Annotated in this window: 110 protein-coding genes (2 of these 110 running past the window's edge); 43 read left to right on the top strand and 67 right to left on the bottom strand. The window is 68.8% G+C overall.

Annotated elements, in window-relative coordinates:
• On the bottom strand, nt 1-248 hold the 5' portion of the coding sequence (locus OG801_RS16025) for a glycoside hydrolase family 1 protein (RefSeq protein ID WP_406029708.1). It extends 973 nt beyond the left edge of the window; 248 of the gene's 1,221 nt are visible here — the first part of the coding sequence; it begins with the start codon at nt 246-248; its stop codon lies beyond the left edge, outside the window.
• Between the two features lie 45 nt (nt 249-293).
• Between OG801_RS16025 and OG801_RS16020 the strand changes: the two genes are divergently transcribed.
• The 3 genes from OG801_RS16020 to OG801_RS16010 all read left to right on the top strand — a co-directional run bounded on the left by OG801_RS16020 (nt 294) and on the right by OG801_RS16010 (nt 3,101).
• The gene (locus OG801_RS16020; RefSeq protein WP_406029706.1) at nt 294-986 is read left to right on the top strand and encodes a pirin family protein; all 693 of its coding nucleotides are present in this window, start codon (nt 294-296) and stop codon (nt 984-986) included.
• Nucleotides 987-1,068: 82 nt separating this feature from the next.
• Complete coding sequence (locus OG801_RS16015) at nt 1,069-1,584, top strand: hypothetical protein (RefSeq protein WP_406029704.1); 516 nt, start codon at nt 1,069-1,071, stop codon at nt 1,582-1,584.
• A gap of 14 nt (nt 1,585-1,598) precedes the next feature.
• Nucleotides 1,599-3,101, top strand: coding sequence for a flotillin family protein (locus tag OG801_RS16010; RefSeq protein ID WP_406029702.1), 1,503 nt, complete (start codon nt 1,599-1,601; stop codon nt 3,099-3,101).
• A gap of 260 nt (nt 3,102-3,361) precedes the next feature.
• Here the strand turns inward: OG801_RS16010 and OG801_RS16005 are convergent, their stop codons facing one another.
• The 3 genes from OG801_RS16005 to OG801_RS15995 form a co-directional block, all read right to left on the bottom strand.
• Nucleotides 3,362-5,161 carry a penicillin-binding transpeptidase domain-containing protein gene (locus OG801_RS16005; RefSeq protein ID WP_406029700.1) on the bottom strand — a complete coding sequence of 600 codons (1,800 nt, stop codon included), beginning with the start codon at nt 5,159-5,161 and terminating at the stop codon, nt 3,362-3,364.
• Between the two features lie 196 nt (nt 5,162-5,357).
• Nucleotides 5,358-6,380, bottom strand: coding sequence for an SGNH/GDSL hydrolase family protein (locus OG801_RS16000; RefSeq protein ID WP_406029698.1), 1,023 nt, complete (start codon nt 6,378-6,380; stop codon nt 5,358-5,360).
• A 125-nt stretch (nt 6,381-6,505) separates the two neighbouring features.
• Nucleotides 6,506-8,596, bottom strand: a complete 2,091-nt coding sequence (locus tag OG801_RS15995; RefSeq protein WP_406029696.1) for an MMPL family transporter — start codon at nt 8,594-8,596, stop codon at nt 6,506-6,508.
• An 87-nt stretch (nt 8,597-8,683) separates the two neighbouring features.
• On the opposite strand from OG801_RS15995, the gene OG801_RS15990 reads away from it, so the two are divergent.
• Together OG801_RS15990 and OG801_RS15985 are read left to right on the top strand one after the other, a co-directional pair.
• Complete coding sequence (locus tag OG801_RS15990) at nt 8,684-9,004, top strand: PadR family transcriptional regulator (RefSeq protein WP_008356007.1); 321 nt, start codon at nt 8,684-8,686, stop codon at nt 9,002-9,004.
• A gap of 108 nt (nt 9,005-9,112) precedes the next feature.
• On the top strand, nt 9,113-9,751 hold the full coding sequence (locus OG801_RS15985) for a permease prefix domain 1-containing protein (RefSeq protein WP_406029694.1): 639 nt from the start codon (nt 9,113-9,115) through the stop codon (nt 9,749-9,751).
• Between the two features lie 203 nt (nt 9,752-9,954).
• Here OG801_RS15985 and OG801_RS15980 read toward each other — a convergent pair whose 3' ends face one another.
• The 4 genes from OG801_RS15980 to OG801_RS15965 form a co-directional block, all read right to left on the bottom strand.
• A complete protein-coding gene (locus OG801_RS15980) occupies nt 9,955-11,805 on the bottom strand; it encodes a DEAD/DEAH box helicase (RefSeq protein WP_406029692.1) in 1,851 nt (616 codons plus the stop codon).
• An 82-nt stretch (nt 11,806-11,887) separates the two neighbouring features.
• Complete coding sequence (locus OG801_RS15975; RefSeq protein ID WP_406029690.1) at nt 11,888-12,700, bottom strand: MOSC domain-containing protein; 813 nt, start codon at nt 12,698-12,700, stop codon at nt 11,888-11,890.
• 23 nt (nt 12,701-12,723) lie between these two features.
• Complete coding sequence (gene glmS, locus OG801_RS15970; RefSeq protein WP_406029688.1) at nt 12,724-14,547, bottom strand: glutamine--fructose-6-phosphate transaminase (isomerizing); 1,824 nt, start codon at nt 14,545-14,547, stop codon at nt 12,724-12,726.
• 14 nt (nt 14,548-14,561) lie between these two features.
• Nucleotides 14,562-14,825, bottom strand: a complete 264-nt coding sequence (locus OG801_RS15965) for a hypothetical protein (RefSeq protein WP_406029686.1) — start codon at nt 14,823-14,825, stop codon at nt 14,562-14,564.
• Between the two features lie 534 nt (nt 14,826-15,359).
• Here OG801_RS15965 and OG801_RS15960 point away from each other — a divergent pair.
• A complete protein-coding gene (locus OG801_RS15960; RefSeq protein WP_406029684.1) occupies nt 15,360-15,974 on the top strand; it encodes a YceI family protein in 615 nt (204 codons plus the stop codon).
• 83 nt (nt 15,975-16,057) lie between these two features.
• Here the strand turns inward: OG801_RS15960 and OG801_RS15955 are convergent, their stop codons facing one another.
• The 3 genes from OG801_RS15955 to OG801_RS15945 form a co-directional block, all read right to left on the bottom strand.
• Nucleotides 16,058-16,546, bottom strand: a complete 489-nt coding sequence (locus OG801_RS15955; protein ID WP_406029682.1) for a hypothetical protein — start codon at nt 16,544-16,546, stop codon at nt 16,058-16,060.
• 529 nt (nt 16,547-17,075) lie between these two features.
• Nucleotides 17,076-18,716, bottom strand: coding sequence for a monocarboxylate uptake permease MctP (gene mctP / locus OG801_RS15950; protein WP_406029680.1), 1,641 nt, complete (start codon nt 18,714-18,716; stop codon nt 17,076-17,078).
• On the bottom strand, nt 18,713-18,967 hold the full coding sequence (locus OG801_RS15945) for a DUF3311 domain-containing protein (RefSeq protein ID WP_406029678.1): 255 nt from the start codon (nt 18,965-18,967) through the stop codon (nt 18,713-18,715). Before OG801_RS15945 ends, mctP begins: the two co-directional genes overlap by 4 nt.
• 226 nt (nt 18,968-19,193) lie before the next feature.
• On the opposite strand from OG801_RS15945, the gene OG801_RS15940 reads away from it, so the two are divergent.
• Entirely contained in the window at nt 19,194-20,210 is a 1,017-nt protein-coding gene (locus OG801_RS15940; RefSeq protein ID WP_406029676.1) for an SMP-30/gluconolactonase/LRE family protein, read from the top strand.
• 90 nt (nt 20,211-20,300) lie between these two features.
• The gene (locus OG801_RS15935) at nt 20,301-21,614 is read left to right on the top strand and encodes an exo-beta-N-acetylmuramidase NamZ domain-containing protein (RefSeq protein ID WP_406029674.1); all 1,314 of its coding nucleotides are present in this window, start codon (nt 20,301-20,303) and stop codon (nt 21,612-21,614) included.
• Between the two features lie 29 nt (nt 21,615-21,643).
• Here the strand turns inward: OG801_RS15935 and eda are convergent, their stop codons facing one another.
• Both eda and edd read right to left on the bottom strand, forming a co-directional pair.
• The gene (gene eda, locus OG801_RS15930; RefSeq protein WP_378816516.1) at nt 21,644-22,273 is read right to left on the bottom strand and encodes a bifunctional 4-hydroxy-2-oxoglutarate aldolase/2-dehydro-3-deoxy-phosphogluconate aldolase; all 630 of its coding nucleotides are present in this window, start codon (nt 22,271-22,273) and stop codon (nt 21,644-21,646) included.
• Entirely contained in the window at nt 22,266-24,128 is a 1,863-nt protein-coding gene (gene edd, locus OG801_RS15925) for a phosphogluconate dehydratase (RefSeq protein WP_406029672.1), read from the bottom strand. The genes eda and edd overlap by 8 nt, the downstream gene beginning before the upstream one ends.
• A gap of 107 nt (nt 24,129-24,235) precedes the next feature.
• Between edd and OG801_RS15920 the strand changes: the two genes are divergently transcribed.
• Nucleotides 24,236-25,399: an ROK family protein gene (locus tag OG801_RS15920; protein WP_355021797.1), complete on the top strand. Its 1,164-nt coding sequence runs from the start codon at nt 24,236-24,238 to the stop codon at nt 25,397-25,399.
• A gap of 3 nt (nt 25,400-25,402) precedes the next feature.
• On the opposite strand, the gene OG801_RS15915 is transcribed toward OG801_RS15920, so the two are convergent.
• Nucleotides 25,403-26,074 carry an SIMPL domain-containing protein gene (locus OG801_RS15915; protein WP_406029670.1) on the bottom strand — a complete coding sequence of 224 codons (672 nt, stop codon included), beginning with the start codon at nt 26,072-26,074 and terminating at the stop codon, nt 25,403-25,405.
• A gap of 37 nt (nt 26,075-26,111) precedes the next feature.
• Between OG801_RS15915 and OG801_RS15910 the strand changes: the two genes are divergently transcribed.
• On the top strand, nt 26,112-27,344 hold the full coding sequence (locus OG801_RS15910) for a low temperature requirement protein A (protein ID WP_406029668.1): 1,233 nt from the start codon (nt 26,112-26,114) through the stop codon (nt 27,342-27,344).
• Between the two features lie 115 nt (nt 27,345-27,459).
• On the opposite strand, the gene OG801_RS15905 is transcribed toward OG801_RS15910, so the two are convergent.
• The 8 genes from OG801_RS15905 to OG801_RS15870 form a co-directional block, all read right to left on the bottom strand.
• Nucleotides 27,460-28,395, bottom strand: a complete 936-nt coding sequence (locus OG801_RS15905; protein WP_406029666.1) for a hypothetical protein — start codon at nt 28,393-28,395, stop codon at nt 27,460-27,462.
• Nucleotides 28,396-28,605: 210 nt separating this feature from the next.
• Nucleotides 28,606-29,442: a PadR family transcriptional regulator gene (locus OG801_RS15900; protein ID WP_355021801.1), complete on the bottom strand. Its 837-nt coding sequence runs from the start codon at nt 29,440-29,442 to the stop codon at nt 28,606-28,608.
• 169 nt (nt 29,443-29,611) lie between these two features.
• On the bottom strand, nt 29,612-30,877 hold the full coding sequence (locus OG801_RS15895) for a mechanosensitive ion channel (protein ID WP_406029664.1): 1,266 nt from the start codon (nt 30,875-30,877) through the stop codon (nt 29,612-29,614).
• Nucleotides 30,878-31,101: 224 nt separating this feature from the next.
• On the bottom strand, nt 31,102-31,914 hold the full coding sequence (locus tag OG801_RS15890) for a hypothetical protein (protein WP_406029662.1): 813 nt from the start codon (nt 31,912-31,914) through the stop codon (nt 31,102-31,104).
• Between the two features lie 114 nt (nt 31,915-32,028).
• Nucleotides 32,029-33,960 carry a M3 family metallopeptidase gene (locus tag OG801_RS15885; RefSeq protein ID WP_355021803.1) on the bottom strand — a complete coding sequence of 644 codons (1,932 nt, stop codon included), beginning with the start codon at nt 33,958-33,960 and terminating at the stop codon, nt 32,029-32,031.
• Between the two features lie 71 nt (nt 33,961-34,031).
• Nucleotides 34,032-34,397: a YciI family protein gene (locus tag OG801_RS15880; RefSeq protein ID WP_355021804.1), complete on the bottom strand. Its 366-nt coding sequence runs from the start codon at nt 34,395-34,397 to the stop codon at nt 34,032-34,034.
• A gap of 99 nt (nt 34,398-34,496) precedes the next feature.
• Nucleotides 34,497-35,735, bottom strand: coding sequence for an RNA polymerase sigma factor (locus OG801_RS15875; protein WP_355021805.1), 1,239 nt, complete (start codon nt 35,733-35,735; stop codon nt 34,497-34,499).
• A 7-nt stretch (nt 35,736-35,742) separates the two neighbouring features.
• Nucleotides 35,743-36,117, bottom strand: a complete 375-nt coding sequence (locus tag OG801_RS15870) for a YciI family protein (protein WP_406029661.1) — start codon at nt 36,115-36,117, stop codon at nt 35,743-35,745.
• A 150-nt stretch (nt 36,118-36,267) separates the two neighbouring features.
• Between OG801_RS15870 and OG801_RS15865 the strand changes: the two genes are divergently transcribed.
• Nucleotides 36,268-37,590 (top strand): MFS transporter, encoded by a 1,323-nt coding sequence (locus OG801_RS15865; RefSeq protein ID WP_406029660.1) that lies wholly within the window; start codon nt 36,268-36,270, stop codon nt 37,588-37,590.
• Here the strand turns inward: OG801_RS15865 and OG801_RS15860 are convergent.
• The 7 genes from OG801_RS15860 to OG801_RS15830 all read right to left on the bottom strand — a co-directional run bounded on the left by OG801_RS15860 (nt 37,504) and on the right by OG801_RS15830 (nt 45,050).
• Nucleotides 37,504-38,400, bottom strand: a complete 897-nt coding sequence (locus OG801_RS15860; RefSeq protein WP_355021808.1) for an alpha/beta hydrolase — start codon at nt 38,398-38,400, stop codon at nt 37,504-37,506. The two genes, OG801_RS15865 and OG801_RS15860, sit on opposite strands and share 87 nt — an antisense overlap.
• A gap of 184 nt (nt 38,401-38,584) precedes the next feature.
• Nucleotides 38,585-39,652, bottom strand: a complete 1,068-nt coding sequence (locus tag OG801_RS15855; protein WP_406029659.1) for a glycosyltransferase family 2 protein — start codon at nt 39,650-39,652, stop codon at nt 38,585-38,587.
• Between the two features lie 56 nt (nt 39,653-39,708).
• Nucleotides 39,709-41,067 (bottom strand): metallophosphoesterase, encoded by a 1,359-nt coding sequence (locus OG801_RS15850; RefSeq protein ID WP_406029658.1) that lies wholly within the window; start codon nt 41,065-41,067, stop codon nt 39,709-39,711.
• Nucleotides 41,068-41,174: 107 nt separating this feature from the next.
• Nucleotides 41,175-42,080: a pseudouridine-5'-phosphate glycosidase gene (locus tag OG801_RS15845; RefSeq protein WP_406029657.1), complete on the bottom strand. Its 906-nt coding sequence runs from the start codon at nt 42,078-42,080 to the stop codon at nt 41,175-41,177.
• Entirely contained in the window at nt 42,077-43,015 is a 939-nt protein-coding gene (locus tag OG801_RS15840) for a carbohydrate kinase family protein (protein ID WP_406029656.1), read from the bottom strand. The genes OG801_RS15845 and OG801_RS15840 overlap by 4 nt, the downstream gene beginning before the upstream one ends.
• A gap of 95 nt (nt 43,016-43,110) precedes the next feature.
• Nucleotides 43,111-44,379: an alpha-hydroxy-acid oxidizing protein gene (locus OG801_RS15835; RefSeq protein WP_406029655.1), complete on the bottom strand. Its 1,269-nt coding sequence runs from the start codon at nt 44,377-44,379 to the stop codon at nt 43,111-43,113.
• Entirely contained in the window at nt 44,376-45,050 is a 675-nt protein-coding gene (locus OG801_RS15830) for a TetR/AcrR family transcriptional regulator (RefSeq protein ID WP_406029654.1), read from the bottom strand. The genes OG801_RS15835 and OG801_RS15830 overlap by 4 nt, the downstream gene beginning before the upstream one ends.
• Nucleotides 45,051-45,122: 72 nt before the next feature.
• Between OG801_RS15830 and OG801_RS15825 the strand changes: the two genes are divergently transcribed.
• On the top strand, nt 45,123-46,010 hold the full coding sequence (locus OG801_RS15825) for a sterol desaturase family protein (protein ID WP_406029653.1): 888 nt from the start codon (nt 45,123-45,125) through the stop codon (nt 46,008-46,010).
• Here the strand turns inward: OG801_RS15825 and OG801_RS15820 are convergent.
• The 7 genes from OG801_RS15820 to OG801_RS15790 form a co-directional block, all read right to left on the bottom strand.
• Complete coding sequence (locus OG801_RS15820; RefSeq protein WP_406029652.1) at nt 45,973-46,566, bottom strand: hypothetical protein; 594 nt, start codon at nt 46,564-46,566, stop codon at nt 45,973-45,975. The two genes, OG801_RS15825 and OG801_RS15820, sit on opposite strands and share 38 nt — an antisense overlap.
• Before the next feature lie 17 nt (nt 46,567-46,583).
• Nucleotides 46,584-47,384: an HAD family hydrolase gene (locus OG801_RS15815; RefSeq protein ID WP_406029651.1), complete on the bottom strand. Its 801-nt coding sequence runs from the start codon at nt 47,382-47,384 to the stop codon at nt 46,584-46,586.
• Nucleotides 47,381-47,893 carry a GNAT family N-acetyltransferase gene (locus OG801_RS15810; RefSeq protein ID WP_406029650.1) on the bottom strand — a complete coding sequence of 171 codons (513 nt, stop codon included), beginning with the start codon at nt 47,891-47,893 and terminating at the stop codon, nt 47,381-47,383. The genes OG801_RS15815 and OG801_RS15810 overlap by 4 nt, the downstream gene beginning before the upstream one ends.
• Before the next feature lie 28 nt (nt 47,894-47,921).
• Nucleotides 47,922-48,779, bottom strand: a complete 858-nt coding sequence (locus OG801_RS15805; protein ID WP_406029649.1) for an HAD family hydrolase — start codon at nt 48,777-48,779, stop codon at nt 47,922-47,924.
• Nucleotides 48,776-50,047: a serine--tRNA ligase gene (gene serS / locus OG801_RS15800; protein WP_406029648.1), complete on the bottom strand. Its 1,272-nt coding sequence runs from the start codon at nt 50,045-50,047 to the stop codon at nt 48,776-48,778. Before serS ends, OG801_RS15805 begins: the two co-directional genes overlap by 4 nt.
• A gap of 52 nt (nt 50,048-50,099) precedes the next feature.
• Complete coding sequence (locus tag OG801_RS15795; protein WP_406029647.1) at nt 50,100-50,786, bottom strand: peptidoglycan-binding protein; 687 nt, start codon at nt 50,784-50,786, stop codon at nt 50,100-50,102.
• A 100-nt stretch (nt 50,787-50,886) separates the two neighbouring features.
• Entirely contained in the window at nt 50,887-53,649 is a 2,763-nt protein-coding gene (locus tag OG801_RS15790) for a calcium-binding protein (RefSeq protein WP_406029646.1), read from the bottom strand.
• Here OG801_RS15790 and OG801_RS15785 point away from each other — a divergent pair.
• Nucleotides 53,564-55,135 carry a YegS/Rv2252/BmrU family lipid kinase gene (locus tag OG801_RS15785; RefSeq protein ID WP_406029645.1) on the top strand — a complete coding sequence of 524 codons (1,572 nt, stop codon included), beginning with the start codon at nt 53,564-53,566 and terminating at the stop codon, nt 55,133-55,135. The genes OG801_RS15790 and OG801_RS15785 overlap by 86 nt on opposite strands.
• Nucleotides 55,136-55,566: 431 nt before the next feature.
• Here the strand turns inward: OG801_RS15785 and OG801_RS15780 are convergent, their stop codons facing one another.
• The gene (locus OG801_RS15780; protein ID WP_406029644.1) at nt 55,567-55,977 is read right to left on the bottom strand and encodes a DUF4446 family protein; all 411 of its coding nucleotides are present in this window, start codon (nt 55,975-55,977) and stop codon (nt 55,567-55,569) included.
• Nucleotides 55,978-56,055: 78 nt separating this feature from the next.
• On the opposite strand from OG801_RS15780, the gene OG801_RS15775 reads away from it, so the two are divergent.
• The 8 genes from OG801_RS15775 (at nt 56,056) to OG801_RS15740 (ending at nt 63,150) form a co-directional block, all read left to right on the top strand.
• A complete protein-coding gene (locus OG801_RS15775; protein WP_406036280.1) occupies nt 56,056-56,841 on the top strand; it encodes a prephenate dehydratase in 786 nt (261 codons plus the stop codon).
• 3 nt (nt 56,842-56,844) lie between these two features.
• Nucleotides 56,845-57,522 carry a nickel pincer cofactor biosynthesis protein LarB gene (gene larB / locus OG801_RS15770; protein WP_406029643.1) on the top strand — a complete coding sequence of 226 codons (678 nt, stop codon included), beginning with the start codon at nt 56,845-56,847 and terminating at the stop codon, nt 57,520-57,522.
• The gene (larC, locus tag OG801_RS15765) at nt 57,519-58,808 is read left to right on the top strand and encodes a nickel pincer cofactor biosynthesis protein LarC (RefSeq protein ID WP_406029642.1); all 1,290 of its coding nucleotides are present in this window, start codon (nt 57,519-57,521) and stop codon (nt 58,806-58,808) included. Before larB ends, larC begins: the two co-directional genes overlap by 4 nt.
• Nucleotides 58,809-58,885: 77 nt before the next feature.
• Entirely contained in the window at nt 58,886-59,488 is a 603-nt protein-coding gene (locus OG801_RS15760) for a TMEM165/GDT1 family protein (protein WP_355018704.1), read from the top strand.
• Between the two features lie 24 nt (nt 59,489-59,512).
• Nucleotides 59,513-60,715: an arginine deiminase gene (locus OG801_RS15755; protein ID WP_406029641.1), complete on the top strand. Its 1,203-nt coding sequence runs from the start codon at nt 59,513-59,515 to the stop codon at nt 60,713-60,715.
• Between the two features lie 103 nt (nt 60,716-60,818).
• Entirely contained in the window at nt 60,819-61,190 is a 372-nt protein-coding gene (locus tag OG801_RS15750; RefSeq protein WP_355018706.1) for a cyclic nucleotide-binding domain-containing protein, read from the top strand.
• 80 nt (nt 61,191-61,270) lie between these two features.
• The gene (locus OG801_RS15745) at nt 61,271-62,209 is read left to right on the top strand and encodes an adenylate/guanylate cyclase domain-containing protein (RefSeq protein ID WP_355228991.1); all 939 of its coding nucleotides are present in this window, start codon (nt 61,271-61,273) and stop codon (nt 62,207-62,209) included.
• Between the two features lie 68 nt (nt 62,210-62,277).
• Nucleotides 62,278-63,150, top strand: a complete 873-nt coding sequence (locus OG801_RS15740; RefSeq protein ID WP_406029640.1) for a GyrI-like domain-containing protein — start codon at nt 62,278-62,280, stop codon at nt 63,148-63,150.
• 70 nt (nt 63,151-63,220) lie between these two features.
• Here the strand turns inward: OG801_RS15740 and OG801_RS15735 are convergent, their stop codons facing one another.
• The 5 genes from OG801_RS15735 to OG801_RS15715 all read right to left on the bottom strand — a co-directional run bounded on the left by OG801_RS15735 (nt 63,221) and on the right by OG801_RS15715 (nt 67,039).
• The gene (locus OG801_RS15735) at nt 63,221-64,159 is read right to left on the bottom strand and encodes a DUF5926 family protein (protein ID WP_355018709.1); all 939 of its coding nucleotides are present in this window, start codon (nt 64,157-64,159) and stop codon (nt 63,221-63,223) included.
• A 112-nt stretch (nt 64,160-64,271) separates the two neighbouring features.
• A complete protein-coding gene (locus OG801_RS15730) occupies nt 64,272-65,042 on the bottom strand; it encodes a glycerophosphodiester phosphodiesterase family protein (RefSeq protein ID WP_355018710.1) in 771 nt (256 codons plus the stop codon).
• A gap of 83 nt (nt 65,043-65,125) precedes the next feature.
• Nucleotides 65,126-65,506, bottom strand: a complete 381-nt coding sequence (locus tag OG801_RS15725; protein ID WP_406029639.1) for a DoxX family protein — start codon at nt 65,504-65,506, stop codon at nt 65,126-65,128.
• Nucleotides 65,507-65,555: 49 nt separating this feature from the next.
• Entirely contained in the window at nt 65,556-66,272 is a 717-nt protein-coding gene (locus OG801_RS15720; RefSeq protein ID WP_406029638.1) for an SDR family NAD(P)-dependent oxidoreductase, read from the bottom strand.
• Nucleotides 66,269-67,039, bottom strand: coding sequence for a hypothetical protein (locus tag OG801_RS15715; RefSeq protein ID WP_406029637.1), 771 nt, complete (start codon nt 67,037-67,039; stop codon nt 66,269-66,271). The genes OG801_RS15720 and OG801_RS15715 overlap by 4 nt, the downstream gene beginning before the upstream one ends.
• Nucleotides 67,040-67,232: 193 nt before the next feature.
• Here OG801_RS15715 and OG801_RS15710 point away from each other — a divergent pair, with 193 nt between their 5' ends.
• Nucleotides 67,233-68,585, top strand: coding sequence for a lytic murein transglycosylase (locus OG801_RS15710; RefSeq protein WP_406029636.1), 1,353 nt, complete (start codon nt 67,233-67,235; stop codon nt 68,583-68,585).
• A gap of 6 nt (nt 68,586-68,591) precedes the next feature.
• On the opposite strand, the gene OG801_RS15705 is transcribed toward OG801_RS15710, so the two are convergent.
• Entirely contained in the window at nt 68,592-69,608 is a 1,017-nt protein-coding gene (locus tag OG801_RS15705; RefSeq protein ID WP_406029635.1) for an NADP-dependent oxidoreductase, read from the bottom strand.
• Between the two features lie 65 nt (nt 69,609-69,673).
• On the opposite strand from OG801_RS15705, the gene OG801_RS15700 reads away from it, so the two are divergent.
• The 6 genes from OG801_RS15700 (at nt 69,674) to OG801_RS15675 (ending at nt 74,677) form a co-directional block, all read left to right on the top strand.
• Nucleotides 69,674-70,564 (top strand): amidohydrolase, encoded by an 891-nt coding sequence (locus OG801_RS15700; RefSeq protein ID WP_406029634.1) that lies wholly within the window; start codon nt 69,674-69,676, stop codon nt 70,562-70,564.
• Nucleotides 70,561-71,094 carry a cysteine dioxygenase gene (locus OG801_RS15695; protein WP_406029633.1) on the top strand — a complete coding sequence of 178 codons (534 nt, stop codon included), beginning with the start codon at nt 70,561-70,563 and terminating at the stop codon, nt 71,092-71,094. The genes OG801_RS15700 and OG801_RS15695 overlap by 4 nt, the downstream gene beginning before the upstream one ends.
• Nucleotides 71,095-71,297: 203 nt before the next feature.
• On the top strand, nt 71,298-72,359 hold the full coding sequence (locus OG801_RS15690; protein WP_406036279.1) for an ABC transporter ATP-binding protein: 1,062 nt from the start codon (nt 71,298-71,300) through the stop codon (nt 72,357-72,359).
• Nucleotides 72,356-73,012 carry an ABC transporter permease gene (locus OG801_RS15685; protein ID WP_355018718.1) on the top strand — a complete coding sequence of 219 codons (657 nt, stop codon included), beginning with the start codon at nt 72,356-72,358 and terminating at the stop codon, nt 73,010-73,012. Before OG801_RS15690 ends, OG801_RS15685 begins: the two co-directional genes overlap by 4 nt.
• Nucleotides 73,009-73,722 (top strand): ABC transporter permease, encoded by a 714-nt coding sequence (locus OG801_RS15680; protein ID WP_406029632.1) that lies wholly within the window; start codon nt 73,009-73,011, stop codon nt 73,720-73,722. The genes OG801_RS15685 and OG801_RS15680 overlap by 4 nt, the downstream gene beginning before the upstream one ends.
• 28 nt (nt 73,723-73,750) lie before the next feature.
• Complete coding sequence (locus OG801_RS15675) at nt 73,751-74,677, top strand: ABC transporter substrate-binding protein (protein WP_406029631.1); 927 nt, start codon at nt 73,751-73,753, stop codon at nt 74,675-74,677.
• On the opposite strand, the gene OG801_RS15670 is transcribed toward OG801_RS15675, so the two are convergent.
• Nucleotides 74,670-75,245, bottom strand: coding sequence for a TetR/AcrR family transcriptional regulator (locus tag OG801_RS15670; protein ID WP_406029630.1), 576 nt, complete (start codon nt 75,243-75,245; stop codon nt 74,670-74,672). The genes OG801_RS15675 and OG801_RS15670 overlap by 8 nt on opposite strands.
• Nucleotides 75,246-75,400: 155 nt before the next feature.
• On the opposite strand from OG801_RS15670, the gene OG801_RS15665 reads away from it, so the two are divergent.
• Complete coding sequence (locus OG801_RS15665; RefSeq protein WP_355018722.1) at nt 75,401-75,973, top strand: hypothetical protein; 573 nt, start codon at nt 75,401-75,403, stop codon at nt 75,971-75,973.
• A 1-nt stretch (nt 75,974) separates the two neighbouring features.
• Nucleotides 75,975-77,429, top strand: coding sequence for a dihydrolipoyl dehydrogenase family protein (locus OG801_RS15660; protein ID WP_406029629.1), 1,455 nt, complete (start codon nt 75,975-75,977; stop codon nt 77,427-77,429).
• A gap of 21 nt (nt 77,430-77,450) precedes the next feature.
• Here OG801_RS15660 and OG801_RS15655 read toward each other — a convergent pair whose 3' ends face one another.
• The 4 genes from OG801_RS15655 to OG801_RS15640 all read right to left on the bottom strand — a co-directional run bounded on the left by OG801_RS15655 (nt 77,451) and on the right by OG801_RS15640 (nt 81,306).
• A complete protein-coding gene (locus OG801_RS15655) occupies nt 77,451-78,200 on the bottom strand; it encodes a hypothetical protein (RefSeq protein WP_406029628.1) in 750 nt (249 codons plus the stop codon).
• Nucleotides 78,193-78,537 (bottom strand): VOC family protein, encoded by a 345-nt coding sequence (locus OG801_RS15650; RefSeq protein ID WP_406029627.1) that lies wholly within the window; start codon nt 78,535-78,537, stop codon nt 78,193-78,195. The genes OG801_RS15655 and OG801_RS15650 overlap by 8 nt, the downstream gene beginning before the upstream one ends.
• 46 nt (nt 78,538-78,583) lie before the next feature.
• Nucleotides 78,584-80,011: an MBL fold metallo-hydrolase RNA specificity domain-containing protein gene (locus tag OG801_RS15645; protein ID WP_406029626.1), complete on the bottom strand. Its 1,428-nt coding sequence runs from the start codon at nt 80,009-80,011 to the stop codon at nt 78,584-78,586.
• 98 nt (nt 80,012-80,109) lie between these two features.
• Nucleotides 80,110-81,306: an ATP-binding protein gene (locus OG801_RS15640; RefSeq protein ID WP_355018727.1), complete on the bottom strand. Its 1,197-nt coding sequence runs from the start codon at nt 81,304-81,306 to the stop codon at nt 80,110-80,112.
• A 205-nt stretch (nt 81,307-81,511) separates the two neighbouring features.
• Here OG801_RS15640 and OG801_RS15635 point away from each other — a divergent pair, with 205 nt between their 5' ends.
• Together OG801_RS15635 and OG801_RS15630 are read left to right on the top strand one after the other, a co-directional pair.
• Complete coding sequence (locus tag OG801_RS15635; RefSeq protein ID WP_355018728.1) at nt 81,512-82,375, top strand: DNA-formamidopyrimidine glycosylase family protein; 864 nt, start codon at nt 81,512-81,514, stop codon at nt 82,373-82,375.
• Nucleotides 82,376-82,384: 9 nt separating this feature from the next.
• Nucleotides 82,385-82,711, top strand: a complete 327-nt coding sequence (locus OG801_RS15630) for a rhodanese-like domain-containing protein (protein ID WP_355018729.1) — start codon at nt 82,385-82,387, stop codon at nt 82,709-82,711.
• Nucleotides 82,712-82,719: 8 nt separating this feature from the next.
• On the opposite strand, the gene aat is transcribed toward OG801_RS15630, so the two are convergent.
• Nucleotides 82,720-83,448 (bottom strand): leucyl/phenylalanyl-tRNA--protein transferase, encoded by a 729-nt coding sequence (aat, locus tag OG801_RS15625; RefSeq protein ID WP_355018730.1) that lies wholly within the window; start codon nt 83,446-83,448, stop codon nt 82,720-82,722.
• Nucleotides 83,449-83,504: 56 nt separating this feature from the next.
• Here aat and OG801_RS15620 point away from each other — a divergent pair, with 56 nt between their 5' ends.
• Complete coding sequence (locus OG801_RS15620; protein ID WP_355018731.1) at nt 83,505-84,203, top strand: EcsC family protein; 699 nt, start codon at nt 83,505-83,507, stop codon at nt 84,201-84,203.
• Between the two features lie 90 nt (nt 84,204-84,293).
• Complete coding sequence (locus OG801_RS15615; RefSeq protein WP_406029625.1) at nt 84,294-84,896, top strand: AAA family ATPase; 603 nt, start codon at nt 84,294-84,296, stop codon at nt 84,894-84,896.
• Here OG801_RS15615 and OG801_RS15610 read toward each other — a convergent pair.
• From OG801_RS15610 to OG801_RS15595, 4 genes are all read right to left on the bottom strand, one after another.
• Nucleotides 84,893-86,089, bottom strand: a complete 1,197-nt coding sequence (locus OG801_RS15610) for a hypothetical protein (protein WP_406029624.1) — start codon at nt 86,087-86,089, stop codon at nt 84,893-84,895. The genes OG801_RS15615 and OG801_RS15610 overlap by 4 nt on opposite strands.
• A gap of 12 nt (nt 86,090-86,101) precedes the next feature.
• Complete coding sequence (locus OG801_RS15605; RefSeq protein WP_406029623.1) at nt 86,102-87,223, bottom strand: hypothetical protein; 1,122 nt, start codon at nt 87,221-87,223, stop codon at nt 86,102-86,104.
• Nucleotides 87,223-88,332, bottom strand: coding sequence for a hypothetical protein (locus OG801_RS15600; RefSeq protein ID WP_355018735.1), 1,110 nt, complete (start codon nt 88,330-88,332; stop codon nt 87,223-87,225). Before OG801_RS15600 ends, OG801_RS15605 begins: the two co-directional genes overlap by 1 nt.
• 101 nt (nt 88,333-88,433) lie before the next feature.
• On the bottom strand, nt 88,434-89,372 hold the full coding sequence (locus tag OG801_RS15595; RefSeq protein ID WP_406029622.1) for a hydroxymethylglutaryl-CoA lyase: 939 nt from the start codon (nt 89,370-89,372) through the stop codon (nt 88,434-88,436).
• A 265-nt stretch (nt 89,373-89,637) separates the two neighbouring features.
• Between OG801_RS15595 and OG801_RS15590 the strand changes: the two genes are divergently transcribed.
• The 4 genes from OG801_RS15590 to OG801_RS15575 all read left to right on the top strand — a co-directional run bounded on the left by OG801_RS15590 (nt 89,638) and on the right by OG801_RS15575 (nt 93,995).
• A complete protein-coding gene (locus tag OG801_RS15590) occupies nt 89,638-90,933 on the top strand; it encodes an extracellular solute-binding protein (protein WP_406029621.1) in 1,296 nt (431 codons plus the stop codon).
• Between the two features lie 79 nt (nt 90,934-91,012).
• Nucleotides 91,013-91,936, top strand: a complete 924-nt coding sequence (locus tag OG801_RS15585) for a carbohydrate ABC transporter permease (RefSeq protein WP_406029620.1) — start codon at nt 91,013-91,015, stop codon at nt 91,934-91,936.
• 5 nt (nt 91,937-91,941) lie between these two features.
• On the top strand, nt 91,942-92,775 hold the full coding sequence (locus OG801_RS15580; RefSeq protein ID WP_355018739.1) for a carbohydrate ABC transporter permease: 834 nt from the start codon (nt 91,942-91,944) through the stop codon (nt 92,773-92,775).
• 11 nt (nt 92,776-92,786) lie between these two features.
• A complete protein-coding gene (locus OG801_RS15575; protein WP_355018740.1) occupies nt 92,787-93,995 on the top strand; it encodes a sn-glycerol-3-phosphate ABC transporter ATP-binding protein UgpC in 1,209 nt (402 codons plus the stop codon).
• A 76-nt stretch (nt 93,996-94,071) separates the two neighbouring features.
• Here the strand turns inward: OG801_RS15575 and OG801_RS15570 are convergent, their stop codons facing one another.
• The 5 genes from OG801_RS15570 to OG801_RS15550 form a co-directional block, all read right to left on the bottom strand.
• Entirely contained in the window at nt 94,072-95,955 is a 1,884-nt protein-coding gene (locus OG801_RS15570) for an acetyl/propionyl/methylcrotonyl-CoA carboxylase subunit alpha (RefSeq protein ID WP_406029619.1), read from the bottom strand.
• A 20-nt stretch (nt 95,956-95,975) separates the two neighbouring features.
• Entirely contained in the window at nt 95,976-97,502 is a 1,527-nt protein-coding gene (locus OG801_RS15565; RefSeq protein WP_406029618.1) for a carboxyl transferase domain-containing protein, read from the bottom strand.
• Nucleotides 97,503-97,578: 76 nt separating this feature from the next.
• Nucleotides 97,579-98,142: a TetR/AcrR family transcriptional regulator gene (locus OG801_RS15560; protein WP_355018743.1), complete on the bottom strand. Its 564-nt coding sequence runs from the start codon at nt 98,140-98,142 to the stop codon at nt 97,579-97,581.
• A 34-nt stretch (nt 98,143-98,176) separates the two neighbouring features.
• A complete protein-coding gene (locus tag OG801_RS15555) occupies nt 98,177-98,863 on the bottom strand; it encodes a hypothetical protein (protein ID WP_355018744.1) in 687 nt (228 codons plus the stop codon).
• Nucleotides 98,860-101,559: a DEAD/DEAH box helicase gene (locus OG801_RS15550; RefSeq protein ID WP_406029617.1), complete on the bottom strand. Its 2,700-nt coding sequence runs from the start codon at nt 101,557-101,559 to the stop codon at nt 98,860-98,862. Before OG801_RS15550 ends, OG801_RS15555 begins: the two co-directional genes overlap by 4 nt.
• A 108-nt stretch (nt 101,560-101,667) precedes the next feature.
• Here OG801_RS15550 and OG801_RS15545 point away from each other — a divergent pair, with 108 nt between their 5' ends.
• The 3 genes from OG801_RS15545 (at nt 101,668) to OG801_RS15535 (ending at nt 104,860) form a co-directional block, all read left to right on the top strand.
• Nucleotides 101,668-102,384, top strand: coding sequence for a molybdopterin-dependent oxidoreductase (locus tag OG801_RS15545; protein ID WP_406029616.1), 717 nt, complete (start codon nt 101,668-101,670; stop codon nt 102,382-102,384).
• A gap of 41 nt (nt 102,385-102,425) precedes the next feature.
• Nucleotides 102,426-104,027 carry a DHA2 family efflux MFS transporter permease subunit gene (locus tag OG801_RS15540; protein WP_406029615.1) on the top strand — a complete coding sequence of 534 codons (1,602 nt, stop codon included), beginning with the start codon at nt 102,426-102,428 and terminating at the stop codon, nt 104,025-104,027.
• A 74-nt stretch (nt 104,028-104,101) separates the two neighbouring features.
• Nucleotides 104,102-104,860, top strand: coding sequence for an endo alpha-1,4 polygalactosaminidase (locus OG801_RS15535; RefSeq protein ID WP_406029614.1), 759 nt, complete (start codon nt 104,102-104,104; stop codon nt 104,858-104,860).
• Nucleotides 104,861-104,892: 32 nt separating this feature from the next.
• On the opposite strand, the gene OG801_RS15530 is transcribed toward OG801_RS15535, so the two are convergent.
• The gene (locus OG801_RS15530) at nt 104,893-105,387 is read right to left on the bottom strand and encodes a hypothetical protein (protein ID WP_406029613.1); all 495 of its coding nucleotides are present in this window, start codon (nt 105,385-105,387) and stop codon (nt 104,893-104,895) included.
• 269 nt (nt 105,388-105,656) lie between these two features.
• Here OG801_RS15530 and OG801_RS15525 point away from each other — a divergent pair, with 269 nt between their 5' ends.
• Entirely contained in the window at nt 105,657-105,863 is a 207-nt protein-coding gene (locus tag OG801_RS15525) for a DUF4333 domain-containing protein (RefSeq protein WP_406029612.1), read from the top strand.
• 6 nt (nt 105,864-105,869) lie between these two features.
• On the opposite strand, the gene OG801_RS15520 is transcribed toward OG801_RS15525, so the two are convergent.
• The 5 genes from OG801_RS15520 to OG801_RS15500 all read right to left on the bottom strand — a co-directional run bounded on the left by OG801_RS15520 (nt 105,870) and on the right by OG801_RS15500 (nt 110,494).
• Nucleotides 105,870-106,334 (bottom strand): hypothetical protein, encoded by a 465-nt coding sequence (locus tag OG801_RS15520; protein ID WP_406029611.1) that lies wholly within the window; start codon nt 106,332-106,334, stop codon nt 105,870-105,872.
• A 59-nt stretch (nt 106,335-106,393) separates the two neighbouring features.
• The gene (locus OG801_RS15515) at nt 106,394-107,839 is read right to left on the bottom strand and encodes a WXG100 family type VII secretion target (protein ID WP_406029610.1); all 1,446 of its coding nucleotides are present in this window, start codon (nt 107,837-107,839) and stop codon (nt 106,394-106,396) included.
• On the bottom strand, nt 107,839-108,288 hold the full coding sequence (locus tag OG801_RS15510) for a hypothetical protein (RefSeq protein WP_406029609.1): 450 nt from the start codon (nt 108,286-108,288) through the stop codon (nt 107,839-107,841). Before OG801_RS15510 ends, OG801_RS15515 begins: the two co-directional genes overlap by 1 nt.
• Nucleotides 108,289-108,455: 167 nt before the next feature.
• Complete coding sequence (locus tag OG801_RS15505) at nt 108,456-108,920, bottom strand: hypothetical protein (protein ID WP_406029608.1); 465 nt, start codon at nt 108,918-108,920, stop codon at nt 108,456-108,458.
• 227 nt (nt 108,921-109,147) lie between these two features.
• Nucleotides 109,148-110,494, bottom strand: coding sequence for a hypothetical protein (locus OG801_RS15500; protein WP_406029607.1), 1,347 nt, complete (start codon nt 110,492-110,494; stop codon nt 109,148-109,150).
• Between the two features lie 137 nt (nt 110,495-110,631).
• On the opposite strand from OG801_RS15500, the gene OG801_RS15495 reads away from it, so the two are divergent.
• Nucleotides 110,632-111,240, top strand: a complete 609-nt coding sequence (locus OG801_RS15495) for a hypothetical protein (RefSeq protein ID WP_406029606.1) — start codon at nt 110,632-110,634, stop codon at nt 111,238-111,240.
• 15 nt (nt 111,241-111,255) lie between these two features.
• Here the strand turns inward: OG801_RS15495 and OG801_RS15490 are convergent, their stop codons facing one another.
• From OG801_RS15490 to OG801_RS15480, 3 genes are all read right to left on the bottom strand, one after another.
• Entirely contained in the window at nt 111,256-111,636 is a 381-nt protein-coding gene (locus OG801_RS15490) for a hypothetical protein (protein WP_350662800.1), read from the bottom strand.
• Nucleotides 111,637-111,704: 68 nt separating this feature from the next.
• Nucleotides 111,705-112,994, bottom strand: a complete 1,290-nt coding sequence (locus OG801_RS15485; RefSeq protein WP_406029605.1) for a cytochrome P450 — start codon at nt 112,992-112,994, stop codon at nt 111,705-111,707.
• Nucleotides 112,981-113,080: the 3' end of a hypothetical protein gene (locus OG801_RS15480; protein ID WP_406029604.1), read on the bottom strand. The gene runs 206 nt beyond the window's last position; only the last 100 of its 306 coding nucleotides appear in the window; its start codon lies beyond the right edge, outside the window; its stop codon occupies nt 112,981-112,983. Before OG801_RS15480 ends, OG801_RS15485 begins: the two co-directional genes overlap by 14 nt.

The following is a 113,080-nucleotide window of genomic DNA, read 5'->3' as shown; positions in this document are numbered from 1 at the left end:
CCATCGGCGGCCAACGTCTCCGGCAGCTCGCCGGCGTAGAGCGTGGCCGACGGGCGCAGACCGGCCTCGAGCAGCTCGTCGACCAGGCGGTCGTAGCGAGCGCGGGCATCGGGATCGAAGGCACCGCGCCCACCCGGCTGAAGCTCACGCCAGGAGACCGCGAATCGGTATCCCGGCGCACCGAGACGTTGAAGCAGCGCAACATCCTGCTCGCCCCCCGGCCGGGTGGCGTCTGCAGTGCCGAACACGAAGCCAGTCGGAAACTTGGGAAACGCCACGGCACAATCATGACTGTGACTGCCCAGATCCGCCGAGGAAACGCCCGATTCACGGAACGTCCCCCCGGCCTCCGGCCAGGAAAAATTACCTGGCACACCTACTCATTCGGTTCCCACTACGACCCCGAGCGCGTCGGCTTCGGCCCGATCGTGACCTACGACGAGCACCTGCTGGGCAACGGTGAGGGGTTCGAGACCCATCACCACGCCGGCGTCACGATCGTGACCTGGCCGCTGTCCGGCGAGGTGACCCACACCGACTCGACCGGCGCCACCGGCACCGTCGCCCCGGGCCAGGTCGGCGTCTTCACCACCGGCGACGGTGTCGACCACTCCGAGTTCGCGTCGGCCGCCGGCACCCGGTTCATCCAGGTCTGGATCGCAGGCAGCACCGGCGCGCCGGCGTACGCCGTCCACGACGTCGCCGCCGTCGAAGGCGAGTGGACCGAGGCGGTCCGCCTGGACCAGGGGACGCTGCGGGTCGGCCACGTCGGCACCGCCGGCCCTGCCGAGATCACCCTCCCGGAGGCCGGGCTCCGCCATCTCCACGTCGCCTCCGGGGCGCTCCTGCGCAGCGGGATGGCCGAGCCGCTCACCGCCGGCGACGCCTTCGAGGTGACCGCCGGCGACGATCTGCCGCCGGAGTTCACGATCAGCGCGGGCGTACCGACCGAGCTTCTGCTCTGGACCTTCGACCAGGCCGATTAAAGCGCGGACAGGCAGCATCAGAGGCGGATAAGGTCCGCCTTAGACTGCTGCTCAGTGTGGAGACTCTGCCGAAAGGTTTGGTGTGACGACGTTCCTGATCATCGGAGTCGTCGGGCTGGGCCTCCTGCTGGTGTCGCTGGTGATCGGCGACCTCCTCGACGGCTTCCTCGACGGCGCGCTCGATGCCGACTGGTTCTCGACCGCCGCGATCGGTGGATTCGTGTCCGCCTTCGGGTTCGGCGGCGCGCTCGCCGTCGGCCCACTCGGGACGATCCCGGCCATCGGGATCGGAGCCTTGGGCGGCGCACTCTTCGCTTGGTTCACGCTGTGGCTGACCCGCCTGCTGAAGGAGGATCACACCGATGCCGCGCCCTCGGGGGAGGCCGCCGTCGGCCTGGACGCTGCCGTGATCACCACGATCCCGGCGGACGGGTTCGGCGTGGTGCGGGTCGCCCTCGGGGGCCACACGGTGACCTACAACGCCAAGGCACCCGACACCGACGAGGCGATCACGCCCGGCACCGCGGTGCACGTCACCGGAGTCCTCTCACCGACGGCAGTCACCGTCGCGCCGACGTGGCGCGAGATCACCTCCTGACTGAAGGAATCCTCATGGAACTGCTGGTGCCGATCGCCGGCCTTGTCGTACTTCTCATCCTGCTTCTGCTGCTGGTCACCAGCCGCTACAAGGTCGCCGGTCCCAACCAGGCCTTCATCGTCACCGGCCGCAAGGGCAAGGCGGTGCTCAACCCCGAGACCGGCCAGCTCACCACCGACCTGTCGGGTCAGAAGGTCGTGCTCGGCGGCGGCGTCTTCGTGGTGCCGTTCGTCCAGAAGCTGGCGACCATGGACCTCTCCTCGCGCCGGATCTCCGTCCAGATCCGCGGCGCGGTCTCCGGGCAGGGCATCAAGCTCAACCTCGAGGGTGTCGCGATCGTGAAGGTGGGCGGCAACGCCGACCAGATCCGGCTGTCCGCACAGCGCTTCCTCTCCCAGCAGGAGGAGATCGAGCCCTTCACGCAGGAGGTGCTCGCCGGCGCGCTGCGCTCGATCGTCGGCGGTCTGACCGTCGAGCAGATCATCCGTGACCGGGCCGCGTTCGCCCAGCGGGTCGCCGACGAGTCCGAGTCGTCGCTCACCGGCCAGGGCCTGATCCTGGACACCTTCCAGATCCAGGACGTCACCGACGACGGCTCCTACCTCGCCAACCTGGGCCGCCCCGAGGCCGCCCGCATCACCCAGGCCGCCTCGATCGCCGAGGCCGAGGCCCGTCGTGCCGCCGAGCAGGCCCGGATCAAGGCCGAGGAGGAGATCGCGGTCGCCCAGCGCGCGCTCGCGCTCAAGCAGGCCGAGATCAAGGCCGAGACCGACGCGGCCACCGCCAACGCCGCCGCCTCCGGCCCGCTGGCCCAGGCCGATCGCGACCAGGCCATCCTCACCGAGCAGGAGAAGGTCGCCGTACGCCAGGCGGCGCTGACCGAGCGACAGCTCGAGACGCAGGTGCGCAAGCCCGCCGACGCGGAGCGCTACCGCGTCGAGCAGGAGGCGGAGGGGCGCCGCAGCTCCGAGATCGCCGCCGCGGAGGCCCGCAAGGCGGCCACCATCGCCGCTGCCGAGGCCGACGCCGAGCAGGCCCGACTCTCCGGCGAGGCTGAGAAGGCCCGCCGTGCCGCTCTGGCCGAGGCGGAGGCCATCGAGGGCGCCCGGCGCGGTGACGCGCAGAAGTCGCTGCGTCTGGCCGGCGCCGAGGCCACCCGGGCCGAGGGTGAGGCGAGCGCTGCCGCCACCCTGGCCGTCGGTCACGCCGAGGCCGAGGCGATGGACAAGCGCGCCGCGGCGTTCGCGTCCTACAACGACGCCGCCGTGCTGCAGATGCTCATCGAGGTCCTGCCCCAGGTCGCCAGGGAGGTCGCCGCGCCGATCAGCGCCATCGACAACCTGACCGTGCTCTCCACCGAGGGCGCCGGCGCCATCCCGAAGCAGGTCAACGACAACGTCATCCAGACCCTCAACATGCTCAAGACCACGACCGGTGTCGACCTCGGCGCGATGCTCCGCAAGGCCGCCGACTCGACCTCGGCGAACGGCACCGTGGAGATCCCGGCCGGGCAGTGACCGATCCACACGTTGCTAACACCCGGTCACAGATCCGGTAGAAAAGCGACATAGACGTGACAGCCAGGAACAAGTCTGGTTATGTATCCACGTCGACGTAGGGAGGGAGCACTCCAAACCTCGACCGGGCCTCGCGGCCGAAAGGCCGCCAGGCTCGCCCCTTGAGCTTCTCTACTGTTCCCCCCGTCGGTAGAGAAGCACCGAGGGAAATTGAATGTGGCCCGGCCTCACGGCCGGGCCACATCTTATTTTGCCGGTCCTCAGCGCTCGTTGACCATCCGCAGGAATGCCTCGACGAGCGGGCCCGAGGTGGCGGCGCCGTTCTCGCCCTCGTCGACGTACACGGCCACGGCCAGGTCGCCCTGCGCCGCGATCATCCAGGTGTGCGTGAGGCGCTTGCCGTTGCGGTCGAACTCGGCCGTGCCGGTCTTGGCGATCACCGGCTTGCCCGGTACGTCGGCCAGGCCGCTGCCGGTGCCGTCGGTGGCCACACCCCGGAAGATCGTACGCAGCTGCTCGGCCTCGTCGGCGGCGAGCGGCTCGACGCCCGACGGCTTGGCGACCTGGCCCTCGACCAGGGTCGGGACCACGGTGTGACCGGCCTGGATGGAGCCGATGACGGCGGCCATCACGAGCGGCGAGGCGAGCACCTTGCCCTGTCCGATCAGGTCGGCGGCGTGCTCGGTCTCGCCCGCGGGCTCGGGGATCTGGCCGAAGTAGGAGGTGAAGCCGGCGTCGCGGTCGATGCCGAAGCCCAGCGAGGCGGCGGCCGAGGCGATCTCGGCGTGGCCGACCTCGCCGGCCGCGCCGACCATGGCGGTGTTGCAGGACTCGGCGACGGCGTGGGCGAGGGTGATCTCGCCGAGGGCCGACTTCGGGTACCAGGAGTCGTTCTTGAAGGTCTTGCCGTCGATGGTGGCCTTGGCCGGGCATGTGACCTGACTCTTGGCGTTGAGCCCCTTGCGCAGCAGGGCCAGCGTGGTCGCTGCCTTGAAGGTCGAGCCCGGCGCCGCCTGGCCGTAGGTGGCCAGGTTCATCTTGTTGTCCTCGCCGTTGGCGGCGACCAGCAGGGCACCGTCGCTGGGGCGGATCGCGACCAGGGCGCTCTCGGGCTTGACGCGCTTCAGGATCTTCTCGGCGTTCTTCTGCAGCCGCTCGTCGAGGGTGACGGTCAGCGACTTCCCGTCGATCGGGTCGGTGCTGTAGAGCCGCTTGAGGACCTCGCCCTCGTCGCCGAGCACCGCGACCTGCAGCCCGGGCTTCCCGCGCAGCTGCTCGTCGTAGCGCGCCTGCAACCCGGAGAGACCGGCAAGATCACCCGGGAGGTAGGTACCGGGCTTCTTCTTCATCATCTCCGCCGTGACCTCACCGACGATGCCGACAACCGGCGAGGCGAACTCCTTGGTCGGGCCGAGCGGGAGGGTCCGGTTGAGCATCGCCGCGCCCTTGATCTTGGCGATCTTCGCGGCCTTGGCCTTCGTCATCATCGGCTTGCGGATCGAGAGCGCCTCGACGAACGCCTTGTCACCGGCCGCCTTGACGCGCTTGGCGTAGCGCTTCGGGTTGATGCCGACGATCGTGGCGACGTCGCGGGCGGCCGCGGGGGCCGCGACCGGGTCGATCAGCGTCTTGTCGATGCCGACCGTGACGACCGGTCGATCCGCGACCAGGGTCGCTCCGGACGTACTCAGGATCTCGCCGCGCTGCTGCTGGACGGTCTCGACGTGGAGGCTGCGTCCTTCGGCGAGCGTCGGGGCGACGACCGTCGGCTCCCAGACGAACTCCCACGTGTCGTCGGTCTTGCGGAGCTCGACCTCCGACTCGTAGGTCCACCGGCCGCCCGGCAGTCCCCACGCCCAGGTGAGCGTCGACTTCGCACTGTCGGTGCCGTGGCCGGAGAAGACCGGCTTGGTCGCGGACACGTCGGGGGCGCCCAGCTTGCCGAACAGGTTGCCCGTCAGATTGCTGTAGTCGGTGGCGACGACAGCGGGATCGGTCTTCGCCACGAAGTCGACCTTCGTGAAGGTGCCGGTCTCCAGTGCCGTGGTCAGGCTCGACATGCTCGGAGTCGGGTCCTTGGCCCCACCACATGCGGCAAGCAGCGGTAAGGCAACAGCAAGGGCCGCTATGCCCCGGGAGACTCGCATGGAACGGTTCTATCAGCCTGGCCCCCAAGATTGGGTTACACCCTTCCAACGCGGAGGTTGTGAAGCCGAGCGCGCCCGGTGGACACGCCCGGCTTCACCACCACCTGGATCAGTGCGTCGCCAGCCAGGCGTCCAGGTCGACGCCGCGCTGGTCGGCGAGCTTCTCCAGACGCTCACGGGTCGGCGGCTGGAACACCTTCGGCTCGATGTGGCGGTCGAGAGCGGCGTACTTCCTCTGCTTGGCAGCCTGCGCGGGACCGGTCGCCTCAGCCGCGGCGATCACGCCTGGGGTCGCCGTGACCGCGGCGCCGGTGAGCGGCGAGCTCACCAGAGGGGTACAGCCGTCACGATGGCCGGCGGCGTTGGCGTGGTACGACTCCTCGATCGGGTTGGAGAGCCCGTTGATCCACTCGACGTCGTCGCAGACCGCGTGTCCGGTGAACCGGCTGATCGGGTTGACGTAGCTGAATCCGGCGGCGCTCGCCCGCGAGGCTGTGGTGTTGTTCAGGAGCACCGCGGTGTCGTTGAGGATCGCCTCGTCCTGCGGGCTGAACCAAGTGAGCGCGTTGCAGTCCTCGCCCATGAACAGCTTCGGGTAGCCCACGACCACCACCTTCGCGTTGGGAGCGGCCGTCCGGATCCTTGAGTAGAGCGTCCCGAGGCTGGCCGGGAGCGTGTTGCGGATGTAGTTCTGCGCACCCGCGACGGCTCCCGCGCAGTCGCTCGCCCAGGCGGGGAGAGCGCACTCGGTGATCACGTCGGCGAAGCCGGCGTCGTTGCCACCGACGGAGATGGTCACGTAACGGGTCGAGGTGGACAGCGCGCTGAGCTGGCTGTTGGTGACGTCGGCGACGACCGCGCCCGAGCAGGCGCGGAAGTTGAGGCTGTAGCTCTTCGCCGCGGCGACCAGGCTCGGGTACGCCAGGGTCGACCGCATGCATCCGCTGCCGTCGTTGATGTAGCTGCGGGTGCCGACTCCTGAGGAGTAGGAGTCGCCTAGTGCGACGTAAGGCTCCCCAGCCGCGTCGGCTGGGGAGCCTGGGGCGACGGCGAGGCCGGCGCCGAGAAGGGCGATGGATGTGAGGGAGACCGCGAGGCGGACTTTGGACAGGCGGAAGATCAAACCGTTCATGGCAACTCCCGAAAGCCGGGGACCGCTGGTGGCGGCCCTTCCCTTCGGTTGTACGCGCCCTTACGTCTCCCCGCAGGAAATTTGTTTCATGTCCAAGTAACTGTCCGGAACCCGCTTACCCGGGTTCATCCGACTTTCTGCAGCCTCGGCAGGAGCCGGTCGAGCCACCGCGGCAACCACCAGGCGCCGGGGCCGAGCAGCCTCATCACCGCGGGCACGACGAGGCACCGCACCACGACCGCATCGAGCAGCACCGCCACCGCCATCACGAAGCCCATCTCCTGCAGCATCCGGTCCGGGCTGAACCAGAAGGCACCGAAGACCACGACCATGATCGCGGCGGCCGCGGTGATGACGCCGCCGGTGTGCGCCAGCCCCTCCCGGACCGCCTCCTGGGCATCGCCGCTGCGCAGCCACTCCTCGCGCATCCGCGAGATCAGGAAGACCTCGTAGTCCATCGAGAGCCCGAAGACGATGGCGAAGGTCATCACCGGCAGGAACGCCTCGATCGGACCAGGCTCGACCCCGAGCAGCCCCTCCTGGAAGACGTACGTCATCGCGCCCATCGAGGCGCCGATGGAGAGGAGGTTGAGGATGGCCGCCTTGATCGCCACCGCGACGGACCGGAAGACGCACATCAGCAGCAGCGCGGAGAGCCCCACGACGAGCCCGATGAAGAGCGGCAGCTTCTCCCCGACCGCTTCGGAGTAGTCGATCAGCGCCGCGGTCGATCCGCCAACGAGAACGTCGTCGCCGAGATCCTCCCGGAGGTCCTTGACCAGCTCGGTGGTCTCGGCGTCCTGCGGGCCGGTCTCCGGGAAGGCGATGGAGGTGTACACCGCACCGTCGGCCGACGGCTGCGGCGGCGTCACGGACGCCACTCCCTCGTACCCCGTAACCTTCTCGTACGCAGCGACCGCCTGCTCCTGGGAGCCCTCGGTCATGATGATGAGCGGGCCGTTGGCTCCGGGGCCGAACTTGTCGCTGACCAGGTCGTACGCCTTCCGCGTCGTCGAGGATGGGTCGTCGTTGCCGGCGTCGGCGAAGCCGAGCTGGAGGCTGAGGACCGGGGCGGCCAGCGCGCCGAGCGCGACCAGGGAGACGACCAGCGCGGCCCACGGGTGCCGCTGGACACCGGAGGCCCAGGCCCGCCAGCGCTGACCGGGCTCACGCCGCGACCGGGCCGCGTGCTTGCGTACGGACTTCTCCAGGCGCTTGCCGAACAGCGTCAGCAGCGAGGGCAGCAGGGTGACCGCGGCGATCATGGTCATCAGGACGGTGAGGGCGACGCCGAGCACGACCCCCTGGATCGAGGTCAGCTGCAGCACGTAGAGGCCACAGAGCGCGAGGATCACACTGACCCCGGCGAAGAGGACCGAGCGGCCGGCGGTGTCGAGCGCGGTCGCCGTGGCGTCCTCGCGGGTGGCACCGCCGAGCAGCTCGCTGCGGTAGCGCGAGAAGACCAGCAGCGCGTAGTCGATGCCCACGCCGAGCCCGACGATCATCAGCATCGGCGCGGTGTAGTCCGGGATCGTGGTCAGGTGCGAGAGCAGCGTGACCACACCGAAGGTCGTGCCGACCGCGAAGATCGCGGTGATCAGCGGCAGGCTCGCCGCCAGGAACGAGCCGAACATGAACAGCATGATCACCAGCGCGGCGAGCATGCCCATCCCCTCGGAGCTGCCGCCCTCGCCCTCGTTCACCTCGCGCATCGAGTCGCCGGCCATCTCGACCTGGAGCTCGTCGGTCGACGTCTCGTCCGCCAGCTCGAGGAACGGCTCATAGGCGCTCACGGGGAGCTCGCCTGCCTCGGCGTCCATCACGATGGGGACCAGCGCGGTCGTACCGTCCTCGCTCACCGACCCGCGCTGCGGATCCGCCGCCTCGACGGTCTCGACGTGAGGGACCTCGGCGAGGTCGGCGAGCAGCTGGTCCACGGCCTGCTGGTCGGTGTTCCAGCCGCGCTCGTCGTGGATGACCGCGCGCACCTCGTCGCCGTTCGACCCGCCGTGCTTCGCCTGGAGCTCGGCCATCTCCTGCGACTGGGTGCCCGGGATGTCGAAGGAGTTGCGGTAGTCGTCGCCGATGCTCTGCGCCGCCGCCGTCACGCCCACCAGGACGACCACCCACAGCAGCAGCGCGGTCCAGTGATGGCGTTGAGAGAAGGACGCCAGCCGCCGCAGCGGACTGGGCCTCGTGATCGTCTGGGTGGTCATCATGTCTCCTGTCGTGTCTCGCCTGGCTATAGGTAGCCTGGCAACATGTATGGAGACAATGTACGACGGACTGTGTAGGCTGTCTACATGAAAGCCGATGCGCTCCGTGGCCACCTCGACTCGCTGATCCTGGCCGTCGTCGAGAAGCAGCCCCTCCACGGCTACGCGATCATCGAGGCCCTGAGCGCCCGCAGCGGTGGCGAGCTCGACCTCCCCACCGGCACCATCTACCCCGCGCTGCGCCGCCTGGAGAAGGCCGGCTACCTCGACAGCTCCTGGTCCGAGGTCGGCGGCCGCAAACGCCGCACCTACGAGCTCTCCTCCGCCGGACGCAACGCCCTCGCCGCCCATCGCCAGGAGTGGCGGACCTTCGCCAAGGTCGTCTCCGGCGTACTCGGCGAAGCCTGACCCCCTCCCGCCGAGACGGCACTTACGTCGGCCGAGACGGCACTTCTGGAGAGTCATTCAGGGAGTTCCCTGATGTGGCCGACACCGCGGAGAGCAGAAGATGAGCGTATGAGCGCCGTCGACGTCTATCTTGCGGACCAGCGCGCCGCGATCCCCGGCCCGAGCTGGACCCGGCGCGACCTCCTCCGCGAGGCCGGCGACCACCTCGAGGACGCGACCGACGCCTACACCGCCGCGGGCTACACACCCACCGAGGCAGAGGCACTCGCCCTACGCGACTTCGGCTCCGTCGATGACATCGCCCCCGGCTTCCGCGACACCGTCGCGATCGGCGCAGCCCGACGTACGGCCGTCCTGCTCGTCCTCGTCATGCTCCCCCAGGCCTTCCTGTGGGACGGCGGGATCGAGCTCGGCGCGAGCGCCCACTCGGCCGCTCCGGACAGCGGCCTCTTCCACGTCCTCGACATCATCATCGGGTACGTCGGCACAGCAGGCGCCATCGGCGCCCTGGTCGCGCTGGCGGTGACCGCGATCGGTCAGCGTTGGCTCCGGATCGGGCGTCGTACGGCCCGGCTCACCGCCGCCTGGTCCCTGGCCACGGCCATGATCGTGCCGATCATCGGCTTCACCATGCTGACTCTGACCGGCGGCCTCACCGTGCTCCTGGCTCTCAGCGCGCTCGCCTTCATGGCCGCGCCATTCGCCCTGGTCGCCCTCTCCGCCCAGCGCACCCTCGCCGCCTGCTGAAAACACGAGTGCCGCAGCCGCTCAGGCAGCGGTCGGTGAGTCAACGGTCGTCCTGGGTCGCCAGCGGACTGACGCGTGGGCGAACGCTCGTCGGGCCGTCCCTCTCGTCACTTCCGTCACGGTGTTCAGGCAACTCCTGCACTTCTCAGGCGTTGCAATGCCTGAGAAGTGCAGGAATACCCGGTTAACCGGGTATTCCAACGTCAGTCGAACTTGCGCTTCTGCCGCGGCTTGCGGGGGCGGTCACCGAAGTCGGAGCTGCCCGGCCGGCCGCCCTTGTCGAAGCGACCACCCGAGCGACGCACGGGGCCGCCGCCGGAGTCCTCGGAGAGCTCGATGAGCTTGCCGGAGATGCGGGTGGACTCGAGCGCCTTCCAGGTCTCGGGAGCCAGGTCCGCGGGGAGCTCGACGAGCGAGAAGTCGTTGCGGATGGAGATGTTGCCGAAGTCGGCGCGGCGCAGGCCGCCCTCGTTGGCGATGGCGCCGACGATCTGGCGCGGCTCGACGCGGTGGCGCTTGCCGACCTGGATCTTGTAGGTGGCCAGCGGCTGGCCCGTCTGACGCGAGGTGCCTGTCTCGCGGCGGGGGCCACGGTCGCTGCCGCGGTCATCGCGGCGTCCGCGCCGGTCCTCGTAGGCGGGCTTCTCGGGCTCGGGGTCGAGGAGCAGCGGCTCCTCGCCGTGGAGCACCGCGGCCAGAGCGGCCGCGACGTCGACCTCGGGGATGTCGTGCTCCTCGACGTAGTGACGCACCACGTCGCGGAAGAACTCGATGCGCTCGCCCTCCTGCAGCGCGGCGGTGATGCCGTCGTCGAAGCGGGAGAGGCGGGTCGCGTTGACCTCGTCGACCGAGGGCAGCTGCATCTGCGTCGGCTGCGCCTTGGTGTGCTTCTCGATCGCGCGCAGCAGCCACCGCTCACGCGGGGTGACGAACGAGATCGCGTCGCCGGTGCGGCCCGCGCGCCCGGTGCGGCCGATGCGGTGGACGTACGCCTCGACATCGGTCGGCAGGTCGTAGTTGACCACGTGCGAGATCCGCTCGACATCGAGACCACGAGCCGCGACGTCGGTCGCGACCAGGATGTCCAACGAACCGTCCTTGAGCTGGTTGACGGTCTTCTCGCGCTGGTTCTGAGCGATGTCACCGTTGATCGCGGTGGCCAGGAAACCTCGCGCACGGAGCTTTTCGGCCAGCGACTCGGTCTCGGACTTGGTGCGCGTGAAGACGATCATGCCCTCGAAGTTCTCGACCTCGAGGATGCGGGTCAGCGCATCGACCTTCTGGGGGTAGGACACCATCAGGTAACGCTGGGTGATGTTCGTGGCGGTCTGGGTCTTCGCCTTGACCGAGATCTCCTTCGCATCGCGAAGGTACTTCTTCGACAGGCGCCGGATCTGCGCAGGCATGGTCGCCGAGAAGAGCGCGACCTGCTTGTCCTCGGGGGTGTCGGCGAGGATCGTCTCGACGTCCTCAGCAAAGCCCATGTTGAGCATCTCGTCGGCCTCGTCGAGCACCAGGAAACGCAGCTGGGACAGGTCCAGCGTGCCCTTCTCCAGGTGGTCCATGATCCGGCCGGGCGTGCCGACGACGACATGCACGCCGCGACGGAGTGCGGTCAGCTGCGGGCCATAGCCCTGGCCGCCGTAGACCGGCAGGATGCGCACGCCGTTGAGGTTGGACGCATAACGCTCGAATGCCTCGCACACCTGCAGGGCCAGCTCACGCGTCGGCGCGAGCACCAGCGCCTGGGGCGCGTTTTGGTGGATGTCGAGGTTGGAGAGCACCGGCAGCGCGAACGCGGCGGTCTTACCGGTGCCGGTCTGCGCGAGACCGACGACGTCACGCCCCTCGAGCAGCGACGGGATGGTCGCGGCCTGGATGGCGCTGGGCGTCTCGTAGCCGAGCGCCTTCACCGCGCCGAGGACGCTGGCGGAGAGACCGAGTGAGTCGAACGTCGGACCCTGCTCAGCCTCCACGCTGGACCCACCGCTGGGCGCACTCGGCTCCTCGGGGGCGGGAGTGGTGGATACGGCAGATTCAGGGTCGGTGCTCACCCTCCAACGGTAGGCCCATATAGCACGTTCTATGCATTTCTCGGCGCGGTGGGCCCCGTCACTTGCGCATCATTCGCAGCGCTCAGGAGACGATGACGTCGTCGCCGACCGCGATCTCGCCGGGATGGGCGACGGCGAGATGCACCGCTGCCCACACCTTGCCGTCCCAGCGGCGATGCTTGGCGAGAGCGCGGAGCGGGTCCTTGCCCGACTCCAGCGTGTCTGCGTCGATGGTCGTCATCACGCACCGGTCGATCGGGGCTGCGACCCGGAATCGAGCGCCGCCGATCGCGACCTCTTTCCAGCCGTCCTCGGCGAACGCCTCCGGGGCACCCTCGATCAGCAGGTTGGCACGGAAGCGCCGCGCCGGGACCTCGCCCTCGGACCACGCCTCGATCTGATCGGCCGAGGCGTCCGTGAGCAGCGATACCGGCGAGGAGTCGTGGAACGCGGCGAACTCGCCGGGCCGATACTTGGCAGGGTTCATCGGCCGCTTCGTCGGGTCGGCACACCACATGAGCCGCAGGTCGTCACGGCCGAGCGCCTTCCTCAGCCACGCGTCGGCAGGCTCCCCGACGGCCTGCGCCGTGAGCGACTTCGCAAAGAAACGTACGCCGACAGCCGGCGCCTCCCGTTCGGGCACCGCCACCTCCAGCGGGTCCATCTCGGGAGCGTTGAGCAGCAGGTCCACCCCCGCCGGCCCGCCGGTCGACGGAGTGTCCGCCACGACCGTGAACAGCTCCCTCACCTCACGAGCCGTCACCAGCTTGCCGCTGCCGTCGACGACCAGCCACTCGCGGTCTCCCACGATCCCGGCCCTGCCGACGTACGCCTCCTCGACCGGTCTGATCGCCGTCGACTTCACCGGATGGATGTTGATCCCTGCGAGGCGCATGGGGCCCATTGAAGCGGACACCGCTACTCGACGGTGACTGATTTAGCGAGGTTCCGGGGCTTGTCGACGTCGTGGCCGAGGGCCTTGGCGGCGTGGAAGGCGATCAGCTGGAGCGGGATGGTCAGCAGGATCGGGTCGAGCTCGACCTCGTTCTTCGGTACGTCCACGCGCAGCGCATCGAGCTCGCCGAGGTCGACATCGGGGTGGGTCACGACGACCAGCGGCCCGCGGCGGGCGCTGATCTCGTGGAGGGCGGCGACGTTGCGGTCGGTCAGCTCGTCCTGCGGCACGATCGCGACGGTCGGAACGGACTCGGAAATCAGCGCGAGCGGACCGTGCTTCAGCTCGGAGGTCTGATAGGCCTCCGCGTGCCGGTAGGAGATCTCCTTCAGCTTCTGAGCGCCTTCGCGGGCGACCGGGTAGCCGCGTACGCGACCGACGAAGAACATCGACTCGGCCTCGGCCAGCCGTGCCGCGACCTCCTCGAGGTGGGACTCGCTCTTGAGGATCTCCTCGATCTGGGTCGGCAGCGCCTGCAGGCCGGAGATGAGCCGCTTCCCGTCGGCGATCGAGAGGTCGCGTACGCGGCCCAGCTGGAGCGCCAGGAGCGAGAACGCGACGAACATGTTGGTGAGCGCCTTGGTCGAGGCGACCGCGATCTCCGGACCGGCGTGCAGGTAGATGCCGCCGTCGACCGCGCGGGCGATCGCCGAGCCGACGACGTTGACGACGCCGAGCACCCGGCCGCCCTTGCGCTTGATCTCCTGGACAGCGAGCAGGGTGTCGATCGTCTCGCCGGACTGGGACACCGCGACATAGAGGGTGTCGGGCTCGATGATCGGGTTGCGGTAGCGGAACTCCGACGCCGCCTCGGCGTCGGCGGGGACCCGGGCGAGCTCCTCGATCAGTCCCGCGCCCATCTGGCCGACGTAGTACGCGGAGCCGCAGCCGAGGATCTTCACCCGGCGGATCGCGCGCAGCTCGCGCGGGTCGAGGTTGAGACCGCCGAGATGAGCCGTGCCGAACCGCTCGTCGAGCCGACCGCGGAGCGCCCGCTCGACCGAGGACGGCTGCTCCAGGATCTCGGTGAACATCCGCGGCTCGTCGGCGAGCTCGCCGTACTCGTACGCCGACGGATCCACATCGACCTCGCGAGCCGTGGTGGTGGTCGTGGTCAGATCCTGGCGGAAGGTCGTGAACCCGGTCGCGGTGATGGTCGCGAGCTCGCCGTCGTCGAGGTGGGCGACGGTGGTGGTGTGGCGTACGACCGCGGCCAGGTCCGAGGCGACGTACATCTCCCCGTCGCCGACGCCGACGATCAGCGGCGAACCGTTGCGGGCGACGACCATGCGGTCGGGGAAGTCGGCGTGCACGACGGCCAGGCCCCAGGTGCCCTCGACCTGGGAGAGCGCGTCGACGACCTTGGCCTCCAGAGTGTCTGCGGTGGACGCTCCGATGAGGTGGGCGAAGACCTCGGTGTCGGTGTCGCTGACCAGCTCGACGCCCGCCTCGGTGAGCCGCTCCCGCAACGAGGCGGCGTTGTCGACGATCCCGTTGTGGACCACGGCCACGCGACCGTCAGCGGAGACGTGCGGGTGGGCGTTGGTGTCGTTGGCCGGACCATGGGTCGCCCACCGGGTGTGGCCGATACCGACCTTGCCGGAGAACCGCTTCGGCAGCGCATCGACCAGATCGCGTACGCGGCCGGCCTTCTTCACCACCTGGAGCCTGCTGCCCAGCACCGCGACGCCCGCCGAGTCATAGCCGCGGTGCTCCAGCCGGGCCAGCCCCTCGGTGAGCAGGCCGGCAGCCTGCTGGGGTCCGATGTAGCCGACGATTCCGCACATGTGTCCTGTCCGTTCTATCCGTAGATGAGCCGACGCAGCTGCCGTTCGGTCAGCTGCGGCGCGGCGACGACCCGCGCCCGAAGCTCCTCGGCGAGCTGCGCGAAGATCGCGTCGTTCTTCGCGCCGTAGGTCTTCAGCTGTGCATGCCGGCGGCGTACGTAGGCCTCGACCGGTTCGTCGAAGTACGCCACCACGTCCTCGATCACGCGCGCCGCCTCCGCAGGCCGGAGCCCGGTGGTGGCGACCAAGTGGTTGATCAGCGCTTGCTCGGCCTTCACTCCATCAACTGTGGGCCATTCACCCGACAACGTTCAAATTTCTGCCCGCTTTCGGGCAGAACTCGCCACTTCGCTCGAAGTGGGGCGTCATGCACCCATACCGGGCGCTTCGGGGCCTCGAAGTGGAGCGCATCACGCCCGATGACCAACTACTTGGACATCCGGGTGGGGGTGCGGTACCTTAGGTGAACACAAGGTGAACAGGAGGTGTCTGATGAACGGTAATAAAGTGACTGGCAAGCTCGAGCTCCGCTGGCTCCCCGTCGTCGACCGCCGCGGCCGTAAGCACATGGAGGCCCGCTGGGTCGAAGTCAGTGCGCCCGCGACCACTCGTCACGCTGCCTGACAACCGCTCAACGCTCCCGAGGCCCGCTCCCGACAGGGGAGCGGGCCTCGTGCGTTTAGGGATAGCGTTGTCACCGCAACCAATTTTCCCCCGTCGTCAGGAAAGGCCACGCGAGCGGGAACATTGGGAGAGATTCCCCCGTTATGATGCTTGCAGTTTCAACCAATTCTTCCAGGAGCACACTCGCTATGGGCATTTTCAGCAAGAAGGACACGGCACCCGCCGAGACCGAGTTCGACACCCCGACCGCCGCCATCGAGGACATCGCGGGTGACTACACCCTCGACGTCGCCCACACCCGCCTGGGCTTCTCGGCTCGCCACGCGATGGTGACCACCGTCCGCGGCTCGTTCAAGGAGTTCGAGGGCACCGCGACGATCGACACCGCCGAGCCGTCCAAGTCCAAGGTCTCGCTGACGATCAAGGCCGCCTCCGTCGACACCGGCAACGCCGACCGCGACGGCCACCTGCTCTCGGGTGACTTCTTCGAGAACGAGGCCCACCCCAACATCACCTTCGAGTCGACCGAGGTCGAGTTCGACGGCGAGACCTGGAACGTCACCGGCGACCTGACCATCAAGGGCACCACCAAGTCGGTCACCGTTCCCTTCGAGCAGACCGGCTCCGCCAAGGACCCGTTCGGCAACACCCGCGTCGGCTTCGAGGGTGCCGTCGCGATCAACCGCACCGACTGGGGCCTCTCCTTCAACGCCGCCCTCGAGACCGGTGGCGTCCTCGTCTCCGAGAAGATCAAGCTCGAGTTCGACATCTCCGCGATCAAGAACGCGGAAGACGCCGCCTGATCTGAGGTCGATCTGACCCACGACTGCGTTCGGGGCCACCGGGAATCTCCCGGTGGCCCCGACGCATGTCACACGCGGATCGCTCAGCGACCGTCCTGGACGTAGTAGTGCTTCTCCGCCCCGACCCGACCGGTGCCGACGACGTCCACTGACGAAGAGTCACCGGTCGCTCCCCCGGCGAAGCCGACCTGGTCCGTGCCGAGATCGACACCGCGACCGCCACCGAGCGGCGAGCCGGTGTCATCGTCATGGTGGACGACACCACCGCTGGCGGCGTTGTCGACCGGAGACTCGACGTGCGCGCGGCCACTGGCCACGACCGTCGTCCCATCGGTCGTCACCGTCACCGCCGCGTCGCTGCCGGCTGCCGCTCCCGAGATCGTCACCGGACCCGCGGGTCCGCGATCCGGAGCCTTGATCGGTTGTTGGGCCACCGAGGCGGCCCGGCCGTCGGCCTGCTCGACGGACTGCGAGTCGGCGCAGGCGACCGCGGCACCGGCGACGATCAAGCCACCTGCCGCAAGGGTCACCGCCGCCGATCGCCGAAGTCCCCGGAGGACCTTCGAGTTCATCGTGTTCTCCTGACGTGTTCGGGGGTTGAGGGAATGCGGGACCCCGTCAGCGCCTGCACCCGGCGCCCGAGCGCACGGGGATCGCGGCTGACACCGACGGGGTCCCGCCGAGCGGGGCGAGCGAGGTCCTGGTCACGCTCATAGCCCCACCCATCGGACCGGACGGATCGGCAGTCTGAGACGACTGGCCAGCTTCACGCCCGGTGGTAGATCCATGCAGGGCGACGCCCCCCGGCGTCCAATCGCCCACATGGATCCGTTGCTCGGTTCGACGCTCGACCGTCACGGCGCGTCCGGCGTCACGAGCCGTCGCGGCACGGCGTACACCGTGGCCTCGACTGCTCGTCGAGGCCGTCACAGCCTCATTGCTCACCATGGACGCTCCCGAGTTCGGTCCGAATCAGAGCCTTCAGTACTTGTTACGTACGTCGATGCGCCGATGTTGCAGTTCTCGGAGAAATATCGAAGAAGTCCCGCAAACACGTCACTGGGACGTGTTTGCGGGACTTTGTGCCCGATTCAGTAGCCCTCAGTGCACCTCCGTCGTCGAGCTCAGCTCCTCGACGACACCCTCGTCGCCGGCGTCGACCGAGTAGTCCGCCGCCGAGGTGGCGTCCTCACCGTCCGGCACGTTGAGCGCCCTCAGGATCGGGGTCAGGACGACGACCACGATGAGGTTGAGCAGGAACGCGGTGAGCGCGATGTAGATCGGCGTCTCCGTGCCCGGGAACGGCGCCAACGGTCCACCGAAGTGCTCCTGCGTGGGTGAGGAGACGCCATACGCGACGATCGTCCCGTACGCCATCCCGACCGCCCAGCCGGCCAGGACCGCCCAGCGGTGGAACCACCGGGTGTAGAGCCCGACGACGATCGCCGGCAGCGTCTGCAGGATCCAGACACCACCGAGCAGCTGCAGGTTGATGGCGTACGACTTCGAGAGGGCCAGTACGAAGATCAGCGCCCCGAACTTCACGACCAGGGACACGATCTTGGCCTGCTTGGCCTCGTCCTGCGGGGTGGCGTCGGGCTTCAGGTACGCCTTGTAGATGTTGCGCGTCCACAGGTTCGCGGCCGCGATCGACATGATCGCCGCCGGCACCAGCGCACCGATGACGACGGCCGCGAACGCGACGCCGGCGAACCACGCCGGGAACTGGTCCTCGAAGAGCTGCGGGATCGCCAGCTGCGGGTTCGGCGGGTCGCCGACCATCACCCCGGCCGCGAGGGCCACGAACCCGAGCAGCGCCAGGAGCCCCAGCAGGAACGAGTACGCAGGCAGCAGCGAGGCGTTGCGGCGGATCACGTTGCGGCTTCGGGTGGAGAGGACGCCGGTGATCGAGTGCGGGTACATGAACAGCGCCAGCGCCGACCCGAGGGCCAGGGAGGCGTAGGCCCACTGGCCGGCCGCCTGAGTCGGGAACAGCGCCTTCGGGGCCACGTCGCCGGCGGCGATCGCGTCGGCGTTCTCGGTGTTGAACGTGTCGAAGCTGTTCTGCACCGTCTCGAAGATGTTGCCCCAGCCGCCGAGCTGCGAGGGGATGTAGATGATCGCCACGATGATCACGATGTAGATCAGCGAGTCCTTCACGAACGCGATCAACGCCGGCGCCCGCAACCCGGAGGAGTACGTGTAGGCGGCGAGCACCGCGAACGCGATGAAGAGCGGCAGGTCACGGATGAACCAGTTCGAGGAGTCGCTCTGCAGACCCATCACCTCGAGCACGACCTCCATGCCCACCAACTGCAGCGCGATGTAGGGCATCGTGGCCAACAGGCCGGTGACCGCGACGGCCAGACCCAGGGACCTGGATCCGTAGCGGCCGACGACGAAGTCGGCCGGGGTGACGTAGCCGTGCTTGTGCGAGACCGACCACAGCTTCGGCAGGAATGCGAAGATCAGCGGGTAGACGAGGATCGTGTAGGGCACCGCGAAGAACCCGACCGCCGAGCCGGCGAACAGCGTCGCGGGCACCGCGATGAAGGTGTACGCCGTGTAGAGGTCGCCTCCGATGAGGAACCAGGCCACGAACGTACCGAAGCCGCGGCCACCCAGGCCCCACTCGTCGAGGTTGTCCATCGACTTCGCCCGACGCCAGCGCGCGGCGGAGAAGCCGAGGATCGTGACCAGCAGGAAGAGGAAGGCGAAGACGGAGACTGCTACCGCGCTCACTGGCCACCCTCCTTCCACGGACGCCCGGCGATCGCACGGTCACGCCGGAACGCGGCCTTGGCGACGAAGTAGGCGATGGTCGTGAACAGGACCGAACAGGGGATGAGGACGAGCTGGAACCAGAAGTAGAACGGGAATCCGGCGAACGTCGGATCCTCCTTCGCGTACAGCGGCACCGCGAGTGACGGCGCTGCTGCCGCGAACAGGAGGACCCCGACAAGGATCCACGAGCCCTTGGACGAGGACGGCATGGGTCACCTCCGAGATCTGTCGAAGTGGGGTTGGACGACCTGTGACCTTGGTCACATTCAACGGCGGTGTCCAGCCCAATTCGACCGACACGACGACGAACGGTCGATCTGCCGCGACGAACGGTCGCGGTGAGTCCGATTCGCCTCCGCGGACGGTTCGTACGCTGCTAGTTTCCGCCCGTCGGCCAGTACCGCCGGCTCGCCGCCGACCCCGAAGGGGAATGAGTTGAACCGACGTACGTCCGTCTCTGCTGTCGCGCTCGCGGGTGCACTGGTCGCCGGTGTTCTGGCCGGTCCCTCCGGCGCGGTGGCGCACCCACAGTGGCCGCGGGAGATCATCGCCGAGCAGGTGGTCAAGGCGACCAGCCCGCACCCCGGGCTCAACATGACCCTGCTCGAGGGCCCGACGTTCGGGGCCGACGGTGACCTCTACTTCGTCGACGTGGTGGCCTCCTCGCCGGCGCCGAAGGTGCTGCGCCTCGACACTGCCTCGCGGGAGGTCTCCGGCTTCTTCACCGACTCGGCAGGCAGCTACACCTCGGCGCAGTGGAGCCCCGTCGACGGCCGGCTCTACCTGACCGACTACCAGGGCACGATCCGCAGCGTCGCCGCCGACGGCAGCGACCCGCGCACCGTCTTCGCCGGTGCGGTCGAGGGCAGCCCGATGAATCCCGACGACCTGACCTTCGACCCCGAGGGCAACATGTACGTCACCGACCTGACCGGCTACCTCGACCCCGCCAAGGAGCCGGTGGGCCGGGTCGTACGCATCGCGGCCGACGGCTCGAGCGCGACCGTGCTGGCCGACGAGCTCGCCGCCCCGAACGGCATCTCCTTCGACCGCCGCTACCGCGGCCTCTACGTGAGCACCCTGTGGGAGAACCGGATCAGCTATCTGGCCCTCGACCGGTCGCGCACCTCAGTCCTCGCGACCTCGATCGTCGCCGAGGTCGACGACGGGCCGGCCGAGACCGAGACCGACTCCAACGCCGTCGACGCGGCCGGCAACATCTACCAGGCCACCCACGGCGAGCCGGTCATCCGCGTCTTCTCCCGGCACGGCCGGCCGCTCGCGACCGTCCGGGTCCCGGCCGCCGACCGGGCCGGGCTCACCTCGGCGACCAACATCGCGATCCTGCCCGGGAGCAAGAAGGCGTACGTCACGATCTCCGGCGACGCCGGCGGCTTCATCTACAGTTTCGACGCGCTGGCCAAGGGCATCCGGCAGTCGAACGGAGGCTAGAGCGGTCGCCGCCAGGAATTCGCCTGCCGAGCGGCGCCGTCAGGGCTAGCCTGCAAGGTGATCCGCACCCCTCGGCACAGGAGCGCCCCCATGAGCACTGAAGTCCCCAGGATCGACCGCCGCCGTCTGCTCGGCGCTGCCGCAGCCGGCGCCGCAGCGGCACCGCTTCTCGCCGGTTCGGCGGGAGCCTCGACCGAGCAGGTCTCACCGTTGGGCGGTGGGGCGGCGGTCAGGACCGGCGCCGAGCGAGCCGCCGGCGACGGCTGGTCGGTGCTGTCTGGCGATCGGGTCGGCATCATCACGAACCCCACCGGCGTGCTCCGCAACCTGCGCAACATCGTCGACGAGATGCACGAGTCGGGGGCGGTCCAGATCGCCGGTGTCTTCGGACCGGAGCACGGCTTCCGCGGCACGGCTCAAGCGGGCGGCTCGGAGGGCACCTTCGTCGACGAGCGCACCGGACTGACCGTCTACGACGCCTACGGCGCCAACGTGGCGAAGATGACCGAGCTGTTCACGACCGCCGACGTCGAGACCGTGGTCTTCGACATCCAGGACGTCGGCTCCCGGTTCTACACCTACATCTGGACGATGTGGACGGCGATGCAGGCGGCCGTCGCGACCGAGAAGCGCTTCGTGGTCCTCGACCGCCCCAACCCCGTGGGCGGGACCGCCCGCGGACCGATGATGACCGCGGCGTACACCTCGGGCGTCGGCGCCCGCGAGATCGTCCAGCAGCACGGGATGTCGGTCGGTGAGCTGGCCCGGTTCTTCGACGGCGAGTTCCTCGAGGAGCACGCCGGCGGGCGGCTGGCGCAGCTCGACGTCGTCCAGGTCTCCGGCTGGCGGAGAAGGACGTTGTACGCCGACACCGGGCTCGACTTCGTCCTGCCGAGCCCCAACATGCCGACCTCCGACACCGCGCTGGCCTACCCCGGCACCTGCATGTTCGAGGGCACCAACCTGTCCGAGGGGCGTGGCACCACCAAGCCGTTCGAGCTGATCGGGGCGCCGTTCGTCGACCACCGCTGGGCCGCGGCGCTGGAGGAGGCGAACCTTCCGGGCGCGACGTTCCGGGAGTCGTACTTCAACCCCTCGGTCAACAAGTTCGCCGGCCAGGTCTGCGGCGGGGTGCAGGTCACGATCCAGGATCGCGACCGCTTCGATCCCGTCCGCACCGGCGTCGAGATGCTGGTCACCGCCAAGGCCCTCTACCCGGAGTTCGCCTGGCGCCAGGACTCCTGGGACACCGCCCGGCCGTTCTGGATCGACAAGCTCACCGGGTCGACGAGGCTGCGTACGCAGATCGACGCGGGCGCCACCGGCGACGAGGTCGAGGCGGCCTGGCGAGACGAGCTGGCCGCCTTCGACGCGACCCGCCGCCAGTACCTGCTCTACCGCTGACCTCGCCCACCCGGCGAGGTCAGCGGAGGTCAGCGAAGGGCGGCGGTGGCGGCTGCGAGGGCGGTGACGCGGTCCCAGTCACCGGAGGCGAGCGCGTCGGCGGGAGTGAGCCAGGAACCGCCGACGCAGCCGACGTTGGCGAGGCCGAGGTAGCTGGGAGCGGTGGCCAGCGAGATGCCGCCGGTGGGGCAGAAACGGGCGTCGGGGAGCACGGACGGCAGCGAGCCCAGGTACTTGGCACCGCCCGAGGCTTCGGCCGGGAAGAACTTCATCGCGGTGTGGCCGGTCTCGAGCACCGCGAGGGCCTCGGAGACGGTGGCGGTGCCGGGCAGGAACGGCAGGCCGGTGTCGCGCATCGCGCCGAGCAGCGTCGGGGTGGCACCCGGCGAGACCAGGAACTGGGCCCCGGCCGCGGCGGCCTCCTTGGCAAGCACGGGAGTGGTCACGGTGCCGGCGCCGATCAGGACCTCCGGCACCTCCTCGGCGATGGCCCGGATCGCGTCGAGAGCCACCGGCGTACGCAGGGTCAGCTCGACCACGGGCACGCCGCCCTCGGCGAGGGCTCGGGCCACGGGCACCGCCTGGTCGACGGAGTCGACGACGACGACCGGGATCACCGGGGAGAGGTCGAGCAGGTGGGTGGAGGTGAGGTCAGACATGAACGGGGGTCTCCTGGGGCGAGGCGAACTGGAAGACGGAGGCGCCGGTGTCGGCGGAGCCGACGGTGGCACGGAAGGCGGAGAAGAGCTCGCGGCCGGTGCCGCGCCACTCGGCGTCGAGCGGCGCCCGACCGGTGGTGGGACGGTGCGCGAACTCGGCGGCGTCGACCCCGATGCTCAGGGTGCCGGCGACGGCGTCGACGGTGATCAGGTCGCCGTCCTGCACGCGGGCGAGCGGTCCGCCGAGCGCGGCCTCGGGGGTGAGGTGGATGGCCGCGGGCACCTTCCCCGACGCGCCGGACATCCGGCCGTCGGTGACGATGGCGACGTGCTGGCCGCGATCCTGCATGACCCCGAGCGCCGGGGTGAGCTTGTGCAGCTCGGGCATGCCGTTGGCCGCCGGGCCCTGGTAGCGCAGCACCGCGACGAAGTCACGACCGTCGAGGCGCTTCTCGGAGAAGGCGGTGAGGAAGTCGATCTGGTCGTCGAAGACGATCGCGGGAGCGGAGACCACCTGGTGCTCGGGCGCGACCGCCGAGGTCTTGATGACGGCCGTGCCGAGCTCGCCGGTCAGCACCCGCAGACCACCGTCGGGTGAGAACGGGTCGTCGGCCGGGCGCAGCACGTCGAGGTCGCCGGAGACCGGGGCGCCCTCGACCAGCTCGATCTCGCCGTCTCGGTTGAGCCGCGACTCCTGGGTGTAGGCCGAGAGTCCCGGGCCCAGGATCGTGGTCACGTCCTCGTGGAGCAGCCCGGCCTCGAGCAGCGTGCGGACCAGGAAGCTGACGCCGCCGGCCGCGTGGAAGTGGTTCACGTCGGCGGAGCCGTTGGGGTACATCCGGCTGAGCAGCGGGACCACCGGCGACAGGTCGGAGATGTCGGCCCAGGTCAGCTGGATCCCGGCGGCGCGAGCGATCGCGACGAGGTGGAGGGTGTGGTTGGTCGAGCCGCCCGAGGCGAGCAGCGCGACACAGGCGTTGATGATCGACTTCTCGTCGATCATCTCGCCCACGCCCGGGCCGCCGGTGAGGGCCAGCTCGGTGGCACGCGCGGCGGCGGCGCGGTTGAGCGCGGCCCGCAGCAGGGTGTCCGGCGAGGCGAACGAGGAGCCCGGCAGGTGCAGCCCGAGCACCTCCATCAGCAGCTGGTTGGAGTTGGCGGTGCCGTAGAAGGTGCAGGTGCCGCGGGAGTGGTAGCTGGCGGCCTCGGCCTCGAGCAGCTCCTCGCGGGTGGCCTCGCCTGCTGCGTACCGCTGTCGGACGCGGGCCTTCTCCTTGTTGGGGAGCCCCGAGGACATCGGGCCGGCCGGCACGAAGACGGTCGGCAGGTGACCGAACGAGAGGGCGCCGATCAGCAGGCCGGGCACGATCTTGTCGCACACGCCGAGCATCAGCGCGGCGTCGAACATGTCATGCGAGAGGGCGATCCCGGCCGACATCGCGATCACGTCGCGGGAGAAGAGGGAGACCTGCATCCCGTCGCGGCCCTGGGTGATGCCGTCACACATCGCGGGTACGCCGCCGGCGACCTGCGCGAGCCCGCCGGCCCGCATCACCGCGGCCTTGAGGAGCGGCGGGTAGGTCTCGTAGGGCGCGTGCGCGGAGAGCATGTCGTTGTAGGAGGTCACGATCGCGACGTTGGGCTTCGCGGCGGGGGTGACCACCTTGAGCTCGGCCTTCGTCGGCGCGGTGGAGGCGGCGAAGCCGTGGGCCAGGTTGCTGCACGCGAGCCGGCCGCGGGCGGGCCCGGTCGCGCGGGCGGAGGCGATGCGGGCCAGGTAGTCGGCCCGCGTGGCTGCGGAACGCTCGATGAGACGCGCGGTGACGTCAGCGACGGTGGGGGATACGGCAGTCACGGGTCCTCCAAAAGACAGTGTGCTTTCGCACACCTTGGCATGATCTTTGGATCGATACAAGTAAATCTTTGGTACATGAAAGACATAAGGGGCGTACGCTTCACCCCATGCCCGAGATGACAACCGCCGCCGACGTCCTCGCTCTGGTGCGCTCCGGACGCGCCCTGACCCGCAGCGATCTGCAGAAGACGACCGGTCTCTCGCGTACGGCTGTGGTCTCCCGGGTCTCGGCCCTCGTCGACGCCGGACTGATCCTCACCGGGGAGGAGCTCGCCTCCACCGGTGGCCGGCCGCCGGGCTCGCTGAGCTTCAACGCCGACGCCGGGGTGGTGCTGGCGGTGGCGATCGGACGCTCACGCAGCCAGCTCGCTGTCTTCGACCTCGACGGCCGCGAGCTCGCCGGCGACACCCGTGACCACGAGGTCGGGATCGCCGCCGACGACCTCATGCCCGACGTGACCGACCGGCTCGAGCGGCTCCTGGAAGGCATCGAGCCGCCCGTGCTCGGCGTCGGGATGAGCCTGCCCGGCGTCGTCGACCCCGTCCGCCTGGTCTCGGTCGACTCACCGGTGATGCGGGGCTGGGACGGCGTCGCGCTCGACCCCTACTTCGACCGGCTCACCGACGGGCCGCTGGTGCTCGTCAACGACACCGACGCGCTGGCCACCGCGGAGCTCTTCGGTAGCGGGCTGCACCCGCGCGACGCGCTCGTCGTGAAGGCGTCGACCGGTCTCGGCCTCGCGGTCATCGCCGACGGCCGGGTGCTGCGCGGCCACGCCGGTGCGGTCGGCGAGATCGGCCACACTCGGGTCGAGTCCGCCGGCGAGCGCCCCTGCCGCTGCGGTGCCACCGGATGTCTGGAGACCGTCGCGGCCGGCTGGGCGCTGACCCAGGGCCTCGTGGACTCCGGCGTCTCCGCCGGACACATCCGCGATCTGGTCGCCGCCGCGCTCGCCGGCGACGCCATCGCCCGCGGCCTGCTGCGCGAGGCCGGTCGCCAGCTCGGCGAGGTGCTCGCGATCGCGATCAACCTACTCAACCCGGAGGTGGTCGTCATCGGTGGCGACATGGCGGGTGCCTTCGACCTCTACACCGCGGGCGTACGCGAGACCGTCTACTCCCGCTCGACCGCCCTGGCCACCCGCGACCTGACCTTCGTCCCCTCCACCCACGCCGACTCCACCGGCATGGTCGGCTGTGCCGCGGTGGTCATCAACCACCTGCTCTCGCCCGAGCGCCTCGATGCCCACCTCGACGCCGTCGCCAAATGACCCCTACTTCGCGCCGACGGTGAAGGCGGCCTCGACCTCGGCGTAGACCGAGATGTCGTCGGGATCGAAGGCCAGGTCCGGTGCGCCCGAGGCCGACTTCCGGGCTCCGGCGGGGGCCATCTCCATGTCCATCGCCGCCGCGTACGTCACCTCGCGGCTGACGCCGACGTCGTTGATGCTCCGGACCGCGACCGGGCCGAGGTCGAGCGCATCGGCGTAGTCCTGCGCGCGCACCTTGGCCTGGCGCACCGCCTCCTGACGTACGTCACGCTCGACCTTCAGCAGACTCTCCTTGGTCAGCTGCCACGAGACGTGGTCGACCCGGAGACCCTCGTTGCCCGCGGCGCGGCCGACCCATGTCGCCAGCGCCTTGAAGTCGACGAACTCCGCCCAGAGACCGACCGTGGCACGGTGCACCAGCGGCAGCTGCTTGCCGTCCTTGTGCCAGGGCCGCTCGGCCGACGTGCGCGCCCGCTGGATGACGAGCCTCTTGATCGCGCCCTCCTGCTCGAGCCGCTCGAGCTCCGTACGCACCCCGTGCAGCCCACGCCGCAGCTGCTCCATCACCGGCTCCGGCGCGGGACCGTCGAACCGGACCTCGGCGGACACCACCCCTCGTTCCGGCGCCACCTCGACACTGTGCGACCCGCGCACCTTGATCAGGATCTCGCTCATGTCAAAAAACGTACGCCCGACGTCCTATCCTCACCACGTGAACGCAACCAGCCGCCTGCGCCAGATGACCGGACGCGACCCCCACGAGGCGCATCGGGCCGCGACTCCCTTGGAGCTGCTCTTCGACCTCACCTTCGTCGTGGCCTTCGGCATGAGCGGCAACGAGCTGGCCCATCAGCTCGCGGCGGGCCACGTCGTGGCGGGGATCCTGGCGTTCTGCTTCGCCTCGTTCGCGATCTGCTGGGCGTGGATCAACTACTCCTGGATGGCCTCGGCCTACGACACCGACGACTGGGCGTTCCGGCTGCTCACCATGCTGCAGATGGTCGGCGTGATCATCATGGCCCTCGGCCTGCCGGAGATGTTCGAGAGCGTCCACGAGGGCGACCAGCTCCACAACGAGATCATGATCGCCGGGTACGTCGTGATGCGGGTCGCGCTCTGCGGCCAGTGGCTGCGCGCCTGGCGCCAGGACCCGGGCCGGCGCGCGGCACACCGGGTCTACCTCATTTCCGTCCTCGGCTCGCAGGTGCTCTGGTGCGTCATCGCCATCCTGCCCCTCGACGTGGCGACGGCGTTCGCCGCGATGATGGTGCCCCTGGTGATCGAGCTGGTCGGGCCGTTCATCGCCGAACGCCACTTCGGCGGCACTCCCTGGCACGCCGACCACATCGCCGAACGCTATGGCCTGCTGACGATCATCACCCTCGGCGAGGGTGTGATCGGCACCGTCGCGGTGATGTCCGCGATCGTCCACGAGCCCGAGCTGGGCTGGAGCCTCGACGCGATCCTGCTGCTCGCCGCCGGTATCGGCCTGACCTTCGGCCAGTGGTGGACCTACTTCACGATCCCCTGGGCCGCCATGCTCGAGCGGCGCCGCGACCGCTCGTTCCTGTGGGGCTACGGCCACATCCTGCTCTTCGCCGCGATCGCGGCCACCGGAGCCGGCCTGCACGTGGCCGCCTACCTGCTCGAGCACGAGTCCAAGCTCGGCGAGGTCGGCACGGTCATCTCCGTCGCCCTCCCCGTCGGGGTGTACGCCCTGGTCCTCTATCTCCTCTACAACATGTTCATGCACGTCATCGACCCGTTCCACATCCTTCTGGTCGCCCTCACCGTGGCCGTGCTCGTCGCGAGTGTCGCGATGGCGATCGCGGGTGTGCCGGTGGCCTGGTGCCTCGTCGTCGTCGCCCTCGCGCCAGTCGTCACCATCGTCGGCTACGAGGCCGTCGGCCACCGCCACCTGGCCAGTCACCTCGACGCCCTCTGACCGGCGCACGACCTCCCCACTAATCCGCACACTTCCCCACTCGTACGGAGGTTCCCCATGCTCCGGAGGGTGGGGAACCTCCGCGGGAGTGGGGAAGTGTGCGCGCGAGTGGGCATCAGCTCGCGGCGCGGGACATCGCGCGTATGCGCGCGATCGTCCTCGCGGGATTCTCGAGGTCTTCCCAGGTCAACCGGAGGATGCGATAGCCGGTGAGCTCACGGATCTCGTCCTCACGCTTCTTCTCGGCGAAGAGGGCGTCGGTGCCGGTCTGACCGAACTTGCCGGAGTATTTCACCTTGCGGTCGAACTCGACGATCAGCCGCCACTCGTGCCAGACCCAGTCGACCGCGCCGACGAGGCTGCCGTCCGGACGGCGCACCTCCCACTGCTGCTCCGCCCGCGGAAGGCCGGCCTGATCGAAGAGCCACAACCCGCGTGACTCAGCCACTGATCCCGACTGCGACCCGGCCAGGGCGACCAAAGGTTGCAGCCGGCCCATCCGGTGCCGAGCGTGCAGTGCGGCGTACGCGGTCTCCAGATCGGTGCGATCGAACTGCTTCGAACGCAGCCCCGACTCCAAGAGACAGAAGGCTGCCTCCGGGTCGAGATGAACCGCCGCCTGGAGCACACAGAGCTGCGGCTCGAGCACGCGGATGCCCGCGACGTTGCGGAGCTCGAGGTCGCCCTTGCCTCGTTCGTGGTGCGCCACGTCGCCGATGATCCGGCCCGAACGGCCATCGAGTCGGGTCACGTGGATCCGCGTAAAGTCCAGCCGCCAGTCGTCGATGGCGTACGCGACCACCCCACTCGCATGGCTGACCGCAACACCGGCGCCGAGCGTATGGACAGCCGCTCGCGTACGGAGCCAGTGTCGGGTGGCGTGCTCGAGCGGCTCCCATTCGTCGGCGAAGACGTAGGCGCCCTTTCGCAGGCGGTGCCATTCGCCGAGGCGCACCGCCGTGCGGATGTCGTTGATGGTGCAGCCGGCGGCAAGGGCTTCGGCGTGCGTGAAGAACCCGGCCTTCTTGGTGACTTGGCGTAGCGACCTCATGGCGACAGCATCCGCAGGCAGGCGGCTCCGACAGAAGCGCGAATCAAAGACCTGTGGACAACCCGGCCCCGAGCACGGCCTGTGGATGGCAACTGGCCCGTCGAACTTCCCCACGGAAACGGAAACTCCCCCACAAACGAGCAGGTTCCCCACGCTCCGGAGCGTGGGGAACCTGCTTGTGATTGGGGAAGTCTCCCCAGGAGGGGGACATCAGGGCTTCGGGTCGGGGCCGGGCTCGCCGTCCTCGGACTCCTCGACCTCGTCGACCTGCTCGGCGGTCACGGTGTGTTCGTCGTCGCCGGCCGCGAGGATGCCGTAGAGCTTGCGCCGGGTGTCGGCGAGAACGTCGGCGGCGGCCTGGCGCTGGGCGTCGGTGCCGGAGGTGGCGAGCTGCCACACGGCCGGGAGGACCTGGGCGAGCTCGCCGCCGAGGACTCCGAAGCCGGCCAGGTCGCCCAGACCGCTGGGACCACCACGGCCGCCGCGACCCTGGCCGCGGGCGTTGTCGACGGCCTTGTCGAACGGCGTCCAAACGGCTGCCAGCTCGTCGGCGTGCTCGGTGGCGTAGGTCTTGCCGGCCTCGGTCAGCCGGATCGCCCGGCGGCCGTGCTCGTCGTCGGACTCCACGAGACCCTCGTCCTCGAGCTGCTGGATGGTCGGGTAGACCGAGCCGGGGCTCGGCCGCCACTCACCCGAGCTGCGCTCGGAGATCTGCTGGATCACCTGGTAGCCGTTGATCACCTGGCCCTGCTCGGCCGCTTCGGCCATCACGTAGATGATGGCGGAGCGTACGTCACCACGGCGGACCCGGGGACCGGGCCGCTGCGGGGGCTGGTTCTCGAAGCCGAGCAGTGCCGCGATCCACGGCGGCGGACCAGCCGGTCCACGACCGCGACCGTGGTGGCCACCCTGCCAACCGGGGCCGCCAGGTCCGCCCCAACCGGGACCACCCTGCCAGCCATGGGAGCGGCGTGGGCCGCCCTTGCCGAACTCTCGACCCATCTGGTCGATCCACTCACCCCAAGGGTTGCTGTTGTTGTACGTCATCAGGTTTCTCTCTAACTTTCGGAAGACTAGATCGCGTTCCTTCGCGATATATCGTGATCTTACGCCGAGGATCAGAGCGATTCAAGTCAAAAGCAAGGGAGCCCCCGACCCGCACTTTTCAGCGCAGTCGGGGGCTCCCTGAGTCAGACCCTGAGGGTCGTGAGTGCGATCAGACGCCGGGCGCCTGCGGCGGCGTCGGGTTCTGAGCGGTCGGCGCAGCAGCCGAACGCGCGCCGCTCTCGGCCTGGAGCCGCTCCAGCTGACGGGCGGCAGCGTCGCGACCGCCGAGACCGAAGGCGAGCGCCGCAGCAGCGGCACCACCGACGACCACGGCACCGAAGCCGAGGTTGATGATCGAGTCGGCAAGCCCCATGAAGCTCAGCCCGATCGCGACGAAGAGCACGATCGTGGCGTACTTCAGGATCTGCGACGCCGATCCGGGCACGATCTTCGCGAGCACCGAGGCGATCACGACACCGGCGGCGATGATCGCGCCACCGAAGACGACCCGGCCACCCAGCTCGAGCACCTCGGCGATGAACGCGGTGATCTGCGGGAACTCCAGCATCTGCGCCGCCATCACGGCGAAGAAGAGCACGATGCCGATCTGGATCACCTTGGTGATCGCCGGGGTCGCGCTCTGCCCCTGCGGCAGCACGTCCATGGAGTGGAGGGCCCGGTCGAAGCCGAGCCCGTCGATGAGCTGACCGAGGACGTCGGCGGCGAAGCGGGCGATGACCACGCCGATGCCGAGCAGGATCGCGGCAGCGATGAGCTTCGGGATCGCAGCCAGGATCATGGCGAGCATGAGTTCGGCAGGCCGCGAGATCGAGCTGATCCCGAGAATCTGCAGAGAGGCGATGGCCACCACGATCATGATGATCGCGTAGAGAACGAGACCGATGACCTTGACGATCTGCGCGGCAGCACCCGAGGGCGCAGCCGGTGCATCGTACGGATCGGCGGGGGTGTCCACACCCACCGTCGCGTCGACCTGGCCGGAGAGCTTGCTGCCGCTGCCGAGCCACTTGTCGAACGGAACCGCACCGAGCGCGGTCTCGACGAGCTGGCGGACGACCTTGGCGACGAGCGCGCCGACGATGAAGACGAAGACCGCGCCGATGAGGTTGGGCAGGAAGCCCAGCACACCGTCGAGCAGACCCTGGATCGGCGTCAGCACCGAGCTGAGCCCGAACAGGTCCAGCAGCGCGATCAGACCGAAGAGCCACACCAGCAGGGCGGCCACGGAACCGAGGCTCTTGCCGATGGTGTCCCCGTCATTTCCAGCCTTCTGGAGCACCGGGATCTTCGAGGTCAGCTTCGCGAACGCCCAAGCGACGATCTTGGCGATGATCCACGTGACCACGAGGATGACGATCGCGGCGAGCACCTTGCCCCCGAGACCCACCCAGTCGATGTCCTTCACGGCATCCATTTGTCTCTCCCCTCAATAGGGTTCTGAGAAGGTGCCTGAGATCGACGAGCAGCCCGAGTGATGCGCGCAACAGGCACCTCTGCTTCCAGAGACGTTCGTCCAGATGGAGCCACGACGCAAGTTTGGCGCTCCATAGGACGCAAATAACCGATTCCTTTACAAGACGAGGATTTCGTGTTCGTACGCACCAAACGCGTGTTATAAGTGCCCATCAGCGCCCCGCGTCAGTAGAGCATGTAGTTCCGGGTCATCTGCACCGGAGCTCGGGTCAGCGGAACCAGACGCACTCGTCCGCACGCATCGGTGGAGCGCCGTACCGTGGCCCACTTCCATCCGCTGGTGCGCGACCAGGCGCTCACGGTGCCGACCTTCGAGCTGCCCAGGAAGACGTTCATCTTGCCCTGACCGGGACCCTTGAACACGCGGAGGCGAACACCCTTGGCGCAGTACGCCCCGTTGCTGCGCTGCGTGCCGAACCGCGTCGACACGTAGGCGACGTCGGGACTGTCGGCGGACCCGTCGAGGTGCAGGCCGGTGATCAGGTTGGGCTGGCAGCACCATGACCAGGTCTCGGCGGCCCGCATCGGCGCGTGCGCGCAACGCCAGCCCGTCCATGCCGAGGTCAACCCCGCCGCGTCCTTGGCCCGAACGCGGAAACAGTCGACGGCACCGGGGTCCAGGCGACCTCGGACCGAGGTCCGGGACGGGTAGAGCCACGTGCTGGAGCCGTCCGCCCGCCACACGTAGCCGGCCGCGCTCATCTTGGCTCGGCGCGTCGGGGAGGTGCTCCACGGTGCGCTCTTCCGCTGCACCTGGAACCCGGTGACGCCCTGGTCGTCACTCGCTGCGTACGAGAACGCGGGGGTCCACTGGATGAGCCCTTCGGTCTTCACCGGCATCCACGTGGAGATCGTGGCCTTGGTCATCCGGGGCGCGGTGTTGGCAGATGCCGGAGCGGCGGTGAGCAGAGTGGCACCGAGAATTCCGAGGATGGCGAGGGCGAGAAGACGGGTCGAGCGACCCGGACGGAGATACATCTGAAGGACCTGCCTGAGGGAAGGCACGAGGAGTGCCGGGCGACGCTGACGAACATTCAGCGGACGTACCCTAGCGGGTATCACGACTGCTGCCGCCCGGGGTCGGTGATCGCGTCAGGAGACCAACCAGGCCGCGTACGCATCGAAGGAGTAGGGACGGCCGAGGAAGTCGGCGACCAGGTCGGCGGCATCCTTCTCGCCACCGCGGGCGAGCACCAGATCGCGGTAGCGGCCCGCCACCTCGGGGTCGAACAGGTTGTCCCGGTCGAAGGCGCTGAACAGGTCTTTCGCGATGACCAGCGACCACATGTAGGTGTAGTAGGCCGAGGAGTAGCCGCCCAGGTGGCCGAAGTTGGCGAAGAAGTGGGTGCCCTCGAGGTAGGGATAGGGAGAGTACGCCGCCTGGAGCTCCTCGAGCCGCTTGGTCAGGTCGTCGGGCTGCTCCTTGTGGAACCAGTAGGAGATCGCGGCGTAGAACATCTGCTGCCGTGCGTGGTAGCCCTTGCCGAAGTCGTCCGCGGCCCGCATCCGCGCGACCAGATCGGCGGGGATCGGCTCGCCGGCCGCGTTGGTGGCGAAGGTCTGGAGTACGTCGGCGTCCCAGGCCCACTCCTCGAGCATCTGGCTCGGCGCCTCGACGAAGTCCCACTCCGTCGCGACCCCGGAGAACCGCGCCCACTCACCCTGTCCGCCGAGTACGTGGTGGATCAGGTGGCCGAACTCGTGGAAGAGGGTCACCACGTGGTCGTGCTCCATCAGGCCCCGGGAGAAGTTGCAGACCAGCACGCCCTCGGGGAGCTGGCGGCCGTTCACGCCGGGGGCGAGGTCGAACTGCGCAGCGTGCTTGTACTTGCCCTCGCGAGGGTGGAGGTCGAGATAGATCCGGCCGAGGGGCTCGTCGCCGTCCTGCTGATAGACGTCGAAGACGCTCACGTCCTCGTGCCAGGTGACCACGTCGGAGACCGGCTCGTAGCGCAGTCCGAAGAGCCGGCCGGTGACGTCCAGCAGCCCCTGGTGCACCTTCGCGAAGTCGAAGAACGTACGCACCACCTGGCTGTCGACGTCGTACTTCTCCTGCCGCACCAGCTCCTCGTAGTAGAGCGCGTCGGCGGCGGAGACCGCGCTGGCGCCGGGGACGTCGCGGTCGTAGCGGTCGAGGAGAACCTCGAGGTCGCGCTTCATCCGCCCCTCTGCGGCGCCGGCGATCTTGTCGATGAACTCCGGGATCGCCGGCCCCTCGCCGATCATCTTCACCGCGGCGTCGAAGGCGGGCCAGTCCTCGAAGCCGACCAGGTTGGCCAGCTCGTGACGCAGCGCGAACATCTCCTTCAGGACCGCTTCGTTGTGCGGCCAGCCGCGCTCGAGCCCGGCGACGGTGACGGCGCGACGGATCCCAGGATCCTTCACGAACATCCGGGCGGGAAGCGCGTCGGGGTAGTCGGTGGTGATCTCGACGAGCCCCTTGTCGTTGACCGGGTGCGCCTCCAGCCAGTCGGCCGGCATCCCGTCCAGCTGTTCGGGCGTGGCCAGGGTGATGCGTACGTCGTCCCGGGTCACCCGGGAGAACTCGAGGTTGAGCTCGGTGAGGCGTTCGTTGATCTCGGTGAGCCGGGCCCGGGTGGCCTCGTCGCGGTCGACGCCAGCGCGGGTGAAGTCCTGCAGCGTCTTCTCCAGGAGCCGCTTGGCCAGCGGGTCGAGCGCATCCGTCTGGTCTGACGGGAGGTCCGCGAACACCCGGTAGAGCGCCTGGTCCTGGGTGAGCTCGGTGCGCAGCCGGTCGACCTCGACCTCGGTGTCCTCGCACGCGGTGCGGACCGTTTCGACGGGGTGCACGTTGGCGAGCAGGCCGGCCAGGCCACCGAGCGAGCCGAGCTCCAGGGACAGCTCGTCCCAGGCCTTCAGCACATCGATCGCCTCGCTCGGCGGCGCGGTCCGCAGCTTCTCGGCCAGCTCCCGCACGTGGGTCAGCGTCGTGGACGTACGCTCCTTGACCCAGGTCTCCGCGGCTTCGGTCTCGGGCAGGGCAAGCGGCTCTGGCGTCGTCATGCGGCAAGCCTGCCACGACCTGAAACGCTCCGCCGCCGAGATTCAGCGAAGCGTTGGATCAGGTCTGCGACTCACGCCTCGAGGCGCGGCGGTCCCGGGAAGCGGTGGATCTCCTGCGGCCAGTCGAGCGCGACCGCCATCCGGCCCGCCCAGTAGCGCGCGGTCTCGTCGTCGGGAACGTCGACGACGAAGAATCCCCCGAGGTGCTCCTTGGTCTCGACGTAGGGACCGTCGGTGAACACGGGCTCCCCGTCGTCGCCGAGCTCGACGCTGCAAAGAGCAGTCGAGGCGTCGATCCCGCCGTTGCCGTAGACGAAGACCCCCGCGTCCTTCATCTCCTTCGTCACAGCCATCGAGGTGTCTCGCTTGTGAACCAGCTGCTCCATGGTGTGCTCGTCCACCCACTCGTCGTTGAACGCGATGATGTATTCCGGCATTTCGCTCTTCTCTCCTGTGTCGTCTGCGGCCCGGCGGCCGCCGTTCATCTCTTCTACGAACGCCTCCGCCCCGATCCGACAGCCCCGGACAAAATTCCCTCAAATACGTCCGAGCTGGTCCCGGCGCCTGGTCAGCAGCGCGACCTCGGCGGCGTTCTCGGCGAGCTCGATGGCCCTGTCGTACGCCGCGCGGGACTCGCCGCTGCGGCCGAGGCGGCGCAGCAGATCGGCTCGGGTGGCATGAAACGCGTGGTAGTCGTCCAGGCCGAGCCGATCGATCTCGGCGAGCGCGACCTCGGGGCCGTCCAGCTCGGCGACGGCGATCGCGCGGTTGAGGCGAACGATGGGAGAGCCGTCGACCCGGATCATCTGGTCGTAGAGCGCGACGATCTGGGACCAGTCGGTGTCGCGGGCGTCGCGCACCGAGGTGTGGACGGCGTTGATGGCGGCCAGGATCTGGTAGCGCCCGGGCCGCGGGCCGCCGTTCGCGACGACACCGAGCCGCTCGCGCACCAGCGCATGACCCTCGGCGATCAGCGCGAGATCCCACGAGCCGCGGTCCTGCTCGTCGAGCCGGACCAGCTCGCCGGTCGCCGAGATCCGTGCCGTACGCCGCGCCTCGATCAGCAGCATCAGGGCCAGCAGGCCGGCGACCTCGCCGTCGCCGGGGAGCAGCGCACGGACCAGGCGGGTCAGCCGGATGGCCTCGAGGGTCAGGTCGCCGCGTACGGGATTCTCGTGGTCGCCGGAGGAGAGGTAGCCCTCGTTGAAGACCAGGAAGAGGACGGCCAGGACGCCCGAGACGCGCTCGGGGAGGTCGGCCGCCTCGGGGACCCGGTAAGGGATGTGGGCGGCCTTGATCTTGGTCTTCGCGCGGGTGATCCGCTGGCCCATCGTGGTCTCCTGGACCAGGAAGGCGTTCGCGATCTCGGGCACGGTCAGGCCGCCGACCATACGCAGCGTCAGCGCGATCCGCGCCTCGGGCGCGAGCGCGGGGTGGCAGCAGGTGAACAGCAGTCGGAGCCGGTCGTCCTCGATCGCGCCGAGAGGCTCGTGCGGGGTGTCATCGTGCATCGCGACGGCCTCCTTCTGCTTGTCGTCACGCTTGGACTCGCGGCGGATCCGGTCGATCGCGCGGCGGTTGGCGGTGGTGGTGAGCCACGCGCCCGGGTTGGGGGGTACGCCATCGAGCGGCCAGCGCTCGACTGCGACCGTGAACGCCTCGGCCGCGGCCTCCTCGGCGATGTCGAGGTCGCCGAAGCGCTTGGCGAGGCTGGCGACCACCCGTGCCCACTCCTCTTGGTGGGCGCGGGTGATCGCCTCGTCAATATCCGTCAACGGCGAGTCACGCCTCGGGGCCGGTCTGCATCGGGCGCACCTCGACCTTGCCGAGGCAGGCCGCGGAGGCCTCGCCGGCAAGCTTGAGGGCGACATCGAGGTCGGGAACGTCGATGATCCAGAAGCCCGCCATGTACTCCTTGGCCTCTGCGTAGGGGCCGTCGGAGATGACCGGCTTCTCGCCCTGGCCGTCGACGACGGTCGCCGTCTTGGCGGCATCGAGGCCGTCGGCGAAGACGAAGTAGCCCTCTTCCTGGAGCTTGTCGTTGAACTTCCCGGTCGCCTCGAACGACTTCATCATCTCTTCCTCCGAGGCGTAGCCGTAGTTCTCCTTCTCGTAGTCCGAGTCGGGACCCCAGACGGACATCAGGTACTTGGCCATGGTGCTCACTCCTTTGTGTCGGACGGTCTCGGTGACCGCCTCTCACCCTTGCTACGAACGTCTACACCCCGATCCGACACCTCACATCAGAATTTCTCCAGGTAAATTCATTCCTTTAGCATCGGTAACCATGTCGACGACCGCACAGCGATGAGCATCACCGCCAAGCTCAAGGGTGCCGTCGCGGACACCCGCCCCCTCCAGGAGCCGCACTTCCGGCGACTGTGGATCGCCGGCATCATCACGATGATCGGCGCGCAGCTGACCGTCGTCGCGGTGCCGGCCCAGATCTACGCGGACACCGGCTCCTCGGCGTACGTCGGGCTGACGGGTGTCTTCGGACTGGTCCCGCTGGTCGTCTTCGGCCTCTACGGCGGCGCGCTCGCGGACCACTTCGACCGGCGTACGATCCTGATGGTCTCGACCATCGGGCTGATCGGCACGAGTGCGCTCTTCTGGCTCCAGTCCGCGCTCGGCAACACCAACGTCTGGCTGCTGCTGTGCCTCTTCTCGGTCCAGCAGGCCTTCTTCGCGGTGAACTCGCCAACCCGGAACTCGCTCCTGCCCAAGATCCTGCCCACGCACCTGCTCCCGGCCGCCAACTCGCTGCAGATGACGGTCTTCCAGGCGGGCGCCATCGCGGGACCGCTGGTCGCGGGCGTGATGCTGCCGTTCACCGGGTTCACCTGGCTGTACGCCATGGACACCGTCACCCTCTTCGCGACCCTCTACGCGGTCGTGCTGCTGCCGAGGCTCCCCGTCGAGGGCGCCGGCGCGAAGGTCCCCGGGCTGCGCTCGGTGTGGGACGGCTTCGCCTACCTGCGCCATCAGCCGGTGCTGATGATGAGCTTCGTGGTCGACCTGATCGCGATGGTCTTCGCGATGCCGCGGGCGCTGTTCCCGCAGATCGCGCACGAGTCCTTCGGCGGCCCCGCTGAGGGCGGGATCGCGTTCGCGCTGCTCTTCGCGGCCATCCCGGCCGGCGCGGTGATCGGTGGGATCTTCTCCGGCTGGGTCTCGCGGATCGAGGCCCAGGGGCGCGTGGTCATCTGGTGCATCGGCGTGTGGGCCCTCGGGATCACCCTCTTCGGGCTCACGGTCGCGTTCGCCGAGCACTTCACCGCCCTGATGCTGGGTCTCGCCGTGTTCTTCATGATGGTCGCCGGCGCCGCCGACGTGGCCTCCGCGGCCATCCGGATGTCGATCCTGCAGTCGGCGGCAGACGACAACGTACGCGGCCGGCTCCAGGGCGTCTTCACGGTCGTCGTCGCGGGTGGCCCGCGGGTGGCCGACGTCCTGCACGGAGGCGCGGCGGCCGTGGTCGGCACCGCGATCGCGACCACCGGAGGTGGCCTGCTCAACCTCCTCGGGATCGCGCTGTGTGCGCTACTCGTCCCGAGCTTCCTCGCGTACCGGGTCAACCGGGCCACTCCCGCCGAGCGCGCTCTGCTCGACAACGAAGGCACGAAGTAGCCCGGCGAGCAGCTCGGGCTGGTCGATCGGCACCAGCGTGGAGGAGTCCTTGACGATCTCCAGGCGCGCGTCGGGATAGTGCGCGGCCAGGCGCGGACCGTGCTCGGCGGGCATCATCGTGTCCTGGTCGGCCCAGACCACCAGCACCGGCTTGGTGAACTTCTGCTGCCCCTCGGCGAGCTCGAGCAGCTCGTCGCGGCCAGGAGCACCGCCGGCGAACTTGATGAAGTCACGGCGGATCGCCCGGTCGGTCAGCGCCGGCGCGAACCAGCCGTGAACGAGGTCGTCGTAGAGGTGGTAGCTCTTGTCGACCGACATCCCGCCGTAGCCGGAGCTCATCTGCCGGAAGCTCTCCATGCGGAACAGCTGCAGCGCGGCGGTGAACAACGGCGGCATCTTCGAGAGCACCGCCAGCGGCTTGGCCGCCTTGGGCGGGTAGTTGTCGAAGGCCTCGCACGCCACCAGCGCCAGCCGCGCGATGCGGTCGGTGCGGTCGGCGTTGATGAGGAACTGGCCACCGCCCCAGTCGTTGAGGACCAGGGTGACGTCGTGGAGGTCGAGCGCGTCGAGGAAGTCGCCGAGGATGTTCGCCACACCCTGCTGGCTGAGGTCCGCGTCGGGCCGCATCGGCTGCCGGTGACCACCCAGCGGCAGCGTCGGCCGGATCACCCGGAAGCCACCGAGGTAGGGCAGCGCACGGCGCCACACACGGCCGTCCATCGGCACTCCATGAAGGAGTACGAGGACAGGGCCGTCACCGCCGGTATCCTCGAAATCGATCGGACCGGCCGACAGCTCGACGCTGGGCATTCAGTGGGCTCCTCGAAGCAATGGCGTGGGGTGCCCACACCTTGCCCCTCGGGGAACAGGCGTGCAACGGGAATCGCCCAATTCCCTACGCATCTGGGTATATCGCAGGTCTTAGGTCCCTGAGCCACTAGGGCCGTGTTATACACCCCAGGGCTTCTGGTGGAGACCGACGGGACCCCGGTGCTCAGAGCCCGACCGGCAGGTCCTCCGCGGCGGCGAACGCCTCGATCCCCTTGGCCGGTCCACGATCGTCGATCGTGTCGATGAGAGTGGCGAGGTCGTCGCGGCGGTCCTGCGAGACCAGCCAGGCCATCAGGCGCTGGCCACGCGGGACGGTGGTCTCCTCGAAGGGGACACCGGCGTCGTACCAGAACTCGAGGACGGCGCCGCGCAGCAGCGACCAGTAGCGGTCGGGGTCCTCGGTGGTGGGGTTGACGGCCGCGCGGAAGTGCTCCCACATGTCGATCGGGAGGATCTCGGTGCGCAGCGTACGCATCAGCTTCGCCGACCCCGAGCCGGCCACGAGCTCGACGGTCTGGCGCTTGGTCGTGATCCGCTCGAGCAGGTTGGCGATCTGAGCGCGCTTCTGGGTCGCGGAGGAGAAGTCGGAGCGGACCCGCCAGTCGTAGACGACGTCGGTGAGGATGTCGAAGCTCCTGGCGGCCAGGAACGCCTGGGTCAGGGCCACCTGGTCCTGATAGCGGGTGCGCTCGGGGAAGGTGATCTCGTTGTCGGTCCAGAAGGAGCGCCGGAAGATCTTGTTCCACACGAACACGTCCGCGAGCATCAGCGGGGCGTCCTCGATCCGGCACCTGAGGCGTGTCCGGGTGTGGTTGCGGCGCATCAGCGGGGTGACGTACCTCCGCTCCTCGCCGTTCACGAGGGTGACGCGCTCGGCCGAGCCGGCGGCGAAGTCGGAGCCCGTACGCCGCAGCGTCTTCACCATCGAGCTCCAGGCGTCCCGGGGCAGGATGTCATCGGGGTCGACGAAGGTGAGCAGGTCACCGGTGCTGGCCTCGATCCCGGTGTGGCGGGCGATCGAGACACCGGAGTTGGGCTGGGAGATCAGCGTGACCCGAGGATCCTTCGCGGCGATGCCCTTGACGATCTCGGCCGACCCGTCGGTGGAGCCGTCGTCGACGACGACCACCTCGATGGCACAGACCTCACGCAACGGCTGATGGAGGATGCTGTCGAGGCTGTCGGCGACGTAGTCGGCCACGTTGTAGACCGGCACGACGACGCTGAGCAACCTCGGCTTCCTCCTTCTGATTCCCCCCACGCGCATCAACTCTAATTGGGTGCGCATCAACGCGTCCTCGCGATGGTGAGCGTGTCGACCTCGGAGCCGTCGGTGGCGATGACTTCGAGGTCCAGCCTCGCCTGCCCGTGGGCGTCGCGCGGGTGCGCATCGAAGAACGCGACCGAGTGGGTCGCATCGCCGACCGCGCGGTAGGTGGTGGGCTCGGGAATCTTCAGGCCGTTCTTGTCCGTGTAGTAGGAGAGCACCGGCAGCACATCGGGATAGGTGGAGCCGCCACCGCCACCGGCGGTGATGTAGATCGTCCCCTCGTTGGTGCTGACCGTGGAGCCGCGCGGCGCCTCCTGGACCGGCTTGCCGTCGCGCATCAGGTGGGTGCGCTCGTAGCAGTGGTTGTGGCCGTTGATCACGACGTCGACCTGGTAGCGGTCGAAGAGAGCCTCCCAGCGGTCGCGGATGCCGCCGTCCGAGGCGTGCGCGATGTTGGTGCAGTAGGCGCACTGGTGGAAGCCGACCAGGATGAAGTCGATGTCCTTGCGGGCCCGAAAGGCGGCCAGCCGCTCCTCGAGCCAACTGTCCAGCGTCTCGCCGAGGTAACCCGCGTTCCGCGTGTACTCGTACGTCGCGTCGTTGCCGTCGAGGGCGATGAAGGCGACGTTGCCGCGCACGAAGGAGTAGGTCTCCTGTCCGCCGCCGGCACCGTTGCCGGGGTGACGGAAGCGAGCGCGGTGGCCGTCGTAGCCGAGCTCGCCGTTGCCGTTCTCCATCTCGTGGTTGCCGACGACGGTCATCCACGGGATCGCGTCGGCGCTGGGCTGGATCTGGCTCAGGAACTCGTCCCAGACACCGAAGTCCTGCTGCAGCTCCTTGCTCTTGCCCTGGCCGCCGGTGTCGGCGTACGCGATGTCGCCGACGACGAAGGCGAACTCGGCGCGCTGCTGACGGATCAGGTTCACGTTGCGCGCTGCATCCTCGGCGACGCCCATGTCGCCGAAGGCGGCGAAGCGGAAGGACCCGGTGGCCTTCGGGGCGGTGGTGAACGAGCCCCTGGTCGCGGTGCCCCCGTCGTGGCTGAGCCGGTAGTAGTAGCGGGTGCCCGGTCGCAGGTCGCTGAGGTCGACGTGGTGGTAGACGCTGTCGACTCGGATCGAGGAGAGCGACTCGGGTCTCAGGGTCAGGCCGTAGTCGGGTGTCACGCCCAGATCGAGCCGCGGCGCCTGCACCGACCCGGCGGTCGACCAGGAGACGTTCATCTGCTTGACCGGGTCGGCACCGTAGGACAGATGTACGCCGGTGGCCGGTGCGGCCGACCTGGCCGCCTGCGTCCACAGCATCGGGCCGGCGACGACACCGGCACCACCGATCAGCCCGGCCTTGAGAAAGGTGCGCCTGGAAGGGGCCGTCATCGTCGGGCCAATGTGGGGGCTATCGGTCACGGGAGGATCAACGCATAGGTAGACGAGACGTTAGGCCACGTGCGGTGTCGCCGGGGTGAACGAGTGGTGATCGTTCGTCATGCGACGGCATGAGATACGGCCATTTGCGCACCGAAGGCTGCGTTGTCGCGCACCAGCGCGATGTTGGTCGCCAGCGAGTCGCCGCCGGTCAGCTCGACGATCCTGGCGAGCAGGAACGGGGTGATGTCCTTGCCGTGGATGTCGCGGGCCTCGGCGTCGGCGAGAGCCTGGTCGATGTGTTTCCCGATCACCTCGGCGGGGATCTCGTCGGCGGCCGGGACCGGGTTGGCGACGACCAGGCCGCTGGGGAGTCCGAGGTCCCAGGTCGCCTTCATGACCGCGGCGGCCTCGTCGGGGCCGTCGATGCGTAGCGGCGCCGCGAACCCGGAGCTGCGGGAGTAGAAGGCCGGGAACTCGTCGCTCCCGTTGACCAGGACCGGCACCCCGTAGGTCTCCAGGGTCTCGAGGGTCAGGCCGACGTCGAGGATCGACTTCACACCGGCGCTCACCACCGCGACCTGGGTGCGGGCGAGCTCGGTCAGGTCGGCGGAGATGTCGAAGGACGTCTCCGCGCCCCGGTGTACGCCACCGAGCCCACCAGTCACGAACGTCCTGATCCCCACCATCGCCGCCAGGCGCATGGTGGCCGCGACCGTGGTCGCGCCGTGGAGGCCGCGGGCGACGACGTACGGAAGGTCGCGGACGCTGACCTTGGTCACGTCGGGGTCGGAGGCGAGGAGCTCGAGGTCCTCGGGCGACAGTCCGGCACGAGGAATGCCGTCGAGCAGCGCGATCGTGGCCGGGACGGCGCCGTTGTCGCGCACGATCTGCTCGACCTCGGTGGCCATCTTGACGTTGTCGGGATAGGGCATGCCGTGGCTGATGATCGTCGACTCCAGCGCGACGACCGGGCGACCCTCGGCGAGCGCGACCCCGACCTCTTCGGTGAGCCGTACCTTCACGCCAGCTCCCGTACGAGGCTCTCGCTGAGGTCCATCCGGACGGTGTCGTGGGTGCCGCAGGTCAGCGCTGCCGCGGCATGCCCGAACCGGGCCGCCGCGACCAGGTCGACATCTCGGAGGAGCTCGTGGGTGAACGCGGCGAGCATCGCGTCGCCGGCGCCGGTGACGTCGAGGACATCGGTCCGCACGGCGGGAAGCTCCTGGTAGACGTCGTTGTAGCTGATCACCGAGCCACGGGCGCCGAGGCGCACCCAGACGACGCCGACACCGCGGTCGTGCAGTGAGTGGATGGCCTTCTCGATCTCCGCGTCGGTGCCGGCGGGCAGGTCGGTCAGCGCGGCCAGCTCGGCCTGGTTGGGCGTGACCAGATAGAGCTCGCGATCGGCCCGGATCAGGTCACGCGCCCGCCTCGCCTTCGGCACCGAGACCGGGTCGAACCCGACCGGCACGTTGAACTCGCGGGCCAGGTCGATCGCCACGTCGGCCGTACGGACCGGGATGTTGCCCTCGACGAGCACACCGCGAGCGTTCTTGATCAGGTCGCGGGCCGCCTCCACCACCAGCGGGGAGAACTCGTCGGTCGCGGCCATGTCGGCCACCGCGACCACCAGCTCACCGGAGGAGTCGAGCACGGCGTTGTAGGTGCCGGTGCGTACGTCTGCCCGGCGGCGGACGTAGGTGCAGTCGACGCCGACGTCCTCGGTGTAGCTGATCACCTCGTCGCCGATCGGGTCGTCGCCGACGACCGAGACCAGCGCAACCGAGTCACCCAGCCGGGCGAGGTTCTCCGCGACGTTGCGGCCCACCCCGCCGGGCGAGAGGCCGGCCGATCCGGACATGCTCGAACCCATCACCACCTGCTCGTGCGCCCGAGCGTGGAGATCCATGTTGGAGCCGCCGATCACGACTATGTCTGGCGGAGATTGCGGGTTCATCACTTGAATCGTAAGTGGGGTGCACAGATCGCGCCCCCTCATAAAGTATGAACTTGGCGCAGCCGGGGCGTGTCCCTGCTCTCATCCGGCTGTTCTCAGCCGAGGAGCTCGCGGCCGATCTCTTCGACAGAGCGGCAGCCGACGAGGCCGAGGGAGAGGTCTAGCTCGGCGATCATGTGCTCCAGGACTGCCTGGACGCCGGCGGCTCCAGCGAGGGCGAGGCCGTAGACGTAGGGGCGGCCGAGGAGGACCGCGTCGGCACCCAGGGCGAGCGCCTTGAGGATGTCGGCGCCGGAGCGGATGCCGGAGTCGAAGAGGACCGGGATGCGGCCGTCGACCTCGTCGACGATGCTCGGCAGGGCGTCGATGGAGGCGATGGCGCCGTCGACCTGGCGGCCGCCGTGGTTGGAGACGATGATCCCGTCGACGCCGTGCTCGAGCGCGCGGCGGGCGTCCTCGGGCGCCTGGAGTCCCTTCAGCACGATCGGCAGGTCGGTCATCTCCCGCAGCCGGTCGAGGTCGTCCCAGATCAGGTCGGAGCGGGAGAAGACGTCGAGGAAGGTCTCGACGGCGGCGCGGGCATGGCCGGAGCGAAGGTTGTCGACGAGCTTGCCGGGGTGGTGCTGGGCCATCGAGGCGACCGCGGTGAGCGCCGAGGGGATCTCCCGGAGTCCGGGTCGTACGCTCGTCCCGCTGCCGCCGGAGAGACGCTGCTCGACGAGGGCGCGGAAGGCCGGATCGGAGGTGTATTGCGCGATCCCCAGCCCCCGCGCGAAGGGCAGATAGCCCAGATCGAGATCACGCGTACGCCACCCGAGCATGTGCGTGTCGAGCGTGACGACCAGCGCGTCGGAGCCGATGGCCTCGGCGCGGCGTACGAAGGACTCGACGATCGTCTCGTCCTTCGACCAGTAGAGCTGGTAGAGCCGTGGGGTGTCGCCCAAGTCCTTTGCGACCTCCTCCATCGGGACGGAGGCCTGGGTGGAGATCACCATCGGGATGCCCGTCGCGCGGGCCGCCGCGGCGACCTCGTGCTCGGCGCGGGGGTGGGCGAGCTCGAGCACGCCGACCGGGCCGAGCATCAGCGGCGCCGGCATGTCCACACCGAACAGCGTCGTGCGCAGGTCGCGGCTCTCGACGTTGGTGAGCATGCGCGGCACCAGCCGGAAGTGGTCGAAGGCGGCGGTGTTGGCGGCGACGGTGCGCTGCTGGCCGGCTCCGCCGTCGACGTACGCCCAGGCCTCCTTGCTCATCGCCCGCTGGGCAGCCTCGGCGAGCGCCGAGGGCTCGGTCGGCACCACGGGACCGTGGCCGAACAGGCCCTTGCGAAAGATGGCCGACTGGAGGTCTCTGCCGATGCTCACGCGCGTAGGCTACTGCGTTCCGCCGGTCCTCGGCCCGCAGATACGATGGGGAGTTCTGCGGGCAGCGCGGCGCCGGAGATCGCGATGATCAGCCGATGACACCGCTCGGTCATCTGAGCGGGCGTGACCCCCGGATGGTCGAGCCACCAGGTGATCAGCGCATCGACAGCACTCATCCAGACCGCGGTCAGCGCGGAGGCGTCGAGGGGGTCGTCGTCACCTACGAGCCTCATCAGCTCGCCGACGCCCTCGACGGCTAGACGGGTGATCCGGTCGGTGTAGACGGCGCGGGCGGCGGCCACCTCGCCGTCGTCGGGCGCTGACGGGTCGAAGAGCAGCCGCCACAGCCACGGCTGCGGCTCGAGCGTACGGAAGAGACCGTCGAGCGTGTGCAGGCCCCGCTCGACGCCGACCGAGTCGTCGGCGGCGACCCGCTCCATCTCGGCGGCGAGCGTCTCGGCGCCGTAGTTGAAGCTGGCCAGGAAGAGGCCCTCCTTGGAGCCGAAGTACTGGTAGACCAGCGGTTTCGAGATGCCGGCATCCGCGGCGATCCCGGCGACCGACGCCTTGGCGAACCCCATGGTGCCGAAGACCTCGCAGGCGGCCCGCAGGATCTGCAGCTCGCGGTCGGCGCGTGGGACGCCCTTGGTTCCAGCGTTGGCCCGTGACATGTCCAAGAGTCTAGCGGCGGCATATGACCTTGAGGTAACTTACTCGAAGGTCATATCCCCGGGAGGTCCCCCATGAACGACATGCTCGACCCGTTGAAGAACCCGTTGACGTACGCCATCCCGTTCTTCGTGATCTCGATCCTGATCGAGCTGGCGGCGCTGAAATGGCTCGACCACGACGACAACCTGGCCGGTTACGTCTTCAAGGACGCGCGCACCTCGATCCTGATGGGCCTCGGCTCGATCGTGTCGATGACCGTGTTCAAGGTGCTGACCTTCGCGGTCTACGCGGCGATCTTCGCCTACGCGTCGCTGTGGCAGCTCCCGGAGACGTGGTGGGGTCTGGCGATCTCGGTCGTGGTCGTCGACCTCGCCTACTACTGGAACCACCGCTTCGTGCACCGGACCAGAGTCGGCTGGGCGGCACACCAGGCGCACCACTCGAGCGAGTACATGACGTTCGCGACCGCGCTGCGGCAGAAGTGGAACCCGTGGTTCGAGTTCTTCTTCTTCCTGCCGCTGCCGTTCCTCGGCATCTCACCGGCGGCGATCTACATCGCCTTCTCGATCAACCTGATCTACCAGTTCTTCGTGCACACCGAGACGATCGGCAAGCTCTGGCGGCCGCTGGAGCTCGTGCTCAACACGCCCTCGCACCACCGCGTCCACCACGGCTCCGACCCGGAGTACCTGGACAAGAACTACGCCGGCATCCTGATCGTCTGGGACCGCCTCTTCGGCACCTTCCAGCCCGAGCGGCAGCGTCCGACGTACGGCCTGACCTACAAGGTCGACACCTACAACCTGCTCCGGCTGGAGTACGGCGCCTTCCGTGAGCTCTGGACCGACGTACGCAGCGCCGACGGCTGGCGGCTCAAGCTGAGCTACGTCTTCCGGCCACCGGGGTGGGCGCCGTCGGAGGCTACGCGGCCTTCCGTCGCCCGAGAATCATCACGATGATCAGGCCGAGGAGGCCGACGACGACGAGTACGACGCCGGGGGCAGCGACCTCGACGAGCTTCTGGCCCTCGGGAGACGCGGGCTCGCTGAAGCTCACCTGCTGAGGCTCAGGAGCGATCACGTCGGGGAACTCCTTGGCGATCTCGGCCTGGAGCTTGTCGGTGTACTCCTCCACGCGCGGCACGCTGCCGGCGGCGAGGATCGTGTCGCCCTTCTTCTGCACGAAGAAGTAGTAGTCCTCGTTGGCGGTCAGCGACTTCTTCTGGCACACACCGGGGTTGAGCGCGACGTCGAGGCTGCTGCCGCCGGTGACGCCCTTGAGCGCCTTGACGACGGTCACCGGGTAGACCACGGGACCGCCCTTCTTGGTGGCCTTGCCGGGTCCGGTCACCCGCGCGTGGAAGACCAGCGGCTCCTTGACCGCGTCGCTGAGCTCGAAGGCCGGGCACTTCGCGGGAGCCGTGACAGGGGCTGCCGAGGCGGGGGCGGGGCTCGTCATGACCATCGCTGTCACCGCAAAGGCGAGGGCAACGAGGAACGGGGGGACGCGGCGCATGGCGAAGATCAAACCAGTCACAGGCCGAAGACTCCAGCCAGGACCCGCGCGACGCCGTCATCTTCATGCCCGGGCGCGAGATGCGACGCGCACGTGACCACGCTCGGATGGGCGTCTGCCATGGCGTAGGAGGTCCCGGCCCAGGTCAGCATCGGCAGGTCGTTGGGCATGTCGCCGAAGGCGATCACATCCGCGGCGGAGATGCCGAGCTCGGTGCAGACCAGCTCCAGCGTGGAGGCCTTGGTGACCCCAGGAGCGCTGATCTCGAGCAGCGGGAACGACGAGTGGGTGACGTTGACGCGATCGCCGACGACAGCGGTGGCGGCCGCGAGCAGCTCGTCGGCGTCGTCGTGGTCGTCGCGGCGGGCGAGCAGCTTGATCAGTGGCTCGTCGGCGAGCTCCTCGATCGGCGCGACGCGCCTGGCGGGCCGGAGGGCGTCGGCCGTGTGGGTCGCGAACGCGGGCTCGCACGACCACCCCTCGAGCGACTCCGTCGCGAAGACCAGCCCGGGCACGTTCTCCTTCAGCGTCGCCGCCACCTCGGCGGTCAGGGCTGGCTCGATCAGCCGGGTGAGCCGGGGCTGATCGGTGGCGACGTCCCAGACCAGTGCTCCGTTGGAGACGATCGCCAGCCCGACGCTGCCGATGTGCTCGAAGAGCTCACGGGTCCAGCGCAGCGGCCGCCCGGTCACGAAGATGACCGGCACGCCGATCTCCTCGAGCTTCACGAGTACGCCACGAGTGAAGTCCGAGACCGAACCGTCCGCTCTGACCAGGGTGCCGTCGAGGTCGGTGGCGACGAGCTTCGGCGTCCTCATTCTTCCATTCTGCCACCGGGCACCGGCCTGGCCATCACCAGATGCCCGTCCTCGTCGGCGCCACGCAGCTCGGTGAACCCGCACTTGGCGAGCACTCGGAGGCTGGCCGCGTTCGCCGGCTCGACAGAGGCCCGGATGCGTACGCCCTCTTCGTCCGCGCACGCCAGCAGACCCTTGAGCGCCTCGGTCGCGAATCCCCACCCGCGTGCCTCTTCGATCAGGCCGTAGCCGATCTCGGTCTCCGGGGTGCCGTCGGGGGCGGCGTCGGGCGGCCCGAAGAAGCCGATCGAGCCGAGCACGGTGCCGTTGCGCATGATGTAGCGGGAGCTCCACCGGTCGCCCTCGACCCACATCGTCGCCGCGTCGCGGTCGTCCTCGCGCGGGAACTGCGGGTGCCAGCTCTGCGGTCGCCCGATCCCGCTGTTGGGATCGCTGATGGCCTCGACGTCGGCGCGGGTCCACAACGGCAGCGTCAGCCGCTCGGTGATGATGGTGGTGGGAAGAGTCACGAGCGCCAAGACTCTCAGAACAGCACTCTCAGAACCAGCGGGAGAGCTCCAGCGCCGCGCCGTCGTCGGCGACGTGGGCCGTCACCGCGTCGGCCACGGCCTGGACGACGTCGGGGGCGTTGCCCATGGCCACCCCACGGCCGGCCCACTCGAGCATCTCGACGTCGTTGCGGCCGTCACCGATGGCGAGTACGTCGGCCGGCTCGAGGTCGAGCTGGTCGCAGACGTAGGAGAGGCCCGACGCCTTGGAGACGCCGACCGGGGTGAGGTCGAGCCAGGCGGTGTAGCCGACCACGTAGTCGATGCCGTGCAGTCCGAGCTCGCGGCCGAGCTCGAGGAAGTCCTCAGGGGTGGCGTCGGGGTCGCGGATGATCACTCGGGAGACCGGCTCGGCGACCATCTCCTCGACCGGGGCGATCAGATGATCACCGTCGAGCTCGCCCTCGGGGAACGGTCTGTTGAACCGGTAGCCCAGACCGCGGTTCTCCACCGCGACCAGCACGTTCGGCCGCCGCTCCACGATCTTCTTCACCGCCGTGCTGGCGTCGAAGGTCTCCTCGTGCACCACGTCGACCGGCGGGTAGCGAAGCACCACCGCACCGTTGGAGGCGACGATCCACAACCGCTCCGCGCCCTCGTCCGGGAGTCCGAGCAGGTCGGCGATCCCGGTCATGGAGTGGGCCGAGCGACCGGAGGAGAGCACCACGTGGGCGCCGGAGTCGTAGGCCCGGCGGACCGCGTCGCGCACCTTGTCCGAGAGTGCCTCGGAGGTCGTACCCGTGCCTTCGATCCAGCGCAGCAGGGTGCCGTCGATGTCGAGCGCGACGAGCTTCGGCTGCCAAGCGGCCTCACCGGGCCGGGCGGTGGTGCTCTCGGTCGTGCTCACTTCTGGATCGGCTCCAGAACCTCACGGCCGAGCCACTTCTGCAGCGCCTTCGGCACCCGCACCGAGCCGTCGGCCTGCTGGTGGGTCTCCAGGACGGCGACGATGGCGCGGGTGATCGCGGTCAGCGTGCCGTTGAGCGTGGCGACCGGGGTGGTCCCATTCTCCGTCCGCGCCCGGATGTCGAGGCGACGGGCCTGGAAGGTGGTGCAGTTGGACGCCGAGGTGAGCTCGCGGTACTTCCCCTGGGTGGGGATCCACGCCTCGCAGTCGAACTTCCGCAGCGCGCTCGGACCGAGGTCGCCCGCGGCGACGTCGATGACCTGGTAGGCGAGCTCGAGCTTGTCCAGGAACGCCTTCTCCCACTCGAGGAGACGCTGGTGCTCGGCGTACGACTCCTCGACGGTGGTGTAGACGAACATCTCCACCTTCTCGAACTGGTGGACCCGGATGATGCCCTTGGTGTCCTTGCCAGCCGAGCCGGCCTCCTTGCGGAAGCACGACGAGAAGGCGGCGTAGCGCCGCGGCAGCGTGTCGGGGTCGAGGATCTCGTCGGAGTGGTAGGCCGCCATCGGCACCTCCGAGGTGCCGACGAGGTAGAGGTCGTCGTCCTCGATCTTGTAGACGCCGTCGTCGACCTGGTCGAGGAAGCCGGTGCCCTCCATCGCCTCCGGGCGCACCAGCGCAGGCGCGATGACCTGGGTGAAACCGGCCTCACGGGCCTGCTCCATCGCCAGGTTGATCAGCGCGAACTCGAGCTCCGCGCCGACCCCGGTCAGGAAGTAGAAGCGGCTGCCCGAGACCTTCGCGCCTCGCTCGAGGTCGATCGCGCCGAGCAGCTTGCCGAGCTCGACGTGGTCGCGCGGCTCGAAGCCCTCGGCCTCGAAGTCGCGCGGCTTGCCGACCTTCTCGATCAGGACGAAGTCGTCCTCACCGCCGGCCGGGGCGTCGTCGGCGAGGTTGGGGATGGCCTTGAGAGCCTTCTTCCACTCCTCCTCGGCGACGCCCTGCGCCGCCTCGGCCGCCTTGACGGCGGCCGCGAGGTCCTTGACCTCGGCGAGCAGCTGCTGCTTCTCGTCGCCCTTGGCCTGGGCGACCTTCTTGCCCATCTGCTTCTGCTCGGCCCGCTTGGCCTCGAAGTCGGCGATCGCCGCGCGCCGGGCGCTGTCCGCGGACAGCGCCCGGTCCACCACGTCGGAGGACGCGCCACGGCGCTCCTGCGAGGCACGTACGCGGTCGGGGTCTTCGCGGAGGATGCGCGGGTCGATCATGCGGCAAGGCTAGTCGACCGGACCACCAGATCTCACTTCAGTAATCGGCCGGTCACCAGTAGACCGGGCTGGTCTTGCCGCACGGGCGCAGGAACGAGCGGTAGACCGTCACGTCGGTGAAGTTGTAGCCGTAGGAATCGTTCGTGTAGTAGTTGGCCTTCGTGTAGGTGACGTACGTGGCCGTCGTGTTGTACGTCTTCGGGAAGCCCGAGGGGTTCGACGCGGTCGAGCGGGACCTCTTGCTCGCGATCGTGCCTCGGATCAGCCCGCTCGCGCTGCTGGCGTAGATGTAGGCCTGCTTCCACGAGGTGCTGCGCTTGTTGGTGACCGTGTAGCGGATCGACGAGCCACCACGGACGATGAGGCAGGCGTACCAGTTTGCGTTGCTCCCTGAGGTGATGACCGTGCCGGCACTGGACATGCCCGCCTTGATCTTCGCCCACGTACGCGGCCCGACGATGCCGTCGTCCGCAAGCCCCTTCGCGCGCTGGTAGTTCGTCACCCGAGCCTTGGTCGCAGCCCCGTACGAACCATCCGGCCTGAGCCCGCCGAGCACCTTCTGGAGCAGCGTCACGCAGCTGCCGGTGTTGCCGGGACGTACGGTCTTCGGGCTGCTGATCGTGCAGCTGACCGCGGCCTCCGCAGGCGCCGTGCCCGCGTCCACGGCGACCAGTCCGCCCGTTGCCACAGCTGCTGCCGCGAGCAGGCCGCCCATGCGCAACCGCACCGATGTCTTCACTGTATGGATCCCTCTCGATTCATGTTCTCGGAACTCGAAAGGGGCAGAGTCGCCAACGGATGACGCCGCCCGAACCCGTACCTCTCCCGTACCTCTGGGGCTACGGAATGCGTACGCGCCGCTCCACCGAATAGGCGCTGTCGCGCCCGTATCCGCCGTCGCCGTAGTCGGTCCCGGTGCCGCCGTAGAGCTTGTCGGCGCCGCCGCTGCCGTAGAGCTTGTCACCACCGGCGTCGCCGAAGAGCTTGTTGGCCGACCCGTTCCCCCTGAGGACGTCGGCGCGCGTGGTTCCGATGACGTTCTCGAAGGAGGTGATCTTGTCGTAGCCGGCGTTGGTGCGCTGCCGAGAGGTCGCCGCCAAGGACACGTTGACCCCCACACCACGATCGATGTCTTCGTAGCTGACGGTGTCGACCCCGCTGCCGGCGTCGACGGTGTCGTCACCGTAGCCCGGTCGGATGATGTCGTTCCCGGATCCGCCGACGAGGGTGTTGCGCCCCTCGCTGCCGACGAGTCGGTCCGCATATGAGGTGCCGGTCACGTTCTCGACAGCACGGATTGCGTCTCGGCCGGCGCCCGTGTCCTGACGCGACCATGTCATCAGCGTGACGCGCACGCCCCGATCGACGTTCCCATATGTCACCGTGTCCGACCCGGAGCCACCATCGGCGATGTCGTCCCCGAGACCAGGAACAAGCGTGTCCGCACCCGCACCACCAGAGATCACATTTGCGCCTGCGCTACCGATGAGCCGATCAGCGTAGGAGGAGCCGCTGAGATTCTCGACCTGGCTGACTCGCTCCGTCCCAGAGCCAACGGTGTTCTGAGAGCTGGTGGTCGCCAGTGAAATCGTGACGCCTCCGGACCCCGCATAGGACAACGCGTCGGACCCCGCTCCGCCGACAACGGTGTCGTTGTGGCGACCGGGGTTGACCCGGTCGTCACCACTGCCCGCGTCAATCCGGTCGTCGCCGTCCCCGCCGATGATGGTGTCGGGGCCCGCTCCAGCCACGATCGTGTCGTTGCCGGAGCCACCGGCCAACTCGTCTCCGAAGGTGCCGTCACCACCCTCGACCCGATCGTTCCCGGCGCCACCGTCCATGGTGTTGTAATCATCGCTGCCGTACATGGCGTCGTCTCCGGCCCCTCCGTACGCCACGAAGCCACTCGCCTTGCCGTGCATCACGTCGTTACCGTCCCCGCCGTGGAGCGTTCCACCTTCCAAGGCACGAAGGGTGTCGTTTCCGTCATCGCCGTACGCCTCGGACCCTCCCCGACCCAGCGCGAGCGTGTCGTTGCCTGGACCTCCTACGACGGTCGCCCTTGACGCCCCGCCGCCGCTCAGATCGTCATCACCCTCGCCCCCGAAAACGTGCTGGTTGCCGTAGTACGCGCCCACGATCGTGTCGTCCCCGTCGTCGCCGTGGAGGTGGTTGTCCTCGATTTCTCCGCCGTGCCCGGTGTAGGCGTCTATGACGTCGTGACCGGAATCTCCGTGGACCACATCGTCACCTCGGCCGTCGTTGATGGTGTCGTCTCCATCTCCACCGCCGATCGTGTCACTGCCGTCGTAGCCCTTGATGGTGTCGGCTCCGCCTCCACCACGGATGGTGTCGTTGCCGAGGTTGCCTTGGATGGTGTCGTCACCGAGGCCACCGTCGATGGCGTCGTCACCGCCGTCGCCATCGATCGTGTCGACACTGTCGGTGCCGATGATCGCGTCGGCGTGCTTGGTGCCGACCACCGATTCGAACCCGACCATGCTCGCACCCCAGTTGGTCGCGCCGGACGCCATATCGAGTTCGACGCCGGTCACCGACGACGTGAAGTCGATGTCAGGGCGTAGGTCGAGCTCGTCCACCGCGGTGTCAGCAGAACCAGCGTCGATGACATCTCCAGCGGCGTCCACGTCCTTCACCGTGACGTAGTCCGCACCGGCGCCTCCGAGCAGAGTGTCGGCGTCCGCCCCGCCCCTCAGGTCGTCGTCACCGACACCGCCCTCGACGAGGTCCGCACCGCCGTCGCCCTGGAGGGAATCGCCTCCCTCGGCACCATGGAGCCGGTCATCTCCGGCACCGCCGGCCGCGTAGTCGGCGGCAGGACCTCCGAAGAACGTGTCGACACCGTTCTGCCCGTTGAAGGCGCTTCGCGTGGATCCCGCATGGAAAGTGTCGTCGCCGTCACCTCCCTTGGCCGCGAGGAAGGCGGGCCCTGGTTGTTTGCCAGCGTGGATCGTGTCATTTCCAGGACCTGCGTCGAGCGTGTAGAAGTCGCCGCTCATCGTGTCGTTGCCGGCGCCCGCGTTGACACGGTTGCCATAGCGGACATGGATCGTGTCGTCGCCCAGTCCTCCGACGATGTCCGCAGTGCCCTCGCCCAGAACACAGATCGTGTCGTTTCCGCCCAAGGCATCGACGGAGACAGCCGCCGGGACGAAGATCACGTCGTCGCCCTCAGTGGGTGCCTGACCCTCGACGCTCAGGTCGACGGTGACGGGCTTGCCGCCGCACTCACCTTCTGCCGCGGCGGCGGAGCCGGCGAGGAGGCCGCCGACGCCGAGGGCGACGGCGGGGACGGAGAGGAGCCCGATGAGGGCGTACGAGGAGGCGCGAGAGCGCATGAGAGACCTCACAACGACGAGGGACCGAGGGGTGCCGGCGCCGACCCGAATCATGCGCGGAAAGCGCACGATAGCGCTTTCCTCCAGCCGCTGCCTCGGCTTTTGTCCAGCCCGTTCATTCACTGTGTGGAAGACGTATCGCGCATACTGACTCACCGTGCTTGACCTTTCGCGCCGTGCCCTGCTGCTCTGGGCGGCTTCGCTGTTCGCTCTGTGCGTCCTGATCGGGATCGCGGGGATCAACGGGTGGCCGCCCGTCTCGGCGATCGACGAGCTCGGCCGGGACGCGACGGCGGTGACCGCGGAGAACGGCTGGATGCTCGACTTCTGGCACATCGTCGAGGTGGGAACGGACTGGTACTTGGCGGTCGGGGTCGCGCTCCTGGTCGCCGCGGGGCTGTTCCGCAAATACCCGCGCGCCGCGGTCTACGTGTTCGGCGTCGTCGTGGTCACGCTGGTCCTACGCCGCGCGGTGGTGCTGCTCGTCGACCGCGACCGGCCCGCGTGGCAGCTGGCGTCGTGGTTCCACGAGTCACCTTCGTACCCGTCCGGCCATACGACCGGGATCGCGGTGCTGGCGGGCGTGATCGCGGTGGTCGTGACGATGTTCGTACGCCGCCGCGGCATCCGCCGCCTGGCCTACACCGGCCTCATCCTGCTGGTCGTGCTCGTCGCCGCCGACCGGGTCTTCCTCGGACGCCACTACCCCTCCGACGTGCTCGGTGGGCTCCTCTTCGCCGCCGGCGCCGTCTTCCTCGGCATGGCGCTCTACACGCCGCTGCCCACCTCGCACGCGCTGGGGCGGCGGCCGCTGGTCGACTCGGTGCGCGGCAACCGGAAGATCGCGGTCGTCCTGAACCCGATCAAGGTCGAGTCGGTCGAGCATTTCAAGACGATGGTCAACACGATGGCCAAGGAATCCGGCTGGAAGACGCCGACCTGGCACCTGACCACGGTCGACGACCCGGGCAAGGGGATGGCGCTGGCGGCCCAGGAGGAGGGCGCCGACCTGGTCCTCGTCTGTGGCGGCGACGGCACCGTGCGCGAGGTCTGCTCCGCCCTGGCCGGCACCGGCATCGCGGTGGGGATCGTCCCCGGAGGCACCGGCAACCTGCTGGCCCGGAACCTGTCGATCCCGCTCTACATCCGCGCCGCGATCGACGTCGCGCTCACCGGACAGGACCAGGCGATCGACCTGGTCGAGGTCTCGGGCGACAACCTCGAGGACACCAACTTCCTGGTCATGGCCGGGATGGGCTTCGACGCCGCGATCATGAGCGGCGTCAACGAGGACATCAAGAAGCGGATCGGCTGGATGGCGTACGTCCTCTCCGCCTTCAAGAGCCTGATGTTCCCGGCGATGCGGCTGGAGATCTCCGTCGACGACGGCGAATTCACCAGGCACCGGGCGCGCACGGTCGTGGTCGGCAACGTCGGCTACCTCCAGGCCAACATGCCGCTGCTGCCGGCGGCCGCGCTCGACGACGGCCTCATCGACGTGGTGCTGCTCTACCCGCAGCGATTCTGGTCCTGGCTCCCGCTCGCGGTCCGGGTGCTGAGCAAGCGCCCGCGCACCGACAATCTGGTCAACCGGATGACCGGTGCCAGCGTCGTGATCCGGACCAACCACGACCAGCCGCGGCAGCTCGACGGCGACACGATCTCCGAGGGTCGCGAGCTCCGCATGCAGTGCCTCCCCGGGCGCCTGCTCGTCCGCGTGCCACGCTGACAGCCAGTCCCGATTCGGTCCCGAATCCAAACGACACGCGGCGGGGCCGAACGTCCCGGCAATCCGGGCCTAAAGTCCCTCTTTCTGCGTGTTTTCAGCACGTTTGGCCTCGATTCTCGTGGCAAAACCGAGCCGACTCGCCGACACAGATGTCTTGTTGACAAGTAAATGTTCATAAGGTGTCTGACACGACTCGGCGTGAGCCGAGTCGTCGTCTTCGACCGGGCTCAAGCCTGACTCCGGCCGATGACGTGGCAAGACCCACACACTGGTCGGAAATCCCCCGCGACCAGTGGTCGACTCCCGGGCCGTCCCACCCGCAGCCCGGGTTTGAAAACCGGCACGCTCGGAACGGTTCCCCCGCCACGCCCGAGCGTGCCGGTGTCGTTTTCGGGCCCGGATCAGCCCGGATCAGCCCGGATCAGCCCGGATCAGCTCTTGGGTTTGGCCTGCTGGACGGCCTCGGTCTCCTCGGGCGACATCAGCTGGGACGACTTCCAGCCACTGATGCTCTTCGCGTACGACCTCGCCTCGGTGCGGCCGTGGATCGAGGTGAGCAGGACCCCGTCGCCGTTGTCGTCGAGCAGCGCAAGGCACCAGCTCAGGTGGCCGCCGGCGTCTCCGAAGGCGTCGAAGCGCACGACCGCGAGGTGGCGCAGGTTCATCGCCGACTCGGCGCGCAGGGCCGCGACCTCGGCGCGCAGACCGGCGACGTCGGTCGGGAGCGACTCGACGTCGGCAGGGTCGGGGCGACGTACGTCCTTCGTCTTCTGCCAGGACGCTCCGGCGAGGGCCAGGGCGGCGATTGCTGTCAGCAGACTGAGAATTGCAAGAGCGAGCACATCGGGCGAATCTAGACTGTCGCTGTGTCCGAGCCACATCGCATCGCCTATCAGGGCGAACCAGGGTCCAACTCACACATGGTGTGCCAGCGGCACTACCCCGAGCTGGAGTCGGTGCCGTGCGCCTCGTTCGAGGACGTCTTTGCGACCGTCGAGGCGGGTGAGGCGTCGCTGGCGATGATCCCGATCGACAACTCCCTGGCCGGGCGGGTGGCCGACATCCACCACTTCCTCCCCGAGTCCAACCTGCACATCATCGCCGAGCACTACCTGCGGATCCGGTTCCACCTGCTCGGCCTTCCGGGCGCCCACCTGGACGACATCCGTACGGTCCACTCCCACGTCCACGCCCTGGGCCAGTGCCGCAACATCATCCGGCAGCACGGCTTCACGCCGGTCGTCTCCGGTGACACCGCCGGTGCCGCGCGTGAGGTGATCGAGGCCGGTGACCCGACGATGGCCGCGATCTCTCCGCCGCTGGCCGCCTCGATCTACGGGCTGGACGTGCTCGCCACCGACATCGAGGACGCCGACCACAACACCACCCGCTTCGTGGTGCTCTCGCCCGACTTCATCCAGGCTCCCGCCGACGCGGGTCCGGTGGTGACCTCGTTCATCTTCAACGTACGCAACCTCCCGGCCGCCCTCTACAAGGCGCTCGGCGGCTTCGCGACCAACGGCGTCAACATGACCAAGCTGGAGTCCTACATGGTGGATGGGAAGTTCACCGCCACCCAGTTCCTCGCCGAGGTCGACGGTCACCCGGACCAGCCGGGGCTGAAGCGGGCCCTGGAGGAGCTGGCCTTCTTCACCACCGACGTGAAGCTGCTGGGGGTCTACCCCGCCGACCCGGCGCGGTTCTGAGCGATGCCGGACGACGAGCCGACCGCCGACCTCGGGTTCGCCCGCGTCGACCTCGACCGGGAGCGCCGCACCGGTGACCCCGAGGTCGTGTACGCCGACGGCAAGACCCCCGACCAGGTCGTCGCGATCCTTCGCCGACTGCACGAGGCGCATCCCTCGCGCGCCGTCCTGGCCACCCGGGTCTCCGCCGAGGCGGCCGCCCGGGTCGCGGCCGAGCTGCCGACGGCGGTCCACGATGCCGAGGCCCGCGCGGTCACGCTCGGGCCGCTGCCGACCCCGCACGGCCGGGTGTGCGTCGTCGCCGCCGGGACGTCCGACGGACCGGTCGCGGCCGAGGCCGCGCTCGCCTGTCGGGTCCATGGGGCCGGGGTCGAGCGGATCACCGACGTCGGTGTCGCCGGGATCCACCGCCTGATGGCCGTACGCGACCGGCTCGACGACGCCGACTGCCTGATCGTCGTCGCGGGGATGGAAGGTGCCTTGCCCTCCGTGGTCGGCGGGCTGGTGGGCGTGCCGATGATCGGGGTGCCGACGTCCGTCGGCTACGGCGCCTCCTTCGGCGGGCTGGCCGCGCTGCTGGCGATGCTCAACTCGTGTGCTCCCGGCGTGACCGTGGTCAACATCGACAACGGCTACGGCGCCGGGGTCGCGGCAGCCCGGATCGCGCGGCGGGCTCGGTGAGCGTCGTCTGGGTCGACGCGTCCTCCGGAGCCTCGGGGGACATGCTGCTCGGCGCGCTCCTCGGCGCCGGCGTGCCACTCTCGGTGATCGCCTCGGCCGTGGATGCGGTCGCCCCCGAGCCGGTGGATCTCGCTGCGTCGCCCGTGACCCGTGGCGCGCTGGCCGCGACCCGGTGTCACGTCGAGATCGCCGACTCGGTCCATCACCGCACCTGGACCGATGTCCGTGCGCTGCTGACCGGCGCCGCTCTCGACGGCGTGCGTGACCTGGCGTTGCGGGTCTTCGAGCGGCTGGCCGAGGCCGAGGGGGCCGTCCACGGGATCTCTCCCGAGGAGGTCCACTTCCACGAGGTCGGGGCGCTGGACGCGATCGCCGACGTGGTCGGGGTCTGCGCCGGCTTCGTGCATCTGGGCGCCGACGAGGTCGTGGTCTCGCCCGTCGCGGTCGGGTCGGGCTCGATCCGGTCCGCCCACGGCAGCCTCCCGGTGCCGCCGCCTGCCGTGGCGCGGCTGCTCACCGGCGTACCTTCCTTCGCGGGGCCTCCGGGCCATCCCGAGATGGAGCTGTGCACGCCGACGGGCGCCGCCCTCCTCGCCGCTCTCGCCACCTCCTGGGGCGACCAGCCAGCGATGACGGCCCGAGCGATCGGCGTCGGCGCGGGCAGCCGGGACCCGGAGGGCTGGTCGAACACCCTGCGCCTGCTGATCGGTGATTCTGCGGTGCGGCCGGGGGCAGAATCCCGCCATGGCGGGGAAATGCGGGCGGATCCCGCGGCCGGAGCAGGCAGTTTCCCGCCATGGCGGGAAACTGCGCCGACCGAGCTCGTCATCGAGGCGAACATCGACGATCTCGAGCCCCGACTCATCCCGGGCGCCCTCGACGCGCTTCTGGCGGCCGGCGCCAACGACGCCTGGGTCACGCCGATCCTGATGAAGAAGGGCCGACCGGCCTACACGCTCCACGCCCTCACCCGTCCCGATGCAGCCGAGGCGGTCCGGCGGGTGTTCTTCAGGGAGACCTCGACGATCGGCGTACGCGAGCACGAGGTCGTCAAGCACGCCCTGCCTCGCGAGATGCTGACCGTGAGCGTCGGGGGACACCCGATCGCGGTCAAGGCCGCTCGTCTCGACGGCGAGGTCGTCAACCTGCAGCCCGAGTGGGACGACGTCGCGCGCGCCGCCGCCGCGCTCGATCGCCCGGCGATCGACGTACTCGCCGATGCCAAGGCAGCTACAGCCGAGACGTCAGCCCCGTCGGCCGAGACGTCACGCCCGTCGGCCGACTAGGCACCACCGTGACGTCTCGGCAGGGTGGTCGGTGCGACGATATGAGCCGGACGTAAAGAACTGGAACGGAAACCCTGATGGACATCACCGTGGTCGCGCTGGCCTTCGCCGCGATCTTCGTCGTCGAGCTCCCGGACAAGACATTCCTGGCGACGCTGGTGCTGTCGACGAAGTACCGGCCGATCTTCGTGTGGCTCGGTGTCGGCGCGGCGTTCGCGGTCCAGACGCTCATCGCGGTGGCTATCGGCGGGGTGGCGACGCTCCTCCCGACCGACCTGATCCACATCGTCGCCGCCCTGCTCTTCCTCGGCGGCGCGGTGTTCCTGTTCATCGAGGGGCGCCGTCACCACGGCACCGCCTCCGAGGACGACGGCAGCGAGTTCGCCGAGAAGGCCAAGGACGTACGCGGCTTCCGCCAGGTCCTGGCCAGCTTCATGGTCCTCTTCGCGGCCGAGTGGGGAGACCTCTCCCAGCTGCTGAGCGTCTCGCTGGTGGCTCGCTACCACGACCCGGTCTCGGTCTTCATCGGCTCCTGGGCCGCGTTGCTGGCGGTGTCGGGGCTCGCGGTGCTGCTGGGACGTACGCTGCTCCGGTTCATCAAGCTGCACGTCCTGCACTACGTCGGCGCCGTCGTCTGCCTCGTCCTGGGCATCCTGACGTTGGTCGAGGTGTTCGCCTGAGCGGCTTCATCTAGGCTCTGCGCCATGGTGAGACTTGGCGCCGACAGCGAGGTCGGACGACTGCGTACGGTAATGCTCCACAGGCCCGGCCGGGAGCTCACCCGGCTGACGCCGCGCAACAACGACAAACTGCTCTTCGACGGCATCCCGTGGGTCAAGCGGGCGCAGGACGAGCACGACGCCTTCGCGGCCGCGCTGCGGGATCGCGACGTCGAGGTGCTCTACCTGACCGACCTGCTCACCGAGACCCTCGAGGTGCCCGAGGCGCGGAAGCTGGCGCTCGAGAACGTGCTGGGCTCGCTCACCCTCGGCGACACCCTGCGCGACTACCTGAGCGGTGCCCTCGCTGACGCCGGACCGGCCGAGCTGACCGACCACCTGACCGCCGGCGTCCGCAACGACGAGGTACGCGGCGGCCACGGCCTGGTCACCAGCCTCCTCGCCCACGACGATTTCCTGATCGACCCGCTCCCCAACCTGCTCTTCACCCGTGACTCGTCGGTGTGGATCCGCGACCGGGCCACGGTCACCTCGCTGGCGATGCCGGCTCGCAAGCGCGAGACCGCGCTCACCGAGCTGATCTACCAGTTCCACCCGCGCTTCGAAGCCAGCCCGCGGCTGCACGGCGCCCACCTGGAGCACGTCGAGGGTGGGGACGTACTCCTCCTGGCGCCGGGTGTCGTCGCGGTCGGGGTCGGCGAGCGCACCACCCCCGCCGGTGCCGAGCGGCTCGCCCGCCAGGTCTTCGCCGAGGAGCTCGCCCACACCGTGCTCGCGGTGCCGATCGCGCAGGAGCGCGCGACGATGCACCTGGACACCATCGCGACGCTGGTGAACACCGACAAGATGGTGATCTACCCGAACGCGGTCGACTCGCTGGTGGCGTACGCCGTGACCCCCGCGGGCGGCGACGGCCAGCTGAACATCGCGGCCCCGCGCCCGTTCCTCGAGGTCGCGGCCGAGGCGATGGGGATCGACAAGCTCCACCACATCGACACCGGGCTCGACCCGGTCGCCGCCGAGCGCGAGCAGTGGGACGACGGCAACAACACCCTGGCCCTGGCGCCGGGCGTGGTCGTGGCGTACGAGCGCAACACCCAGACCAATGGAGCCCTGGAGGCTGCCGGTATCGAGGTCATCGCGATCGCCGGCTCCGAGCTGGGCTCCGGCCGCGGCGGCCCCCGATGCATGAGCTGTCCGATCGCCCGCGACCCGCTGCCCGCATAGGCAACTACACCCGCGGGTAACCCCTGTAGACGAACATCGTTGATCTCTGTAACTGCCGTCACATCGCGGCAGCACCCCACAGCCGACCCCGAAGGAAACCCTCGTGACCGAGTCGTTCTTCTCCATGTTCACGCCCAAGGAGATCGCGCACATCAGCGCCACCGGCACCCGCGTGCACCTGCCCGAGGGCTGGTCGCCGATCTGGGAGGACACCCCGCCGGACAAGGCCTACATCATCCTCGACGGCACCGTCTCGGTCCGCCGGGACAAGGAGGAGATCGCCCAGTGCGGTCCCGGTGACATCATCGGCGAGGCGGCGATCATGCGGGGATCGCTGCGCACGGCCTCCATCGTCGCCCTCACCCCGCTCGACCTGATCCACCTCAGCGCCGACAAGCTGCAGCAGCTGTCCGTCGAGATGCCGACGTTCGCACGGGCGCTGGAGAAGGTCGCCAAGGAGAGGTTCGACTCCTGACGCTCGAGGAGCAGGCTGACGAGGGCCTCGGCCAAGGCCGTAGCCGTGAGGCAGACATCGAGCTGGCCGAGGCGCTCGCCGTGGTCGAGTCCTTCGTCCTCGGCCAGACGCCCACGCTGACCCGCGCCGAGGTGGCGGACGCTGCCGGCGTACCCATGGAGGTCACCGAGGACCTCTGGCACCACCTCGGCTTCCCGCATGCGGGCGAGGACGAGATCGCCTTCACCGACGCAGATGTCGAGGCGTTGCGGATGACGCAGGAGCTCGTACGCCTCGGGGTGCTCAGCGAGGACCGCCAGGCGGCGCTCGTGCGGACCTGGGGACGGTCCTACGCGCGCCTGGCCGAGTGGCAGACGTCGCTGCTGGCCGAGGTCGCCCGGGAGCGGGGTGGCGACGAGGTCGAGGACCTGGTCGCCCTGACGGGGCAGGTGCTGCCGCTGGTCGAGTCGCTGCAGGACTATGTCTGGCGCCGCCATCTGGTCAGCGCGGCGCGGCGGATGCTCACCGTCGCGGACGCCTCCGCGGTGCCGCTGGCGGTCGGCTTCCTCGACATCGTCGGCTACACCTCCCGCTCCAAACGGCTCAGCGACAAGGAGCTGGTCGACTGGGTCGAGGAGTTCGAGGACACCTGCTCCGACATCGTCGTCGAGCACGGCGGACGGGTGATCAAGTATCTCGGCGACGGGGTGTTCTTCACCTTCGAGGACGTCGCCGCCGCGGCCCGGACCGCCCTGGACCTGGCCGCCCTCGGAGAAGATCGCGACAGCGCGTTTCCGCACGTCAGAGCCGGGATATCCTACGGCGACGTGGTGCTCCGGCTCGGCGACGTCTTCGGCCCGACGGTCAACATCGCCGCCCGCCTCACGACCGTCGCCCGGCCCTCGTCGGTGGTCATCGACGAGAACGCCGCCGCCGCACTCGAGGATGTCGACGGCTTCCAGGTCGAGAAGATGCGGCGTACGAGCGTGAAGGGCTACTCCCGCCTGCAGGCGTTCCGGCTGCGTTCGCGGTCCGACTGAACCGGGCCAGGAAAGTCGGGCGCCAGGGGTTGCTCCCAGGCGAGGCTTGATGGCGAAAGGAGGACCACATGATCGGCACGCTCAACACCCTGGTCGACCTGGTCGAGGCAGAGCTCGGCAACGGGCTCACCGGCGAGGTGGACGTGGCCCGGGTCGCCCGCGACCACGGCACCACCGAATACCACCTGCGCCGGATGTTCTCGGCGCTGGCCGGGATGCCCCTGTCCGAATACGTACGCCGCCGCCGGATGACCCTGGCAGCTGCCGACCTGGTGGCCGGCGCCCCTGACCTCCTGGAGGTCGCGGTGCGCTACGGCTACGGCTCGACCGAGGCGTTCGGGCGCGCGTTCCGTGCCGTGCACGGTTCGGCACCCGCCGACGTACGCCGATCCGGTGGTCCGCTACGCACACAACCCACGCTCAGGTTCCGCCTGAGCGTCGAAGGGAGCACCCAGATGGACGTCACCATCAACGACATGGCCGAGCTCCGGCTGGTCGGCCACGCCACCAAGGTCCCGCTGATCTACGAGGGCGTGAACCCGCACATCCAGGCACACATCGCCTCGATCGCGCCCGAGGAGCACGTTCGGCTCAAGGAGCTCAACGACACCGACCCGCGCGGCATCCTCGCCGTCACCGACTCCCCGTCGCCCGATGCGCAGGAGGGGACGATGATCACCTACCTGCACGGGGTCGCGGTCACGCCGTCGGCCGCCGTGCCGGACGGGCTCGGCAGCATCACCGTGCCGGCCGGCTCCTGGGCGGTCTTCACCTCCAGCGGCCCGCACCCGGAGACGCTGCAGCGGCTCTGGGCGGCGACCGCCACCGACTGGTTCCCGTCGAACCCGTGGCGGCTCCGCCCCGGGCCGTCCGTCCTGCGCTACCTCGAGCTCACCGAGACGTACGCCTCGTGCGAGCTCTGGTTGCCGGTCGAGCAGTAGCCGCTGGTCGAACCACTGCTGGTCGAGCCGGATTCGTGAGTTACGAACGAATCCGGCTCGACCAGCGGGGTCAGCGGATGGTGACCTGTCGGTTGGCGAGCCCGGCGCGAGCCGAGCGCACCTCGGGGGTGATCTCGGAGTCGTCGGCGAGGGCCTCGTCGAGCAGCTTCTTGAACGCCACCGCCGGCTCCTCGAGCGCCTCGGCGCCGGTGCCGACCGGCAGGTCCCAGACGGGGGCGAGCAGACCGTGGGCACGGAACATGCCGACGAAACGAGCGTCGGGGACGATCACGTCCTCGCCGGTCACGTGCAGGCGTGCGAGCGCGGTCAGCAGGGCGTCCTCGGGCTCGGGCATCACCCAGCGCAGGTGCTCCTTGGAGCCGACCGAGGTCCAGTACGCCGCCTCGACCGACGCCAGTCGCAGCGTCGGCAGCACCGACTCGTTGGCGTGCTCGAGCGCGTGCTCGAAGTCGCCCTTGTCCTCGACGTCGGCGAGCCACCAGTCGAAGCCCTCGTGGACGGTGACGTCCAGGGTCGAGTCGGTCACCAGGTCCTGCAGCCGCGGCCCGGGACCGGGCGCGGTGGTCAGACCGAAGATGCCGGACTCACCGGCGGCGCGGCTCTCCAGCGCCTGGAGCAGCGCGGCGGCCACGTCACGCGACACGTCGCCGTAGTTGTGCTGCACCTGCAGCCCGGCCCAGACCTCGCCCGAGTCGCGCGACATCGCCGGCGCGGCGCCGGGCAGCAGGGTGCCCAGCGTGACGGGGGTCGACTCGAAGCCCTTCACCGTGAGCGACACCGTCGCCGAGGGCACGAGCTCACGCAGCGCGACCAGGTCGCACTCGCCGGGCAGGCCCTCGAACGGGCGCCCCACGAACGCGCCGCCGGCGGCACCGTGACACGCCTTGTAGCGCTTGCCGGACCCGCACGGGCAGGCCGCGCGCGGGTTGGGACCGTCCGTCGGGGCCGCAGCCGCCTGACGGTTCTTGACTCGGGACTTCTTGGCCACGGCCAAACCCTAACCTGCCGGGCCCGCGCACCATGTAACACGTCGTTCGTAGGACTACTCGCCCTATCAGAACGACCGGATAGACCTACGAACAGCGTGTTACACGTGCGCCTCAGCGGCCGAGCAGCTCCAGCATGAACCCCGGCCGGTCGGTGATGACCGCGTTGACCCCGAGGTCGAGACAGAGCTTGAGCTGCTCCTCGGTGTTGACGGTGTAGACGTGGAGGTTGCGGCCCTTCGACGCCAGCCGCCGCCCGAGCTTCGGGTGGGCGGTGAGCATCTCGATGCTGGCCCCGAGCCACCAGTCCGGGCCGATCGTGTGCCGCAGGAGCGACCAGTTGGCGGCGCGGTCGACGAGCTGGACCAGAGGTACGCCCGGCGCCAGCCGCTCCACCCGCTGCAGCGCCGTGAACGAGAAGCTCATCACCCGCACCGGGCTGCCCGGACCGGCCCAACCGAAGTCGTTGAGCACGTCGACCAGACGCCCCTCGGTCAGCCCGCCGTAGCGCGTCGGGTGCTTGGTCTCGATCGCCATCTCGACGTGCCGGCCGTAGTCCCGTACGACCCGCAGCAGCCGGTGCAGCGTGAGCACGCCGCGCATGTCCCGGTCCGGCGCCTCGTCCTCCCCCTCCCAGAACCCGTTCTTCCAGGCTGCGAAGTCGATCGCCTGCAGCTCGGCGAGGGTCATCTCCGAGACCAGCCCTCGCGCGCCGATGCGGCGCAGATGGCGGTCGTGGACGCAGACGAGATGTCCGTCCATGGTCAGACGTACGTCGCACTCCAAGGCGTCCGCGCCCGCATCCAGGGCTGCGACGTACGCAGCGAGGGTGTGCTCCGCGATCTCATGACTGGCGCCGCGATGCGCGACGACCTGGGGCCTCATGAGGAGATTGTTGTCCATCGGACAACCGCGTGGGGGCACGACACGACGCCGAAATCGTTACCTCGCCTGCGTACGCCGCGGTCCTAGAACGGCACGACCACGAACCGACCGAACGCCACGAAGGCCGCCAGCGACCAGAAGACCAGGTCACCGGCGGCGGAGCCCCACTCCTTGCGGATGATGCGGGTGGTCGTCGCGCCGGTCATGAGCAGCACCAGCCCGAGAGCGGCGTACGGCACCAGCCAGGTGGCGACCCCGGTCACGACCGGAAGGATCAGTCCGGCCGCGGCCAGCACCTTCATCACACCGATGACCTTGAGGAAACCGCCGGGGAAGTCGTCGGCGTAGTGCCACCCCTCGAAGGCGTTGCGGAACCTCTCCTTCGACAGCAGCAGCATCGCCAGTCCGCCGGCCAGGAACCCGGCAGCCAGAAAGATCGTCACGATCCACAAGATGATGTTCATGCCACCGAGACGAGGTACGTCGCCCGGTTGTGACATCGAACAGGGGAGATCACCGCCCGCCGGTCACCCGCAGCGTCGTGGCGGTGACGTACCCGGCCTTCTCGCTCATCAGCCAGGCGACTGCCTCGGCGACCTCGTCGGGTGAGCCCGCACGGCCGATCGGGATCTGGGGTGCCATCCGGGCGATCCGGCCGGGGTCGCCGGTGTTGGCGTGCATGTCGGTCTCGGTGAGCCCAGGGGCGACCGCGACGACCCGGATGCCGAGCGAGGCGACCTCGAGCCCGAGGCCCTTGGTGAGCGCGTCGATCCCGGCCTTCGCGGCGGCGTAGTGGACGTACTCCCCCGGTGATCCCAGCGTGGCGGCGCCGGAGGAGATGTTGACGATCACCCCACCCTCGGCGAGCGCCGACACCGCCGCGCGGGCGACCAGCGTGGGGCCGACCAGGTTGACGTCGTACGTCCTCCGGATCTCGTCGGTCGGAGTGTCGACGAGGGGCGCGTAGCGGTAGGTCGCGCCGGCGTTGTTGACCACGCCGGTGACCGGGCCGGCAGCCTCGAAGAGGGCGGCGATCCCGGCGTCGGTGGTGATGTCGGCGGCCACGATCTCGCAGGAGACCCCGAGCGCCCTGATCTCGTCGCGCGTCGCGACAGCAGCAGCTTCGTCGGACAGATATCCGAGCACGAGAGAGTGGCCGTCAGCGGCCAGTCGACGAGCGACAGCGGCACCGATCCCGCGGGTGCCTCCGGTGATGAGGGAGCGTTTCACACCCGAAGGGTGTCACGCAGCCTCCACGCCACCAACGCCAGTGCCAGGACGCCGGCGAGCGCCCATCCGGCGGGGTAGTGCACCGCGGGTTCGTTCCAGCGCTCGTGGAAGTAGACCAGGTGTGAGGAGAGCAGCCCGGCGTCGACCGAACGGCCCTCCTGGATGAGTACGCCGATGGCCACCAGCACCGTCAGCAGCGTCTGCATCGCCCAGCCCAGGATCCAGGCGGGCACCCAGGCGACGACGTCGACGGCGCGGCGTACGGACGTCACGAGCACGGTCACCAGGGCAGCCGCCAGCAGCGCGTCGATGACCGACGACGGCAGCTCGCCGGGGAGCATCCCGTCGAGCCAGAGAGGTACGCAGACGGCCGGCGCGGCCAGCATCGGCGCCCGCAGCACACACGGCCCGAGGCTCGCGGCGAGACCGGCGGCGACACCGGCGACCGTCGTGATCGCGGCGATGGCGATCAGATGGGTCAGCATCGACGAGTTGGTCGCGGCCGGCCCGGCAGCGAACATCAGCCCGAGGAGGGCCGCGGCGACGACACCGGCGCCGGCAAGCACCGCACTGAGCAGCCGGCGGTCCGGGCGCAGCCCCGCGGCGAGCCCACCGAGCGCGGCGGCGAGCAATGTGAACGAGACCAGCTCGGCGACCATCGGGGCGAGCAGGAGCGGCTGCGGCTGGACGAGCTGCGGAAGGAAACCGACGCTCCAACCCGCGGCCGCGACCAGCGGAACCATCCACAGACGAGTCCGTTCAGTCATGTCGTCCACGGTGACAGGCGGAAGGTGAGGCCAGGCGGCGTACTGGGGAACACCAGCCCAACGTCAGGTGGCCCGACCGTTGCCGTTCTTCCCCAAGGTGGGTGGATTTCTAATTGCAGGGCGCCGATCGGGAATACCTGGGTAGGCTCAAGGGACGGACACGTACCCCACGCGTGGAAGAGGTGAGATCGGCATGACCAAAGCACCCCGAAAATTCTGGGCCAGAAGCATCAGTACAGCGGCGCTGACCAGCATCGGGCCTCGGGCCGTTGCCGCCGTCGCGCTGACCGCTGCCTTCGCGGTCCTGGCCCCGAACGAGGCGCGCCTCGATACCGGTCATCAGCAGCCTGAGCTTCCCGATCCGGGCGCTCTCCAGGACCCCCTCGGCATCTCCAACGGCCTGGGTGGCGTGAAGAACCTGACCCCGACCGACGCAGTGAAGCTGGCCTCCAACGCCGAGGAACTGTCGATCCCGGCGGTCGCCCTGGCTGCCTACCAGCGCTCGGCCACCGTGCTCAACGACGCCGACGCCTCCTGCCGCATCGACTGGGCGCTGGTCGCCGCGATCGGCATGGTCGAGAGCAACCACGGACGCTTCGGCGGCAGCGAGCTCAATTCCAACGGCCTCGCCCTCCCCGCGATCATCGGCCCGCAGCTCAACGGCGCCGGCAACTTCGCGGCGATCCGCGACACCGACAACGGCCTCTACGACCACGACACGGAGTACGACCACGCTGTCGGCCCGATGCAGTTCATCCCCTCCACCTGGACGGTCATGGGCACCGATGGTGACGGCGACAACCGCCGCGACCCGCAGGACGTCGACGATGCTGCCGTTGCCACCGCGGCCTACCTGTGCGCCGGCACCGAGGACGTCAGCACCGACTCCGGCGCCCAGCCCGCGGTCTACCGCTACAACCAGAGCGACACGTACGTCGAGGCAGTGCTGAAGATCGCCGGCCAGTACCGCAACGGGGAGTTCCCGGGCTCACCGAGCGTGGACGGTGGGTCCACCTCCTCGATGAGGCCCACGGCCTCCGCCCTCCCGCGCACCTCGAACACTGTTGCGCCGGCACCGAAATCGGAGACCAAGTCCGCTCCCAAGGCCGCCTCGAAGCCCCCGGCGCCTGCACCGACACCGTCCCCTACGCCGACCAAGCCTGCGGAGCCCGACGACACCCAGACGGGCACCGACCCGGACGACAACACGTCGGGCGACGGGGACGGGACGGCGACGCCGACCCCCACGCCGACTCCCACCCCGACGCCCACCCCGACCCCGACGCCCACCGATGACGCGACGGCGACGACGCTCGCGGAGCCCTGCAAGCTGGCGACGATCGCGGTCTACGGAGAGACCTTCGAGGTGGACGACAAGGTCACCTACGACGCCGTGATCGCCAGCTGCATCGCGACGTTCGAGCCCCAGACGGCGATGCCCGAGGCGACCGCGATCGAAGAGCACCTGCGCAGCCTCTTCGAATCCGAGGACCCGGCCTTCGACAACCTTCCCGATCCCATCGTGGAGGCCGCGCCCGTCGAATGACCCGGGTCAGCTGACCTTGATCACCGTCTTGCCGAAGTTCTGACCCCGGAGCATCCGGTTGAACGCGGCGGGCGCGTTCTCGAGGCCTTCGGTGACGTCCTCGCGATAGCGCAGCTTGCCCTCGGCCAGCCAGCCGGTCGCCTCGGTGAGGAAAGCGCGCTGGTGATCGCGGACGAACTCGTCTTGGATGAAACCCCTGATCAGCAGGGACTTGTTGAGCACGTGCCGCATCAGCCCGGGCGCCCGGTCGGGCCCCTCGGGCGCGGCGGTGTCGTTGTAGTGGGCGACGATCCCGCAGACCGGCACCCGGGCGAACTTGTTGAGCCGCGGCAGCACCGCGTTCCACACGTGACCGCCGACGTTCTCGAAGTAGACGTCGATCCCGTCGGGGACCGCCGCCTTCAGCTGCTCCTTGAAGTCGGGTGCGCGGTGGTCGAGGGCCGCGTCGAAGCCGAGCTCGGTCAGATGCGCGACCTTCTCCGGCCCGCCGGCGATGCCGACGGCGCGGCAGCCGAGGATCTTCGCGATCTGTCCGACCGTGGCGCCGACAGGACCGGTCGCGGCCGCCACGACGACGGTCTCGCCGGGCTTCGGCTGCCCGATCTGGGTCAGCCCCGCATACGCCGTGAACCCTGGCATCCCCAGCACGCCCAGCGCGGTGGAGACCGGTGCGACGGACGGATCGAGGCGGCGGGTGTGGTTGGCCGGCGCGACGGAGAACGCCTGCCAGCCTCCGTACGCCAGCACCACGTCGCCCACCTGCCGCGACGGATCGCGCGACTCCACCACCTCGGCGACCGTGGCGCCGGGCAGCACGTCGCCCAGGGCGGTCGGAGCGGCGTACGACGGCGTATCGCTCATCCGCCCGCGCATGTAGGGGTCGAGCGAGAGGAATTTCGTACGCAGCAGCACCTCGCCCTCCGCGGGCGCCGGCACCTCGGAGGTGACGATCGAGAAGTCCTCGGCGGTCGGCTCACCGACCGGGCGAGCGCGGAGCAGGATCTGGGTGTTCGTGTCGGTCATCCCGCCATGGTGCCTCATCGGCGGGTAGGCTTGCTTAATCACGACTAAACCTATTGACTTAGCGCATGAAGCGCCAGGTCGACGTCCACCAGCACCTGTGGCCGCCCGCACTGGTCGAGGAGCTGCGCCGCCGGCGGCAGCCTCCGTACCTCGACGGCTGGGTGCTCCACCTCGACGGTGAGCCGCCCTACTCCGTCGATCCGGGAGATCATGACCTCCCCCGCCGCGCAGGGCAGGAGGACGGGCTCGTCCTGCTGTCGCTCTCCAGCCCGTTGGGGATCGAGTCGCTCGCCCCGGCCGAGGCACACGGGCTGCTCGACGCCTGGCACGGCTTCGCCGACGACCTGCCCGCCGACTACGGGCTGTGGGCCGCACCGGCGCTGGTCGAACCGGACCTCGACGGACTCGAGAAGGTCCTCGCGCACGACCGCGTCCACGGCCTCCAGGTCCCGGCGACTGCGCTGGCGACCCCGATCGCGCTCGAGGCCCTGGCTCCCATCCTGGCCGTGGCCCAGCAGGTCGACCTGCCCGTCCTCGTCCACCCAGGCCCCGCGGCGGACCCAGCGACAGACCAACCCAACTGGTGGCCCGCCCTCACCTCGTACGTCGCCCAGCAGAGTGCCGCATGGCACTCCTGGCACGTCGCGGGGCGGTCGCTGCTGCCGACTCTGCGGATCGCCTTTGTGGCACTGGCCGGGCTCGCGCCGCTCCATCACGAGCGCCTCGCCCAGCGCGGCGGGAGCCTCGGCGCGATCGACCGGCACGTCTACTACGAGACCTCGTCCTACCGCACCCAGGCGATCGACGCGATGTCGCGCGTGGTCGGCGTGGACCCGCTGGTGAACGGCTCGGACCGGCCCTACGCCGAGCCGACCGATCCCGGCTTGGGCGAGGCCCTCAGCCGGGCGATCCTCGTCGCCAACCCGCACCACCTGCTCACCGGAGGAACCCGATGACCATCACCGAACCGACCGTCGACACCGTTCTGGGCGCCGCGGAACTGCCCGACCTGCCGGGACGTACGCTCACTCCCGGCGAGCTGCGCGCCTGGGTCGACGAGCTCGCCGCGCACCCCGAGAGATGGGAGCACCTGGTGCGCCACGACACCGGCGGTCGCCATTACGCCTCGCTCTACCGGGACAAGGACATCGACGTCTGGCTGCTGTGCTGGAACACCGTCGACGACACCGGCTGGCACGACCACGACATCTCCTCGGGCGCGGTCGCGGTGACCCATGGATCGGTCTTCGAGCAGCAGCCGAGGTTCGGCGGCGACCCCGTGCAACGGGAGGTCGGCGCGGGTCGCAGCTTCGGCTTCGGGCCCGACCACATCCACCGGATGAGCGGTGCGGTCGACGGCGCGGTCTCGATCCACGCCTACTCGCCGCCACTGTGGCGGATGGGGCAGTACGCGATCAGCGACGACGGCGTGATGCGCCGCGTCTCGGTCTCCTACGCCGACGAGCTGCGCCCGCTGGAGGACTGAACGACCTGCGCCGCGCCGAGTCGACATCTCGGGCGTCGAGTCCCGGGATGTGGCAGATTTCAAGCATCGAGGAACGAGGCTCGGACGGCTAACCCGACGTCCCTGTCCGTTTAACATCTTCGGTTCCTTCCCCGGATCTGGCAGGCTGAGGATCTTGTGCAACGGCGTCCGCAGGTGAAGAACAAAAGACAGGAGCGGTGGCTGTGATCGAGTTCGAGGGCGTGACCAAGCGCTATCCGGACGGCACAGTTGCCGTGGAAGACCTATCCCTGAAGGTCGACACCGGCCAGATCACCGTGTTCGTCGGGCCGTCGGGATGCGGCAAGACGACCGCGCTGCGGATGATCAACCGGATGATCGAGCCGACCTCCGGCCGGATCCTGATCGACGGTGACGATGTCACCAGCCGCCCGGAGGCACAGCTGCGGCGCGAGATCGGCTACGTGATCCAGGGCGCCGGGCTCTTCCCGCACCGTACGGTGCTCGACAACGTCGCGACCGTCCCGATCCTGCAGGGCATCTCCCGCCGGGAGGCCCGCACGAACGCCCTCGACCTGCTCGAGCGCGTCGGGCTCGCCGCCAACCTCGGCGAGCGCTACCCGGCCCAGCTCTCGGGCGGCCAGCAGCAGCGCGTCGGGGTCGCCCGGGCGCTCGCGGCCGACCCGCCGGTGCTGCTCATGGACGAGCCGTTCTCGGCCGTCGACCCGGTCGTACGCGACGACCTCCAGCAGGAGCTGCTCCGGCTCCAGGGCGAGCTCGGCAAGACCATCGTCCTGGTCACCCACGACATCGACGAGGCGATCCGCCTCGGCGACAAGGTCGCCGTCTTCGACCAACGCGCCCGCTTGGCCCAGTTCACCCCGCCCGCCGACCTTCTCGCCGCTCCGGCCGACGACTTCGTCGCCTCGCTCGTCGGTCGCGACCGCGGCTTCCGGGGCCTCGGCTTCGCCGACGGGAGCTCGGTCGCACTCAAACCCATCGACCACGGCGTCGACGGGCTCACCCTCGAGGTCGACCACGACGGGCGACCGCTGGGCTGGCGCGGTACCGACGGGCTCCTCCCGACCGAGGGCACCTTCAGCGACGGCGCCAACCTGCGTACGGTCACCGACCTGGTCATCCTCTCGCCCGCCGGCGCCGCGATCCGGGTCGACGCCGAGGGTCGCGCCGACGGGCTGGTTCTGCTCGAGGACCTGGCTGGCAGCGTACGTTCGCAGCAGCGGGAGCGCCTGGCGGCACTGGCCACCTCGGAGGACGCTGGATGAGCGAGATCTGGCGCTACCTCGAGACCAACGCGGACGACGTACTCACCGCGCTCGTCCAGCACATCTGGCTCGCTCTGATTCCGGTGGCGATCGCCTTCGTCCTCGCCCTCCCGCTGGGCGCCCTGGTCCATCGCTACGTCCCGGCGCGCCACATCGCGCTCACCGCCGGCAGCGTGATCTACACCGTCCCGTCGCTGGCCCTGCTCCTGCTGCTCCCGGGCCTCCTCGGCACCAGCGTCCTCGACCCGATCAACGTGGTCATCGCGCTCACCCTCTACTCGCTCGCCCTGCTCGTCCGCACGACCGCCGACGGTCTCGACGCGGTCGACACCACCGTCCTGCAGGCCGCGACCGCGATGGGCTATCGGCCCGTACGCCGCTGGTTCACTGTCCAGCTGCCGCTGGCGATGCCGGTGATCCTGACCGGTCTGCGAGTGGCGACGGTGGCCAACGTGAGCATGGTCAGCATCGCGGCCCTGATCGGCATCGGCGGCCTCGGGCAGCTCTTCACGCGCGGGTTCCAGCTCGGCTTCTACCTGCCGCCGATCATCATCGGGCTGGTCCTCTCGGTCACCCTCGCGGTCATCGCCGACGTCCTCATCGTCGCCATCCAGCGCGGGCTCACCCCGTGGGCCCGAGCGGGTGCGCGATGAGCCTCGACTACCTGCTCGACGCCGCCAACTGGTCGCTGACCAGCCCAGACGGGTTCCCGCAGCGCATCCTCGAGCACCTCGGCTACACCGTCCTCGCCCTGGCGATCGCGGCCGTGATCGCGTTCCCGATCGGTCTGCTGATCGGCCACACCGGCCGCGGCGCGCTGATCGCCATCAACCTCGGCAACGCCGGCCGCGCGCTGCCGACCCTCGGCGTGCTCATGCTCGCGCTCGGCCTGGTCGGGATCGGCCTGGTCCCGGTCACGATCGCTCTGGTCGTGCTCGCCATCCCACCCATCCTCGCCACGACGTACGCCGGCATCCAGTCCGTCGCCGACGCGACCGTCGACGCGGCGCGAGGTGTCGGCATGACCGAGGCCCAGATCGCCTGGCGCGTCGAGGTCCCGATCGCGCTGCCGATCATCATCGGCGGCCTGCGCAACGCGTCGCTCCAGGTGGTCTCGACCGCGACCATCGCTGCGTACGTCGGTCTCGGCGGCCTCGGCCGCTATCTCTTCGACGGCCTGGCGACGCTCCAGTACGACCAGGTGGTCGCCGGCGCGATCGTGATCGCGGTGCTCGCCGTCGCGATCGACCTGGCGCTCGCGGGCGCGCAGCGGCTCCTCGTCTCGCCCGGAGTCGACGGCCGCGGGGCCGGCAACCGTCCGTCCACCGTCCGCCCCGAGCCCCAACCCGAACCCGCCGGCTGATCAACCCAGCAATCCGAGAGGTATCTCAATGTCCCGCCGAATCCGCACCACCGCGTACCTGTTCGCCACCCTCGCCGTGGCAGGCACCCTGACCGCCTGCGGCGGTGACCCGCTCGACTCCGGATCGGACTCCGACTCCGGCGGCGGCACGATCGTCGTCGGCTCGGCCAACTTCCCCGAGAGCGAGCTGCTCATGGAGATGTACGCCCAGGCTCTCGAGGCGGAGGGCGTCAAGGTCGAGACCAAGCCCAACATCGGGTCCCGCGAGGTCTACATGGAGGCCTTCAAGAGCGGCGACATCGACCTGCTGCCGGAGTACAACGGCGCCCTGCTGGCCTACCTGAAGCCCGACGGTGTCCCGGAGAACGTGTCGGCCCCCGAGGACGTCTACGAGGCGCTCCAGGAGGTCCTGCCGGAGGGCAGCGAGACCCTCCCGCAGTCGGAGGCCGAGGACAAGGACACCCTCACCGTCTCCAAGGAGACGGCCGCGAAGTACTCCCTGACGAGCATCGAGGACCTGGCTCCGGTCGCGAAGGACCTCACGCTCGGCGGCTCCCCGGAGTTCAAGGAGCGCCACCAGGGCCTGGTCGGCCTCGACGAGGTCTACGGGGTCACGTTCAAGGAGTTCAAGCCGCTCGACGCCGGCGGCCCGCTGACGACCGGCGCGCTGGCGAAGGGCGACATCGACGTCGCCAACGTCTTCTCCACAGACTCTTCGATCCCCACCAACGGCTGGGTGGTCCTGGAGGACCCGGAGAACCTCTTCCTCTCCCAGAACGTCGTCCCGCTGATCCGCTCCGAGGCGCTCAGCAGCGACGCCGAGACCGCGCTCAACGCGGTCTCCGAGGCGCTGACCACCGCCAACCTCACCGAGGCTCTCGCCAAGGTCCAGGTCGACAAGGCCGACCCGGCCACGGTCGCCAAGGAGTTCCTCGCCGACAACGGCGTCAGCTGAGCGCTGACCCCAGGCCGCTCCGGTAGGTGAGAAGTCCCTCGAGCCCTCGTAGGAACGTCTCACCGACCGGGGCCGGATCGGTCAGACAGCCGGCCGCCATCGCACCGTCTCGCAACATGACGAAGTGGCGGCCGGCGAACTCCGAATCAGGCTTCCCTGTCGCCGCGAAGAGATCGGTCATCGTGGCCAGGAACCATTGCCGGTGCTTCAGCACGGCCTGATGGACCATGTGCGCCGGGTCTGGATATTCGGCCGCGGCGTTGAGGAACGCGCAACCTCGGAACCCCACGCTCTGGATATCCGCGGCGATCGACCGGCCGACGGCCCGGATGAGGTCGTCGGGGTCCTCGACCTCCGCCCGGGCGGCGTCCACGCGCGCCCGCATCGCCTCGTCGGCCTGCGTCAGGTACGCCACGACGAGCTCGTCCTTGCTCCGGAAGTGCCGATAGAGCGTCGCCCGCGTGACCTGCGCCTCGGCGATCACGCGATCCACTCCGACCGAGTGCAGACCCTCGGTGTAGAAGAGCCGACTCGCTGTGCTGAGCAGTCGATCCCGGGCCTCAGACATCCGCCATCCCTCTCGTTCTCACGGTCTAGGTCTCGCGGGATCGACGGTAGCAGACAGAACGATCGGTCTTGCATTTGTCGACTGGCTGGTGCAGACTCTCGATCCAGGTAGAACGATCGTTCTGTCTCCCAACTTGATTCCGAGAAAGGGATCCGATGTCCACCTCCGTCGAGACCGGCCATTCCGGCACACTGATCGCACCGTCCCGCGCACTGCCGAAGCTCTACTTCTTCCGCTTCGGGTTCGCGATCGTCTGGGCCGTCCTGGTCGCACTCACCGCGACCACGCTCAACGCCGCAAGCATCGCGCTGCTGGTCATCTACCCGCTGTTCGACGTGGTGGCCGCCGTGGTCGACCACCGCACCTCGGGCGCCAAGGGCCCGCGCGTCCTGCTGTACGTCAACATGGCGCTCAGCCTGCTCACCGCTGTCGGCGTCGCCGTCGCGGCCACCTCCGGGATCCCGGACATCCTGCGGGTGTGGGGCGCCTGGGCGATCACCGCCGGCCTGGTCCAGCTGTTCGTCGCGGTGCGCCGCTACCGACTCGGTGGTCAGTGGGCGATGATCCTCAGCGGCGGGATCTCGACCTTCGCCGGAACCGGATTCGTCCTGATGGCCGCCGGCCCGAAGGCGTCACTCACCGGTCTCGCGGGCTACGCGACGTTGGGTGGCATCTTCTTCCTGATCTCTGCCCTCCGACTGCGCCAGCGCGCAGGTAAGGTCAACTGACATGACGAGCACCAGCCAAGACCTCACCGTCGACGTCATCATCATCGGCGCCGGCCCGACCGGCGAGAACGTCGCCGACCGCGTCGTGCAGGGCGGCCTGACCGCCGCGATCGTCGAGCGCGAGCTCGTCGGCGGCGAGTGCTCCTACTGGGCGTGCATGCCGACGAAGGCGCTGCTTCGGGACGCGGCGGCATTGCGCGCCGCGCGTGCGCTCCCGGCCGCCGGTCAGGCGGTCACGGGCACGCTCGACCCCGCCGCCGTGTTCGCCCGGCGTGACGAGTTCACATCCAACTGGAAGGACACCGGCCAGGTCGAGTGGCTGACCGGCGCCGGGATCACCCTGGTCCGCGGGCACGGGCGCATCACCGGCACCCGCTCGGTCACGGTCACCGCCGACGACGGCACGACCACCAACCTTGAGGCACGCCACGCCGTGGTCGTCTCCACCGGCAGCTCCTCCCTCATCCCGCCGATCCCGGGACTGGAGGAAGTCGGGCCCTGGACCAACCGCGAGGCCGCCGGCGCCCAGTCCGTTCCCGATCGCCTGGCGATCATCGGCGGCGGGGTGGTCGGCGCCGAGATGGCGACCGCCTTCAGCGCCCTCGGGTCGCAGGTGACCCTGATCTCCCGCACCCGGCTCCTGCCGGGCGTCGAGAAGTTCGCCGGTGAGCAGGTGGCCGAGGCGCTTCGGACGTACGGGGTCACGCTCCACCTGGACGCCGGCGCGACCGAGGCCCGGCGTGATGATGGCGGCGAGGTGCGGGTGACCCTCTCCGACGGCACCGAGGTGACCGCGGACGAGGTCCTGGTGGCCACCGGTCGGGTGCCCAACACGAAGGACCTCGGTCTGGAGCACGTCGGTCTCGAGCCCGGAAGCTGGCTGAAGGTCGACGACGCCCTGGCCGTGGTCGACGACAACGGGCAGCTCGAGGAGGGCTGGCTCTACGCCGCAGGCGACGTCAACCATCGAGCACTGCTGACCCACCACGGGAAGTACCAGGCCCGCTCGCTCGGCGATCTGATCGCGGCACGCGCTCGCGGCGAGGAGCCCGACCTGAGCACATGGGGGCGTCATGCCGCCACCGCCGACGAGCGCGCCACCACCCAGGTGATCTTCACCGACCCCGAGGTCGTCGCGGTCGGACACTCCGCCGAATCGGCCGCGGCGGCCGGCATCGAGGTCGGCGTCGTCGACTACGACCTCGGCTCGGTCTCCGGAGCGTCGCTCCACGCGGACGGCTACCGCGGTCAGGCGCGGATGGTCATCGACGAGCAGCGCAAGACCCTGGTCGGCTTCACCGCCGTCGGCCCGGACATCTCCGAGCTCCTGCACGCGGCCACGATCGCGATCGTCGGCGAGGTCCCGCTGGACCGCCTATGGCACGCGGTTCCTGCGTACCCGACCATCAGCGAGATCTGGCTCCGCCTGCTCGAGACCGCAGGACGCGACCGCTAGAACAGCTGCTCGAGGTTGGCCTCACCTGGCCGGCGCGGGATCCCTCCGTGCGACCCGGCTCGCCGACAACAGCCCGCCGATCAGCAGGGCGAGCGACACCAGCAGGAGTACGCCGCCGACACCGAGCAACACACCGATCGCGGCGCCGAGCACCGGGAGGGTGGCTCCGATGGCCGCCACGGCGGTCACCGGAGCATGTCCGTCGGCATTCATCACCACAAGGGTCCAGTCGCCCGACTCGACCTCCCAGGTGAGCGTCTGGGGCCCGGTCCCGCTCGTCGAGGCGGTCCAGAACCCGGTCTCCGCGGGGAGGGAGGCCGGGGGTCCGCCGTCGACCGCGTCGTACGTCGGGGTGTTGCGGTCGAAGCCGTCGAGCGTCGAGTGGCGGACGCCGGCAAGGTAGGCGGCGACGTCCGCGGACGGCGCGACGCCCACGAAGACCGGGCCCTCCTCGACTGAGGTGACGACCAGCTTGGCGTCCCCGATCAGCCGGCCCGGTACGTCCACTCCGGCGTCGGTCTCGATGGTGAACGACTCGGAGGTGATCGCGTGCCCAGAGGCGGAGATCGTCACCCCGTCGGTCACCAGGTAACCGTCGTCGTCCCGCTGGGCCGCAGCCACCGCGAGCGCACCGCCACCGGCGATCAGACCGAGCGAGACCAGCAGGAGAACGCTGCCGGCCACGACGGCGATGACTCGCCCGGTCGTCCAGCGGGGTCGTTCGGTCGTCGTCGCCCGGACCTCGCCCTGCGGCTCTGTCTGGTCACTCACGGAACAGGCCGATCGTGTTGCCGCCGGGGTCGCGGAACATGGCGAACGACCCGGTGCCGGGGATCTCCATCGGCGGCACGACGGTCTCGCCACCCAGCTCTCCGGCGCGCCGGAGGCTGCCCTCGAGGTCGTCGGTCGAGACGTACACCGTGACGTAGGCGGGCATCTCGTCGCGGGTCTGCATGACACCGCCACCGATCCCGTCGTCTGTGGCCTTCACGAGCCAGTAGTCCGGGCCAGACCCCTGGATGTCCCAGCCGAACAGATCTCGGTAGAACCCGGTGAGCCGCTCGCCGTCAGATCCGGCGATCTCGAAGTGCACCACGGGGTGTGTCATGTCAGTCTCCTTCATCATCAGGCGTTGAGGGTTCCGAGACCGGGCGTCATGAGCCCAGGAGTACGCGTTCACCGCGCCGGGGCACCACGGCGACGACACCGAGCTCGTCCTGGATCCGGTCCGCCAGGGCGCGTGAGGACGTCGGTTCGCCGTGCACGACGTAGACGGTCTCCGGGAGCTCGGGCGCCGAGGCGACCCACGCGACCAGCTCGTCGGAATCGGCGTGGACGCTGAAGTCCGAGATCGCCACCACCTCCGCACGGACCGGGACGTACCGGCCGTGCATCTTCACCGCCCGGGCGCCCTCGACCAACTGTCGGCCGCGGGTGCCCTGAGCCTGGTAGCCAGTGAGCACGATGCTGTTGCGAGGGTCGGGAAGCTGGCGGAGCAGATGGTGGACGACACGGCCGCCGGTGGCCATCCCGGAGGCCGAGATGATGATGCACGGTTCCTTGGGGCGATTGAGCCGCTCGGAGCCGGCGGCATCCCGGACCCGGTGGACGTCCAGCCCCTCGAGGTCGCGCAACGGCGCCGCTCGCTTGAGATCGAGCTCGTCGCTGTGCGCACCCAGCGCCGTTCGGTAGACGTCGAGCGCGGCCAGGGCCATCGGGCTGTCGACGAAGATCGGGACCTTCGGGATCCGGCCCGCGCGACGGAGCCTGAGCAGCTCGAGCAGCACCAGTTCGGTCCGGTCCACCGCGAACGCAGGGATCAGTACGACGCCGCCGCGGGCGACCGTACGGCGCACCGTGCCGGCCAGGGCTTCGGGATCCGCCGGTGGATGCCGTCGGTCGCCGTAGGTGGACTCGAGCACCATCGCCGAGGCGGCCGGAGGGGGCGCGGGCGGCAGCAGGATCGGATGACCCGGTCGACCCAGGTCGCCACTGAACACCACCCGCTCGCCTCCGACGTCGACGACGGCCACCGCGGAGCCCAGGATGTGGCCGGCGCGCTGCAGCGTCACGACCATTCCTCCGACCGGCCACGGTTCACCGAAGCCCACCGGGTGCAGACGCTCGAGCGTCCGCTCGACGTCTGACGCCGTGTAGAGCGGCAGAGCCGGGTCGTGCTTCGACCAACCGCCCTCGTTGGCGACCCGAGCGTCCTCCTCCTGCAGGTGCGCGCTGTCCCGGAGAACGATGGCGGCGAGCGCAGCGGTGCCCGGCGTGCACATCGTCTCGCCGGCGAAGCCGTCGCTCACCAGCCGAGGCAGGTATCCGGTGTGGTCGAGGTGAGCATGGGTGAGGACGACGGCGTCCAGGTCCGCGGGCGCCACCGGGAACGGTGCCCAGTTGAGCCGCCGCAGCTCCCGCAGCCCCTGGTAGAGACCGGCGTCCACCAGCAGACGATCGCTGCCGTACGTCACCAGGAACCGGCTTCCGGTCACCGTGCCGGATGCCCCGAGGAACTCCAGCGCGGGATGCTTCGAGCGCGATGTGCCAGGGGCAGCGACAGGAGTCTCGGCGGGTTCCATCGGGCTTCCCTTCGCAGGTGGTGCCTCCACGCTGCTGCATCCGTCAGGGTGCTGGGAGAGTCAAACGGCCTTCACTGAGGGACCCACGGCCCGATCACTTACCCCTGTTGGCGCAAGTAGCGGCCGAAATGGGGGACGGTGAAGGCGATCCGGCCGCGCTCACCGGAGTAGATCAGGCCCTTCTTCATCAGCGCGTCACGTGCCGGGGAGAGCGACTGCGGCTTCTTGTTCAAGAAGGCGGCGACGTCCGCGGTGGCGACGGTGCCGATGTCGTCGGCGCCGAGCTCGACGGCCGCGTCGGCCATCGCCCGCAGGTAGTCCCGCTCGGCAGGGGTGGCACGCTCGTAGCGTGACCCGAAGAAGCCGACCGCCAGCTCGCGCTCGGCCTCGGGGGCGGCGACCTTCACGTCCTCGACGGTGATCGGAGAGCGGGGCGCCTGGTCCCACACGGTCTTGCCGTAGGCCTGGATGAAGTAGGGGTAACCGCCGGTGGCGGCGTACATCTCCGCCAGGGCGGCGGTCTCGAACTCGGCTTCCTCCTCGCCTGCGGGGGCGGCAAGGGCGCGGTCGGCGGCGTCTCGCTGCAGACGGTCGATGCGCTGGTAGGAGAAGAGCCGCTCGGAGTAGGACTTGCTCGCCGAGAGCACGGCCGGCAGGTGCGGCAGGCCGGCGCCGACGACGATCACCGGCAGCCCCGACTGGCTGATCTCGTGACACGCCGCGCACATCGCCGAGACGTCGTCGGGGCCGAGGTCCTGCATCTCGTCGATGAAGACACCGACGCCCTTGCCGACGTCAGCGGCGAGCCCGCCGACGTCGGTGAGCAGCTCGACCAGGTCGATCTCTATGTCACCGGAGTCGGCCCGGCCCCGCACCGCCGCCGCCTCGATGCCGGGCGACCACTGCTCGCGCAGCTTGGCGTTGGGACCGGCCTCCCGCTGGGCGAAGGAGCGGATCACGCCGAGCACGTGGTCGACGTCGTCGGAGCTCGGATGCCCCAGCTCACGCACCGCCTGGTGCAGGGCGCTCGACAGCGGCCGGCGCAGCGACTGGTCGGGGCGCGCCTCCATCTTCCCGGTGCCCCAGCCCTTGCGGACCGCCGCCGACCGCAGCGTGTTGAGCAGGACCGTCTTGCCGACGCCGCGGAGCCCGGTGAGCACCAGCGACCGCTCCGGACGACCGCGCGCCACGCGTTCCAGCACCACGTCGAACTGCCCGAGCTGCTCGTTACGACCAGCGAGCTCAGGGGGCCGCTGACCGGCGCCAGGAGCGTACGGATTGCGGATGGGGTCCATGATCAGACGATATCCACATCTATAGGACGCGTCTTAGATTTGGCTAGCGAGCCACATCTTTCATGAGCGTAGGTCTCTATTCGCCTTTCTAGGATGGATCCTAGAAAGGCGCAGACTCCCACATCGATCGCTAGCGTCGAACGTGTGTTCGATACTACCCGGATTTCCTCCCCTCCTGCAAGCGCGACGATCTAGACTCGCGGACATGCCGGAACTCCCCGAGGTGGAAGCGCTCGCCGAGGACCTGCGCGGGCGCCTCGACGGCCGCGCGATCACGAAGGTGCACGTCGCGCAGTTCAGCGCCCTGAAGACGTACGATCCGCCGCTGACCGCGGTCGAGGGCACGCTCGTCGACAACGTGACCCGCCACGGCAAGTTCATCGACATCGAGGCGAGCGGCGTCCACCTCGTGCTGCACCTGGCCCGCGGCGGCTGGATCAGGTGGCGCGACGAGATCCCGGCGACACCGCCCCGGCCGGGATCGAAGTCAGGGCTGGCGATCCGGGTCGTGCTCGACGACGACACCGGGCTGGACATCACCGAGGGCGGCACCAAGAAGCGCCTGGCGCTCTACGTCGTCCACGATCCGCAGGACGTCCCGGGCGTCGCCTCACTGGGCCCCGACCCGCTGGCAGACGACTTCACGCTGGCCCGCTTCCGCGAGATCCTCGCAGGTCAGGGGCGCAAGCAGATCAAGGGTGTGCTGCGGATGCAGTCGATCATCGCGGGCATCGGCAACGCCTACTCCGACGAGATCCTGTGGGCGGCGAAGATGTCGCCGTTCAAGCCCGCCGAGATGACCGAGGAGGAGTCGGAGAGCCTCTACAACGCGCTGCGGACGACCCTCGAGGAGGCCGTCGAACGCGACTCCGGCCTGGCGATGAGCGAACTGAAGGGCGAGAAGAAGTCCAACCTCGCCGTGCACGGCAAGGCCGGCAAGAAGTGCCCGGTCTGCGGAGACACGGTCCTCGAGGTCAGTTTCGCCGACTCGAGCCTGCAGTACTGTCCCACCTGCCAGACCGGCGGAAAGCCGCTCGCCGATCGGCGGATGTCCCGGCTTCTCAAGTAGGCTTGACCGGTGACCATCCCCACCGTCGAGATCACCGGAGTGCCCGATCCCCTGCCCGTGGCCGTCCTGGACGTCCGCGAGGACGACGAGTGGGCAGCGGGCCACATCGAGGGCGCGACCCACATCCCGCTCCAGGAGCTCCCGGCGCGACTCGGTGAGCTTCCCGAGGGCCAGACCCTGGTGGTCTGCAAGGTCGGCGGACGCAGCGCCCAGGCGGTCAACTACCTCGCCCAGCAGGGCTTCGAGGTCGTCAACCTCGCCGGCGGGATGCTCGACTGGGCCGCCGCCGGGCGACCGATGGTCAGCGAGACCGGCGCCGAGGCGTACGTCCTCTAGGACCACCGCTAGGACTGGGCCGGAGGTCCGCCGAACGCCTCCGGGAGCGGCAGCCTGAGCGCCTTCTCCAGGCGGTCCAGGTAGTCGTTGCGACCCACCTCGACGACGCCGAGCGAGGCCAGATGGTCGGTGCGCCACTGCACGTCCAGGATCCGCTGGTCGATAGAGCCCGCCTCGCGCATCGCCGAGACCAGCCCGACCAGGGCGACCTTGGACGCGTCGCGGACCCGGTGGAACATCGACTCCCCGGCGAAGAGGCCGCCGATCGCGACCCCGTAGAGCCCGCCGACCAGGCGATCGTCCTGCCACGCCTCGACCGAGTGTGCCCAGCCCAGCTCGTGCAGGTCGCCGTACGCCCGGCGGATCCGCTTGTCGATCCAGCCGTGGGGCCGGCGCGGGTCGGCGCACGAGGCCACCACCTCGTCGAAGCTGGTGTCGATCCTGATCTCGAAGTCCCGCACCGACCTGCGCAAGGACCGCGAGACGACGAGCCCGTCCAGTGCGAGTACGCCGCGCCTCACCGGCGAGAACCACATCATCGGATCACGCGGGGACTCCCCGGGCATCGGGAAGATCCCGTGCCGGTACGCAGCCAGGAGCGTCCCGGGCGCGACGTCCGCGCCCATTCCCACCAGATCGTCCAACTCGGCCCCGCCATGACCCGCGCCCGGGTCCCGGAGGTCGGCGAAGGCCCACGGCGAGGGCTCGGGTTCGATCGGTCCCCGAAGATTCGCCACGACGAAACGTTATCGCCCCGTGCGGCGCCAACCACCACACACTTAAGATTTGGCTCATGATCGGTCCCAAGGCAGTGCTCACCAGTGCGGCTGGCCGGCTCGCACCCAAGGTCATCCAGTCCGCGCCCGGCGTGACCACCACCGTGGTCCGGCAGGCGCTGCACCACGCGATCGTCGGGGTAGGCCCGCTCCCGGGAGCGGCCGCAGCCGCCGAGAAGCACCTCAAGGACCATGACAACGACGTCGAGCTCGCGGTGAAGCAGGTCATCGACAACCACGTGCGGCTGGCCGGTGTCGGCGGCTTCGCGACCAACATCGGCGGTCTGGTCACCCAGGCGATCACGCTCCCGGCCAACATCACCGGAATGGCCATCATCCAGTGCCGCATGGTGGCCGCGATCGCGCATCTCCGTGGCTACGACCTGACCGATCCTCGGGTGCGCAACGCCATCCTGCTCACCCTCCTGAGCGAGGAGAAGGTCGGCAAGCAGATCCAGGAGAAGAAGATCCCGGCTCCGCCGATGGCCATCGCGACCGCTCCGACCTACGACCGCGCGATCGATGCCATCGTCGCCTCGGAGGTGGCCCAGGAGCTGCTCAGTCGGGTCACCGGCAGGGGCATGATCTCCATGGCCGCCAAGCGGATACCGCTGGTCGGCGGTGTCGTCGGCGGAGGGGCCGATGGATGGATGACCTACCAGATCGGTCGCTATGCCTCACGCGAGCTGCTGCCGCGTCACCCCGACAACGGCTGAGCTCGGCTCACAGGAACTTCACAGGTCCGTCCAACGTTCCTCAGAGCACGGAACGCCACACTGTTGGTGTCCGCTTGGGAGGAGCAGCAGATGACCCTCGACACGACGTACGCCCCGATCAGCCCAGCCCGCGCTGCCGGGGTCGAGGTGAGACCTCACCTGCTCCTCCTGGGCGGCGTACCCGGCGCCGGCAAGAGCACGCTGATCCGCGACGTGGCCGACCGGCGTCCCGACGTGCGCACCCTCGACCCGGAGACCCCGGGGCGCTGGCTCGCGGCACGGCTGCCGGAGGTGCCCTACCGCCTCTACCGGCCGCTGGTGCACCTGTGGCACGCGATCGCGACCCTCGTCCTCGTCCTGCTCGGCCCGACCGCCGGTGGCCACACCCTCCTCGTCCACGACCCGGCCACCCGGCCCGGCCGTCGCGAGCTGCTCGGGCGGATCGCCCACGCCCGCGGCTGGCGTACGTCGCTGGTCATGATCGATGTGCCGCGCGCCGCGGCGATCGACGGCCAGCACGAGCGCGGACGGCTGGTCCGTCCGGAAGCCTTCGAGCGCCACTGGCACCGCTGGACCGACGACCAGCCGCGGCTCCTGACCGCGGCGACCTTCCGTGACGCCGACGGCTCCTGGGACACGGTGCACGTCTTCGACCGTGCCCGCGCCGCGGGACAGCTCGAGGCGATCCTCTAGCGACGGATGAGGCGGTAGACCTTCAGGACCGCGCGGCCCCACCAGCGCCGCTCGAGACCCTCGCGGGCACGCTGCTTCGGCACCAGCGACCGGGTGTGCTCCAGCTCGGCACGCAGCTCACCGACCTCGTCCTCCAGCCGGCCCTCGGACTTGCGCAGCCGGATGGCCTCCTGGAGCAGCGCGTCGATGGTGGCGACGCCGGCGTCGAGGACCTCGCGCGGGGAGATGGTGTCCGGGTCGACGAACGGCTTGTCGGCCAGGTCAGCGGGGACCAGCAGCTCGTCCAGCCCACCGACCACGTCGTAGCCACGTCCCAACAGCGCCTCGACCCAGCTCTCGGAGAGCGACTCGACCCATGGCAGGATCGAGGGGGAGAGCGCCAGGCGCGCGGAGTCGCGGCGCTTGGCCAGCGTGCGGTGGGCCAGGAACTCGCGTACGAAAGGCCGGTAGTCGGCCGGCTCGAGCACCGGCACGACCGCCAGGTTGATCTCGCGGAGCAGCGCCGCTTCGGGCACGCCGAGGGACGGGTTGCCGCGGTCGATCCCCTCGAAGTCGATGGTCAGGTCGTCGAGACCGAAGGCGGTGGAGAACCGCTCCCACAGCAGCGACGAGGACGACCCCGGCGGCGGGACGGTGATCAGGTGGACGCGCTCGGGCGCAATGCCCTGGGTCCACCGGTCGAGGATGTCGGGCAGCTCCTGGACGCCCCAGAACCACGATCCGATCCGGCCCTCGCGGGCGGGGTCGCGGATCTCCTCGAGGAACTCGGCGTAGGTCACGACCGAGCGGTGCTTGACGTTCTCCTGCCACTCGGCCGGGATCTGCCGGGCCAGGTCGCGCGCGGAGAGCATGATGTGGATCTCGGAGTCGCCCAGCGAGTCCAGCGCGTGCTTGGCCTGCTGCCAGGACGCGCTCGCCAGGATCTCGTGGGAGATGATCACGGTGCCGTTCTGGACGGAGCGCACCTTCTCCGCGAGGGCGTCCCAGGCGCCGGTCGCCTCCTCCTCGATGCCGCCCCAGGGCAGATCCATCAGATCGAGGGCCGCCAGGAAGTGGGCGTCGAAGCGGTCGGCGAGGTAGTGGACACCCTGCCCGGCGAGGGACTCCCGGTTGTGGAAGAGGACGTCTTGAAGATAGGACGTACCCGTCTTCGGGGTGCCGACATGAAGCAGCACGCGCCGCCCAGTCTCCAACGTTCTACTCCTCTAGGAACGCCCCGCCAGCAATGACAACGCGAGCGCCAACGCCCGGCACTCGTCGGGACCCTGCGTCGCAGCCCCCGAGGGGAGCAGCCGGTCAGGGTCTCCGTGGAGAGCGTATCCGGCTTCTACCAATGCATCACGTTGGGCCCGCGCCTGTGTTTCGACCCAAGGCAAACTTTCCGGAGGGACGCCGACCTCCCGGGCGTCCGGAACGAGCGGTTCGAGCTTCTCCAACCGCGGTCGCAGCTGGTCGACCAGCAGCTTCCGCTGGGTCTCGAGATCGGTTCGTACGCTGAGAACCTGCCCGATCACGCGAGCGACCTCGTTGCCCTCGGCCGAGATCGACCAGGGGCCGGGCAGGCTGTCCACGCCGAGCAGGCCGGGCAGCAGGGCGGGATCGGTGACGATCTCGACGCGGTTCTTCCCGACCCTTCGAGCCCACCAGCGGGCGATCCTGGGCAGATCGGCACGGGGGCCGAGCCAGCCGCGCCACTGTGCGTCACGGATCCAGATGTGCCAAGGGTTGACCCGGTTGGTGAAGGTGCGGAACCTCCACGCACCGGCGGCGATCTCGTCCAACGGGCCACCGAGGACGTAGACGGTGTAGCCATCGGCGCCGGGCAGCCTTCCCTGCCGCTCCAGCTCCTCGCGGATGGGCAGAGTGAGCCACGGCGAACCGACCAGGCGGTAGGGGAACTTCTCCTGGTCGGGCTCCGACTTCTTGGGCCGGCGCGACCATCTTCGCGGACGCCGCGCGGGCGCCGTCTCCACCGTGGCGAGCAGGTCCTCGGCAAGCAGCACGCTCGCCGCTCTCAGCAGCTCCCGCGCCGACAGCGTCGCCGGATCGACGGGCAGCGGGCCGTACGTCCTCGTCTCGGTGTCCCCGAGCAGCGGCAGGTCGCGGCGGCCTCGGCCGGGCGGGCTCGTGTGCAGCAGGGCGTCGACCCGATCAGGCTCGGACGGACCTACCTCGTTGAGCCGCCGCAGCAGTTCGAGCAGCTCGGCACCCGGCAGGTGGTCGGTCGTGAAGGGCGTGGCGGGCTCGGACCAGGATGCCCAAGGAGTCGTACCACCCTCGCGCAGGTGCGCGGCCCAACCCCAACCCCTGGTGGGTGCAGCTGGCATCAGACGCGTCGCCCCTTGACCCGCCGCATGAGGCCGGCGGCGCGGGAGGCGACCGGGCGCTGGGGCGGGTCGGTGCGGGCGGCCTCGACGACGACCGCGACCAGGGCGTCGATCGCCGCGTCGGCGACGTCCTTGGTGCGCGGCGCGTCCGGGTCGATCCACTCGACGTCGGCGTCGGGTCGCTGCGGGCGGAGGTCGTCGAGGTCGCCGGCGATGTCGACCTTGGCCAGCTCGGCCCACTCGATCCACGAGTCGGCGACCTGGTCGGCCCAGTCGAAGGCGGTAGGCGGGATGGTGACCCGCTCGCGGCCGTCACGGTGGGCGAGGGTGCGCTTCGCGATCACCTCGGTGACCATGTGGCGGTAGTCCTCGCGGGGGAGCTCCTCCGACTCGAGACGCGCGTTGAGCCGGCGCAGCAGCGTCGCCTCGGCGCGGCCGAGCGACTGGTTGTGGCGGTCGCTGTCGATCGGGGTCCAGGACTCCTCGATCCCGACCACCTCGCAGAACCGGCGCCAGAGCACCTCGCTCGGCGCTCCGTCGTGCGGCACCGTGACCAGGTGCACGCGCTCCGGCGGCAGGTTGCGCCCCCATCGGCTGAGGACGTCGGGCAGGCCGTGCGTACGCCAGAACCAGGCGGCCGAGCGCGACTGCTTCGCAGTCTGCATCCGCTCGAGGTAGCGGGCGAAGGTGACCTTGCGCTCACGCTGCACCTGGTCCTGCCACTCCGCCGCCAGCACGCGCGCGATGTCGCGGGCGGTGTAGACGATGTGCACCTCGGTGCGCCCGCCCTCGCCGAGATCGGTCATCGCCTTCTCGACCCGGTCGGGCCTGGCCCCGGCGAAGAGGTGGTGGCTGATCAGGATCGTCTCGGACTCGTCGCGGCGTACCCGCTTGACCAGCGTTTCCCACTCGCCGTGGACGGTCTTCCTCATCCCACCCCACGGACGGTCGATCAGGTCGAGCGCCGGCCGGAAGAAGTCGGGCTGGCCGCCGACCGGGTAGAAGACGCCATGCTTCTGCAGGGACACCCGGTTGTGGAACAACCTGTCCTGGAGGTACGTCGTGCCCGTCTTCGGAGCGCCGACGTGGAGGAAGACTTTGCGCGCCATGATCCCGCTATTCTGCACCAAGTTAGTAGAGATTGTCGCGGCGGTCCGTCTTTTTGTCACCCGGCCGTCACTCTTGGGTGCAGTCTAGGGCGTGTCTCCAGCTAGGACCGCAAGGCACGTACGACGGCCGACGGGCTCGGCCTGCCGAGGTGGTCGGCGAGCCAGCTGCTCGTGTCGGCGACCTTGTCGAGATCGACGCCGTGCTCGATCCCCAGGCCGTCGAGCATCCAGAGCAGGTCCTCGGTCGCCAGGTTGCCGGTGGCTGACTTGGCATAGGGGCAACCGCCCAGGCCGCCGGCGCTGGCGTCGTAGGTGCTCACCCCGGACTGGAGTCCGGCGAGGGTGTTGGCCAGGGCCTGGCCGTACGTGTCGTGGAAGTGCAGCGCGAGCCGGTCGGTCATGATGCCCGCGTCGCCGAACGCCTGGATCAGAGCCTTCACATGGCCGGCCGTCGCGACGCCGATCGTGTCCCCCAAGCTGAGCTCGTCGGCACCGAGATCCAGGAGCCGCTTGCCCGCCTCGACCACCTTCGGAATCTCGACCTGGCCCTCCCAGGGGTCGCCGAAGCACATCGACAGATAGCCGCGGACGGTCATCCCCGCGTCCTTCGCGCGCGCCATCGTCGGCTCGAACATCGCCCACTGGCCGTCGAAGGTCTGGTTGAGGTTCTTGTTGGCGAACGTCTCCGTCGCGCTGCCGAAGATCGCGATGTGACGCAGCCCCAGCTCGAGCGCCCGGTCGAGCCCCTTCTCGTTGGGGACGAGCACCGGGAGCTCTCTCGCCCTGTCGCCGAGCCTGTCGACGAGCTCGGTCATCAGCTCCTTGGCATCGGCCAGCTGCGGCACCCACTTCGGGTGCACGAAGCTCGTCGCCTCCACCGGGCTCAGCCCGGCGTCGAGCAGCCGGGTGATCAGGTCGGCCTTGACCCCGGTGTCGATCGCCGTCTTCTCGTTCTGGAGGCCGTCACGCGCACCGACCTCGTAGATCGTCACCTTCTGCGGCAGATCGGGCTGGGGCACGACAGCAGGGAGAGCACTCACCACTCAACCCTAGTCGAGCCGCGAGAGGTTGGGCAGACCTCAGGCAGCACGAGACACCGCCGAGCGAGACACGACCTGAATGCGGTCGATCCGAGGGTCGCAGTAACCGACTGGCCGGCGGTCAGGTCATGGACATCAACCGATTTCAACGGTAGAACGGCGTGACAAGCATCACAGATCGGGGGACCGTGGTTTGAAGCACGAGAAGCGAGGGCGCGGATCCAAGAGCGCGCCAAGACGAGGTCACCGACCATCGGGCCGACGCGTGATTGCGCAGGTCGCGGTGGCCGCACTGGCCGCCGGCGGGCTAGCCGCATGTGGAGGATCCAGCGACGCGGTCCTCAACTGGTACGTCAACCCCGACGGGGTCGAGGTCTTCGAGAAGTACGCCGACCAGTGCGGCACGGACGACTACGGCATCGAGGTCCAGCTGCTGCCGACGGGTGCCACCGATCAGCGCACCCAGCTCGCCCGACGGCTGGCCGCCGAGGACTCCTCCACCGACCTGATGAACCTCGACCCGGTCTTCGTGCCCGAGTTCGCCAACGCCGGCTGGCTGAAGGAGGTCGAGGGTGACCTCGGCGACCGGATCATCACCAGCGCGGAGGGCGAGGGCGACTACCTCTCCGGCGCCGCCGACACTGTGGTCTGGGAGGACAAGGCCTACGCGATCCCGTTGTGGGCGAACACGCAGATCCTCTGGTACCGCGAGTCGCTCGCCAAGGACGCCGGCCTGGACATGACCCAGCCGGTCACCTGGGAGCAGGTGATCAAAGCGGCCGCCGACAACGGCGCGTCGGTCGGTGTCCAGGCCGACAAGTACGAGGCGTACGTCGTCTGGATCAACGCTCTCGTCCAGGGCGCCGGGGGCGCGATCGTCTCCGACACCGAGGCCGGCCGGGACGCCAAGGTCGAGATCGACTCCGAGGCAGGCCGCCAAGCCGCGACCGTCATCGAGATGCTCGCCGACTCGAGCGCGGCCCAACCCGACCTCAGCGTCTCGCGCGAAGGGACCAGCCTCGGCCAGATGTTTCCGAAGAACGGCCCAGGTGAATTCATGGCCAACTGGACCTTCGTCTACAAGAACTACGAAGGCTCGATCGATCAGGCGGGCGGACCGACCAAGGAGCAGTTCGGTGACCTCCGCTGGGCCCGCTACCCGGCGACGGTGGAGGGGGAGGTGTCCAAGCCGCCGGTCGGCGGGATCGATATCGGCGTCGGCGCCTTCTCGAAGCACCCGGACTGGGCGGCCGAGGCGGCCGCGTGCATCACCTCCGAGCAGGCGCAGGTCGACCTGGCGCTCGAGGCGGGGCTGATGCCCTCGACCAACGCGGCCTACGACGAGGTCGCCGCCAGCGGCGACTACCCGGAGGACCTGATCGAGCTCTACCGGACCAGCGTCGACGAGGGTGGACCTCGGCCCAAGAGTGCCTACTACTCGATGATCTCCGGGGCGATCCAGTCGACCTGGCACTCGCCGGAATCGGTCGACCCCGACACCACACCCGAGGAGTCCGCGACCTACCTGGAGGACGTGCTGGAAGGGAAGTCGCTGCTATGAGCGAGCGTCAGCGAGTGAACCGTCCGGACATCATGCGACCGCGTCCGTATCCTGGCGCCGGCGGTTCGGAGGTGGTCGCGTGAGCGCCGTTGCCGCCCCGGACAAGAGCAAACCGGTCGTGAGCGACCGTGCCCGCGCCGAGAGCCGGCTCGGGCAGAAGCTGGTGGCCCCGGCCATCGTGCTGATGCTGCTCGTCACGGCCTTCCCGATGCTGCGGGCCATCTACCTGTCGACCTTCGACTACGCGCTGACCGCGCCCGAAGAGCGTGCATTCATCGGCCTGAGCAACTACGTCACTGCGCTCACCGACCCGCTGTTCTGGCAGACGACCGGTGTCACCGTGCTCTACATGGTGGTCACGGTGTCGGTCGAGCTGGTGATCGGGTTCATCTTCGCCATGGTGATGCACCGGGTGATCTTCGCCCGGGGCGTGATCCGGACCTCGATCCTGGTGCCCTACGGCATCATCACCGTCGTATCGGGCTTCGCCTGGCAGTTCGCGTTCTCTTTCCAGAACGGGTTCATCAACGGGTGGCTGCCGTTCGTGGGCGACGACTTCAACTGGTTCGGCCAGACCGGGTCGGCAGTCGTCGCGATCATGGTCTCCGAGATCTGGAAGACCACTCCCTTCATGTCGCTGCTGCTGCTCGCCGGTCTGGCACAGGTCAGTGAGGACATGATCGAGGCGGCGAAGGTCGACGGGGCGACGTGGACCCAACGGCTGACCAAGGTGATCCTGCCGAACATGCGCGCAGCGATCATGGTCGCCGTCCTGTTCCGTGCTCTCGACGCGTACCGGATCTTCGACAACATCTTCGTGATGACCTCTGGAGCGGTACGGACCGAGTCGATCAGCTTCCTCACCTATCGCCAGACCATCGAGCAGTTCCAGCTCGGCATGGGCTCGGCGTTGTCGGTGCTCCTTTTCCTATCCGTCCTGGTGGTCGCCTTCTTGATCGTCAGACTCTTCCGCGTCGACCTGGCGCAGGCTCGACAGGGGTGATCGGGATGAAGAACCGTATCGGCATCATCATCGGCTGCATCCTGATCCTCGTCTGGTGCCTGCTCCCGGTGGCCTGGATCATCTCGCTGTCCTTCAAGTCCGAGGCCGCGATCACCAACGGCAGCCCCGGCTTCTTCCCGGCCGACGGCGGCGGCGCGGGCTGGGACAACTACGTGGCCGTGTGGGACAACGAGCAGTTCCGGCGCGCGATCTTCAACTCGATCGGGATCAGCCTGATCGCGACATTGCTGTCGGTCATCGTGGCCACCCTGGCGGCGTACGCGATCGCTCGGCTGGAGTTCCGTGGCAAGAAGGCGGTGCTGACCATCGCGTTGGCGATCGCGATGTTCCCGGTGGTCTCGCTCGTCGGCCCGCTGTTCGACATGTGGCGGGCCATCGGTCTCTACGACACCTGGCCGGGCCTGATCATCCCCTACATGTCCTTCACGCTACCGCTGGCGATCTGGACGCTGTCGGCCTTCTTCCGCGAGATCCCGTGGGAGCTGGAGCAGGCCGCCCAGGTCGACGGCGCCACCTCGTGGCAGGCCTTCCGCAAGGTGATCGTGCCGCTGGCCGCGCCAGGCGTCTTCACCGCGGCGATCCTGACGTTCTTCTTCGCGTGGAACGACTTCGTCTTCGGCATCTCGCTCACCTCGACCGAGAACGCCCGGCCGATCCCGGCATCGCTGTCCTTCTTCGTCGGCGCCGACCCGTTCAACCGGCCAGCCTCCCTGCTGGCCGCGGGAGCGGTCATCGCGACGATCCCGATCATCGTCATCGTCCTGATTTTCCAGCGCAAGATCGTCGCCGGTCTCACGTCCGGCGCAGTGAAGGGATAGGTGCTGCTGCCATGGCCGCTATCACCATGAACCACATCGTCAAGCAGTACGGCGACGGCTTCCCGGCCGTGAACGACATCTCCATCGACGTGGCCGACGGGGAGTTCATGATCCTCGTCGGACCATCGGGCTGTGGTAAGTCCACCCTGCTACGCATGATCGTCGGTCTCGAGGACATCACCTCGGGCGACATGACGATCGGCGACCGCCGGGTCAACGACCTCGCCCCGCGCGATCGCAACCTCGCGATGGTGTTCCAGAACTATGCCCTCTACCCCCACCTCACCGTCTACGAGAACATCGCCTTCCCGCTGCGGCTGGCCAAGGTCCCCGAGGCCGAGCTCGACAAGCTGGTGCGAGACGCATCCGCGACCCTCGAGCTCGACGAGCACCTCGACCGCAAACCCGGCAACCTCTCCGGCGGCCAGCGGCAGCGGGTCGCCATGGGACGCGCGATCGTCCGGCAGGCCGACGTGTTCCTCTTCGACGAGCCGCTGTCGAATCTCGACGCAAAGCTGCGCGGCCAGATGCGCACAGAGATCGCCCGCCTGCAGAAGCGGCTCGGCATCACCACCGTCTACGTCACCCACGACCAGACCGAGGCCATGACGTTGGGGGACCGGGTCGCCGTGCTCAAGCGCGGCGTCCTGCAGCAGCTGGCCACCCCGCGCGAGCTCTACGAGAACCCGGGCAACCTGTTCGTGGCCGGCTTCATCGGCTCGCCGCCGATGAACTTCCTACCGGCCACGGTCAAGGGCACCACGGTCGAACTGCCGTTCGGCAGCGTGGAGATCCCGGCCGAGAGGGCCGAGCGTGCCGCCGGCCGCGGGCTGCTCATCGCCGGCATCCGGCCCGAGCACTTCGAGGACGCCTCACTGGCCTCGAACTCCGGACGCACCGGCTCGACGTTCTCCGCCAAGGTCGACGCCGTCGAGTGGCTGGGCAACGAGACCTACGCCTACATCCCCTTCGAAGCGCCCGACGAGGTCAGAGCCCAGCTCCAACAGCTCGAGAAGGACCTGGACGGGGAAGGTCTGCGCACCCAGCTCGTCGTCTCGCTCGACGGATCCAGCCGGATCGCGGAGGGTCAGGACGCCGAGATCTGGGTCGACGGCCGCCGCATCCACCTCTTCGATCCCTCGACCGGCGAGAACCTCACAGTCGACCGCGAGCACGCCGGGCGCATCCTGGGCGCCGAGGTCGACTCGGGCAAGGCCTGATTCGGAGCTGTCCGACCTGAGCGCCCCTGACTCGCGGAAACCGAGACCGCCGCCAATGGGTGCACGGCCAAGGTCATCAGGATCGCGCGGAAACCTCTGCTTCGACCACAAAGAGCTCGGCGCCGAGGGGGACCTGGGATCCCGCTGACGCGCCGACGACGGTGACCGTGCCGGCGAACGGGGCCTTGAGGGAGACCTCCATCTTCATCGCCTCCATGACCCCGAGCACCTGGCCCTCGTCGACCTGGTCACCGACCTGGACACGTACGTCGATGACGGTGCCGGGCATCTTGGCCTCGACGGCGCCGTCGCTGTGGTGGGCGGCGGCGCCGGCGACGCGGTCGGGCGGGGAGAAGTCGAAGCGGTGTCCTTGGTGGACGATCTCGGCGAGGCCGGACTGGACGTTGATGGCCGCCCAGTGACGTACGCCGTCGACGATGGCCACGAGGACGTGGTCGGCGGCGCTGATCTGCCGGACGAGATGGTCGTCGACGCGGCCGGAGGGGCGGTCGACGGTGACACTGCGGTCGAGGTCGACGATGGTCGGCGCCGGGGAGCCGGCGAGGCGCCAGCCGTCGGCACGGAACGGCGTCGTGGTGTCCGAGACCGCCGACAGCATCGCGCTGACCCAGCCGACGAGCGCGCGCGGCACCTCGGGGTCAGGTGTGGGCACCTCGTTGCGGTCGAGCCAGGCGGTGTCGATCTCCGCGTCGCGGAAGGCGTCGGAGGCGGCCAGCACGCGCAGGAAGCCGGTGTTGGTGGTCAACCCGAGGACGGCGGTCGCATCGAGCGCCTTGACCATCGCCGTACGGGCCTCCTCGCGGTCGGCGCCGCGCACGATAACCTTGGCGAGCATCGGGTCGTAGGCGGTGCTGACCACCTGCTCGCTCTCCAGAGCGTGCTCCACACGAGCGCGCTCGGGCCAGCGCACGATCGAGGTCCGGCCGGCCTGCGGCAGGAAGCCTTCGAAGGCGTCCTCCGCATAGACCCGGACCTCGATGGCGTGGCCGTCGATGCGTACGTCGTCCTGGGCGATGCCCAGCGGCTCACCGGCAGCGACCCGGAGCTGGAGCGCGACGAGATCGGCGGCTGCCCCGTCGATGCGTACCGCCTCCTCGGTGACCGGGTGCTCGACCTGGAGGCGGGTGTTCATCTCCAGGAAGTACGCCTCGCCGGACGCCTCGTCGAGGAGGAACTCGACCGTCCCGGCGCCGGTGTAGTCGACCTGGCGAGCGAGCGCGACGGCGCTGGTCAGGACCAGGTTCCGCTGCTCGTCGGTGAGCGTCGGGGCGGGCGCCTCCTCGATCACCTTCTGATGGCGACGCTGAACCGAGCAGTCCCGCTCGAAGAGGTGGATGACGTTGCCCTGGGTATCGCCGAAGACCTGCACCTCGATGTGGCGGCCACGCTCGACGTACTTCTCGATCAGGAGGGACTCGTCGCCGAACGCGCTCAGCGCCTCACGGGCGGCCGCCGCGCGGGCCTCGTCCAGCTCCTCCGGCGAGCGGACGATGCGCATGCCCTTGCCGCCGCCACCCGCCGCGGCCTTGACCAGCAGCGGGTAGGGGCTGTCCTCGCCCCGCGGAACCACAGGTACGCCCGCGGCGACCGCGATCTCCCGGGCCGCGTCCTTGCGGCCCATCTGCTCGATCACCTCCGGCGTCGGACCCACCCAGGTCAGCCCCGCCTTCGCCACCGCGCGTGCGAACTCGGCCCGCTCGGAGAGGAACCCGTAGCCCGGGTGGACGGCCTCGGCACCTGCCTCGGCGGCGGCCGCGACCACCGCATCGGCGTCGAGGTAGGACGCGACCTCGACGGCCTCGTCGGCGTCGCGTACGTGAGGCGCGTCCGCGTCGAGCGCGGTGTAGATCGCAACAGTGCGGATCCCCAGCTCACGACAGGTGCGGAAGACGCGTCGCGCGATCTCGCCGCGGTTGGCGACCAGAACACTCTCGAACATCCCAGACTCAAACATTCCAGTCACATCCTGAAGATTCCGTAGCGGGGTTCGGGGGTCGGCGCGTTCGCCGCCACCGCGAGCCCCATCGCCAGCACCCGTCGGGTGTCGGCGGGGTCGATGATGCCGTCATCCCACAGCCGCGCGGTGGCGTAGTAGGGAGAGCCCTGGGTCTCGTACTGGTCCCGGATCGGCGCCTTGAACTCCTCGTCGTCCGGCTTGCCTGCGACCGTCGCGAGCACCGATGCGGCCTGCACGCCGCCCATGACCGAGATCCGCGCGTTGGGCCACATCCACAGGAACCTCGGGTCGTACGCACGACCGCACATGCCGTAGTTGCCGGCGCCGTAGGACCCGCCGATGACGACGGTGAACTTCGGGACCACGGAGCAGGCGACGGCGGTGACGAGCTTGGCGCCGTCGCGGGCGATGCCCCTGTTCTCGTACTCCTTGCCGACCATGAAGCCGGTGATGTTCTGCAGGAACACCAGCGGGATGCCGCGCTGGTTGCACAGCTCCACGAAGTGAGCGCCCTTGAGCGCGGACTCGGAGAAGAGGATGCCGTTGTTGGCGACGATCCCGACCGGCTGACCCTCGATGTGGGCGAAACCGCAGACCAGCGTCTCGCCGTAGAGCGCCTTGAACTCCTGCAGCTTGGACCCGTCGACGATGCGGCGGATCACCTCGCGTACGTCATAAGGGGTCTTCGTGTCGGCGGGCACCACGTCGGTGAGCGTCTCGGGGGATTCGACCGGCTCGTCGTACGTCGTCGTCCGCGTCTCCTGCTCAGGCAGGGTCGAGACGATCCCGCGGACGATCTCGAGCGCGTGCTTGTCGTCGTCGGCGAGGTGGTCGACGACGCCCGACTTCGTCGCGTGGACGAGCCCGCCGCCGAGCTCCTCCGCGGTGACCTCCTCGCCCGTGGCCGCCTTCACCAGCGGCGGCCCGCCGAGGAAGATCGTGCCCTGGTCGCGCACGATCACGGTCTCGTCGCTCATCGCCGGCACGTAGGCGCCACCGGCGGTGCACGAGCCCATCACGGAGGCGATCTGCGGGATCCCGCGCGCCGACATGTTGGCCTGGTTGAAGAAGATCCGCCCGAAGTGCTCGCGGTCGGGGAAGACCTCGTCCTGCTTCGGCAGGAACGCGCCGCCGGAGTCGACGAGGTAGATGCACGGGAGGCTGTTCTCGGCCGCGATCGTCTGCGCTCGCAGGTGCTTCTTGACCGTCAGCGGGTAGTAGGTGCCACCCTTCACGGTCGCGTCGTTGGCCACGATCATGCACTTGCGGCCACTCACCATCCCGATCCCGGCGACCACGCCGGCCGACGGCACCGCCCACTCGTCGCCGTCGTCGTACATCCCGTACGCAGCCAGCGGACTCACCTCCAGGAACGGTGACCCGGGGTCGAGAAGACCGTCCACCCGGTCGCGCGGGAGCAGCTTCCCGCGGTCGGTGTGCCGTTGCCGGGAGCGTTCGCTCCCCCCTTGCCGTACGCGCTCGAGCCGCTCTCGCAGCTCGAGCGTCAGCTCGCGCAGATTCGACGCCATGGACCGAGGTTAACGTTCATTAACCTCGGGTGACAAGCCCCACACCGAAGTCACCCGCGCCGGGACGACTCGGCGGCTACTCCGCGAGGGCTCCGCGGGCCATCTTGGTGAGCACCGCGCGGGTCGCTTCCTCGGGGAGGACCCGGTTGTGCGGGGTGGAGTTGATGAGGCCGAAGACGGCGTGGGCCATCGCGCGGGCGCTGTCGAGAGCCAGCGCCGGGTTGCGGTCGCGGAGCTGGTCGGCCCAGAGGTCGACGTACTTCCGCTGCAGGGTGCGCACCTGCTCGCGCGCCTCGTGCGGAAGCGACTGCCAGTCACGCTCCTGGACGACGATCAGGGCGCGGTCGCGCAGAGCGAAGTCGACGTGCCATTCGATCAACGCCTCGATGGCCTCCGCGGTGCTCGACGCGCCCTTCACCCGGGCGCGTCCTTCGCGGAGCAGCTCCTGGGAGATCGAGACGAGCATCTCGGCGAGCATCGCGTCCTTGCTCGGGAAGTGCTTGTAGAGCGCCGGGCCGGAGATGCCGCAGGCGGCACCGAGCTCGGAGACGGAGACTCCGTGGAAGCCGCGGGCTGCGAAGAGCTCGGCCGCGGTGTCCAGGATCTGCTCGCGCCTGGTCTTCGTCGGGGCCGAGGTCATTGCACGAGGTTATCGCGTGAGCTCCGGAGGCATCTCACTCCTCGAGCAGGTGGCGTGCTCGGAGCACCGCGTCGAGCGCGATCTCGACGTCGTCGACCTGGTCGCGGGTCGACTCGCCAGGCGCAGCGACGTCGACCGCCGCCTGCCCTGCCCGCCGATCCGGACGCAGCCCCCTTCGCAGGCTCGCCAGCAGCTCGTCACGCTCCGCCCCGCGCAGATGAAGCAGCGTGGACGCGTCGCGATCGACGATCCAGCAGAGCTGGTGCAGCACTGCGAGCGAGTGGCCGCACACCGCGTGCCAGTGCCCGCAGGTGCAGGTCACCGCGAGCTCCTCGCCATAGGGGACCAGCTCGACCCCGGCCTCCTCGGCGTGCTCGGCCACGTCCAGCGGCAGCTCACCGACCAAGAGCGCCTCGGCCCGCTCGGGCGAGGCACCGAGGACCTCCAAGAGCGCGGCAACGGACTCTGCACCCAGCACCGGCACCGTGCCGGTCACAGTCCACAACCCGAGCTCGTCATCGACCGCCGCCGCAAACCGCCCGGGCTCGACGACCAGGCCGCCGATCCGCCCCGAGCGGGCGAGCGACCGAGCACCGGAGAGCTGGTTGGCGTCGTACGCCAGCTCCTCGATGGCCCGCAGGAACGCTCGACCCCACCACGACTCGACTCGCACCATCCCACGCCGGTGCGGCTCGCGGGCGAAGGTCAAGGCCAGTCTCATGAGGCGATCCGGCGACGTTTTCGGCGCTTCTGGGGACCGAGCTTGACCAGCTCACGGAGCTCGGCGTTGGACAGTTCGGTGAAGGCGGCCTCGCCGCCTCCGAGGACAGCGTCGGCGAGCACCCGTTTGCGCTGCAGCAGCTCCGCGACGCGCTCCTCGACGGTGCCTTGGGTGATGAGCCGGTGGACCTGGACCGTACGCGTCTGGCCGATACGGTGAGCCCGGTCGGTGGCCTGGTCCTCGACCGCCGGGTTCCACCAGCGGTCGACGTGGATCACGTGGTCGGCGCGGGTCAGGTTGAGCCCAACCCCGCCGGCTTTGAGCGAGAGCAGGAAGACCGGCACCTCGCCGTCCTGGAAGCGCGAGACCATCCGGGAACGCTCCGCCACCGGGGTGCCGCCGTGCAGGAACTGGTGGGCGACACCGGCGGCGGCCCAGTGAGTCTCGAGGAGACGGGCCATCGCGACGTACTGCGTGAAGATCAGGACGGCACCCGACTCGGCGAGCACCGTCGAGACCAGCTCGTCGAGGAGGTCGATCTTCTGCGACCGCCCCGCGATCCGCCCGCCTTCCTGCTTCAAGAACTGAGCCGGATGGTTGCAGATCTGCTTGAGCCCGGTGAGCAGGCTGAGCACCAGCCCGCGACGCTGAGGGTCATCGGCATCGAGCCGCTCGATCCGCGCCATCGCGTCGCGTACATAGGCCTCGTAGAGCACGGTCTGCTCCCGCGTCAGCGCCAGCAGGTGGTCGGTCTCGGTCTTGGGTGGAAGCTCGGGAGCCACACCGGGGTCCGACTTGCGGCGGCGCAGCATGAACGGGCCGACCAGCGAGGCGAACTCCTTCGCCTTCCCGACGTCGGCACCGGCCTCGATCTGGCTCGCCCAGGCACGGCGGAAGGCCAGCCGGCTCCCCAGCAGACCTGGTACGCACCAGTCGAGCAGCGCCCACAGCTCGGTCAGGTTGTTCTCCACAGGGGTGCCGGTCAGGGCCACCCGGGCGTGCGAAGGGATCTCGCGGAGCGCCTTCGCGGTCGCGGAGGCGGCGTTCTTCACGTGCTGCGCCTCATCGGCGACGACGAGCCCCCACGGCTCCGCCGAGAGCAGCTCGGTGTCGCGCCGCATCGTTCCGTACGTCGTCAGCACCACCCCGCTCGCGCCCTCGACGTCGCGCTCGGCACCATGGTGGCGGCGCACCTCCACCTCGGGAGCGAACCGGGCGAGCTCGGCCTCCCAGTTGCCCAGCAGGCTCGCCGGGCAGACCACCAGGGTCGGCCCCGAATGCTCCTTCTGCCGATGGAGGTGGAGCGCGATCGTCATCAGCGTCTTCCCGAGCCCCATGTCGTCGGCCAGACAGCCACCGAGCCCGAGCGAGGTGATCCCAGCCAACCAGGTCAGCCCCTCGACCTGGTAGCCACGCATGGTGGCCTGCAGCCCGGTGGGCACCTCGACAGGAGGCCCCGAGGTCGCCGCGATCACCTCGTCGCGAAGGCGCGCGATCGAGGCCCCGATGATCACCTGCTCGCCCGGTGCCGCCTCGGCGACCTCCTTCGGCACCTGACCGGTCAGTGCGACGGCCAGCGCCTCCCCGCCGCTGATCCGCTTGAGCAGCCGCTTGCGCGCACGTCGGAGAACCGAAGGATGGACGACCGCCCATGCCCCTCTCAGCCGAAGCACCGGACCCGCGGCGGCTGCCAGGGAGTCCATCTCGGCGGCATCGAGCGGCTCGCCGCCGAGCGCCAGCTGCCACTGGAAGGCGAAGAGGCCCTTCTCCCCGAGCGGCGACTCGCGCATCAGATCCTCGCGCGCGTCGGTCGACGAGGACGCCACCCGGTCCACCGCCACCGATGTCGTCAGGTCCCGAGACAGCGAACGCGGCCAGAGCACGTCGACACCGCGCTCCTTGAGCCACTCGACCCCGTCCTCGAGCAGGCCGACGACCTCATCGCTGGCCAGGGTCAGGGACGAGGGCACCGGCAGGTCGAGCAGCTTGTCGAGCACGGGCCACGCCTCGGCAGCGCCTCGGAGAGCGACCTGCGCATGCGTACGCGCCCGGGGGCCGAACCCGTGGTCGTCGGCCTCGTCCCACAGCCGAGCGGCATCGGCCACGTGCAGCGGGTCGGCCTCGTCGTGCACCTGTGGCACCAACGTCAGCGACCCGATGAGCAGGTCCTCCTCCGGCGCCTCGACCCGGAAGGAGAGCCGTACCAACGACGGCAACGAGGCCGTCACCGGCCCCTCATCGGTCCGATAGCGCGACAACCGGGTCTGCAACGACTCCCGGAACGCACTCGACCCGGAGGCCTTCGGTGCCGAGGTCGGCACCGCGTCCGCGACCGCGGCCACGATCTCGCGCACCAGCAGCTCGGCCGCCTCGTCGTCCAGATCCTCATAGGCGCGCGAGGAGGCCAGCAGCCGCACCCGCTCCTCGTCCTCCGGCGTGTAGCGGACCGCCCACGAACCATCGGCCGGCTCCAGCTGCCCCGCCGCCACGAACCGGAGCCCGAGATGGGCTGCCGACGCGACCAGGGCGACCGAAGGATGCAGATCGGTGGCTGCGTACGCCTTCTTCAGGACCGGCAGCGCGGCCCGCATCGGCAACGACACCGACCGCCGGGAGTCCACGAACTCGACGGCCGAGTCCCGCGGCGGCTGCGCCGGGCGGAAGACCGCGCGACCGGTGACGGGTACGAAGGACATGGACACGACCGTAGCCGCCACCACCGACGGTTTCTCATCCTCGAGGATGAGGTGGTCGCGCCCAAAGGTTGAGGCGCGCCGTGCCGGGGCACTGCCACGGTGGCTGACATGACTGAGACCACCCACCCACGCACCGCCCTCCCGCCCGGACAGCGGCAGATCGACTTCTTCCCGCGCTTCGGCCGACGTGTCGACCAGCCCCCACCGACGGTGCCCGAACATCCGACGGTGGTGTTCGGCGGAGCGCTCACGACGCCGATCGAGATCGCCGTGGAGGAGCTCATCGGCAAGGATCGTCGCGACCTCCACGCCGACTTCCACTGCGTCGCTGGATGGTCGGTGACGGATCTTCAGTGGGAGGGCGTCGCCTTCGCCGAGGTCTATCGGCGCTACGTCGCACCCGCCCTCGCACCAGGCACGATCGTGACTCACGTCCGCGTGCGCGGCCTCGACGGCGAACTCTTCGTGGCCGAGCTGGACGACCTCCTGGCCGACGACGTACTCCTCGCCGATCGACTCGGCGGTCGGCCGCTCGACGGCGATCACGGCGCCCCGCTGCGACTGGTCAACCCAGCGCAGTACGGGTACGCCAACATCAAGCACGTGTGTCGCATCGACGTGCTCGCCGGAGCACCGGCGGCAGGCTCACCGGCGCTGGTCGACCGGCTGCTGCAGTCCCACCCGCGGGCGCGGGTCTGGGAGGAGGAGCGCCACGGCACGCTGCCCGGCTGGCTGATCCGGCCGATCTACCGGCTGATCAAGACCGTCATGCTCTCGGCGGCCGCTCGCCACAGTGAGTCAGGTCACCAATCAAATGCAAAATAATGGCTAGGGGACCTATCAACCCACACGTAGGCTGTCAACCCGTGACAGACATTTCTGCCAAGAAGGCACCGGACGATCACCTCGACAAGAGCGTGCTCATCGTCGCGGGCGTCGTCGTACTCGGATCGATCATGTCGATCCTCGACATCACCGTTGTCTCCGTCGCGCTGGAGACCTTCCAGCGCGAGTTCGACGCCACCTCTGCCGAGGTCGCCTGGACGATGACCGGCTACACCCTCGCCCTGGCGACGGTGATCCCGCTGACCGGTTGGGCCGCCGACCGGTTCGGCACCAAACGCCTCTACATGACCGCGATCGTGCTCTTCGCGCTCGGCTCGGCGCTGTGCGCGCTGGCCACGACGCTGCCGATGCTGGTCGGCTTCCGCGTACTCCAGGGCCTCGGCGGCGGCATGCTGATGCCGCTCGGCATGACGATCCTGACCCGCGCCGCCGGCCCCGAGCGGGTCGGTCGTGTGATGGCGATCCTGGGCGTACCCATGCTCCTCGGCCCGATCCTCGGCCCCATCATCGGTGGCGCGCTGATCGACTCGGCCTCGTGGCACTGGATCTTCCTGATCAACATCCCGATCGGCGTCGTCGCCCTGGTGTATGCCTGGCGGGCGCTGCCCAAGGACCACGTCGAGCCGTCGCAGTCCTTCGACTTCCTCGGCATGGTGCTGCTGTCCCCGGGTCTGGCGCTGTTCCTGTACGGCGTCTCCTCGATCCCCGAGGCCGGCACGCTGCTGGACGCCAAGGTGCTCTCGTTCATGGTCGCGGGTCTGGTGCTGATCGCCGCGTTCATCCCGTGGGCGCTGTCGTCCCGCAACGACCACCCGCTGATCGACATTCGTCTCTTCGGCAACAAGGAGCTCACCGTCGCGGTGATCACCCTGTCGATCTTCGCGATGGCGTTCTTCGGTGCCTCGCTGCTCTTCCCGCTCTACTACCAGCAGGTACGCGGCGAGGACGCCCTCCACGCCGGCCTGCTGCTGGCTCCGCAGGGTCTGGGCGCGATGGTCACGATGCCGATCGCCGGCATGCTTGCGGACCGCACCGGCCCGGGCAAGGTCGTCCTCAGTGGTCTCACCACGATCGCGGTGGGCATGTTCATGTTCTCGCGACTCGACGAGGCCACGCCCTACTGGTACCTCCTCCTGTCGCTGTTCATCATGGGCCTCGGCATGGGCGCGACGATGATGCCGACCTTCGCCGCCGCCCAGGCGACGCTGCGTGAGCACACCATCGCCCGAGGTACAACTCTGGTGAACATCGTCCAGCAGGTCGCCGCGTCCGCCGGCACCGCGCTCTTCTCGGTGCTCCTCACCAACGCGCTGACCAGCAAGGAGTCGATCTCCACGGCGGATGACCTCGCCGACAAGCTCGGTGTCTCGACCGGCGGTCTGGAGTCGTTCATGGCCGACCCGGCCAACCAGCAGAAGATCGGTGAGGCTGCCGCTTCGCTGGGTCTCGACCCGGCCAAGCTGCCTGAGGTCTTCAAGGCCATCCCGGTCGAGATGGCCGAGGCGTTCTCGAGCACCTTCGTGGTCGCCGCGATCCTGGTGCTGGTCACGCTCATCCCGGCGTGGTTCCTGCCCAGGAGCAAGGCCGAGCACGGAGCCGCCGCTCCCACGGTCCTCCACTGATCCGCTCACGTACGCAGGGCCGGGCTGCCACTGGCAGTCCGGCCCTCGTTCTACTCGTCGGCCTGTTCGCCCTGGTGGGTTGCGGCTCCCCTTCTGTCGCACTCCCACCGACGGAAGGCGTCTTCGACTACCAGCTCGGCGCTGCCGCCGATCAGCTGACCGACGGCACGCCTCTCGATGTGGTCGTACGCGACGCCACCGCCACCCCGCTCAAGGACGCCTACAACGTCTGCTACGTCAACGGCTTCCAGACCCAGCCCGGCTCCGACTGGTCCGATCGCCCGTCCGCGCTGCTGCGCGACGCCGCCGGCGATCCCGTACGCGACCCCGACTGGCCCGACGAGATCATCCTCGACCCCTCCACCGCCTCCGCCCGTGCCTCGATCCTGGAGGTGGTCGGCCCGGTCATCGAGGGCTGCGCCGACGACGGCTTCGACGCCGTCGAGATCGATAACCTCGACACCTGGACCCGCTTCGATGCGATCTCGAAGGACGGCGCCCTCGCCCTGGCGTCCGCATATGTCACCGCCGCCCACGACCTCGGCTTGGCGATCGCCCAGAAGAACGCCGCCGAAGCCGCCCGCCCCGCCCACGACGACCTCGGCTTCGACTTCGCCGTCGTCGAGGAGTGCGGCGCCTACTCCGAGTGCGCCGCCTACACCGACGTCTACGGCTCGCACGTGCTCCAGATCGAGTACCCCGACTCGCTAGCCGAAGCCGACCTCTCCTTCGCCGACGTCTGCGCCGATCCCGCCCGCGCCCCGCTCACCATCCTCCGCGACCGCGACCTCGTAAAGCAGGGCAACCCCGCGTACGTCTACGACAGCTGCTGAAGGCTCAACTGCCAAGGGTGTGCGCTGTTCAATCAGCGAGCAAAGAGCTTCCCCAGCGCGCTCCCGTGCTGCCATCCGTGATACTCGAGCCACGTAAAGAGCGGCTCCTTGATCCGACCAGTCTCGAACGAGTACGCGACGGGTTGGAAACCAACCTTGTCATCACCGTCACTAGTCGAGGAGCGGTTGACACCGCCGAACTCGAAGTGCCACTTCTTCTTGACCATCTTCCCGGATGACCAACTCTGTTCCGCCCCGAAGCTGAACCCGTCGTCTGTGAATCCTGCGTGAGCCTCGGTCTCTGAACTGTGATCCTGGTAGTCGAACGTTCCGTTTCGCTCATTGAGTGTCACTATCAAGCGATAAGACTGGTCAATGTGAGTGACCTCGGTCGGATACAGACTGGTCGCTTTGACGACGTCCCACCAGCCAAGGATCTGACTGCCTTGGGCGAAGAAGCTGAAGGGTTGACTCTCGACATTCAGCGTGACGATCTCCGGCAACATCTGGGCGAGGGGCGTCGGCATGTCTACTTTCTACCTCGGAACGGACCAGTTGGCCAGCGACACGAGTGTCCGGGCATCCCGTCGATCCCCGCGCCGCCACAGACTGGTCCCCCAAACTTGCGTTGCTTCTGATCTAATGGGCCGCAGGTCCGGACTTGGACCAAAGTAGCGCCATCGTCGTCTCAACCTAAGGACCACCTATGCTCGGAAGAAGAGTGGCATCTTTCCCGCTGGCTATCATCGTGCTGTTTGGATTGTCCGCGTGCGGCGGAAGCATCCAGGAAGATAGCTTGGAGAAGAACGTAACTGATCAGCTTGAGAAAATGGCAGGGCAACGGCCGGATGAAGTCGATTGTCCCGGAGATCTGAAGGCTGAGGTGGGCGCCGATATCCGGTGCACACTCACCGCCGGCGGAGAAGAGATCGGCCTCACCGTAACCGTCACTTCCGTAGACGGAACCGACGCAAAGTACGAGATCCAGGTTGACGAGAAGTAACCCCGGTCAACCCCGCTCCGCGGCGAGCATCTCGTCCGCGCCAGGAACAATCCTTGCCTCCGCTACAAAGTCGCGGAACTCGGATCCGACGACCGGCCATTGCGCAAACTTGCAGGTGACAGCGAATACTAAAATGATCCGCTTCCATGGGGACTCGCTGTCCACGATCGCCTGAAGGACCTGCGCCTGATACAGGTCGAACCGAGATCCGTCGATCGTTGCATCCATTTCGATCAGCTGCACAATCGCGGGCGCGCCACTCGATTCGATCTCAGTACGTTTCACCAAGTCTGCAACCGAGGAACTCTGGCGCAGTGACTGCAAGGTCTCGTCTGCGACCATGCCGAGCGTCGAGGCATCAACTCGAAAGGATCCTCGGACACTCATAACGGGTGTGTAACTCATGTCATTCGGATCCACGCGGACAGCCGTAAAGGCCGCGTCACCTGCGCCGACTTCCTTCGAATCCACCGAATACCATCGCCTATTCGGCAGTGCAACGTCTACAGGTATCGGCAATTCCAGCCCCATCAGAGAAGCCCTCCAATCGCCTTTACGACCGACTTTCCAGTATCAACCATTTCTATCGGGTCATATTGCAACTTATCCACGACGCGCAACAGGTCTTCTGGGTCGCGCGCCATATCGAGGTACTCTCCTGAGTCCAGAGTGACCTTGTCGTAGATATCCCCGGGATTCTGAATCATATCCTTTCCGGTCGCGGCAATCTCCGGAAAGTCGACAACGATGTTCGGCTTGACGGCTCCACCAAGCCCGAGCGCGAAGCCCGCCTCGGGCTCCAACGAGAATCGACCTCCATCCCAAGACATGTTCAGATCGGCGACGTATCCCGCACCGGCCCATGCCTCGGCGTCTAGGCCGAATCCGAGACCACCGAAGGTAACGTCACCTCCGCCACCCGCTTTGCCGCCAGCAAAACCCTCGACCCCCGCGTCGACACCGCCTTTATCAACCGACACCGAATTGTTGAACTCGGTGCCGATCGATCCCTGGGCGTTGCCACTACCGTTCCAGTAGCCATGTTCTACATTGAACTCACGTTCACCCTGCGCAATGTGAATGTGCGCGTTTCCTTCTAGTTTGATTCCGTCCTTGCTAAAGGTTCCTACGACTTCGCCACCAACACCGTAGAGCGTATATTTTCCCTCCCCGGCGACTTTGACTTCCCCGACGCCTTCCTCCCACTTTTCCTCAAGCTGGAAGGCGTAGATTTCGCCGTTGGCGTTGATCAACTGGAGAGTGTCGCCGTCGACCTTGTAGCCTTGTATCTCGCCTTTTCCGCCGAGAAGGTCGCCGGGAATGCCTGCTTCCTTGAATTTTTTGCGGAGGTCGTCCCGCAGACTTCGGAATCCTCGGCGCTTTTGATCCGCCTTCCCCTGTGCGGACTCCGTCGCAGACGCGCCTGCACGATCGAGAGCTTCTCTTGCATCCTCAAGAATCTCCTCCGCCTCCTTGCGCAGAGACTCTCCTGGGTCAACGAACGGTCCTGGGTGAACGAACCCGATCAGGGGAATCGACTGGCCCCTCCTGATCGCGGCGTTGTGCTCATCGACCTGGCGGTTATAGCCATCGACAGCCGCGTTGTGCTCAGTCAAAGCCTTCTTCGTTGCTGCTTCGCCCTCATTCCACTTGTCAATCGCGGTCTGCGCACGGTCCTGTGCACTGCCAAGGGCATCCGCGTAGGTGTTCAGGCGCGTGCCCACGCTCTTGAGGCTGTCGCGGTAGGTCTCGAACTTCTGGGTTTCCTGCGCCTTCTCGTAGGTGTACCCGGCCTTGCCGAGACCCCCCTCCCAAGTCGGAATCGCGAGGCCCTCGATGGTGTCGAGTAGCTTCCCGATACGCCGTTGCTCGTCAAGGATCGCGGTGGCTTGCTCGGCCATGGCTGCCTTGTCACCGACGATCAGCGCCTTCGGGTCATCGGTTGCACCGAGTTCTGCGCCCTTCGGGAGCGCCATCAGTCGGCCTTCGGTGCAGACGACGACGGCGGCGGGGTCAATGGCGAGAACTGGGCACCGTCCTGACCGTAGATGTTTGGCAGCGGCTGCACGTTCCCAGGCACCTGGCCTTGGACGTACGGCAGCGGCGTCAACTTGCTGCTTCCGCCGCCCTCCGCCCAGGACCCCGGTCGCATCAGGTCTGCACTGTCCAGGTCTGCCTGCTCATAGTGGCGAGCCTTGTCGCGGAGGTAGTCGGACAGCGACCCCAGACCCTTACCCAGTTCTCGTTGAGCTTCGTTCGCTTGCGACAGCACTTCCTTCAACCAGGAAGCGACCTCGATGTGGCCAACCCGGTCCGGCCCCAAAGGCGAGTCCGGCATCGTGGATGATCCAAGGTCTTCGCGCAGGGCGTCGTACTTGCCCGCTGTGCGTCGTAGGTCCTCGACCGTGACTTCGTAGCCGTTCATCGCCATCCCCCGTGCGGTTGTGGTTCCCTACTCCCTCTTCTTCCCCAGAAATCGGCAGCTCAAACACATCCAACACAGAAAGTTCTGTCTACCCGAGGAAACAAGAGCGTTCTAACCCAAAGCAAAGTTGGCATGAGGACAACGAAGTAGTCAACGCCAATCGCGCGTCACTGTGGAGAACTCATAGGAATCAGCTCTGCCTGACCCTCGCCGACAACGACGCTCCACGCCCTCCGGAGCCTCATTGCTCTGTAGTACACCGTCGACGACGGGCGCCACAGCAAGACCAGGATCGCGAGGGCGATGACCTCGTTGACGATGTTGTAGGCGATGGAGGTGGGGAAGAGCGCGTCCGACAGCGTCGCGGCAACGAGGGAGAAGATGGCGGACAGGAAGCCTGCTACGCCGAGGACCGTGGCGGCGATTCGTGCCCAGGGGAAGCCAAACTGGTTCGCCAGCGCCATCGCGATCCACAGGGCGATCTCTACTAGCGCAAGGACGGCGGTGATCCCTACTGAGATCAACATCCCCATCTCAGCCAACCCACTCAGGCCCGCCGAGTCGCTCCCGAACGTCTTCTCGTTGATCGCGACCTGCTCGAGAAAGAAGACGTAGACGCCGAGCACGGTCATCGCGGCACCGATCCACATTCCGATGACCGCCCACTTGATCGTCCGTGGGCGCTTAACAGATCCTAGTGGTGGCGGTGCGCCCGCCGAATCGTGTTGGCCAACGCGGTGCTCATCTGACATGACATCCCCCGAGTGATGGTCGTTAGAACCGAGAATCGAACGACAACGGTGCTGGCACGACGCATGAAGGGTCGCGCCAGCACCGTGTTCAGCTGAATTGCGCGTAACTAGTTGCGGCGGCCCTTGTCGTTTCCGGAGTCGTCGCTCTGCGGAGTGTTAGGGACCCAGCCGCGAGATGCGCCGGGGTCCAGGACGTCGCTTGCGGTCTCGGTCCAGTCGTCGGTGTAGTCGGCTTCCCACTCTTGGTTCTGGCTGCCGTTCTGGTCCCGCTTCTTGGCGCCGCGGCCACCCGCTGCACCGGCTCCGCCTCGGCCACCAGCACCGCCCCGGCCAGCGCCACGTCCTCCAGCACCAGCGCCTCGCGCCCCGGCTCCCGTGCCCCGAGCGCCAGCGCCGCGAGCGCCTGCACCAGCACCTGCGCCGGTGCCCGCGCGGGCACCGGCAGTACCGGCCTTGGCGGCTGCGGACCGGGCAGCGGCTGACCTCGACGCAGCACCGGCAGTTGCTGCCTTCGCAGACGCACCAGCGGAGAGCTTGCTGGCGATCGCCTTGGCCACGCCGGCACCGAGCAGGGCTCCACCACCGGCGATCGCGAGGGCGGACATCCCACCCGTACCGCCAGCGAGCGGCGCGAGGCCGTCAGCGGTCTCGACCATCGCGTACGAGGTCGCGGGAGCGGGAGTGCCATCGGCGTTGATCCACTCGGTGCCGTTCCACTCGGGCTTGTTCTCGGCCTTGTGTGCCTCGATGTTCGCCTTCTCCTGAGCGATCAACTCGTGGCCCCACCCGTCGGGGTAAAGGGTGCCGGAGTTGTACTTCGCCATGCGGGCCTCTGCGGCCGCTACCTGACTCGCCGACCCGGGAGAACCCGAACTGCCGGCAGGAACCGGATCAGAACCGCTGCCATCGTCATAGAGAGCCCGGACCTTCGGCTCAGCATCGTCAACCGAAGTGTCGACGTCCTGCACCTGTTGCGCAGCGGCCCGCTCCGCATCGGCGATCGCGGCCTCCCGCGCGGCGTGGGCGGCACGATCAGCCTGGAGGGCCTTCTGGTTCTCCGTCGCCTGGGCTGCGTCTACTCCTGTCCCAGACTGGGCGTACTTCGGATCGGATGCATTCGGCGCGGCACCATGGGTCGCAGGCAGGGTTGCCTCGAGCCTGGCGTACTCGCGCATCGCGGTGGTGATCTTTGCTCGTACGTCCTGCATCGCCTCGACGGCTGCTTTGATCACTTCGCTCTTGTCAGTCGTCTTGTTGCCCGAAGCCTCCATGTTGCGACGAGCGGCTTGACCTGACATCGACGCCGCAGAGAAACCGTCCTCTGCAGCCTTCCCGCTCTGGACGAGCACCGATCCAGACGTGCGGAACTGGCGCTCCGCCTCTCTCCAACTATCGATCAGCATGTCGATCGTGGACGGGTCCGCTCCGGAGACGTAGGTTCGAAGACGTTCCATCCATGGGCCTCGTGTTGACACGCGCTTTCCTCCCCGAGCGTTCGAGACAAGGGGTCCGATCGCCCCGCGACCCCATTAGACAACACATCCGACCAGGTCGTCACCGTCGTTCATCAGTTGCCCTAGAGTGCGGTCACATGAGGACGTCTCGGGCGATCGCGATCGCCGCTCTGACCCTGGTCGCCGCGACTGGTATCGCCGGGTGCGGAAATGACACGCCCACCACAGAGCCGACCACTGACGTAACGGGATCGGCGACGACAGAGCCGTCCGGGTCAAGCGGTCCGGAGGTTCCGGCTGATTGGCAGGTCGCATCGGTAGAGGTAGCGCAACTGCAGGTTCCCGCGAACTGGAACATCAGGTCCAGCGGTGATCTTTCGTTGAGCATGCGTGCGCCGGAGGATGCCATCGGCATCTCGCCTGGCGCAGCAATCTTCCAGGGCGGTGTACATGCGGGCGAAGGAGACGACGAAGCGGCTGTTGACGCTCTTGCGGCCCTTGAGGGGAAGGCCCTGGCAGATGACGTTCAGAATCTGAAGCGCCTGCCGAATGAGACGATCAACGGGTCGACCTTCTATCACTTCCAAGGCGACACCGGACACGAGTGGGAGGATCACTACGGAACAGTGGTTCCCGGCGGCGATCACAGCGTGACAGTCACCTGGCGATTCACGAAGTCGGACATCGACCGCAAGGGCGCCGAGGCTCTGATCGCCGAGATCATGCCGACATACAAGGCTCTTTGAGCCAGGCTGATCTCGTCAGATCATCGGGATCTTCCCACCGAATTCCTTGCTGAAGATCACGAGCGGGTTGCTCATCACGGCCAGTGCCTCAGCCATCTTCTTCGCGACGATGGCTGCGCCCTCGTCCGTCGCAGCAATGTCGTGGATGGCGTCGTCGACGGCGCTGGCGTACTTCTCCAGACCCTCGACGGTCTCCTTCTTCGCCTTGCCGATGTTCTCGTGACCCTTGATCACCGCGTTGGCGAGCCACTCGCCCTTGGCTGAACCACCGAACGCGCTCGCTGCCGGGGCGCGCCCGAGGTCGAGGCTTTGAACCAGACCCTTCTGCTCCTCGAGGTCCCGATGGACCTTGTTCAGATTGTCGTAGTCAACGGTGAGCTCGTCGCCGTTACCCATGGTCCGCCCTCCCGAGGCTTCCGTACGCACCCCCGGCGGGTGCCTCAGTAGGAGTAGTACACCACGGCTCACAGTGCGACGGGGAGGGATGCGTAGCCGCGGAGGATGCGGGTGGGGCGGCGTACGGTGGCGCCCGAGACCCGGAGAGTCGGGTAGCGCTCGAACAGCAGGCGGAGGCCTACGCGGGTCTCCAGGCGGGCGAGGCTGGCGCCGAGGCAGAAGTGGGCGCCGGCAGAGAAGGAGAGGTGCTGGTCGGCATTGGGGCGGGTGATGTCGTACGTGTCGGGGTCCTCGAACACCGACGGGTCGCGGTTGGCGCCGCCGAGGACGACGGCGACGGCGGTACCCTTGGCGACCTCCACGCCCGCCACGCTCGTCGCGGCGTAGGCCTCGCGGACGGTGGCCATGACGGGCGGGTCCCAGCGCAGGGTCTCCTCGATGACCCCGTCGATGAGCGACGGGTCCGCCAAGACAAGGGCACGCTGGGCCGGGTGAGCGTCCAGGGCCGCGACCGCGTTGCCGAGCAGGTTGACGGTGGTCTCGAAGCCGGCCGCCAGGAGCAGGAGGCCGAGGGCGTGGAGCTCGATGTCGTCGAGGTCACCGGCGATCACCAGGGCGCTGAGGAGGTCGTCGCCGGGGTCGGAGCGGAGGCGGCGTACGTGGTCCTCGAACCAGTGGTGCAGGGACCTCATCGCGGTCTCGACCTGGGCGTAGTCGCGCCACGACAACCCCGGATCGAGGATGGCGGCGGCCTGGTCGCCCCAGCGCAGGATGTCGGCACGGTCCGCGGCAGGCACTCCCAACAGCTCGGCGATGACGGCGATCGGGAGCTTCGCGGCGTACTCCTCGATGATGTCGACGCGCCCCTCGCGCGGGTCGATCTCGTCGAGCAGATCGCCGGCGACCGCGGTGACCATCGCGGCCATCGAGCTGATCCGGCGGGCGGTGAACGCCTTCGAGACGTGCTTGCGGTAGCGGGTGTGCAGCGGTGGGTCGACGGCGAGCATCGACGGTGGGTCGACCGGGCCCAGGGCGTCGGGCGCGCTCACCTTGCCGAGCAGCCACCGCAGCGGCACGGGCAGCTCGCCCTGTCCGTCGCCGACGCCGAAGTCGCTGCTGCGGAGGATCTCGTTGGCGGCGGAGTACGACACCGTGCCTGCCATGAACGGGTTGATGTGGATCGGGCCGCGCGCTCGCAGACGGCCGTAGTCCGGCACGCCCCGCGACCACATCAGCTCGGCGAGCGGGTCGCCGCGCCTCGACGCGAAGCTCAGCACCGCTCGGTTGATGCCCTGGGAGAGAGCCCAGCGGGCGTACGACCTCGGCCTCTCGATCAGTGACTGTTCAAGCCGAGGCATCGGCCAGCTCCTCGCGGAACTCGTGGGTGCCGATCCGGCCCATCAGCGGGGCCAGGTCGGCCAGCAGGTCGGCGAAGGTGGCCTCG

The sequence above is a fragment of the Nocardioides sp. NBC_00163 genome, assembly GCF_045206295.1.
In the GTDB taxonomy this organism is placed as follows: Bacteria; Actinomycetota; Actinomycetes; order Propionibacteriales; family Nocardioidaceae; genus Nocardioides.
The sequence above is the reverse complement of the archived record's forward strand: the minus strand, read 5'-3'. Positions and strand labels throughout refer to the sequence as shown.

What these genes read in the sequence shown, in the direction of transcription:
- OG801_RS15985 (WP_406029694.1), top strand. Translation starts at nt 9,113, where the DNA reads ATGAGCGCCGTCGACGTCTATCTTGCGGACCAGCGCGCCGCGATCCCC.
- OG801_RS15570 (WP_406029619.1), bottom strand. Translation starts at nt 95,955, where the DNA reads ATGTTCGAGAGTGTTCTGGTCGCCAACCGCGGCGAGATCGCGCGACGC.
- OG801_RS15665 (WP_355018722.1), top strand. Translation starts at nt 75,401, where the DNA reads ATGTCCACCTCCGTCGAGACCGGCCATTCCGGCACACTGATCGCACCG.
- OG801_RS15650 (WP_406029627.1), bottom strand. Translation starts at nt 78,537, where the DNA reads ATGACACACCCCGTGGTGCACTTCGAGATCGCCGGATCTGACGGCGAG.
- serS (WP_406029648.1), bottom strand. Translation starts at nt 50,047, where the DNA reads ATGATCGACCCGCGCATCCTCCGCGAAGACCCCGACCGCGTACGTGCC.
- OG801_RS15550 (WP_406029617.1), bottom strand. Translation starts at nt 101,559, where the DNA reads ATGTCCTTCGTACCCGTCACCGGTCGCGCGGTCTTCCGCCCGGCGCAG.
- OG801_RS15700 (WP_406029634.1), top strand. Translation starts at nt 69,674, where the DNA reads ATGAAGCGCCAGGTCGACGTCCACCAGCACCTGTGGCCGCCCGCACTG.
- OG801_RS16005 (WP_406029700.1), bottom strand. Translation starts at nt 5,161, where the DNA reads ATGTCGAGCCTGACCACGGCACTGGAGACCGGCACCTTCACGAAGGTC.
- OG801_RS15850 (WP_406029658.1), bottom strand. Translation starts at nt 41,067, where the DNA reads ATGACGGCCCCTTCCAGGCGCACCTTTCTCAAGGCCGGGCTGATCGGT.
- OG801_RS15635 (WP_355018728.1), top strand. Translation starts at nt 81,512, where the DNA reads ATGCCGGAACTCCCCGAGGTGGAAGCGCTCGCCGAGGACCTGCGCGGG.
- OG801_RS15660 (WP_406029629.1), top strand. Translation starts at nt 75,975, where the DNA reads ATGACGAGCACCAGCCAAGACCTCACCGTCGACGTCATCATCATCGGC.
- OG801_RS15730 (WP_355018710.1), bottom strand. Translation starts at nt 65,042, where the DNA reads ATGAGGCCCCAGGTCGTCGCGCATCGCGGCGCCAGTCATGAGATCGCG.
- OG801_RS15705 (WP_406029635.1), bottom strand. Translation starts at nt 69,608, where the DNA reads ATGACCGACACGAACACCCAGATCCTGCTCCGCGCTCGCCCGGTCGGT.
- OG801_RS15820 (WP_406029652.1), bottom strand. Translation starts at nt 46,566, where the DNA reads ATGCGCCGCGTCCCCCCGTTCCTCGTTGCCCTCGCCTTTGCGGTGACA.
- OG801_RS15860 (WP_355021808.1), bottom strand. Translation starts at nt 38,400, where the DNA reads ATGCCCAGCGTCGAGCTGTCGGCCGGTCCGATCGATTTCGAGGATACC.
- OG801_RS15915 (WP_406029670.1), bottom strand. Translation starts at nt 26,074, where the DNA reads ATGAGCGAGATCCTGATCAAGGTGCGCGGGTCGCACAGTGTCGAGGTG.
- OG801_RS15500 (WP_406029607.1), bottom strand. Translation starts at nt 110,494, where the DNA reads ATGGAACGTCTTCGAACCTACGTCTCCGGAGCGGACCCGTCCACGATC.
- OG801_RS15685 (WP_355018718.1), top strand. Translation starts at nt 72,356, where the DNA reads ATGAGCGAGATCTGGCGCTACCTCGAGACCAACGCGGACGACGTACTC.
- OG801_RS15560 (WP_355018743.1), bottom strand. Translation starts at nt 98,142, where the DNA reads ATGACCTCGGCCCCGACGAAGACCAGGCGCGAGCAGATCCTGGACACC.
- OG801_RS15815 (WP_406029651.1), bottom strand. Translation starts at nt 47,384, where the DNA reads ATGAGGACGCCGAAGCTCGTCGCCACCGACCTCGACGGCACCCTGGTC.
- OG801_RS15675 (WP_406029631.1), top strand. Translation starts at nt 73,751, where the DNA reads ATGTCCCGCCGAATCCGCACCACCGCGTACCTGTTCGCCACCCTCGCC.
- OG801_RS15920 (WP_355021797.1), top strand. Translation starts at nt 24,236, where the DNA reads ATGCCCGAGATGACAACCGCCGCCGACGTCCTCGCTCTGGTGCGCTCC.
- OG801_RS15605 (WP_406029623.1), bottom strand. Translation starts at nt 87,223, where the DNA reads ATGCCAGCTGCACCCACCAGGGGTTGGGGTTGGGCCGCGCACCTGCGC.
- OG801_RS15545 (WP_406029616.1), top strand. Translation starts at nt 101,668, where the DNA reads ATGACTGAGACCACCCACCCACGCACCGCCCTCCCGCCCGGACAGCGG.
- OG801_RS15955 (WP_406029682.1), bottom strand. Translation starts at nt 16,546, where the DNA reads ATGAACTCGAAGGTCCTCCGGGGACTTCGGCGATCGGCGGCGGTGACC.
- OG801_RS15740 (WP_406029640.1), top strand. Translation starts at nt 62,278, where the DNA reads ATGATCGGCACGCTCAACACCCTGGTCGACCTGGTCGAGGCAGAGCTC.
- OG801_RS15865 (WP_406029660.1), top strand. Translation starts at nt 36,268, where the DNA reads ATGAGCATCACCGCCAAGCTCAAGGGTGCCGTCGCGGACACCCGCCCC.
- OG801_RS15615 (WP_406029625.1), top strand. Translation starts at nt 84,294, where the DNA reads ATGACCCTCGACACGACGTACGCCCCGATCAGCCCAGCCCGCGCTGCC.
- OG801_RS15680 (WP_406029632.1), top strand. Translation starts at nt 73,009, where the DNA reads ATGAGCCTCGACTACCTGCTCGACGCCGCCAACTGGTCGCTGACCAGC.
- glmS (WP_406029688.1), bottom strand. Translation starts at nt 14,547, where the DNA reads ATGTGCGGAATCGTCGGCTACATCGGACCCCAGCAGGCTGCCGGCCTG.
- eda (WP_378816516.1), bottom strand. Translation starts at nt 22,273, where the DNA reads ATGTCTGACCTCACCTCCACCCACCTGCTCGACCTCTCCCCGGTGATC.
- OG801_RS15890 (WP_406029662.1), bottom strand. Translation starts at nt 31,914, where the DNA reads ATGTATCTCCGTCCGGGTCGCTCGACCCGTCTTCTCGCCCTCGCCATC.
- OG801_RS15825 (WP_406029653.1), top strand. Translation starts at nt 45,123, where the DNA reads ATGAACGACATGCTCGACCCGTTGAAGAACCCGTTGACGTACGCCATC.
- OG801_RS15530 (WP_406029613.1), bottom strand. Translation starts at nt 105,387, where the DNA reads ATGCCGACGCCCCTCGCCCAGATGTTGCCGGAGATCGTCACGCTGAAT.
- OG801_RS15715 (WP_406029637.1), bottom strand. Translation starts at nt 67,039, where the DNA reads ATGACTGAACGGACTCGTCTGTGGATGGTTCCGCTGGTCGCGGCCGCG.
- OG801_RS15990 (WP_008356007.1), top strand. Translation starts at nt 8,684, where the DNA reads ATGAAAGCCGATGCGCTCCGTGGCCACCTCGACTCGCTGATCCTGGCC.
- OG801_RS15600 (WP_355018735.1), bottom strand. Translation starts at nt 88,332, where the DNA reads ATGGCGCGCAAAGTCTTCCTCCACGTCGGCGCTCCGAAGACGGGCACG.
- OG801_RS15555 (WP_355018744.1), bottom strand. Translation starts at nt 98,863, where the DNA reads ATGAGACTGGCCTTGACCTTCGCCCGCGAGCCGCACCGGCGTGGGATG.
- OG801_RS15725 (WP_406029639.1), bottom strand. Translation starts at nt 65,506, where the DNA reads ATGAACATCATCTTGTGGATCGTGACGATCTTTCTGGCTGCCGGGTTC.
- OG801_RS15945 (WP_406029678.1), bottom strand. Translation starts at nt 18,967, where the DNA reads ATGCCGTCCTCGTCCAAGGGCTCGTGGATCCTTGTCGGGGTCCTCCTG.
- OG801_RS15895 (WP_406029664.1), bottom strand. Translation starts at nt 30,877, where the DNA reads ATGGATGCCGTGAAGGACATCGACTGGGTGGGTCTCGGGGGCAAGGTG.
- OG801_RS15840 (WP_406029656.1), bottom strand. Translation starts at nt 43,015, where the DNA reads ATGAACCCGCAATCTCCGCCAGACATAGTCGTGATCGGCGGCTCCAAC.
- OG801_RS15870 (WP_406029661.1), bottom strand. Translation starts at nt 36,117, where the DNA reads ATGGCCAAGTACCTGATGTCCGTCTGGGGTCCCGACTCGGACTACGAG.
- OG801_RS15755 (WP_406029641.1), top strand. Translation starts at nt 59,513, where the DNA reads ATGGTGAGACTTGGCGCCGACAGCGAGGTCGGACGACTGCGTACGGTA.
- OG801_RS15510 (WP_406029609.1), bottom strand. Translation starts at nt 108,288, where the DNA reads ATGAACGGCTACGAAGTCACGGTCGAGGACCTACGACGCACAGCGGGC.
- OG801_RS15695 (WP_406029633.1), top strand. Translation starts at nt 70,561, where the DNA reads ATGACCATCACCGAACCGACCGTCGACACCGTTCTGGGCGCCGCGGAA.
- OG801_RS15935 (WP_406029674.1), top strand. Translation starts at nt 20,301, where the DNA reads ATGAGCACTGAAGTCCCCAGGATCGACCGCCGCCGTCTGCTCGGCGCT.
- OG801_RS15900 (WP_355021801.1), bottom strand. Translation starts at nt 29,442, where the DNA reads ATGACGTACAACAACAGCAACCCTTGGGGTGAGTGGATCGACCAGATG.
- OG801_RS15885 (WP_355021803.1), bottom strand. Translation starts at nt 33,960, where the DNA reads ATGACGACGCCAGAGCCGCTTGCCCTGCCCGAGACCGAAGCCGCGGAG.
- larB (WP_406029643.1), top strand. Translation starts at nt 56,845, where the DNA reads ATGCCGGACGACGAGCCGACCGCCGACCTCGGGTTCGCCCGCGTCGAC.
- OG801_RS15710 (WP_406029636.1), top strand. Translation starts at nt 67,233, where the DNA reads ATGACCAAAGCACCCCGAAAATTCTGGGCCAGAAGCATCAGTACAGCG.
- OG801_RS15495 (WP_406029606.1), top strand. Translation starts at nt 110,632, where the DNA reads ATGAGGACGTCTCGGGCGATCGCGATCGCCGCTCTGACCCTGGTCGCC.
- OG801_RS15490 (WP_350662800.1), bottom strand. Translation starts at nt 111,636, where the DNA reads ATGGGTAACGGCGACGAGCTCACCGTTGACTACGACAATCTGAACAAG.
- OG801_RS15995 (WP_406029696.1), bottom strand. Translation starts at nt 8,596, where the DNA reads ATGACCACCCAGACGATCACGAGGCCCAGTCCGCTGCGGCGGCTGGCG.
- OG801_RS15975 (WP_406029690.1), bottom strand. Translation starts at nt 12,700, where the DNA reads ATGCGCCTCGCAGGGATCAACATCCATCCGGTGAAGTCGACGGCGATC.
- OG801_RS15515 (WP_406029610.1), bottom strand. Translation starts at nt 107,839, where the DNA reads ATGGCGCTCCCGAAGGGCGCAGAACTCGGTGCAACCGATGACCCGAAG.
- OG801_RS15485 (WP_406029605.1), bottom strand. Translation starts at nt 112,994, where the DNA reads ATGCCTCGGCTTGAACAGTCACTGATCGAGAGGCCGAGGTCGTACGCC.
- OG801_RS15620 (WP_355018731.1), top strand. Translation starts at nt 83,505, where the DNA reads ATGATCGGTCCCAAGGCAGTGCTCACCAGTGCGGCTGGCCGGCTCGCA.
- OG801_RS15565 (WP_406029618.1), bottom strand. Translation starts at nt 97,502, where the DNA reads ATGGCGTCGAATCTGCGCGAGCTGACGCTCGAGCTGCGAGAGCGGCTC.
- OG801_RS15505 (WP_406029608.1), bottom strand. Translation starts at nt 108,920, where the DNA reads ATGACCGTGCTCGGCGTCTACGTCTTCTTTCTCGAGCAGGTCGCGATC.
- OG801_RS15760 (WP_355018704.1), top strand. Translation starts at nt 58,886, where the DNA reads ATGGACATCACCGTGGTCGCGCTGGCCTTCGCCGCGATCTTCGTCGTC.
- OG801_RS15880 (WP_355021804.1), bottom strand. Translation starts at nt 34,397, where the DNA reads ATGCCGGAATACATCATCGCGTTCAACGACGAGTGGGTGGACGAGCAC.
- OG801_RS15645 (WP_406029626.1), bottom strand. Translation starts at nt 80,011, where the DNA reads ATGGAACCCGCCGAGACTCCTGTCGCTGCCCCTGGCACATCGCGCTCG.
- OG801_RS16010 (WP_406029702.1), top strand. Translation starts at nt 1,599, where the DNA reads ATGGAACTGCTGGTGCCGATCGCCGGCCTTGTCGTACTTCTCATCCTG.
- OG801_RS15905 (WP_406029666.1), bottom strand. Translation starts at nt 28,395, where the DNA reads ATGAGGTCGCTACGCCAAGTCACCAAGAAGGCCGGGTTCTTCACGCAC.
- OG801_RS16000 (WP_406029698.1), bottom strand. Translation starts at nt 6,380, where the DNA reads ATGAACGGTTTGATCTTCCGCCTGTCCAAAGTCCGCCTCGCGGTCTCC.
- OG801_RS15960 (WP_406029684.1), top strand. Translation starts at nt 15,360, where the DNA reads ATGGGCATTTTCAGCAAGAAGGACACGGCACCCGCCGAGACCGAGTTC.
- OG801_RS15575 (WP_355018740.1), top strand. Translation starts at nt 92,787, where the DNA reads ATGGCCGCTATCACCATGAACCACATCGTCAAGCAGTACGGCGACGGC.
- OG801_RS15640 (WP_355018727.1), bottom strand. Translation starts at nt 81,306, where the DNA reads ATGGACCCCATCCGCAATCCGTACGCTCCTGGCGCCGGTCAGCGGCCC.
- OG801_RS15775 (WP_406036280.1), top strand. Translation starts at nt 56,056, where the DNA reads ATGGTGTGCCAGCGGCACTACCCCGAGCTGGAGTCGGTGCCGTGCGCC.
- OG801_RS15830 (WP_406029654.1), bottom strand. Translation starts at nt 45,050, where the DNA reads ATGTCACGGGCCAACGCTGGAACCAAGGGCGTCCCACGCGCCGACCGC.
- OG801_RS15580 (WP_355018739.1), top strand. Translation starts at nt 91,942, where the DNA reads ATGAAGAACCGTATCGGCATCATCATCGGCTGCATCCTGATCCTCGTC.
- OG801_RS15670 (WP_406029630.1), bottom strand. Translation starts at nt 75,245, where the DNA reads ATGTCTGAGGCCCGGGATCGACTGCTCAGCACAGCGAGTCGGCTCTTC.